At 69.6% G+C, this 84,847-nt stretch carries 83 protein-coding genes and 1 riboswitch (1 of these 84 cut by a window edge); of the genes, 47 read left to right on the top strand and 36 right to left on the bottom strand.

Annotated features, from left to right (window positions below):
* The first annotated feature begins 2 nt into the window (after nt 1-2).
* The 3 genes from LBW94_RS41850 (at nt 3) to LBW94_RS41840 (ending at nt 3,688) form a co-directional block, all read left to right on the top strand.
* Nucleotides 3-962, top strand: coding sequence for an NAD(P)H-dependent flavin oxidoreductase (locus LBW94_RS41850; protein ID WP_225056695.1), 960 nt, complete (start codon nt 3-5; stop codon nt 960-962).
* A 111-nt stretch (nt 963-1,073) separates the two neighbouring features.
* A riboswitch (ZMP/ZTP riboswitch) is annotated at nt 1,074-1,158 on the top strand.
* Nucleotides 1,159-1,175: 17 nt separating this feature from the next.
* A complete protein-coding gene (locus LBW94_RS41845; protein ID WP_416277061.1) occupies nt 1,176-2,582 on the top strand; it encodes a glycine hydroxymethyltransferase in 1,407 nt (468 codons plus the stop codon).
* 200 nt (nt 2,583-2,782) lie between these two features.
* Complete coding sequence (locus LBW94_RS41840; protein ID WP_225056697.1) at nt 2,783-3,688, top strand: hypothetical protein; 906 nt, start codon at nt 2,783-2,785, stop codon at nt 3,686-3,688.
* A 15-nt stretch (nt 3,689-3,703) separates the two neighbouring features.
* Here the strand turns inward: LBW94_RS41840 and LBW94_RS41835 are convergent, their stop codons facing one another.
* Nucleotides 3,704-4,228 (bottom strand): LOG family protein, encoded by a 525-nt coding sequence (locus tag LBW94_RS41835; RefSeq protein ID WP_225056699.1) that lies wholly within the window; start codon nt 4,226-4,228, stop codon nt 3,704-3,706.
* 55 nt (nt 4,229-4,283) lie between these two features.
* On the opposite strand from LBW94_RS41835, the gene LBW94_RS41830 reads away from it, so the two are divergent.
* From LBW94_RS41830 to LBW94_RS41815, 4 genes are all read left to right on the top strand, one after another.
* Nucleotides 4,284-5,075 (top strand): HAD-IIA family hydrolase, encoded by a 792-nt coding sequence (locus tag LBW94_RS41830; protein ID WP_225056701.1) that lies wholly within the window; start codon nt 4,284-4,286, stop codon nt 5,073-5,075.
* A 425-nt stretch (nt 5,076-5,500) separates the two neighbouring features.
* The gene (locus LBW94_RS41825; protein WP_225056703.1) at nt 5,501-6,133 is read left to right on the top strand and encodes a TetR/AcrR family transcriptional regulator; all 633 of its coding nucleotides are present in this window, start codon (nt 5,501-5,503) and stop codon (nt 6,131-6,133) included.
* A gap of 36 nt (nt 6,134-6,169) precedes the next feature.
* A complete protein-coding gene (locus LBW94_RS41820; protein WP_225056705.1) occupies nt 6,170-7,816 on the top strand; it encodes an NAD-binding protein in 1,647 nt (548 codons plus the stop codon).
* Between the two features lie 50 nt (nt 7,817-7,866).
* A complete protein-coding gene (locus LBW94_RS41815; protein WP_225056707.1) occupies nt 7,867-8,727 on the top strand; it encodes an alpha/beta fold hydrolase in 861 nt (286 codons plus the stop codon).
* A 23-nt stretch (nt 8,728-8,750) separates the two neighbouring features.
* On the opposite strand, the gene LBW94_RS41810 is transcribed toward LBW94_RS41815, so the two are convergent.
* Complete coding sequence (locus LBW94_RS41810; protein ID WP_225056709.1) at nt 8,751-10,829, bottom strand: prolyl oligopeptidase family serine peptidase; 2,079 nt, start codon at nt 10,827-10,829, stop codon at nt 8,751-8,753.
* A 122-nt stretch (nt 10,830-10,951) separates the two neighbouring features.
* Between LBW94_RS41810 and lpdA the strand changes: the two genes are divergently transcribed.
* The gene (lpdA, locus tag LBW94_RS41805; RefSeq protein ID WP_225056711.1) at nt 10,952-12,355 is read left to right on the top strand and encodes a dihydrolipoyl dehydrogenase; all 1,404 of its coding nucleotides are present in this window, start codon (nt 10,952-10,954) and stop codon (nt 12,353-12,355) included.
* Nucleotides 12,356-12,473: 118 nt separating this feature from the next.
* On the opposite strand, the gene sigI is transcribed toward lpdA, so the two are convergent.
* Nucleotides 12,474-13,325 carry an RNA polymerase sigma factor SigI gene (sigI, locus tag LBW94_RS41800; RefSeq protein ID WP_225056713.1) on the bottom strand — a complete coding sequence of 284 codons (852 nt, stop codon included), beginning with the start codon at nt 13,323-13,325 and terminating at the stop codon, nt 12,474-12,476.
* Between the two features lie 179 nt (nt 13,326-13,504).
* Between sigI and LBW94_RS41795 the strand changes: the two genes are divergently transcribed.
* Nucleotides 13,505-14,374 (top strand): hypothetical protein, encoded by an 870-nt coding sequence (locus LBW94_RS41795; RefSeq protein WP_225056715.1) that lies wholly within the window; start codon nt 13,505-13,507, stop codon nt 14,372-14,374.
* Between the two features lie 204 nt (nt 14,375-14,578).
* Here LBW94_RS41795 and LBW94_RS41790 read toward each other — a convergent pair whose 3' ends face one another.
* Nucleotides 14,579-14,977, bottom strand: coding sequence for a winged helix-turn-helix transcriptional regulator (locus tag LBW94_RS41790; RefSeq protein ID WP_225056717.1), 399 nt, complete (start codon nt 14,975-14,977; stop codon nt 14,579-14,581).
* Between the two features lie 97 nt (nt 14,978-15,074).
* Here LBW94_RS41790 and LBW94_RS41785 point away from each other — a divergent pair, with 97 nt between their 5' ends.
* Nucleotides 15,075-15,929 carry an SDR family oxidoreductase gene (locus LBW94_RS41785; RefSeq protein WP_225056719.1) on the top strand — a complete coding sequence of 285 codons (855 nt, stop codon included), beginning with the start codon at nt 15,075-15,077 and terminating at the stop codon, nt 15,927-15,929.
* A gap of 288 nt (nt 15,930-16,217) precedes the next feature.
* On the opposite strand, the gene LBW94_RS41780 is transcribed toward LBW94_RS41785, so the two are convergent.
* Nucleotides 16,218-16,799: a TetR/AcrR family transcriptional regulator gene (locus LBW94_RS41780; RefSeq protein WP_225056720.1), complete on the bottom strand. Its 582-nt coding sequence runs from the start codon at nt 16,797-16,799 to the stop codon at nt 16,218-16,220.
* Between the two features lie 100 nt (nt 16,800-16,899).
* On the opposite strand from LBW94_RS41780, the gene LBW94_RS41775 reads away from it, so the two are divergent.
* On the top strand, nt 16,900-17,304 hold the full coding sequence (locus tag LBW94_RS41775) for a nuclear transport factor 2 family protein (RefSeq protein WP_225056722.1): 405 nt from the start codon (nt 16,900-16,902) through the stop codon (nt 17,302-17,304).
* On the opposite strand, the gene LBW94_RS41770 is transcribed toward LBW94_RS41775, so the two are convergent.
* Nucleotides 17,298-17,837 carry a carboxymuconolactone decarboxylase family protein gene (locus tag LBW94_RS41770; protein ID WP_225056723.1) on the bottom strand — a complete coding sequence of 180 codons (540 nt, stop codon included), beginning with the start codon at nt 17,835-17,837 and terminating at the stop codon, nt 17,298-17,300. The genes LBW94_RS41775 and LBW94_RS41770 overlap by 7 nt on opposite strands.
* A gap of 442 nt (nt 17,838-18,279) precedes the next feature.
* Here LBW94_RS41770 and urtA point away from each other — a divergent pair, with 442 nt between their 5' ends.
* The 6 genes from urtA to LBW94_RS41740 all read left to right on the top strand — a co-directional run bounded on the left by urtA (nt 18,280) and on the right by LBW94_RS41740 (nt 24,032).
* Nucleotides 18,280-19,503 (top strand): urea ABC transporter substrate-binding protein, encoded by a 1,224-nt coding sequence (gene urtA / locus LBW94_RS41765; protein ID WP_416277065.1) that lies wholly within the window; start codon nt 18,280-18,282, stop codon nt 19,501-19,503.
* A gap of 89 nt (nt 19,504-19,592) precedes the next feature.
* Nucleotides 19,593-20,477 carry an urea ABC transporter permease subunit UrtB gene (gene urtB, locus LBW94_RS41760; protein ID WP_225056725.1) on the top strand — a complete coding sequence of 295 codons (885 nt, stop codon included), beginning with the start codon at nt 19,593-19,595 and terminating at the stop codon, nt 20,475-20,477.
* Nucleotides 20,474-21,619 (top strand): urea ABC transporter permease subunit UrtC, encoded by a 1,146-nt coding sequence (gene urtC, locus LBW94_RS41755; RefSeq protein WP_225056726.1) that lies wholly within the window; start codon nt 20,474-20,476, stop codon nt 21,617-21,619. Before urtB ends, urtC begins: the two co-directional genes overlap by 4 nt.
* A 191-nt stretch (nt 21,620-21,810) precedes the next feature.
* A complete protein-coding gene (gene urtD / locus LBW94_RS41750; RefSeq protein ID WP_416277064.1) occupies nt 21,811-22,635 on the top strand; it encodes an urea ABC transporter ATP-binding protein UrtD in 825 nt (274 codons plus the stop codon).
* Nucleotides 22,619-23,326, top strand: a complete 708-nt coding sequence (gene urtE, locus LBW94_RS41745) for an urea ABC transporter ATP-binding subunit UrtE (RefSeq protein WP_225056727.1) — start codon at nt 22,619-22,621, stop codon at nt 23,324-23,326. Before urtD ends, urtE begins: the two co-directional genes overlap by 17 nt.
* 13 nt (nt 23,327-23,339) lie before the next feature.
* Nucleotides 23,340-24,032: a GntR family transcriptional regulator gene (locus LBW94_RS41740; protein ID WP_225056728.1), complete on the top strand. Its 693-nt coding sequence runs from the start codon at nt 23,340-23,342 to the stop codon at nt 24,030-24,032.
* Nucleotides 24,033-24,081: 49 nt separating this feature from the next.
* On the opposite strand, the gene ramB is transcribed toward LBW94_RS41740, so the two are convergent.
* Nucleotides 24,082-25,491, bottom strand: a complete 1,410-nt coding sequence (ramB, locus tag LBW94_RS41735; protein ID WP_225056729.1) for an acetate metabolism transcriptional regulator RamB — start codon at nt 25,489-25,491, stop codon at nt 24,082-24,084.
* Between the two features lie 141 nt (nt 25,492-25,632).
* Between ramB and LBW94_RS41730 the strand changes: the two genes are divergently transcribed.
* Complete coding sequence (locus LBW94_RS41730; RefSeq protein WP_225056730.1) at nt 25,633-27,207, top strand: ATP-dependent DNA ligase; 1,575 nt, start codon at nt 25,633-25,635, stop codon at nt 27,205-27,207.
* A 335-nt stretch (nt 27,208-27,542) separates the two neighbouring features.
* Here LBW94_RS41730 and LBW94_RS41725 read toward each other — a convergent pair whose 3' ends face one another.
* From LBW94_RS41725 to LBW94_RS41700, 6 genes are all read right to left on the bottom strand, one after another.
* Nucleotides 27,543-28,028, bottom strand: coding sequence for a DUF4254 domain-containing protein (locus LBW94_RS41725; protein ID WP_225056731.1), 486 nt, complete (start codon nt 28,026-28,028; stop codon nt 27,543-27,545).
* Nucleotides 28,029-28,111: 83 nt separating this feature from the next.
* Nucleotides 28,112-28,957, bottom strand: a complete 846-nt coding sequence (locus tag LBW94_RS41720; protein ID WP_225056733.1) for a class II fructose-bisphosphate aldolase — start codon at nt 28,955-28,957, stop codon at nt 28,112-28,114.
* Entirely contained in the window at nt 28,954-29,907 is a 954-nt protein-coding gene (locus tag LBW94_RS41715) for a hexose kinase (RefSeq protein ID WP_225056734.1), read from the bottom strand. Before LBW94_RS41715 ends, LBW94_RS41720 begins: the two co-directional genes overlap by 4 nt.
* Nucleotides 29,904-31,067 carry an N-acetylglucosamine-6-phosphate deacetylase gene (locus LBW94_RS41710; protein WP_225056736.1) on the bottom strand — a complete coding sequence of 388 codons (1,164 nt, stop codon included), beginning with the start codon at nt 31,065-31,067 and terminating at the stop codon, nt 29,904-29,906. Before LBW94_RS41710 ends, LBW94_RS41715 begins: the two co-directional genes overlap by 4 nt.
* Nucleotides 31,068-31,422: 355 nt before the next feature.
* Nucleotides 31,423-32,517 carry an ROK family protein gene (locus LBW94_RS41705; RefSeq protein ID WP_225056738.1) on the bottom strand — a complete coding sequence of 365 codons (1,095 nt, stop codon included), beginning with the start codon at nt 32,515-32,517 and terminating at the stop codon, nt 31,423-31,425.
* Entirely contained in the window at nt 32,514-33,155 is a 642-nt protein-coding gene (locus tag LBW94_RS41700; RefSeq protein ID WP_225056740.1) for an SIS domain-containing protein, read from the bottom strand. Before LBW94_RS41700 ends, LBW94_RS41705 begins: the two co-directional genes overlap by 4 nt.
* Here LBW94_RS41700 and LBW94_RS41695 point away from each other — a divergent pair.
* On the top strand, nt 33,130-33,615 hold the full coding sequence (locus LBW94_RS41695; protein ID WP_225056742.1) for an MFS transporter: 486 nt from the start codon (nt 33,130-33,132) through the stop codon (nt 33,613-33,615). The two genes, LBW94_RS41700 and LBW94_RS41695, sit on opposite strands and share 26 nt — an antisense overlap.
* A gap of 47 nt (nt 33,616-33,662) precedes the next feature.
* On the opposite strand, the gene LBW94_RS41690 is transcribed toward LBW94_RS41695, so the two are convergent.
* The gene (locus LBW94_RS41690; RefSeq protein WP_225056744.1) at nt 33,663-34,448 is read right to left on the bottom strand and encodes a hypothetical protein; all 786 of its coding nucleotides are present in this window, start codon (nt 34,446-34,448) and stop codon (nt 33,663-33,665) included.
* A 270-nt stretch (nt 34,449-34,718) separates the two neighbouring features.
* Here LBW94_RS41690 and LBW94_RS41685 point away from each other — a divergent pair, with 270 nt between their 5' ends.
* From LBW94_RS41685 to LBW94_RS41665, 5 genes are all read left to right on the top strand, one after another.
* Entirely contained in the window at nt 34,719-35,120 is a 402-nt protein-coding gene (locus LBW94_RS41685; protein ID WP_225056746.1) for a hypothetical protein, read from the top strand.
* 101 nt (nt 35,121-35,221) lie between these two features.
* A complete protein-coding gene (locus tag LBW94_RS41680; protein WP_225056748.1) occupies nt 35,222-36,073 on the top strand; it encodes an ABC transporter ATP-binding protein in 852 nt (283 codons plus the stop codon).
* Nucleotides 36,070-36,834 (top strand): ABC transporter permease, encoded by a 765-nt coding sequence (locus tag LBW94_RS41675; RefSeq protein ID WP_225056750.1) that lies wholly within the window; start codon nt 36,070-36,072, stop codon nt 36,832-36,834. The genes LBW94_RS41680 and LBW94_RS41675 overlap by 4 nt, the downstream gene beginning before the upstream one ends.
* Nucleotides 36,831-37,628 carry an ABC transporter permease gene (locus LBW94_RS41670; RefSeq protein ID WP_225056751.1) on the top strand — a complete coding sequence of 266 codons (798 nt, stop codon included), beginning with the start codon at nt 36,831-36,833 and terminating at the stop codon, nt 37,626-37,628. The genes LBW94_RS41675 and LBW94_RS41670 overlap by 4 nt, the downstream gene beginning before the upstream one ends.
* A 112-nt stretch (nt 37,629-37,740) precedes the next feature.
* Nucleotides 37,741-38,847, top strand: a complete 1,107-nt coding sequence (locus LBW94_RS41665; protein ID WP_225056753.1) for an ABC transporter substrate-binding protein — start codon at nt 37,741-37,743, stop codon at nt 38,845-38,847.
* Between the two features lie 49 nt (nt 38,848-38,896).
* Here LBW94_RS41665 and LBW94_RS41660 read toward each other — a convergent pair whose 3' ends face one another.
* Nucleotides 38,897-39,880: an XdhC family protein gene (locus LBW94_RS41660; RefSeq protein WP_225056755.1), complete on the bottom strand. Its 984-nt coding sequence runs from the start codon at nt 39,878-39,880 to the stop codon at nt 38,897-38,899.
* Nucleotides 39,881-39,893: 13 nt separating this feature from the next.
* Nucleotides 39,894-40,520, bottom strand: a complete 627-nt coding sequence (locus LBW94_RS41655; RefSeq protein ID WP_225056757.1) for a nucleotidyltransferase family protein — start codon at nt 40,518-40,520, stop codon at nt 39,894-39,896.
* A 78-nt stretch (nt 40,521-40,598) separates the two neighbouring features.
* On the opposite strand from LBW94_RS41655, the gene uraD reads away from it, so the two are divergent.
* Both uraD and uraH read left to right on the top strand, forming a co-directional pair.
* Nucleotides 40,599-41,114, top strand: a complete 516-nt coding sequence (gene uraD / locus LBW94_RS41650) for a 2-oxo-4-hydroxy-4-carboxy-5-ureidoimidazoline decarboxylase (RefSeq protein WP_225056759.1) — start codon at nt 40,599-40,601, stop codon at nt 41,112-41,114.
* Entirely contained in the window at nt 41,111-41,431 is a 321-nt protein-coding gene (gene uraH / locus LBW94_RS41645) for a hydroxyisourate hydrolase (RefSeq protein ID WP_225056761.1), read from the top strand. Before uraD ends, uraH begins: the two co-directional genes overlap by 4 nt.
* A 10-nt stretch (nt 41,432-41,441) precedes the next feature.
* Here the strand turns inward: uraH and LBW94_RS41640 are convergent, their stop codons facing one another.
* Nucleotides 41,442-42,167 carry a ferredoxin reductase gene (locus tag LBW94_RS41640; RefSeq protein WP_225056763.1) on the bottom strand — a complete coding sequence of 242 codons (726 nt, stop codon included), beginning with the start codon at nt 42,165-42,167 and terminating at the stop codon, nt 41,442-41,444.
* Entirely contained in the window at nt 42,154-42,786 is a 633-nt protein-coding gene (locus LBW94_RS41635; RefSeq protein WP_225056765.1) for a sulfite oxidase-like oxidoreductase, read from the bottom strand. Before LBW94_RS41635 ends, LBW94_RS41640 begins: the two co-directional genes overlap by 14 nt.
* A gap of 239 nt (nt 42,787-43,025) precedes the next feature.
* Here LBW94_RS41635 and LBW94_RS41630 point away from each other — a divergent pair, with 239 nt between their 5' ends.
* The 4 genes from LBW94_RS41630 to mtnK all read left to right on the top strand — a co-directional run bounded on the left by LBW94_RS41630 (nt 43,026) and on the right by mtnK (nt 48,165).
* On the top strand, nt 43,026-44,117 hold the full coding sequence (locus LBW94_RS41630; protein ID WP_225056767.1) for a substrate-binding domain-containing protein: 1,092 nt from the start codon (nt 43,026-43,028) through the stop codon (nt 44,115-44,117).
* A 13-nt stretch (nt 44,118-44,130) separates the two neighbouring features.
* Nucleotides 44,131-45,885 carry a sugar ABC transporter ATP-binding protein gene (locus LBW94_RS41625; protein WP_225056769.1) on the top strand — a complete coding sequence of 585 codons (1,755 nt, stop codon included), beginning with the start codon at nt 44,131-44,133 and terminating at the stop codon, nt 45,883-45,885.
* Between the two features lie 64 nt (nt 45,886-45,949).
* Nucleotides 45,950-46,981 (top strand): ABC transporter permease, encoded by a 1,032-nt coding sequence (locus LBW94_RS41620; protein WP_225056770.1) that lies wholly within the window; start codon nt 45,950-45,952, stop codon nt 46,979-46,981.
* Nucleotides 46,978-48,165, top strand: a complete 1,188-nt coding sequence (mtnK, locus tag LBW94_RS41615) for an S-methyl-5-thioribose kinase (protein ID WP_225056771.1) — start codon at nt 46,978-46,980, stop codon at nt 48,163-48,165. The genes LBW94_RS41620 and mtnK overlap by 4 nt, the downstream gene beginning before the upstream one ends.
* Before the next feature lie 77 nt (nt 48,166-48,242).
* Here mtnK and LBW94_RS41610 read toward each other — a convergent pair whose 3' ends face one another.
* Nucleotides 48,243-48,719, bottom strand: coding sequence for a DUF1772 domain-containing protein (locus LBW94_RS41610; RefSeq protein WP_225056772.1), 477 nt, complete (start codon nt 48,717-48,719; stop codon nt 48,243-48,245).
* A 243-nt stretch (nt 48,720-48,962) separates the two neighbouring features.
* On the opposite strand from LBW94_RS41610, the gene LBW94_RS41600 reads away from it, so the two are divergent.
* Together LBW94_RS41600 and LBW94_RS41595 are read left to right on the top strand one after the other, a co-directional pair.
* Complete coding sequence (locus LBW94_RS41600; RefSeq protein WP_416277060.1) at nt 48,963-50,120, top strand: FAD binding domain-containing protein; 1,158 nt, start codon at nt 48,963-48,965, stop codon at nt 50,118-50,120.
* Nucleotides 50,117-53,029 (top strand): molybdopterin-dependent oxidoreductase, encoded by a 2,913-nt coding sequence (locus LBW94_RS41595; protein WP_225056773.1) that lies wholly within the window; start codon nt 50,117-50,119, stop codon nt 53,027-53,029. Before LBW94_RS41600 ends, LBW94_RS41595 begins: the two co-directional genes overlap by 4 nt.
* Nucleotides 53,030-53,088: 59 nt before the next feature.
* Here LBW94_RS41595 and LBW94_RS41590 read toward each other — a convergent pair whose 3' ends face one another.
* Nucleotides 53,089-54,231 (bottom strand): lipase family protein, encoded by a 1,143-nt coding sequence (locus tag LBW94_RS41590; protein WP_225056774.1) that lies wholly within the window; start codon nt 54,229-54,231, stop codon nt 53,089-53,091.
* A 557-nt stretch (nt 54,232-54,788) separates the two neighbouring features.
* On the opposite strand from LBW94_RS41590, the gene aceA reads away from it, so the two are divergent.
* The 4 genes from aceA to LBW94_RS41570 all read left to right on the top strand — a co-directional run bounded on the left by aceA (nt 54,789) and on the right by LBW94_RS41570 (nt 61,457).
* Complete coding sequence (gene aceA / locus LBW94_RS41585) at nt 54,789-56,075, top strand: isocitrate lyase (protein ID WP_225056775.1); 1,287 nt, start codon at nt 54,789-54,791, stop codon at nt 56,073-56,075.
* Between the two features lie 151 nt (nt 56,076-56,226).
* Nucleotides 56,227-57,087, top strand: a complete 861-nt coding sequence (locus LBW94_RS41580; RefSeq protein WP_225056776.1) for a 3-hydroxybutyryl-CoA dehydrogenase — start codon at nt 56,227-56,229, stop codon at nt 57,085-57,087.
* Nucleotides 57,088-57,236: 149 nt separating this feature from the next.
* Nucleotides 57,237-59,552 (top strand): 5-methyltetrahydropteroyltriglutamate--homocysteine S-methyltransferase, encoded by a 2,316-nt coding sequence (gene metE / locus LBW94_RS41575; RefSeq protein ID WP_225056778.1) that lies wholly within the window; start codon nt 57,237-57,239, stop codon nt 59,550-59,552.
* 717 nt (nt 59,553-60,269) lie between these two features.
* Nucleotides 60,270-61,457, top strand: a complete 1,188-nt coding sequence (locus LBW94_RS41570) for a glutamine synthetase family protein (protein WP_266273388.1) — start codon at nt 60,270-60,272, stop codon at nt 61,455-61,457.
* A 41-nt stretch (nt 61,458-61,498) separates the two neighbouring features.
* Here LBW94_RS41570 and LBW94_RS41565 read toward each other — a convergent pair whose 3' ends face one another.
* Entirely contained in the window at nt 61,499-62,551 is a 1,053-nt protein-coding gene (locus LBW94_RS41565) for an NAD(P)-dependent alcohol dehydrogenase (protein ID WP_225056782.1), read from the bottom strand.
* A gap of 157 nt (nt 62,552-62,708) precedes the next feature.
* On the opposite strand from LBW94_RS41565, the gene LBW94_RS41560 reads away from it, so the two are divergent.
* The 3 genes from LBW94_RS41560 (at nt 62,709) to LBW94_RS41550 (ending at nt 66,184) form a co-directional block, all read left to right on the top strand.
* Nucleotides 62,709-63,440 (top strand): ZIP family metal transporter, encoded by a 732-nt coding sequence (locus LBW94_RS41560; RefSeq protein ID WP_225056783.1) that lies wholly within the window; start codon nt 62,709-62,711, stop codon nt 63,438-63,440.
* 76 nt (nt 63,441-63,516) lie between these two features.
* Entirely contained in the window at nt 63,517-64,923 is a 1,407-nt protein-coding gene (locus tag LBW94_RS41555) for a DUF1254 domain-containing protein (RefSeq protein WP_225056785.1), read from the top strand.
* A gap of 133 nt (nt 64,924-65,056) precedes the next feature.
* Entirely contained in the window at nt 65,057-66,184 is a 1,128-nt protein-coding gene (locus LBW94_RS41550) for a S1C family serine protease (protein ID WP_225056787.1), read from the top strand.
* Nucleotides 66,185-66,191: 7 nt separating this feature from the next.
* On the opposite strand, the gene LBW94_RS41545 is transcribed toward LBW94_RS41550, so the two are convergent.
* From LBW94_RS41545 to LBW94_RS41505, 9 genes are all read right to left on the bottom strand, one after another.
* Entirely contained in the window at nt 66,192-66,767 is a 576-nt protein-coding gene (locus tag LBW94_RS41545) for a vitamin K epoxide reductase family protein (protein WP_225056788.1), read from the bottom strand.
* A 3-nt stretch (nt 66,768-66,770) separates the two neighbouring features.
* The gene (locus LBW94_RS41540; protein ID WP_225056790.1) at nt 66,771-67,553 is read right to left on the bottom strand and encodes a DsbA family protein; all 783 of its coding nucleotides are present in this window, start codon (nt 67,551-67,553) and stop codon (nt 66,771-66,773) included.
* Between the two features lie 196 nt (nt 67,554-67,749).
* Nucleotides 67,750-68,613, bottom strand: coding sequence for a PPK2 family polyphosphate kinase (locus tag LBW94_RS41535; RefSeq protein ID WP_225056792.1), 864 nt, complete (start codon nt 68,611-68,613; stop codon nt 67,750-67,752).
* A gap of 155 nt (nt 68,614-68,768) precedes the next feature.
* Nucleotides 68,769-69,494 carry an ESX secretion-associated protein EspG gene (locus LBW94_RS41530; protein WP_225056794.1) on the bottom strand — a complete coding sequence of 242 codons (726 nt, stop codon included), beginning with the start codon at nt 69,492-69,494 and terminating at the stop codon, nt 68,769-68,771.
* Nucleotides 69,491-70,081 carry a hypothetical protein gene (locus LBW94_RS41525; RefSeq protein WP_225056796.1) on the bottom strand — a complete coding sequence of 197 codons (591 nt, stop codon included), beginning with the start codon at nt 70,079-70,081 and terminating at the stop codon, nt 69,491-69,493. The genes LBW94_RS41530 and LBW94_RS41525 overlap by 4 nt, the downstream gene beginning before the upstream one ends.
* 60 nt (nt 70,082-70,141) lie before the next feature.
* Nucleotides 70,142-70,537, bottom strand: coding sequence for a hypothetical protein (locus LBW94_RS41520; RefSeq protein WP_225056797.1), 396 nt, complete (start codon nt 70,535-70,537; stop codon nt 70,142-70,144).
* A gap of 112 nt (nt 70,538-70,649) precedes the next feature.
* Nucleotides 70,650-71,891 carry a saccharopine dehydrogenase family protein gene (locus LBW94_RS41515; RefSeq protein WP_225056799.1) on the bottom strand — a complete coding sequence of 414 codons (1,242 nt, stop codon included), beginning with the start codon at nt 71,889-71,891 and terminating at the stop codon, nt 70,650-70,652.
* A 76-nt stretch (nt 71,892-71,967) separates the two neighbouring features.
* Nucleotides 71,968-73,380: an ABC1 kinase family protein gene (locus LBW94_RS41510; protein WP_225056801.1), complete on the bottom strand. Its 1,413-nt coding sequence runs from the start codon at nt 73,378-73,380 to the stop codon at nt 71,968-71,970.
* A gap of 121 nt (nt 73,381-73,501) precedes the next feature.
* Entirely contained in the window at nt 73,502-74,203 is a 702-nt protein-coding gene (locus tag LBW94_RS41505; protein WP_225056802.1) for a TetR/AcrR family transcriptional regulator, read from the bottom strand.
* Nucleotides 74,204-74,646: 443 nt separating this feature from the next.
* On the opposite strand from LBW94_RS41505, the gene LBW94_RS41500 reads away from it, so the two are divergent.
* From LBW94_RS41500 to LBW94_RS41480, 5 genes are all read left to right on the top strand, one after another.
* Entirely contained in the window at nt 74,647-75,861 is a 1,215-nt protein-coding gene (locus LBW94_RS41500) for a DUF445 domain-containing protein (RefSeq protein ID WP_225057035.1), read from the top strand.
* 89 nt (nt 75,862-75,950) lie between these two features.
* Complete coding sequence (locus LBW94_RS41495) at nt 75,951-76,427, top strand: helix-turn-helix domain-containing protein (protein WP_225056804.1); 477 nt, start codon at nt 75,951-75,953, stop codon at nt 76,425-76,427.
* The gene (locus tag LBW94_RS41490) at nt 76,424-77,188 is read left to right on the top strand and encodes a heparin-binding hemagglutinin (protein WP_225056806.1); all 765 of its coding nucleotides are present in this window, start codon (nt 76,424-76,426) and stop codon (nt 77,186-77,188) included. The genes LBW94_RS41495 and LBW94_RS41490 overlap by 4 nt, the downstream gene beginning before the upstream one ends.
* 89 nt (nt 77,189-77,277) lie before the next feature.
* Nucleotides 77,278-77,571, top strand: coding sequence for a DUF2516 family protein (locus LBW94_RS41485; protein ID WP_225056808.1), 294 nt, complete (start codon nt 77,278-77,280; stop codon nt 77,569-77,571).
* A 349-nt stretch (nt 77,572-77,920) separates the two neighbouring features.
* On the top strand, nt 77,921-78,739 hold the full coding sequence (locus LBW94_RS41480; protein WP_225056809.1) for an alpha/beta fold hydrolase: 819 nt from the start codon (nt 77,921-77,923) through the stop codon (nt 78,737-78,739).
* Nucleotides 78,740-78,897: 158 nt separating this feature from the next.
* On the opposite strand, the gene purU is transcribed toward LBW94_RS41480, so the two are convergent.
* Both purU and LBW94_RS41470 read right to left on the bottom strand, forming a co-directional pair.
* Nucleotides 78,898-79,788: a formyltetrahydrofolate deformylase gene (gene purU, locus LBW94_RS41475; RefSeq protein WP_225056811.1), complete on the bottom strand. Its 891-nt coding sequence runs from the start codon at nt 79,786-79,788 to the stop codon at nt 78,898-78,900.
* 25 nt (nt 79,789-79,813) lie between these two features.
* Nucleotides 79,814-80,350, bottom strand: a complete 537-nt coding sequence (locus tag LBW94_RS41470) for a GNAT family N-acetyltransferase (protein ID WP_225057036.1) — start codon at nt 80,348-80,350, stop codon at nt 79,814-79,816.
* Between the two features lie 184 nt (nt 80,351-80,534).
* On the opposite strand from LBW94_RS41470, the gene deoC reads away from it, so the two are divergent.
* Nucleotides 80,535-81,161 carry a deoxyribose-phosphate aldolase gene (gene deoC, locus LBW94_RS41465; protein WP_225057037.1) on the top strand — a complete coding sequence of 209 codons (627 nt, stop codon included), beginning with the start codon at nt 80,535-80,537 and terminating at the stop codon, nt 81,159-81,161.
* Between the two features lie 7 nt (nt 81,162-81,168).
* On the opposite strand, the gene LBW94_RS41460 is transcribed toward deoC, so the two are convergent.
* Entirely contained in the window at nt 81,169-81,915 is a 747-nt protein-coding gene (locus LBW94_RS41460) for a DUF2993 domain-containing protein (protein ID WP_225056813.1), read from the bottom strand.
* A 121-nt stretch (nt 81,916-82,036) separates the two neighbouring features.
* Here LBW94_RS41460 and LBW94_RS41455 point away from each other — a divergent pair, with 121 nt between their 5' ends.
* On the top strand, nt 82,037-82,645 hold the full coding sequence (locus LBW94_RS41455; protein WP_225056815.1) for a hypothetical protein: 609 nt from the start codon (nt 82,037-82,039) through the stop codon (nt 82,643-82,645).
* On the opposite strand, the gene LBW94_RS41450 is transcribed toward LBW94_RS41455, so the two are convergent.
* From LBW94_RS41450 to LBW94_RS41440, 3 genes are all read right to left on the bottom strand, one after another.
* Nucleotides 82,619-83,452, bottom strand: a complete 834-nt coding sequence (locus tag LBW94_RS41450; protein WP_416277059.1) for a class I SAM-dependent methyltransferase — start codon at nt 83,450-83,452, stop codon at nt 82,619-82,621. The genes LBW94_RS41455 and LBW94_RS41450 overlap by 27 nt on opposite strands.
* Nucleotides 83,422-83,940: a DUF2505 domain-containing protein gene (locus LBW94_RS41445; protein ID WP_225056817.1), complete on the bottom strand. Its 519-nt coding sequence runs from the start codon at nt 83,938-83,940 to the stop codon at nt 83,422-83,424. Before LBW94_RS41445 ends, LBW94_RS41450 begins: the two co-directional genes overlap by 31 nt.
* Before the next feature lie 97 nt (nt 83,941-84,037).
* Nucleotides 84,038-84,529, bottom strand: a complete 492-nt coding sequence (locus tag LBW94_RS41440) for a DUF2505 domain-containing protein (RefSeq protein WP_225056819.1) — start codon at nt 84,527-84,529, stop codon at nt 84,038-84,040.
* A 59-nt stretch (nt 84,530-84,588) separates the two neighbouring features.
* Between LBW94_RS41440 and LBW94_RS41435 the strand changes: the two genes are divergently transcribed.
* Nucleotides 84,589-84,847, top strand: the 5' end (the start) of a protein-coding gene (locus LBW94_RS41435; RefSeq protein ID WP_416277063.1) for a UDP-N-acetylmuramate dehydrogenase. Its footprint extends 815 nt past the window's final position; only the first 259 of its 1,074 coding nucleotides appear in the window; the start codon lies at nt 84,589-84,591; the stop codon falls past the right edge of the window.

The raw sequence follows: 84,847 nt of genomic DNA, 5'->3' as shown, positions 1-84,847 counted from the left end.
GGATGACGTTGCGGACTGCATTCACCGAGAAGCTCGGCGTTCGATATCCCATCGTGTCGGCCCCGATGGGCGGCGAGGCCGGCGGGGCGCTGGCCGCGGCAGTGTCCGAAGGCGGCGGCCTGGGCATGATCGGCGCCGGTCGCGGTGACCGCGAATGGCTTCGCCGCGAGGCCGGGATCGCGCGGGCCGCCACCGAGAAATCCTGGGGCATCGGCTATCTCACCTGGGCCGTCACCGAGGACGCCATTGCCGACGCGCTGTCCTACGAGCCTGCCGCGCTGATGCTGTCGTTCGGCGATCCGACCCCGTACGCCCGCCTGGTCCAGGATGCGGGCACACTGCTGATATTGCAGGTGACAGACGGAGAGGAGGCCCGGCGAGCCGTCGACCTCGGTGCCGACGTGATCGTGGCCCAGGGCGGTGACGCCGGCGGGCACAGCGGCGAGAACGCCATCGGCACCATGTCTTTCGTGCCCACGGTCGTCGACATCGCCGGATCGGTTCCGGTGCTCGCGGCAGGAGGGATCGGAGACGGCCGCGGCCTGGCGGCCGCGCTGGCGCTCGGCGCGGCCGGCGCGCTGATCGGTACCCGCTTCCAGGCCAGCCCCGAGACGCTGATCTCGGACGAGATCGGTAAGGCGCTGGTAGCCGCCGACGGCGAACAGACCGAGGTGAACCGCACGCTCGACATCGCCCGCAACGCCCCGTGGCCCGCGAACTATCCGGCCCGCACCCTCCGCAATGCCTTCCTCGACCGCTGGCGGCACCGTGACGACGAATTGCGCAGCACCCCGGCCGCATTGCGTGAGTACGAGGAGGCCGCGGCCCGCGGTGACCTCTCGGCTGTCCCGGTCTGGGCCGGGCAGGCGGTCGGCCTGGTCACCAGCATCGAACCGGCAGCGGAGATCGTGGCCACCCTCGTCGCCGAGGCCGAGCGGGCACTGGCTCGGATCGGCCACTGAGACCGCCACCGTCGGCAACGGCGGGCGGTCCCTGCTTGGGCTCGACAGCTGTGACGCGCACCGCTGCCGGCGTCGCCCGCGCCGCTGTCGGCGCAAGCGAGAGGTAGGCTGCCAGTGGACCGTGACTGGCGCCTGTGGATGGAATCGACCATCGGGAAGCGGTCCCGAATGCTTGCCGCGCGCCTGGGCCTTCACCGATTGGGAGGCTCGAATATGTCCGAATCCACGGCATTCCGCTCCGGTCTGGATATCGTGCGCGCGGTCGAACCGCGTATCGCCGAGGCGATCGCGCAAGAACTCACCGATCAGCGCGAATCGCTGAAACTGATCGCCAGCGAGAACTACGCATCCCCGGCGGTGCTGCTGGCCATGGGGAACTGGTTGTCCGACAAGTACGCCGAGGGCACCGTCGGGCGGCGGTTCTATGCGGGCTGCCGCAATGTCGACACCGTCGAGTCCATCGCGGCCGAGCACGCGCGGGAGCTGTTCGGCGCGGAACATGCCTATGCGCAGCCGCATTCGGGTATCGACGCGAATCTGGTGGCCTTCTGGGCGGTGCTGGCGCAGCGGGTGGAGGTGCCGGCGCTGGAGCGTGCCGGGGTGCGGCAGGTCAACGATCTCACCGAGGCCGACTGGGCGGCGCTGCGGCGCGAGCTGGGTAATCAGCGCATGCTCGGCATGTCCCTGGACGCCGGTGGGCACCTCACCCACGGTTTCCGGCCCAACATCTCCGGGAAGATGTTCGATCAGCGCAGTTACGGAACCGATCCGGACACCGGGCTGCTCGACTACGCGGCGGTGCGGGCGACCGCGAAGGAATTCCGGCCGATGATCCTGGTGGCAGGCTATTCCGCGTATCCGCGACGCGTCGATTTCGCGGCGATGCGCGAGATCGCCGACGAGGTGGGCGCCACGCTGATGGTCGACATGGCCCATTTCGCGGGTCTGGTCGCCGGAAAGGTGTTCACCGGCAACGAGGATCCGGTGCCGCACGCGCACATCGTCACCAGTACGACGCACAAATCGCTGCGCGGGCCGCGCGGTGGTCTGGTGCTGTGCGATTCCACGCTGGCCGATCAGGTGGACCGTGGCTGCCCGATGGTGCTCGGCGGTCCACTGCCGCATGTGATGGCGGCCAAGGCGGTCGCGCTGGCGGAGGCTCGGGCCCCGCAGTTCCAGGACTACGCACAGCGGGTGGTCGACAACGCCCGTGCGCTGGCCGAGGGATTGCTGCGGCGCGGCGCCCGTCTGGTCACCGGCGGCACCGACAACCATCTGGTGCTGATCGACGTCTCCGGGTACGGGCTCACCGGCCGCCAGGCCGAATCCGCCTTGCTGGAGGCGGGAATCGTGACGAACCGCAACGCGATTCCGCGCGATCCGAACGGCGCCTGGTACACCTCGGGCATTCGGATCGGCACCCCGGCGCTGACCACTCGCGGTGTCGACGCGGCCGGTATGGACGAGATCGCCGGCCTCCTCGATATCGTGCTGCGGGCCACCACCCCCACCGGTAAGGCTCGCTACACGCTGGCCGACGGCGTCGCCGAGAGCGTCCGGGCCCGTTCGGCCGATCTGCTCGCCCGTCACCCGCTGTACCCGGGTCTGGAGCTGCAATAGTCCTCCGCGCCGGGTGATTTCGAACCGGCGTCGCCGTACGTCTCGGGCCCCGGCCGGCGGGTGGCGGAAGTCGGCGGGGCCTGGATCATGTTGTGCGACTGCTGAAACGCCGCCGCCTCGGCTGTTCCCAGTGCCGGGAACGGCCGGGGCGGCCGTGTTGACTCGATGTCGTTGCCGTGCCTGGATGCAGCGGAGGAACGATGGCCAGTGGTCGGGTGTGCGTCGTCTATCACTACTATGAGGCCGATTCGACGTATCGGGAGAACCTGCTTCATTTTCTGGTGTTCGGAATCGTGCCGGAGGTCGAATATTTCATCGTCATCGCCGGGTCCGTGACGCCGGAACTTCCGCAGGCGCCGAACATTCACTATGTCTTCGCGCCGAATGTCAATCGCGACTACGGCGGGTATTCGTTCGCACTGAAGCGGGTCGTCCCGGTCGGCCGGTACGACCACTTCGTCTTCGTGAACTCCTCGGTGCGCGGTCCGTATCTGCGCGCAGCCGACGGCAGGCCCTGGTACGAGGCACTGCTGGGGCTGATCCGCGACGACGTGGCGCTGGCGGGCGCGACGATCAACATCCTGCCGCCGACCTCGTGGTTCGCCCGGACGTTCGTCGAACGGCACGGCGGACCGCCGCGTTGTTCCCATGTGCAGTCGATGGTTTTCGCGTTGCCCCGGGCGCGTTTGATCGAACTGCTGGCGGCCGGATTCTTCGACGCCGGCGGGGTTCCCGTCGACAGGGCGACTCTGATCGTGGACTACGAGATCCTGTTGTCCCAGCGCCTGATCCGGGACGGCTGGAATATCCGTTGCCTGCTCCCGGAATACAACACGGTCGACTACCGGCGGCACCATGCCGACGTCAATCCGACGTCGGCCGAGGGCGATCCGTGTATGCCGGATGCCTATTTCGGCCGTACCATTCATCCCTTCGAGTCGATGTTCGTGAAGACCAACCGGAACATCTATCCGCCCGGGTACCTCGCCGGGGTCACCCGCGCCATGGTCGCGGTTCGTTCACTGCTGGGTCCCCGGCCGTGGAGCGACTCGCTCACCGGCTATGTCGAGGACACGATGAGGCAGGTCGGCTCCAGCCTGGTGTGACGGCTGCGCTCGCGATCAGGTGGCGCGGCCACCGGGTCGGCCGAGGGCGAGGTCGACGGCCGCGCGCGGGGTCGGCGCGACGAGCGCGGCCTCGACCGGTGTGCCGGTGGCGTCGAGGATCGACCAGCCGCCCAGCGACACCACCGGCAGCTCGCGGTGCCGGGCCAGCGCGAGTTCCGAGAGGGTGCCCCAGGAGCCGCCGATCACGATCACCGCGTCGGCCGAGGCCACCAGGACGGCGTTGCGGGCCTCACCCAGATTCGTGTACACGACGGCGGACAGGCCCGGGCACACCGCGCCGCGGTCCGCGTCCGGCCGGATGCCGACCACGAATCCGCCTGCGCCGGAAGCCCCTTCGGCGACCGCCGCCATCACGCCGGCGCCACCGCCGCAGAACACCACCGCCCCCGCCTCGGCCAGCAGCCGGCCGACCTCCCGGGCCCGGTCGGACTCCGCCGCCGTGCAGTCGCGGGGGCCGCAGACCGCGATCTGGGGCCGGGACGGTGCGAGGTCGGGCGTTGCGGTGGGCACGGCGGTCATGCTAGCGGTGGCGGCGTTGCGACCCCGGTGCCGGATCTGCGGGTAATCTCGGAGAATGCCGGGTGTCGAGGGCGTGCTGTACGACATCGATGGAGTGCTGGTGACCTCCTGGCGGGAGATCCCCGGTGCCGCGGCGGCCGTGCGCCGCATTCGTGCCGCCGGGCTGCGGCGGGCATTTCTCACCAACACCACCTCGGTCACCTGCGCGCAGATCGCGGCACGGCTCAATGCCGCCGGTATCGAGGTCGATACCGACGAGATCGTCACCGCGGCGCGGCTGACCGCCGCCTATCTGCGGCGGCAGCACCCCGGGGCGCGGGTCTGGGTGCTCAACCACGGGGATGTCGACGCCGATCTGATCGGTGTCCCGCGCGACGACGAGCATCCGGAGGTGGTGGTACTCGGCGGCGCCGGCGCCGAATTCACGCATCGCGCACTGAGCCGGGTGGTGGAGTTGATGCTGGCCGGGATTCCGGTGGTGGCCATGCAGGGCGGCACGACCTGGGCGACCGACGACGGGCTGCGCATCGACACCGGCGTCTATCTGCCCGGCCTGGAGACCGCGGGCCGGGCGCGAATCACGGTGGTGGGCAAGCCCTCCGGCACCGGCTTCCGTACCTGTGCGGAGTTGATCGGCAGCCTGCCCGCGAACATCGTGATGGTCGGTGACGATCTGTACTCGGATATCCTTGCGGCACAACGGATCGGGATGATCGGTGTGCTGGTGCGCACCGGTAAGTTCCGGTCGGCGGTGCTGGCGGGCACGCCGCGGCCGCCGGATCATGTCGTGGACTCGGTGTCCGATCTACCGGAGGTGCTGGCGGGCATGGCGGGCGGGTTCGCGTAAAGACGAATCGCGGAAATTAGTCTATGAAATTCCTCTCAATCAAAGTTCCGGTCCGGTGATGAAGTCTCGGATGCCGGCCGATCCGTCGCAGTGTCGCCGATCGCGCGCGCAATGTCGTGCGATTAAAAACTATGAGAATTATTAAAAAACGTCTTCCCCTGTTGCGGCGGTACAAGTAGGGTGTGCGTGGCTAATAGTTGGTGATCGCCGATGTTCGGGCGATAGCGAGAGAGAAGTACGTAATGGATGCAATCATCAGCCTGCTCACCCTTGCTGCCAACTTGGTGACCGCACTGGGTACGGGCTCGTCCGCGTTAGGTTAAGGCATGCAGCCAACTTTCGGCTAATGTGAAGTGCCACGAAGCTGGAAAGGAAGACCCCGATCCCTGACAACCGGATCGGGGCTTTCGGTATTGTCTGGCGCAATGTCACAGGAAACGAACGCGGGCAGGATGTACGCCGGGCAGCCCGTAGAAGACCGGCAGCGGCAGCGACGTGCGCGTTTTCTGGAGTCCGGTCTCACGGTGTTCGCGCGCGACGGCTATGCCAACAGCTCGGTCGGAGCCATCTGCAAAGACGCCGGACTCTCCTCGCGGCAGTTCTACGAGGAGTTCACCGGCCGGGAATCGTTACTGCTCGAGCTCTACGAGCAGATCGACAGGGAGTCAAGGGAATCGGTGGCGGCGGCGCTGGCCGCCCACGCGGACGACTCCGCGGTCGAGACCATCGATGCGGCCGTGCGCGCCTATATCGAGTCGATCGGCCGGGATCCGCGCAAGGCCCGGGTGGCGCTGGTGGAGGTGGTGGGCGCGGGGCCCAAGGTGGAGAAGTTCCGGATCGAATTGCGCCGCGCCTGGGGGTCTTTGCTGGCCAGTGCCGCCGAGGATGCGGCGCTGCACGGTGAGATCCCTTCCGGCGACTACGAGATGCGCTCGCTGGCCATCATCGGGGCGGTGAACTACGTTGTCGACGCCTGGAGCGGGTCGGATCCGCGGCCGGCGCTGACGGACATGATCACGGTGCTGCGCCGGGTGATAATCGGCGCGGTGAGTGCCTGAGCGCGACCCGGCCTCGTGATTCGATAGCATCACGGCGTGGAATCGGCGGGAACGACGGCACCGAGTTTCGTTCTGTGCGGGGACAATCCGCTGGTCCATCAGCTGGCAGTGCTGTTGCTGGACCGGTTCCGCGATGCCACGGTCACCGCCGTGCTGCCCGGCCCGGACCACGACTGGGTGGCGCCGTTGCGGGTACTGGACCGGGTTCGTGTCCTCTTCGCGGTTCGGCCGGACGAGGCCACGTTGCGGGCCGCGGGGATTGCCGATGCGTATGCTCTGGCGTTGCTGGACAACGGCGACGTCGAGAATTTCCACGCCGCGCTGCGGGCGCACGAGATGAATCCGCGGATTCGGCTGGTGATTCGAATGTTCAACACGGGTCTGGGATTTCGAATCCGAACGTTGTTCGCCGATTGTGTGGTGCTGTCCATCTCGGAAATGGCCGCACCGTCGTTCATCGCCGCGGCGCTCGGGGAACGGGCGCTGACATATCTGCGGCTCGGTGAGCGCACGCTCTATGTCACCGAATCCGGTACGGAGTCGGCGCATCCGGTGATTTGCGGGGTGCGGGAGGGCCCCGCGGGTGTCGAACTGGTCGCGCCGGGTGAATCGGCGGACCGGACACTGGTACTCGCGACCCGGGAGCCGTATTCGCCGGGCCGGCGCCACCGCTGGCTCGGAACCTTCCGTTATCTGATGCGCAACAGCCTGATTCGGGTGCTGCTGGTGCTGCTGGCCCTGATCGTGCTGGGATGCTGTCTGCTGGCGGCCACCGGAACCGATTGGGGCGCGGCCGCATACGAGACGCTGCTGGACGCGGCGGGCGCCGCGGGTTCGGAGCCGGAGAAGAAGCCGCTGTTCAAGGTGCTGCAACTGTCGATCATCTTCACCGGGCTGGCGATGACCCCGGTGGTGACGGCGCTGGTCGTGGGTGGGGTGCTGCGTGCCCAGCTGACCGCCTCCGCCCGGCCCGATCCGGCCCGCTACGAGAACCACGTGGTGGTGGCCGGTTTGGGCAATGTCGGGATGCGCGTGGTCGAGCAGCTCAGCGATCTGGGGGTGCGGGTGGTCGGCCTGGACCACGACGAGAACGCGCGCGGCATCACGCTGGCCCGTTCGCTGGGTGTGCCCGTGCTGATCGGCCAGGCGACCTGGGAGGACACCCTGCACGCGGCCGGGGTGGCGCGGGCCCGCGCTCTGGTGCTGGCCACCAGCAGCGATGCGGTGAATCTGGAGGCCGCCATGCTGGGCCAGTCCTATCGCGAGGACCTGCGGGTGGTGCTGCGGTTGTCCGACGACGACCTCGCCGAGCGGGTGCAGCGCAGCCTGCGGAAGGCGGTGGTCCGCAGCGTGTTCCAGCTGGCCGCTCCCGGATTCGTGGCGGCGCTGGTGGAGAGCCGCGTGATCGCCACGCTGTCGGTCAACCAGACCACGCTGCTGGTCGCCGAACTGCCGGTGCAGCCCGGATCGACGCTGGCGGGTGAATCGGTCACCGCCGCCGACCTTCCCGGCCGCACCCGGCTGCTGGCCGTGCAACGCGCGATCGGTGCGGAACCGGCCTGGCAGCCCGGCCCGGACACCGTCCTCGCCCCCGGTAACCGCCTCGTCGCGATCGCCACCCGCGCGGGCCTGGACGAACTGTCGGCCCGCTGCGCGGCACCCTCGGCGGCGCACACCGAGTGATCGTGTCGCGTGCGATGGTTCCCCGGCCGGGGCCGGTAGCGTGACCGCGCATGGAAACTGTCCCGATCCAGTTGCCGGACGGGAGCACCGTTCCGGTGCGGATGCTGCCCGCGCGGGGGCCGCATCGGCATCCGATCACCGTGGACACGCCGCGGGCGGTGATCGTGATCGTTCCCGGGCTCGGGGTACCGGGGGTGTACTACAGCGATTTCGCGCGGGAGCTGGCCGGTCGCGGATTCGACGTCGCCATCGGGGAATTGCGCGGTAACGGGGACAGCACGCCCGCGGCGGGGCCGTCCAGCGCCTACGGGTATCAGGAACTGGTCGCGGTGGACTTTCCCGCCGTGTTCCAGGCGATCCGGGACCGGTTCCCGGCGAGTACGCCGATTCTGCTGGGGCACAGTCTCGGTGGTCAGCTCGGGGTGATGTACGCGGCCCGGATCCGCGGGCGGCTCGGCGGGCTGATCCTGGTCGCCTCGGGCACCCCGCATCATCGTGGCTACCGCGGGCTCGCGGGTCCGGGAATGGCGGTCGGCCCGGCGGTGGTGTCGCTGGCGGCCACCCTCTTCGGTTACTGGCCGGGCGATCGGATCACCGCCGGTGGGTTCGGGCGGCAGTCGAAGGTGCTGATCTCGGACTGGGCCCGGTTGGCGCGCACCGGGCGATTCGTCCCCGTCGACGCGGATATCGACTACGAGGAGCGGATCGGGCGGCTGACCCTGCCGGTGCTGTCGATCACGCTGCGCGGTGACGAGCTCACCCCGCGTGGCTCCGCCGACCAGCTGCTGGCGAAGCTGCCCCGGGCGCGGGTGGTGCGGTGGCACAACCCGGAACGCCTGGGGCACAACGGCTGGATCACCGCTCCCGGGTCGACCGCCGACCGGATCGAGACCTGGGTGCGCGACCTGTAGGCGGTCCCACAGGTCGCGCCGCCTCAGCGGGCCGGATCGTCCAGCAGCATCTGGGTGAAGAATTCGTAGATCAGGGCCGCCTGGAACGCCATCTGCTTGTTGTCGGCCGCGCCGCCGTGGCCGCCTTCGATGTTCTCGTGGTACCAGATGGTGTGGCCCTGTTCCTCCAGCAGCGCGGCCATCTTCCGGGCGTGGCCGGGGTGGACGCGGTCGTCGCGGGTGGAGGTGGTGAACAGGATCGGCGGGTAGGCCCGGTCCGGATCGGTGTTCTGGTAGGGGGAGTACTTGCTGATGTATTCCCACTCCTCCGGCTTGTCCGGGTCGCCGTATTCGGCGATCCACGAGGCGCCGGCCAGCAGCAGGTGGTAGCGCTTCATGTCCAGCAGCGGCACCTGGCACACGATGGCGCCGAACAATTCCGGATAGCGGGTGAGCATGACGCCCATCAGCAGGCCGCCGTTGCTGCCGCCCACCGCGCCCAGCTGCGAAGCCGTGGTGATGTCGCGGCCGACCAGATCCTTCGCGATCGCGGAGAAATCCTCGTAGACGCGATGGCGCTCGGCCTTCTGCGCCTGGGTGTGCCACTGCGGGCCGTATTCGCCGCCGCCGCGGATGTTCGTCATGACCCAGGTGCCGCCGCGTTCCAGCCAGCCCATGCCCGACGCGCCGCTGTAGGCGGGGGTGCGGGAGACCTCGAAGCCGCCGTAGCCGGACATCACGGTCGGGCCGGGGGTGCCGATCCGGTCGCGGTGCCGGATCACGAAGTACGGCACCTGGGTGCCGTCGTCGGAGGTGGCGAAGAACTGCTCGGTGACGATGCCCCCGGCGTCGAAGAAGCCCGGCTCCTGCTTCAGCGGGGTGGTGGCGCCGCCGACCGAGCTGGCCAGGAGCGTGCCCGGGGTGGTGAATCCGCTGGAGACCAGCATGAATTCGTCGCCGCCCTCGAGCGGGTCGAGGTTCATGACGCTGGTGGTGGCCATCGGCGGGGCGTCGGCGAGCGGCTTGCGCTCCCAGTCGCCCGGGGTGACGACGTACAGCTTGGTCTGCACGTCCTCGAGGGTGATGAGCACCAGGTAGTGCTCGGTCCAGCCGTAGCCGTGCAGCGAGGTGTGCGCGTCGGGGGTGAACACCACGTCGAAATCGCGTGCGCCGGTGAGGAATCGCTCGAGGTCGATGGCCAGCAGCGCGCCCGCGGGGTAGGTGGCGCCGTCCGGCTCCGGTGTCCACTCGGTCTTGAGCCGCACCAGCATCCAGTCCTTGTACCAGGATTCCGAAGCGTCGCTGGGCACGTCGATGAACCGGAGGGTGCCGTCGTCCTCGAGCAGGTGGACCTCTTCGTTGAAGAAGTCGGTGGCGCGGGCGACGTAGTGCCGTTCGTAGCCGGGGGTGCGGTCGTAGCCGGCGGAGACCATCACATCGCCGGACTCGCCCTCGAACACCGTCTCGGCCTGCTCCAGCGGGGTGCCGCGGCGCCAGCGTTTGACGATCCGGGGATAGCCGGAGTCGGTGAGTGAGCCGGGGCCGAAATCGGTTCCGACATAGACGTTGTCGGCGTCGATCCAGTGCAGCTGGGATTTCGCCTCCGGCAGCAGGAAGCCGTCGGCGTCCGGGTGCTCCGGGCTCGCCGGCTCCCGGAACTGCTTGGTGGCCATGTCGAATTCGCGCACCACCTTGGCGTCGGCGCCGCCGCGGGACAGGCTGATCAGGGCCAGCGACTGTTCCGGGCGCAGCACCGCCGCGCCGCCCCACACCCAGTTCTCGTCCTCGGCGGCGGCCAGGGTGTCGAGATCGATGAGCACCTCCCACGCCGGGTCGGTGGTGGCGTACTCCTCGAAGGTGGTGCGCCGCCACAGCCCCTTGGGGTGTTCGGCGTCACGCCAGAAGTTGTACAGCCAACTGCCGCGGCGGGTCGGATAGGCGATGCGGGTATCGGTGTCGAGCATGTCGAGGATGCGGTGCTCCAGGCCGGAGAACCGGTCCGAGGTGGCGAAACGCTCGTCCACCACCTCGTTGTGGGCGCGGGCCCAGTCCAGGGCACGGTCCCCGGTCACCTCCTCGAGCCAGAGATACGGATCGGTCTGTTGCGCGTCGACGCCGGTCATGCCTGCCATTGTGGCCGACGGGGGCGACAGTGGTGACGTGTCCACCGACCCGGTTTCCGGGACGGGGTGTGTAAGGGAGGTTGGCTGTATGTCCGATCCGTGCCGGGGCTAGGCTCTTTGCCGTGACTTCCCACTACGATGTCGTCGTTCTCGGCGCTGGTCCCGGCGGTTACGTCGCCGCGATCCGCGCAGCTCAGCTCGGCCTGCGAACAGCGATCGTCGAGCAGAAATACTGGGGCGGCGTGTGCCTGAACGTCGGGTGCATTCCGTCCAAGGCCCTGCTCCGCAACGCGGAACTGGCACACATCTTCACCAAGGAAGCGAAGACGTTCGGCATCTCCGGGGAGGCGAGCTTCGATTTCGGCGCCGCGTTCGACCGCAGCCGCAAGGTCGCCGACGGCCGCGTCAAGGGCGTCCACTTCCTGATGAAGAAGAACAAGATCGACGAGCTCGACGGGAAGGGCACCTTCGTCGATCCGCACACCCTCTCGGTCGCCCTGAGCAACGGCGGCACCGAAACGGTCACCTTCGACAATGTGATCATCTCCACCGGCACGATCACCAAGCTGCTGCCGGGCACCTCGCTGTCGCAGAACGTGGTCACCTACGAGGAGCAGATCCTCACCCGGGAACTGCCGGGCTCGATCCTCATCGTGGGCGCGGGCGCGATCGGCATGGAGTTCGCCTACGTCCTCAAGAACTATGGCGTGGACGTGCGGATCGTGGAATTCCTCGACCGCGCGCTGCCGAACGAGGACGCCGACGTCTCCAAGGAGATCACCAAGGCGTACAAGAAGCTGGGAATCACGATCTCCACCGGCGCCGCGGTGCAGTCCATCGAGGACAACGGCACCAAGGTCACCGTCAGCATCAAGGACAACAAGTCCGGCAACGTCGAGACGGTCACCGTCGACAAGGTGTTGCAGGCCGTCGGCTTCGCGCCGCGGGTGGAGGGCTACGGCCTGGAGAACACCGGCGTGCAGCTCACCGAGCGTGGCGCCATCGCGATCGACGACTACATGCGCACCAATGTGCCGCACATCTTCGCCATCGGCGATGTCACCGCGAAGTTGCAGCTGGCGCACGTCGCCGAGGCGCAGGGCGTGGTGGCCGCCGAGAGTATCGCGGGCGCCGAGACCCTGGCGCTGGGTGACTACCGGATGATGCCGCGCGCCACCTTCTGCCAGCCGCAGGTCGCGAGCTTCGGTCTCACCGAGGAGCAGGCCCGCAACGAGGGCTACGACGTCAAGGTCGCCACCTTCCCGTTCACCGCCAACGGCAAGGCCCACGGCCTCGGCGACCCCACCGGTTTCGTGAAGCTGATCGCGGACAAGAAGTACGGCGAGCTGCTCGGCGGCCACCTGATCGGTCCCGATGTCTCGGAACTGCTGCCCGAGCTGACCCTGGCCCAGAAGTGGGACCTGACGGTCAACGAGCTGGCCCGCAATGTGCACACCCACCCGACGCTGAGCGAGGCGTTGCAGGAGGCCATCCACGGTCTGGCCGGGCACATGATCAACTTCTGAGTGTTCGTACGACGATGCCCCCGGGACGATCCCGGGGGCATCGTCGTCTCCGTCGGTACCCGTTGTGCGGCAACGGAATTCCCGGGCATGATGGTGCCACCATGGCCGGATCGGGCGGTCAGGCCGGGTCCACGGTCGCCTCGATACGCAGGATCCGGTCGTCGGCGATGGTGAGGACCAGCACCGCGAACAGCCGGCGGTCGCGGTAGGCCAGTACCGCCGGGCGGTCGTCGTGCGGGTGGGTCACCATGGTGACGTCCGGGCCGTAGAACGGCAGCAGGTTGGTGGCGACCTCGTGCGGGCCGTGGCTGAGCACGGGTTCCAGGCCCAGGGCGGCCGCGAAGGAGGCACGACCCCAGGCGTCGGGGTGCAGGACGGCGACCAGCGCGTCCAGGTCGCCGCCCGTGCAGGCGGCGATGAATCGTTCGGTGACGGCCCGGTGTTGTTCCGCGGCAACGGCTTTCGGCAATCGATCGGCATCCGAGATCTTGCCGCGGGCCCGCCTGGCCAGCTGCCGGCAGGTACCGGCGGGACGACCGAGGGTGTCGGCGATGAGCTCGAACGGCTGCCCGAACACGTCGTGCAGGATGAAGGCCACCCGCTCGGGTGGGCTCAGCCGCTGCAACAGCACCAGCAGAGCGAGTTGTACCTCGTCGTCGAGGGTGACCCGGTCCGCCGGATCCGGCACAGGCATGGGCAGCAGCGGATCGGCGTCGACGAGATCGGCCGGGGCCGAAGGTTTCTCGTGCCGATGCCAGGCGCTGCGCAGCTGATCCAGGCACAGCCGGCCGGTCACCACGGTCAGCCAGGCGCGCTCGTCCTCGACATCGCGCGCCGGCGACAGCCGGGTGAACGCCTCCTGCACCGCATCCTCGGCCGCCCCGATATCGCCGAGGATGCGGAAGGCCAGATCCACCAGGTGCATCCGGTGGGCTCGCCAGGTGTCGGTGAATTCCCGAGACATCTCCATATGGTTCCGGACGAGACGGCGGGCCGGAAAGTTACCGCGCGTGCCGGGCGGGGACATCGTCGTCGGCAAGCACGGAAAACCGGATGCCTGGGCTGGCCGGGGGATTCGAGCGCCACCGCAGGCGGGCATCCTGTACCGGCGACGGTAACTTTCGTGGTGGTCGTTCTCGTCCTGAGTACATGACCAACTCCACGCGCATCCGATGGATGTCCCTGCCCGCACTCCTCGTCGCGGCGCTGACGGCCCTCACGACCGGCCCCGCGGCCGCCGATACCGATCCCGCCGCACCGTTCCTCGGCGTCTGGAACTACGACCAGCCCGACCGGACCACCATGACGAACATCGCCACCATGGACATCGCCGGATTCCCGCCCACATTCCCGCAGATCGGGACCGTGGTCTTCAGTCATGGCGACAACGGCGAGATCCTCGGCCACACCGACCAGGGCTGCACCTGGCGTTTCCGGATCGACGGCGCGGCAATGGAATTGGCCGCCACCGACCAGATCTGTTTCAACCACATCATCGGCTCCGAATACAACATCGACCGCTGGCGCGTCGAGACCGACGGCGACCACGAACGAGAAACTCTGCACGCCAACAGTTATCAAGGTGGCGCGACCTTCTCCTTCGATCTGGCCGACGGCCGCCGCACGCGTGCGGACGCGGGCCGCCGCGCCGACACCGTGCGCGCCTTCACCGGCACCTGGCAGTTCGACCCGGCCGACCCGGCCACACTGATCAACCTGGCGCTGGTGACCGGCGCCGTACCGGTCCCGGTGCCGACTCCGGTCACCGGATCGGTCGAATACCGGCCGGGCCCGGGTGACACGATCGTCGCCCGCACCGCCGACGGCTGCGACTGGACCCTCGACACCCATGGCAACACCGCCGAACTCGCTCCGGGAACCCCATCGTGTGGCGGCGTCACCCGTACTTTCTGGTCGGTGGCCGCCGATGGCGACCGGCAGACGACGATCATGGCGGGGGTGCGGGCCGACGGTTCGCACTTCTCGCTCACCACCGGGGAGCTGACCCGGCAGCCGTGACGACTCAACTGACGCGCGCCTGTGGTTTTCGGCCTTTATCGGACGCCGGTCGTCCCGAACCGACGCGGTGACACCACTCAGGCCACCCGCGGCAGCCTTCGCCTCGACCTCTGTCGGATCGCTGCCGTTCCTCCGCAGCAATGCGACCAGCGCCGCCGTTTCCACAGCCCTCCCATCAGGTACTCCGTTGCCCGCGTGGCTCGGTCAGTCGCGGTGGTAGGCGGCCTGGGCTGCGCGCACGGTGTCCATGTTGGCTTCCAGGACGTGGATCAGTTCGCCGAGGCGCTGGGCCACTTCGGTGCCGAGGGGGGTCAAGGTGTATTCGACGTGCGGGGGGATGGCCTGCTGGACCTCGCGGTGGACCAGGCCGTCGCGTTCCAGGGTTTGCAGGGTTTGGGAGAGCATGCGCTCGCTGACGCCGTCGACGCGGCGGCGCAGGGCGCTGAAGCGGTACGGGCCCTCCAGCAGGGCGACCAGGGCGAGGGTGCCCCAGCGGCTCGCGACGTTCTGGAGGACGGGGCGGGAGGTGCAGTTGCGGGCGAAGACGTCGGCCTCCAGCCCCGGGTCGGCGTCCTCCGCCGCGGTGGTCTGCTGGATGTCCATGTGATTCAGGCTACCTATTTGCTGGGTTCTGTAGGAATATGCGGTACTAACAAATAGTTAGTGCATTGTGTTTCGTACGTAGATCCTGGAGGTAGACATGACCATCGCCGTCACCGGGGCCAGTGGGCAGCTGGGCCGTCTCGCTGTCGAGGCGCTGCTGCGCCGGGAGGCCGGGCCGATCGTCGCGATCGTGCGTGATCCGGCCAAGGTAACCGATCTGGCCGCGCGTGGGGTCGAGGTCCGGCGGGCCGACTACGACGACGTCGCCTCCCTGGATGCGGCGCTGGTGGGGGTGCGGCGGCTGCTGCTGGTCTCCGGTAGTGAGCCGGGCAAGCGGATTCCGCAGCACACCAACGTGATTCGGGCCGCCGAGCGAGCGGGGGTGGAGCTGCTGGCCTATACGAGTATTCCGCGGGCCACGCAGACCCCGATGCTGCTGGCCGCCGAGCATCGCGGCACCGAGGAGGTGCTCGCCGGGTCGAGTGTGCCGTATGTGCTGCTGCGCAACGGCTGGTACTGGGAGAACTATCTGCGCGGGCTGGCGCCGGCGTTGCAGGCCGGGGTGCTGTACGGCGCCTCGGGGGACGGGCGGGTGGCCGGGGCCGCTCGCGCCGACTACGCCGAGGCCGCCGCGGTGGTGCTGAGCACCGACGGTCATGCCGGGGCGGTCTACGAACTCGGTGGGGACGAGCGTCTCACGCTCACCGAGTTGGCCGGTGTCATCTCGGCGGTGTCGGGTACCGCCGTGCGGTATCAGGACGTGTCCGCCGCGGACTATGCCGAGGCGCTCGAAAAGGCCGGCATCCCGGGTGGTTTCGCACAGATCCTGGCCGATTCCGAGACCGGTGCGAGCAACGGCTGGCTCGACGTCACCAGCGGTGATCTGCACACGTTGAACGGCCGGCCGTCGACGCCGGTCGCGGACGTTTTCCGCGCGGCCCTCGCCGGATAGCGGGCCCGACCGATCCGGCCGGACGCTCTCGGCATCGAGGTCCGGCCGGATCGGTGGTGGCAGTGCATGTCTCGCCGAGGGCTCGGCTCGGTGGGCCGGGATCGGTTGCGGTCGAGCCACTCCGGCCGGACGCGGTCCGGCGGCTGGGCTCGCAGGTCGCGCGGCACCGGTCATCGTGTCGCGGATGCGAATCGCGCGCGGCCCGGTGCACTTCGGCTGGTGGTGGCGCGAGTGCGAATCCGGTGCGGCCCGGCGCATGTCGACCGGTGGTTGCGGTGCCGGTGGGAATCAGGCCGGGTCCGAGAATGATTCGGCCGGCGTCTGGATGCCGATGCGGAGGATGCCGAGCAGGCGGTCGATCTGGTCGGCGTCGGCGGCGGCGTGGCCGATGCCGCTGGCGGCGGCGATGACGTCGGCGATATCGATCTCGGGGCGGACCGCGCCCGCCTGCCGGGTGCGGGTGAGCAGGGTGGTGGCGGTGGTGCGCATGGTGTCGTGCCACCGGTGGTAGAGGGCGTTGCGCTCGCCGCCGGTGTCGTCGGGGATGGCGAGGGGGAGTTCGCGTTTCGTGGCGACGTGGGTGACGAAGGCGCGCAGCCAGCGGAACAGTGCGTCGGCGGGCGGGGTGTCGCTGTGCAGCAGGGTTTCTCCCAGCTCGGCCAGGGCGGTGACCTCGTCGGCGTAGACGGCGATGACCAGTTCGCGGCGGGTGGGGAAGTGCCGGTACATGGTGGCGTTGCCGACGCCCGCGCGGCGGGCGATCTCGTCCAGGGGTGCGGTCACGCCGAGTTCGGCGAAGACCTCCTTGGCCGCGGCCAGTACCAGGTCGTAGTTGCGGCGGGCGTCGGCGCGCCTGGGCCGGTCGGTCACACCTCTCCTCGGGTCACGGAATCCATTGCGTAGTGGGGAGTTCCCCGGTTAGTCTAGCGGGGTGTAAACGGGGAACTCCCCATTTGAGTGAAGGGGTCTCATGACGGATATCAGTGCCGAGGATCGGATCGCGATCCACGAGGTGATCGCGCTGCACGGGCATCTGGCAGACGATCACGACGGTGAGCATCTCGGTGACCTGTTCACCGAGGACGTGGTGATGGATGTCGGCGATTTCGGCCTGGGCACCGTGCGTGGCCTGGCCGCGATGCGCGAGTTGTGGAGCGCCACCGTGGACGACGCGGGGCAGCCGCTGGGGCATCACGTCACCAATATCGTGGTGGTCGGCCGGGAGGGCGCGAGTGTGCGGACGCGGTCGAAGGGGCTCGCGGTGGGGGCCGGTGGGACGGCCGGTTCCTGTGTCTACGAGGACGTGCTGCGGCGGGAACCGCAGGGGTGGCGCATCGAGTATCGGAAGGTGGTGGCGCGCAGGCGGGCTCAGTGATCGGTCTGGATGCGTAATGCGGTGATGGTGCTGGCCAGGCCCTCGTACTGATTGGTCAGCAGCACGATTTCGATCAGCAGGCGCTCGTCGTAGTGAGTGGCCAGGGCCTGCCAGGTGGCGTCGTCCAGGTCGCGGGTCCCGACCAGGCGGTCGACGGCGGTGAGCAGGGCCCGTTCCCGGTCCGACCAGCCGTCGGCCGCGGGGCCCTCGCGCAGCCGGTCCAGGATCTCGGGGGTGACGCCGGCGCGTGTGCCGAGCCGGATGTGATGGTCGGTCTCGTAGTCGCAGTGCCGCAGGTGGGCGACCCGCAGGATCACCAATTCGGTGTCGTAGCGGCGCAATCGGCCGCCGGGCATCAGCTTGCCGGAGAAGTGCAGCCAGCCGCGGAACAGTCCGCCGGTCCGGCCGAGGGTGCTGAACAGGTGCGCGTCCGGCGTTCCGGCCGCTCGTGAGAGTGCCTGCCAGGCCAGCCAATTGACCGGACCGAGTTCGCGTAACCGGCCCGGCGCGATCCGTGGCCCCGTCGACACCATGTCCCCACGGTAACAGGGCGCACAGCGCCCGGGCCGGTATCGCGGCCGCGCCTGCCGGAACGGGTTTTCCGGCACGGGTCCTCGGCCGGTGGGTGACCGATTCAGGCTGGTCCGGCGCCGCGAGAGCGACGTCGGCCCTGGTCGTCTACGGAATACCACTACCCGGTTCACGCCAGCGAAATATCCGCAACACATTCGTCATCCGCGGACACGGGACCGTTATCCAGGGTCATTCTCGCGCAACACAATCCACCTAATCTTCGTCGCACGGATACAAACGCTGTATACAACGGGCCGGTATACCGATAACGCCCGGGGGGATCGGCGAGCGTGTCCGGGCGGCGCACGCGCGCCGCCGAGCACCTGATGAAGTGAGAAGGGTCCGCCCATGTCAGTTTCTCGTGACGCTCGTCGTGGTCACGTTCGCCGCGCCGCCAAGTTGATGGCGGTGCCGACAGCACTCGCGCTGTCGGCTCTGCTGGTGGCCGGTTGTGGTAGCAAGGACGATTCCGGTTCCGGCACGGCCGCAAAGTCCTGCGTGGACACCTCGAAGGACACCATCAAGATCGGTTCGCTGCACTCGCTCACCGGCACCATGGCCATCTCCGAGGTGACCGTGGCCAACTCGACCAAGCTGGCGGTCGACCAGATCAACGCCGCGGGCGGTGTGCTGGGCAAGAAGATCCAGATCGTCGCGGAGGACGGCGCGTCGGACCCGAAGACCTTCGCGGAGAAGGCCGAGAAGCTGGTCAGCTCCGACTGTGTCGCCGCCGTTTTCGGCGGCTGGACCTCGGCCAGCCGCAAGGCGATGAAGCCGAAGTTCGAGTCGCTGGACTCGCTGCTGTTCTACCCGGTGCAGTACGAGGGCCTGGAGGACAGCAAGAACATCTTCTACACCGGCGCCACCACCAACCAGCAGATCATCCCCGCGCTGGATTACCTGAAGCAGAAGGGCATCAAGTCCCTCTACCTGGTCGGTAGCGATTACGTGTTCCCGCAGACCGCCAACCGTGAGATCAAGGCTTACGCGGCGGCCAACGGCATCGAGATCAAGGGCGAGGACTACGCGCCGCTCGGTTCCACGGACTTCTCCACCATCGTCAACAAGGTGCGGAATGCCAAGGCGGGAGCGGTGTTCAACACTCTCAACGGTGACTCCAATGTCGCGTTCTTCCGCGAGTACGGCAACGCCGGGCTGAAGGCCGCCGACATGCCGGTGGTGTCGGTGTCCATCGCCGAGGAGGAGGCCGCGGGCATCGGCCCGCAGTACCTGGCCGGGCAGCTGACCGCGTGGAACTACTACGAGACCCTCGACACTCCGCAGAACAAGGCGTTCGTCGCGGCGTACCAGGCCGCCGTCGGTGCGGGCAAGCCCACCTCCGACCCGATGGAAGCCGCCTACACCTCGGTGTACCTGTGGAAGAACATGGTCGAGAAGGCGAAGTCGTTCGCCGTGGCCGACATCCAGAAGGCCGCCGACGGAGTCACTTTCGACGCCCCCGAGGGCCTGGTGACCGTCAACGGCAGCAACCACCACATCACCAAGACCGCCCGGATCGGTGAGATCCACCCGGACGGCCTGATCTACACGGTGTGGGATTCCGGCAAGCCGATCGTTCCGGACCCGTACCTGACTTCCTACGACTGGGCCAAGGGCCTGAAGTAACCGACAGCCGTCGATGAGGGGCGGTGTGGGGCCGTCGGCGCGTCCGGCGGCCCCATACCGGAGTACGAAGTGAAATCGAGGTAACCCCAATGGAAGTCGCGATCGGACAGCTGTTCACCGGGCTGAGTCTGGGTTCCATTCTGTTGCTGGCCGCGCTGGGCCTGTCGCTGACCTTCGGTCAGATGGGCGTCATCAACATGGCGCACGGCGAATTCATCATGGCCGGCTGTTACACCACCTATGTCGTCGAACAAGTCGTCCACGCGACCGGAGTCGCGCTGATCGTGGCCCTGCCGGTGGGCTTCCTGGTCGGCGGAGTGCTCGGTGCCGTGCTGGAAATGGCGTTGATCCGCTGGATGTACAACCGCCCGATGGACACCCTGCTGGTGACCTTCGGCGTCGGGCTGATCCTGCAACAGGTGGTGCGCAACATCTTCGGCGCCCCGGCGAAGAACGTCGTGGCGCCGCACTGGCTCACCGGTGGGCTGACCATCGCCGGGACCGTGGTGCCCAAGACCCGCATCTTCATTCTGGTACTGGCGGTCGTGGTGGTGGTGATTCTCGCCGCCGTGCTGAAGATGACGCCGCTGGGCCGGCGCATCCGGGCGGTGGTGCAGAACCGCAGCCTCGCCGAGACCAGCGGTGTGTCCAGCCGATTGACCGACGTGAGCACCTTCTTCATCGGCTCCGGGCTGGCGGCGCTGGCCGGGGTGGCGCTGACGCTGATCGGGTCGACCAGCCCGACCATCGGGCAGAGCTACATCGTGGACGCCTTCCTCGTGGTCGTCATCGGCGGGCTCGGGCAGATCAAGGGCACCGTGCTCGCGGCCTTCGGTCTGGGACTGCTGAATTCGTTCATCGAGTACTCGACCACCGCCTCGGTGGCGAAGGTGATCGTCTTCGTGCTGATCGTGGTGTTCCTGCAGGTTCGGCCGCAGGGATTGTTCACCGTCCGGACGAGGAGTCTCGCGTGAGCGCGTTGTTGCAGCGGCCGTGGCTGCGGACCGTCGGCGGGTTCGTGCTCGCCGCCATCGTGTTGTTCGTCGTGGCGCCGGGGGTGCTCAGCGACTTCCGGCTCAATCTGCTGGCCAAGTTCCTGTGCTTCGCGATCGTCGCGGTCGGCATCGGATTGGCCTGGGGCCGAGGCGGAATGCTCACCCTGGGCCAGGGTGTGTTCTTCGGTATCGGCGCCTATCTGATGGGGATGCATCTGCAATTGGCCGACGCGGCCCGGATGCACCAGGACGTACCGGATTTCATGCAGATCTCCGGTATCGACACGCTGCCGGCGTACTGGCGGCCGATGGCCTCGGGGCCGGTCGCGATCCTGGCGATCCTGATCCTGCCGGGCCTGGCCGCGGCGTTGCTCGGCTTCGGCGTGTTCAAGCGCCGGGTCAAGGGCGCCTACTTCTCGATCCTGTCGCAGGCGCTGGTCGCGGCGCTGGCGATCCTGCTCACCGGGCAGCAGTCCATCGGCGGGTTCACCGGGCTCAGCGACTTCCGGGCCTTTTTCGGCTTCCGGCTCAGCGATCCGGTGAACCGGAAGATGCTGTTCTTCATCGCCGCGGCCGCACTGCTGGTCGTGGTGGCCATCGCGCGGCAGCTGATGCACAGCCGCTACGGGGAACTGCTGGTCGCGGTGCGGGACCAGGAGGAGCGGGTGCGCTTCCTCGGCTACGACCCGGCCAACATCAAGATCGTCGCGTACGTGGCGGCGGCGTTCTTCGCGGGGATCGCGGGCGCGCTGTTCACCCCGATCGTCGGCATCATCTCCCCGGCCGACATCGGGGTGGTGCCGTCGATCGTCTTCCTGATCGGCGTCGCCATCGGCGGGCGCACCACCCTGCTCGGCCCGGTCCTGGGCGCGATCGGGGTGGCGTGGGCGCAGACCAGCTTCTCCGAGCACTTCCCGTCCGCCTGGACCTATTTCCAGGGCGCGCTGTTCGTACTGGTCGTCGGGTTCATCCCGGCCGGGCTGGCCGGTTTCGGGCCGCTGCTGAAGGGATTGCTGGAACGGGTGCGGCCCGGCGTCGCGGAATCCGTCCCGGTCCCGCTGCCGGTCGCGACCACGCCGGACCCGATCGAAGACACGGATCCCGCGAAGGTGGAGGCATGATGAGCGACGAGCCCGATCCGGTCGTGACGGAACCCGCTGCGGCCGAGATAGATCCGACGGACACCGTTGCCGCCGAAAACAGTTCGGCTGCGGCGGAAGCAGATCCGGCCGAAGTCGCCGCCGCCGACAGTGATTCGGCCGAGGTGGCGGTGTCCGAAGCCGCCGCCGACGGATCACCCGCGCCGGTGGTCGTGGCCGCCGGGGGCGAGGCGGCGGAGCCGACCCGGATGGGTGACAGCGAGTACCTCGAGATCCGGGGCCTGTCGGTGAGTTTCGACGGGTTCAAGGCGGTCACCGAGGTGGATCTGACCGTGCTGCAAGGGGATCTGCGGTTCCTGATCGGGCCCAACGGGGCGGGCAAGACCACGTTGATCGATGCGATCACCGGTCTGGTTCCGGCGACCGGGTCGGCGCAGAAGTCCGGTGCGGAGTTGCTGGGCCGCAAGGTGCACGAGATCGCGCGGCTGGGGGTGGGCCGTACCTTCCAGACCGCCAGCGTCTTCGAACAGCTGACGGTATTGCAGAATCTCGACATCGCGGCGGGGGCCGGGCGTTCCGCGCTGAGCCTGCTGCGGCGGCGGAAGTCGGTGCTGCCGAGCATCGAGGAGGCGCTGGAGACCACCGGGCTGACCGCGCTGCGGGACCGGCCGGCCGGGGTGCTCGCGCACGGGCAGAAGCAGTGGCTGGAGATCGGCATGCTGCTGGTGCAGAACGCCTCGGTGCTGCTGCTGGACGAGCCGGTCGCGGGCATGAGCTCCGAGGAGCGCGAGGAGACCGGAAATCTGTTGCGCCGCATCGGCACCGATCGCGTCGTGATCGTCGTCGAGCACGACATGGATTTCATGCGGGCCTTCGCAAGTTCGGTGACCGTGCTGGCCGGCGGCCGGGTGCTCAGCGAGGGCACCGTGGAACAGGTCCAGGCCGATCGGAAGGTGCAGGAGGTCTACCTCGGCACCGCCGCCGCCGGCGACACCTATGCCGAGACCGAGGAGGTCGCCGATGCTGGAGCTCGTTGACGTACATGCCGGATACGGCCGCACCGAGGTGATCCACGGTGTGTCCCTGACGGTTCCGGACGACGGGGTGGGCGCGATCATGGGCCACAACGGCGCCGGCAAGACCACGTTGCTGCGCGCGGTGGTCGGCCTGCTGCCGGTACGGTCCGGGCAGATCCGCTTCGGCGACGAGGTGATCTCGAAGCTGTCGCCGTCGCGGCGGGTGCGGCGCGGCATCGCCTACGTGCCGCAGGGGCAGCAGTCCTTCCCGCAGCTGACCACCGCGGAGAATCTCCAGGTCGTCGCCGACGGCCGCCGCAACGGCAAGGCGCTGATCGACGACGCGCTGGATCTGTTCCCGGCGCTGCGGGAGTTGCTGACCCGCAAGGCGGGCCTGCTGTCCGGCGGGCAACGGCAGCAACTGGCCATCGCGCGGGCGCTGATCACCGAGCCGCGGCTGCTGATCCTGGACGAGCCGACCGAGGGCATCCAGCCCTCGGTGGTGGCCGAGATCGAGCGCACCATCATCGATCTCACGCAGCGGACCACGGCCGGAAAGGGCGGGCTGAGCGTGCTGCTGGTGGAACAGCACATCGGCTTCGCCCTGCAGGCCGCCCAGCGTTACTACGTGCTGCGGTCGGGCCGCATCACCTCGTCGGGGGAGGGCGGTGCCGGAGCCGAATCCGCGGTCCGTGCGGCCATGGCCATCTGAGCCGGGTTCGCGGATGGCGCGCAAGGGGCGAAACTCGTTGAGCGAGAGGGTGTACCGCTCGCTTCTCCGAGACCTGTCCGCCGGGGTGATCGTGCCCTCCGAGCGGCTGGCCGAGGAGCGCCTCGCCGACATCTACGGTGTCTCGCGCACGCCGGTGCGCGAGGCGCTGGCCCGGTTGCTCGCCGACGGCCTGCTGGAGCGGCACGCTGACGGCCTCTATCCCTACCGGCCCCGGCTGGACGAACTGGCGGATCTGTTCGAACTGCGAATGATCCTGGAGGCCAGGGGAATTCAGCGGGTGATCGCCGGCAGCTCGACGCACGACCAGCTGTCGATCCGCCGGGAACTGGACCTGTGGCGGACCCGGGTGGACCGGCCCCCGGAACCCGGTCTGGATCTGGTCGTCGCCGACGAGCAGTTCCACGCCACGCTGCTGGCGGCCGCGGGCAACGCCTCGCTGGTCGAGGCGCTGGCCACCGTGCACGCCCGGGTCCGCCCGCTGCGCGCGCTGGACGTGCCCGCCGCCGACCGGATCACGACGATGACCACCGAGCACATCCGGATCGCCGAACACGTCCTGGCCGAGGATCTGGACACGGCACTGGGCGCGCTGCTGGCCCACATCACCAGCTCTCGTGACCACGTGCTGGCCCGCGCCCGCCAGGCGCTCGCGCTGACGCGGCTCGGGCAGGCCGTGCGGGACTGAGCCGCCCACCTCGTCCGTGCGGCCCCGCCCCGGCCGGCCGGTTCGCCCCTCAGCGCAGCACGTACGGCGAGATGGAGCTGCGGTGCTCGCTGATGTCGAGGGATTTGCCCAGCGGCGGGAAGGCGCGTTGCGGGCAGTTGGCCCGTTCGCAGACCCGGCAGCCGGCGCCGATCGGGGTGGCCTTCGGCTCGACCAGATCGAGCCCGTCGGCGTAGACCACCCGATTGGCATGCCGCAGTTCACAACCCAGGCCGATGGCGAAGGTCTTGCTGGGTTCGCCGTAGCGGACGGCGCGGCGCTCCACGGTCCGGGCGATCCAGAGATAGTTGCGGCCGTCGGGCATCTGGGCGATCTGGGTCATGATCCGGCCCGGATAGGCGAAGGTCTCGTACACGTTCCACAGCGGGCAGGTGCCGCCCGCGGAGGAGAAGTGGAATCCGGTGGCGGACTGTCGTTTCGACATGTTGCCCGCCCGATCCACCCGGACGAACGAGAACGGGACGCCCCGTAGTTTCGGGCGTTGCAGGGTCGAAAGTCGGTGGCAGATGGTCTCGTAACTCTGCATGAAGAACGACGACAGCCGTTCGATGTCGTAGCGGAAATCCTCGGCCACTTCGTGGAATTGGCTGTACGGCAGCACGATCGCGGCGGCGAAGTAATTGGCCAGGCCCAGCCGGGCCAGCCGGCGGGTGTCCTCGGAGGCGAAATTGCCCTCGTCGACCAATTTCTCGATCAGATCACCCTGTTCCAGATAGGACAGTTCGGCGGCGAGTTTGAACACCCGCTGCCCGCCGGACAGATGCGGGGCGATCTCCAGCCGCCGCTGCTCCGGATCGAAGCGGTGCAGCACCCCCTCACCGAGATCGATGCGCTCGACGATCTGCACTCCGTGCGCCGAGTCGAGCCGCCGGGCGATCTCGCGGACGACGTCGCCGCCGTGGAAACGCATCCGGACGGCCAGCTCCTCCGCGGCGGTGTCCAGCTCGTGGATGTAGTTCTGCCGCTGGTAGAAGAAGTCCCGGACCTCCTCGTGCGGTCGCGAGATGGAGCCGGTGCCGCTGCCGTCGGCGAACCGGTCCTCGGTGGCCGCGGCCAGCTGGGCGGTGGTGTTGCGGTAGCGCCGATGCATGTTGACCATGGCGCGGGCCAGGCCCGGATGCGCGGAGACCATGTCGGCGACCTCCTGGGCGTCGGCCTCGATGCCGAGTTCCTGGTCCATCACCACCTCCTGGAGTTCGGCCACCAGCCGGGTGTCGTCCTGGGAGGAGAAGAAGGTGGGATCGACGCCGAAGACCTCGCTGATGCGCAGCAGCACCGGCACGGTGAGCGGTCGCACATCGTGCTCGATCTGATTCAGATAGCTCGCCGAGATCTCCAACTGCTTGGCGAGCGAAACCTGACTCAGCCCTCGTTCGGTGCGCAGCTGACGTAATCGCGCGCCGACATAAGTTTTGGCCATTCGCCCAGTTTATGGATGATTTCGCACGCTTGCCAACGGATCAATTAACAGAACGATGCGCAGCATGTCACATCATCGACCACGGGGGCGTGCCCGCGCGCGTTCCCTGAACCTGTCGGTCCGTGCGGTTACGGTCGACACATGCTGCTCTCGGAGGTGGTGGCCGCTTCGGAGGCCGTCCGCGCGACCCGATCGCGCAAGGCCAAGATCACGACCCTGGCCGCCCTCGTGGGCCGGGCCGGGCCGGTGGCGGCCGCCCAGGTCGTGGCCTGGGTCTCGGGGGAGCTGCCACAGGGGCGCGTCGGCGCCGGGTGGCGCACCCTGGCCGCGGTCGAGGCCGAGCCCGCCGCCACCGCGACGCTCACCGTGGCCGCGGTCGACGCGACGCTCACCGAACTGGCCGGCACCGTCGGCGCCGGGTCGGCGGCCCGGCGCCGGGAGTTGCTGGGCTCGCTGCTGGCCGCGGCCACGGCGGCCGAGCGCGATTTCCTGGTCCGGTTGCTGACCGGGGAGCTGCGGCAGGGCGCGCTCGCGGCGATCGTGGCGGAGGCGGTCGCGGCCGCCGCCGAGGTGCCCGTGGCGGCGGTGCGCCGGGCCGCGATGCTGTCCGGGCGGCTGCCGGTCACCGCGGTGGCCGCGCTGACCGGTGGCGCCGCCGCGCTGGCGGAGTTCCGGCTCGAGGTGGGGCGGCCCATCCAGCCCATGCTGGCCGCGCCCGGCGCCACCCTCGACGGTGCGTTCGAGGAGTTCGGCGGCGACGTGAGCGTCGAACACAAGCTCGACGGCGCCCGGATCCAGGTGCACCGCGAGGGTTCCCAGGTCTGGGTGTTCACCAGGACGCTGCGCGACATCACCGCCGGGGTGCCGGAGCTGGTGCGGCTGGTGGCGGCGCTGCCCTGTGAGAGCGTCGTCCTCGACGGGGAGACGCTGGCGCTCACCGATTCCGGCCGCCCCCGCCCCTTCCAGGAGACGATGAGCCGCTTCGCCACCGTGGAACCGGGTGCGGCGCCGGAGATCACCTCGGCCCGGGATCTGCTGCTGCATCCGTACTTCTTCGACTGCCTGCACCTCGACGGCATCGACTTCCTCGATGCCCCGCTGCGGGAGCGGCGGGCGGCGTTGCTGCGGGTGGCCGGGCAGCACGCCATTCCGGCGCTGGTCGACCCCGATGCCGAATCGGCGGCCGAATACTTCGACGGCGCCCTGGCCGCGGGCCACGAGGGCATCATGATCAAATCACTGGCCGCGCCGTACGCCGCGGGGCGGCGCGGCCGGGGCTGGCAGAAGATCAAACCCACCCACACCCTGGATCTGGTGGTGCTCGGGGCCGAGTGGGGGTACGGCCGCCGCACCGGCTATCTGTCGAATCTGCATCTGGGCGCGCGTGATCCGGCGGGCGGCGAGCCGATCATGGTCGGCAAGACCTTCAAGGGGCTGACCGATGCGCTGTTGCAGTGGCAGACAGCGGAATTCCCCCAGCACGAGCGCTCCCGCAACGAGCACACGGTGTACCTGTGGCCGGAACTGGTGGTCGAGGTGGCCCTCGACGGTGTGCAGGCCAGCCCCCGGTATCCCGGCGGGGTGGCGCTGCGGTTCGCCCGGGTGGTGCGATACCGCCCGGACAAGACGCCGGCCCATGCCGACACCATCGACGCCGTCCGGGAATTGCTGCCGGAAGGGCTGGTGGTTTCGGCGCGATCGGCCGTCGAAGAGTAAAAGTACGGTAAAAACAGTAAAGCGCAATAAAAGTGACTGCCAGGGAGTTCACAGGTCTGTCGACGGAGCTGTTCAGGTTCTGCGCGCAGGATGAAATGCGTCGGGCAACCGACACGGATCAACTGCCCTGATCCGCCATCCCCACAGTCGGCGGCACTTGCACCCTCGCCAGGGTCGCCGACGACTCGAGGGCCGTCGACGCCACCGTTTTTCCTCATCCGGTGTCGCCGGCGGCCCTCTGTGTCACCCGGCCGGAGCTCATCGGCCGAGTGCCGTCGGACGAGGTGGCACCGGTTCCTCATCCCGGTGCCACCGACTCCGCGGCCGGGATCTTCTCAGTGCTCGAATTCGTGTGGGCCGCGGTCGTATTCGTGATGGCCGCTGAAATCGGGCAGCCGGCAGACGCCGCCGGTGACGTCCACCGCCAGATCCTCGTAGGCCACCGCCAACTCGGACAGGCGACGCCAGGCGTCGTGCACCATCCATTCGGGCGCCCCGGTCAGCGTCGAGTACGCCTGGGCCGAGAACTGGGCGAGCCGGTCGACCACCGTGCCGACGGTTTCGGTGTGCATGCGGGCGCCTCCGTGCGCCGTGGGTAACTCCCGCACCACCCAGCCGTCGATGTCGTGGACCAGGCGGGCCCGATCGTGATCGATCTCGGTGACGGTGACGGTGCCGGGCTCGGCGGCCATCCGTTGCTCGTGCAGTTCGGCCAGCCGGCAGGCACAGCGCAGTACGAGGTGTTCGTCGGGCGGGCCGGTCTCGACCGGCAGGCCACGGCAGGCCTCCAGGAGGCGGTGTTTCGGTGGGAGCGATGCCACGGGAGAAGATGATGCACGCCCAATATTTCTGATCGGCAACAACATTCGCTGACCTGGACCATCGCGACAAAACAGGTGCTGACTCAGGCAGCGGTCGCGGCGGCCGGATCCAGCAGTCGCAGGAAATGCTCGACCTCGCTCTGCACGGCCCGCCGGGCGGGCGCCAGATACCGGCGCGGATCGGTGAGCGCCGGACCGTCGGCCAGCGCCGTCCGGACGGCGCCGGTGAGCGTGATGTTCAGCCGGGTCGCGAGATTGATCTTCGCCATGCCGTGCCGGACCGCCGACCGCAGGCCAGCGTCGGGCACCCCCGAGGAGCCGTGCAGCACCAGCGGTACCGGCACCCGCGCCGCCAGTGCGGCGATCAGGTCGTCGTCGAGGCGGGCCGTCCGGGCCTGCATCGCGTGCTCGGAGCCGACCGCGACCGCCAGCGCGTCGACGCCGGTCGCGGTGACGAACGCCGCGGCGGCGGCCGGATCGGTCCGGACCCCGGGCGTGTGGGCCCCTCCTTTGCCGCCCACCGCGCCGAGCTCGGCCTCCACCACCACCCCGCGCCGATGGCACCATCGGGTGATCGCGGCCGTGGTGGCGCGGTTGTCGGCATCGGGCAGGGTGGAGCCGTCGTACATCACCGAGGTGATGCCCAGCGCCACCGCCGATTCGATCAGCGCGGCGCCGGTGGCGTGGTCCAGATGGACCGCCAGCGCGGCCGTACTGTCCGCGGCGATCTGCAGGCAGGCCCGGGCCAGCGGCGCGAGACCACCGTGATAGCGCACGGTGTTCTCCGAGATCTGGAGCACGGCGGGCCGTGCCGTCGCCTCCGCGGCGGCGGCCACGGCCTCCGCGTGTTCCAGCGTGATCACGTTGAAGGCGGCCAGTGCGCCCGGCCGCGAGGCGGCGAGCAGATCGGGCACGGGCGTCAGGGTCATGGTGAGGTGGCCTCCTGGGCGGCGGGACGAAGGTCGGTGACGGTGACCGTGGGCGCCAGCCGCTCCCGTAGCGACCGATCGATCTCACCGGCGACCGGGATCACCACGGCCGCCGCGGATGTCGCGACCGCGTCGATCAGGATCGCCGGCCAGTCCGGTGCGGCGCCGCTCGCCAGGGCCGCGATGACGGCCGCCGCCGCCGCGTCGCCGGCGCCGGTCGGATTGCCCGCCAGCGGTTCCGGCAGGGCGGCGGACCACGCCCCCGCGGCGGTGACGGCGACCATGCCGGCCGCGCCGAGGGTGGTGATCACCGCGCGGACACCCATCGCGATCAGCGGCCCGGTCGCGGCCGGAATGTCCGCCGGATCGTCGATCTCGTCGTCCACCAGCTGCCGCAGTTCGTCCAGATTCGGCATCAGCACCACGCCCGGCACCTGCGCGGCGTAGCGCAGGGCCCGGCCGTCGACGTCGCAGACCACCGGCACCCCGGCCGCCACGGCGATCCTGGCCAGGTCCGCCGGCATCGCCTCGGTCACCCCGATCGGCAACGAGCCGGACACCACCAACCCCCTGGAATCCGGCAGCAGGCCCGAAACCCGCACGCGCAGTTGGTCGATCGAATGCGGTTCGCTGACCCGGGGGCCCGGCTCCCACAGCCCGGTGGCGGTGCCGTCCTCGGATTCGCTGATCACCACCGTGCGGCGGACCCAGGGCAGCGCGTGCACGAAGTCCACCGGCAGCTCCAGCTCCGCCGCGGCGGCGAACATGTGGTCGGCGAATCCGGTGGCCCGGGAGTACTTTCCGATCTGGTTGAGCACTCGGCTGACGTTGATGCCCTTGCCGCCGATGCGCTGCTGCACCGACAGCACGCGCTGCGCGGCGCCCCGCTCCAGCCGCTCGACACGATAGGTGGTGTCATAGGCCGGATTCATTGTCACGGTCAGGATCACGACAACCACTGTCCTCGCCGGAGCACCCGTGGCAAATCGAACCCGTCATCCACAATGAGCGCGTCGGCGAACATTCCCGGCCGCAGGTCGCCTACCTCGGACAATCCGGCCGCCGCCGCCGGAGTGACGGTGGCGGCCCGGATCGCTTCCGGCAGCGGCACGCCGCAGTCGCGCACCGCCCAGCGCAGGCAGCGCAGCAGGGTGGCGGTGCCCCCGGCGAGGGTGCCGCCGGGCAGTCGCGCCACCCCCTCGGTGACCTGCACCGCCTGCGGGCCGAGCCGATAACCGCCGTCGGGCATCCCGGCGGCCTGCATCGCATCGGTGATCAGCGCGACCCGCTGCGGCGCGGTGGCGAAAACCAGTGCGCCGAAGCCGGAATCGATGTGCACACCGTCGCCGATGAGTTCGACGGTCACCGCCCGCGCGGCCGCGGCCAGCAGGGCGGCGGCGACCGGGCCGGGCGCGCGATGGTGCAGCGGGGGCATCCCGTTGGCCAGATGGGTCACCAGCGTCCCGGAACCGCCGGGCGCCAGCGCCGCCCGGAACTCCGGATGCGCGGCATCGGAGTGCCCGAGCGCCACCACCACCCCGTGCCGTGCCAACATCGTTGCGACGGCGTCGAATCCGGGCCGCTCCGGGGCCAGTGTCATCACTCGCAACCAGCCGTCGGCCGCCGCGAGCAGCCGCTCGGTCAGCACCGGATCGGGATCGAGCAGATAGCGCGGATCCTGTGCGCCACAACGCACCTCGGACAGGAACGGCCCTTCGGCGTGAATACCCGCCACCACCCCGGCGGTCGCGAGCTCCCGCAGCGCCGCGACCTGCGCCACCATCTCGTCGGCCGGTGCGGTGACGATGCTCGCCACCACGGTCGTCGTCCCCTGCGCATGGTGGAATTCCGCGGCCGCCCGCGCCTCGGCGATATCGGTCGTGTCGAAGCGATGCCCGAACCCGCCGTGATTGTGGATGTCGACCAATCCGGGGACGATGGTGCCGGAGAACAGCGGCAATGCCCGATCCGGGTGCCGTGCCGCCCATTCCGCGCTGTCCGTGACGGCCCCGACTCGGTCGCCCGAGATCGAGATCACGCCGTCGTCGAGCACGCGATCGGCGGTGACGATCCGGCCGCGCAACTCGCCGCCGTCATCGCCGGAGGTCATCGCAGCCCCCGATCGGACACCGAGGATCGTTGCGCGGGAACCATCCATACCGGCCCAGTGGCGGCCGGGTCCGAATGCGGAGCTTCGGCGCCGGGGCGGGTGGACGCTGTGTGGTGCGGGTGCACGGCGATCGGTTTTGCGGACGCGTCGGCACAGATGAAGACGGGGTTGGGTGCCGCCGGGCCGGTGCGGTGCGGCACCGCGCTCGAGTAGCGAGAAACGGGCTGTAGCGCCGACTCCGCGGTACGGCCGGGTGGCGATGACCGAGCTGTCGTGGATCGCGGTAACCAGGATGCTGCCTGGTCGCTCTGCCGGTACCGGGCGGCCCCGGAGGCGATTGCGGATGTGTTGCCGGTCATTCCAGCGCCCCCGTGCGGGCGTAGTGGGCGGCGCCGATGAGGCCCGCGCGAGGGCCGAAGGCGCCCAACGTGACCCGGGGGACGGGGATCACGCGCAGCCGTTCCGTGAGGCGGGTGTGCAGGGCGGTGGACAGGATCGGGCCCGCGCCGGAGAGGCCGCCGCCGAGCACGATCAGTGGGACGCGGGTGGCGTGCAGGATGCCGAGCAGTCCGTCGGCGAGGGCGTCGACGGCGTCGGCGATCACCGCACGAGCATCGGGGTCGGACGGCAGTCGTTCGAATATCGCCGCGGCGTCGAGGATTTCGCTGCCGCTGCCCGAGCCGGTGCCCGTGCCCGAGCCGGTGCTTGAGCGGGTGCTCGAGCCGGTGCTCGTGCCCGTGCCTGTGCTCGAGCGGGTGCCCGTGCCGGTGCCCGTGCTCGAGCCTGTGCCTGTGCTCGTGCTCGTGCTCGTGCGTGGGCCCGTGCCGGTGCGCGGACCGCGGCCTGTGCGGGCGGCGTAGGCGCGGGCGATGGCGGCGCCGGAGGCGACCGTCTCGACGCAGCCGATATTGCCGCAGGGGCAGGGCAGTCCGTCGCGGTGCCGGATGGGAATGTGGCCGAATTCGCCCGCCTGGCCGGGTGCGGCGCGGACCAGTCGGCCGGCGACGGAGAGGGTGCCCGCGATGCCGGTGCCGAGGATCAGGACGCACACATCGTCGTGGCCACGGCCCGCGCCCAGTCGCCATTCCGCCCAACCGGCCACGGCCACATCGTGTTCGAGCAGGACCGGGATGCCCCAGCGGGTACCGAAGCGGTCGCCGACCGCGACATCGCGCCAGCCGAGGTTGCTGCTGAAGACGGCCACCGCGCGGGCGGGGTCCACGATGCCGGGGATGACCACGGCAGCGCGGGTGACTCGATTGCGCTGGGCGGCTACGAGTTCGGTGAGCAGCCGGTCGCCGAGGTCGGCGACGGCATCGAGGGCCGCGAGGCCGGGCGGGGTGCCGATGGCGGCGGCGGTCAGGACGGCGCCCGCGGCGTCGGTGATCTCGGCCTTGGTGGTGGTGCCGCCCACGTCGACGGCGAGCACCAGGTCCGCCGGGGTGCTCACCCCAGGATCACCGAACGAGTCAGGCCGCGTGGGTGATCCGGATCCAGGCCCTGGTCCGCGGCGCGCAGCAGGCACAGGCGGTGCACCCGCACCAGGTCGGCCATCGGGTCGATGTCGCGATGCTCGAAATGGGCTCCGGTGGCGGCGATGTCGTCGGCCAGGCCGGGGATCACCGGGCCGAGCGCCCAGACCGCGCGGCGGGGGCCGGCGATGCTGATCGGGCCGTGCCGGTATTCGGTGGCCAGGTAGCCCTCGGTCCAGGCACGGCAGGACTCGCGCAGCTTCAGCCCGGCCTCGTCGGCCAGGGCGGCCGCGAAACCCATGCCCACGAAGCTGATCTGCTCGGCGGTGCGGACGCCGGCCAGCGCCTGCGCCGGATCCTCGGCGAGCACCGCGGCGGCCTGTGCGATCACCGGGGTGAGGTCCTCGCCGAAAAGCCAGCGCAGGATCGCCAGCGTGGTGGTGGCGAAGCGGGTCTGCACCACCGAGCGTTCGTCGACCGCGTCGATCAGAATGGGGTCGGCCAACTCCAGCACCGGTGTGCCGGGGCTGGAACAGATCACGGTGCGCGGCACCCCGGCGGGCAGGGCCCGCAGCGCGCGGATCACCTCGGTGGTGGTGCCGGAGCGGCAGATCACCAACGTCGCGATGACGCAGGCGTCGATCGCGCTGATCGACCGGGCCGGTCGCCGGCCGCTGCTGTTGATCTCCACCGCCGGGATGACCGTCGCCCTGCTCGTGCTGGGCGCGAGCTTCCGCTGGGAGTTGCCCGGCGGCAGCGTCACCGCGCTGATCTGCCTGCTCGCCTTCGTCGCGGCCTTCGCCATCGGCGCGGGCCCGGTGGTGTGGCTGCTGGTGTCGGAACTGCTGCCGCCGCCGGTGCGGGCGCGCGGCACCGGGCTGTGCACGATCGTCAACTGGATCGCCAATTTCGCGGTGAGCCAGTCGTTCCTGCCGCTGATCCAGGGCATCGGGCAGGGCCCGACCTTCTGGCTGTTCGCCGTCGTCTGCCTGCTCGGCACCGGCTTCGTCGCCCGCTGGGTGCCGGAGACGAAGGGGCGCACCGATGCCCAGATCGCCACCGGACTGGCGGTGTGACAGGGGTGGAACCCGGACCGCCCGGGGCGACGGGGCGGTCCGGAGCATCAGGCGGCGGCGACCGCCGCCGCGCGGCGGCGGGCATCCTGCCGGTCGAGCACGGCCACCAGGGCCACGATCGCGACGGCCGCGGCCAGGCTCACCCATCCGGTGCCGAGGTGCATGCCGTCGAAGCGATCCCCGCCCAGCCAGTCGGCGATCGACGCGCCCAGCGGCCGGGTGAGCACGTACGCGAACCAGAACGCGGCTATCGCGTTCACCCCCGCCCACCGGCGCGCCACCGCGGGCAGCGCGATCAGCACCGCGAACAGCACGAGGGACCAGCGGTAGCCCAGATGCATCCGGCTCGCGGTCAGATCGCCCGCGGCGGTGCCCAGCATGAAGGTGACGATCACCGCGAGCCAGTACCACACCTGCCTGCGCGCGGTCGTGATGTCGTGCACGGCGAGCGTCCCCTCGACCCGGTACCAGGCCGCGAACAGCCCCGCCAGGGCGAGCAGGAATCCGAGGGTCGACACCGGCAGCGGAACCTTCCAGCGGAAGTCGATGGTGTCGGCGGCCATCGTGCCCCAGATGCCGACCATCACCACCGCGAACCAGTAGACCCAGGCCCGACAGCGCGGGGTCGCCAGCTGCGCGATCAGCGCGATCACCAGCACGATCGTGGCGACCAGCAGCGCGGTGTCGCGGTCGGTCCGGTCGTCGAGGAAATCGGCGAAGGATTCGCCCATTCCGGTGGTGAGCACCTTGACCACCCAGAACAGCGCGGTCACGCGGGGCACCAGGGCCTCGGCCGACCGGGCGGTGCGCTGGGGGGTCGAGCTGTCGATCACCTCGACACTCTGGCCGCCGAAACTGTGAAAACGCTTCATGTCCGTCTGCGAATCGGCTGTGACAACCGTGGTTCTGCGCGCGTTGTCACCGTACCGATCGGTCCGCGCGCTACAGTCCGCTCGGGTCGTACTCCCGCGTGCCGTGTCAATGCTCCGCCGTGCAGTGATGTTCGCTCTCGTGCCCAACGCTCGCTCTCGTGCCAACAGTCGATGTCGTGTCCGTTACCCGCCGTCCGCGTGGGGTACTGCACCGACGAGATGGGAGGGTGGATGTCCGACAACGGGTTTCGGCCCGATCCGGTCGCGACCGGCCTCGAGGTCTGCCGGATGCCCGCGGCGGTGCGCTCGGCGCAGCTGCTGGCGCTGGGCCTGGCGCTGATGGGGATCGTGTGCACGGCCTCGGCGGGCTGGCTGTTCGGGACGCGCTCGGCGCTGGTCACCTCGCTGGCCTTCGTGCCCAGCTGGCTGCTGGGCTTGCTGGCGCTGGCCTTCGGCGCGGTCGGCAGCGGCATCCGGATCGGCGCGATCGGGCTGGCGGCGTTGAACATGCTGTGGACGATTCCGTCGATCACCGGGGGCCATCCGCCCGGCTGGCTCGGCCCGGCCGGCTCGATCGGGCTCATCGTGCTGATGTTCCGGCCCGCGGCCCGGAACTGGTTCGAGGACTGGTAGTCCGGCGATCGGAACACGGCCGGAACTCGGCCGTTACGGGTGTGCAACCTGGTGCGCCGATTCGCAATGCCGGTGCAACCACATGCTCCTACTGTGTCGGAATGAGCTCGGAACCAGGCCCCGCCACCGGCATTCACATCAGCGGATTGAGCAAGACCTTCCGGGTGGGCCGGCGCACGGTGCCGGCCCTGGACTCGGTGGATCTGGACACCGATCAGGGCGCCTTCCTGTCGCTGCTCGGCCCCTCGGGGTGCGGGAAGTCGACGGTACTGCGCATCCTGGCCGGGTTGGAGACGCCGACGGCCGGGACCGCGCGCATCGACGGCGCCACTCCCGCGGAACTGCGGCGCCGGCACGAATTCGGCATAGCCTTCCAGGATTCGGCGCTGCTGCCGTGGCGCAGTGTGGAATCCAACATCAAGTTGCCGTTGCAGGTGGCCGGTCTGCCGGTCGACGCGGCGGCGATCGCGGACCTGATCGAGCTGGTCGGGTTGCAGGGCTTCGAGAAGGCGAAACCGGCGCAGCTGTCCGGCGGTATGCGGCAACGGGTGTCGATCGCCCGCGCGCTGGTGGTGAAGCCCACGGTACTGCTGCTGGACGAGCCGTTCGGCGCGCTGGACGACATGACCCGGCAGCGGTTGAATCTGGAACTGCTGCGCATCTGGACCGAGAAGCCCGCCACCACGCTCATGGTGACGCACGGCATCGCCGAGGCGGTGTTCCTGTCGGATGTGGTCGCGGTGATGAGCCCGCGCCCGGGCCGGGTGGTGCAGACGGTCGAGATCGACCTGCCGCGGCCGCGCACCCCGGAGATGATGCGCACCCCGGAATTCCACAAGCTGCACGACTACCTGTCGGAACTGCTGTTCGGCCGGAGCGGTCACGGCGGTATCGAGGCGGCCGCCGAGGCGCTCGACCTCGCCGCGGGCGAGTCGCTGGGTGGTGCGCAGTGAGGGGCCGGGCGGTCCGCAACGCCAGCGGCGGGATCGGCGTGCTGGCGCTGATCGTGCTGTGGACGGTGCTGGCCGAACTACGGGTCGCCGGCGGCACCATCCCCAGCCCGTGGACGGTGTTGCACACCATGTACTCCGACGGCTGGGGCCTGTACGGCCCGAACTTCCGGATCACCGCGCTCGGGGCGCTGAAGGGTTTCCTGTGGGGCAACCTGCTGGCGATCGGCCTGGCCGTGCTGGTGCTGCTGATACCGCCGATCGAATCGCTGGCCACCCAGCTGGCGATCCTGAGCTACTGCACGCCGCTGCTGGCGCTGGGGCCGATCATCCTGGTGATCTTCGGCGGCCGCACCCCGACGGTGTTCCTGGCCGCCATGTACTGCTTCTTCACCACCATGGTCGGCACCGTGGCCGGGCTGCGCTCGGCCGACCGCACCAGCCTGGACCTGATCCGCGCCTACGGCGGCGGCCGCTGGCAGCAGCTGTGGCGGGTGCAGTTGATCGCGGCGCTGCCGAACACGTTGGCGGCGTTGAAGATCGCGGCGCCGTCGGCGGTGCTGGGCGCGATCCTCGGGGAGTATCTCGGCGGCGTCGACACCGGGATCGGGGTGGCGCTGACCGCCGCCCAGAACTCCTACAACATCCCCCGCACCTGGGGCATGGCGCTGGCCGCGGCCGCCCTGGCCGGGGTGGGATATCTGCTGGTGAGTGTGCTGGCGCGGGTGCTGACCCCCTGGACCGGAGCGGAGGCACGGGCGTGAACGCCTTGCGCAGGATCGGGAAATTCCTTCTGCCCCTGGTGATCTCGGTGATCCTGATGGGGGTGATCTGGTACGTCTTCCTGAAGGCGTTCCCGCAGGTCGGCCCACGGGTGGGCAAGACGCCCGTCGATGTGTGGCGCTACCTGGTCACCGGGCCGAGCGCCGGGACCGCGCGGCAGGCCGTCCTGGCCGATCTGCGGATCACGTTGCACGACGCCGCCCTCGGCTTCACGGTGGGCATGCTGGTCGCGCTGGTGCTGGCGGCGCTGTTCGTCACGATGCCGGCCGTGGAGCGGTCGTTCATGCCGGTGGCGCTGCTGCTGCGCTCGGTGCCGCTGGTGGCGCTGACGCCGATCATCGTGCTGATCTGTGGCCGTGGGCAGGTCGGGGTGACCACCATGGCGGCCATCGTGGTGCTGTTCCCGGCGCTGGTGATGATCATGACCGGGTTGCGCGGGGCGCCCAAGCAGGCCATGGAGCTGGTCACCGTGTACGGCGGCTCACGCTGGGCCGCGCTGCGGATGGTGGCGGTGCCGGCCGCGCTGCCCACGGTGTTCGCCGCGGCGCGGGTCTCGGTGCCGGGCGCGTTGATCGGAGCGCTGCTCGGGGAATGGCTCGGGAGCGGGAAGGGCTTGGGCTCCAGCCTGATCCGGGCCATCGCCAGCTTCCAGTACAACAAGTTGTGGGCCTCGATCGTGCTGGTCACCTTGGTGTCGGTGGTGCTGTACGCGATCGTCGGCGTGTTCGAGAATCTGGTGCTGGCGCGGTTCGGACCGGACGCCGGCCGGTCGTGAGTTTACTTGCGGCACACATTTTTACACGTGGCACACAATGCATTTACGTGGCGTACACACGTGCTGCGCCGAAAGCAAAGTATCCGAAATCGAAACACCTTACATTTCCGACATGACTCGCGTGACAGGCCCCTTGCCGGCCCAGAAGTTCTCCCCCCTGGACCGTCGGTCCTTCCTTCGTTTCTCGGCATTCGCCGGCGTCGCCGCAGGTGGCGCCGCGGTGCTGGCGGCATGCGGGAGTTCGTCCAGCTCGAGCGGCGGCGGGGGCACCTCCTCCGACGGCTCGAAGTTCGGCACGGTGGCGATCCAGTTGTCCTGGCTGAAGAACATCGAATTCGCCGGTGAGTTCTTCGCCGACAGCAAGGGCTACTACAAGGACGCCGGATTCGGGAAGGTCGACCTGATCGCCGGCGGCGCGGCGGGCACCACCGTCGAGGCCGGTCTGGACACCAAGAAGGTCTGGCTGGGTATGTCGGCGCCGATGCTGACCGCGCCCGCGGTGTTGGAGGGCCTGCCGGCCAAGATCGTGGCCACCACCTACCAGAAGAACCCGTTCTGCATCGTCAGCTCGGCCGCCAAACCGATCAAGACGCCGCAGGACATGAAGGGCCGCAAGATCGGTGTGCAGGACGGCAACCAGCTGGTGTTCGGCGCGCTGCTGGCGGCCAACGGCCTGACCCCCAGCGATGTCACCATCGTTCCGGCGCAGTACGATCCGACACCGCTGGCCAGCGGCGAGGTCGACGGCTGGGTCAGCTATGTGACCAACGAGCCGATCACGCTGGCCGCCAAGGGTTTCCAGAACGCCAACTTCCTGTTCGCCGACTACGGGCTGCCGTTGGTCGCGGAGACGCTGACGGTCCGGCAGGAGACCATCGACAAGGAGCGCGACAAGCTGAAGGCGTTCCTCGTCGCGGAGATCAAGGGCTGGAAGGACGCGGTCGCCACCCCGGCGGAATCGGCCCGGCTGGCCGTCGAGGTGTACGGCAAGGATCAGCATCTGGAGGCCGGGGAGCAGACCCTGGAGGCCAAGGCGCAGAACGATCTGGTCGTCTCCGCCGACACCAAGGCCAACGGGTTGTTCACCATCAGTGATCAGCTGGTCGCGCAGAACATCGAGGCCCTCGGCAAGGCGAAGATCAGCATCAAGGCCGATCAGCTGTTCGACCTGTCGGTGCTGAAGGAGGTGTACGCCGAGCATCCGGAGCTGAAGAGCTGAGCCCCTGGGACGGCCGCACCTCGGGTTGCACGCACGGGGTGCGGCTGATTCAGGCGGCGGCCATGGTGGTCGTGGTGCGGGAACGCACCACGAGCATCTGGGCGGCGACGGCGATCGCGGTCTCCATCGGGGTGTGGGCCCCGAGTTCCAGACCGGCCGGGGCACAGAGCCGGCCGAGGGTGGCGTCGTCGAAGCCGCCGGCCTGCAACGCCTCGATGCGGTGCAGATGCGCGGTGCGGGAGCCGAGGGCGCCCAGGTAGCCGAAGTCGTGCAGCCGCAGGGCGACGGTCAGCACCGGAATCTCGAATTTGGGGTCCTGCGAGACCAGGACGAGTGCGGTGGACTTGTCGATGCGGCCCGCGGCCGCCTCGGTGTTCAGATAGCGGTGCGGCCATTCGACGACCACCTCCGCCCCCGGGAACGACTGTGGTGACACGAACGCCTCGCGCGCGTCGCACACGGTGACCCGGTAGCCGAGTAGTCGGGCCTGGACGGTGATCGCGGCCGCGAACGGGTTGGCGCCGAAGATGATCATGCGCGGCGGCGCGGTGTAGGAGCGCACGAAGATATCGGATTCGGGCAGCGACACCAGTTCGGTGTTGTGCTTGCGCTCGGTGACCAGATGCTGGCCGATCACCTCCGGATCGGTGTGCCACACCACGGTGAACACGGTGACCGGCTTGTGCGCGAAGATCTCCTGGGCGACGGTCGGGAACTCGGGGAAGTGCCCGCGGGAGAACGGTTCCACGAAGACGTCGATGGTGCCGCAGTCGGTGCCGACCTCCAGCCCGGAACTCGGATCGAACCGGCGTAACTCCCGCCGTCCCGTGGCCGCGGCCAGCCGCGCCGCCTCCAGGACCGCGCCCTCGTAGCAGCCGTCGGACACCGAGCCGTGCACCCCGCCGTCGGGATCCAGCAGCATCGACGAGCCCACCGGCAGCGGTGACGAACCGAATGTCCGGACCAGTGTCGCCAGCCCGCCGATTCGGCCGCTCTGCCACACTCGCATCAGATCTTCGAGAATGTCGCGCATCACAGGCTCCCGATCAGCGTGCACGATTGTGCGGGTAGTCGTGGTCACGTCCCGTCGCCAAATCGTCGCACGTGACGGCCACCATATCCGGTCTTTTGTCCAGAAAGGTGCGTGCGCCCGAATCTCCTCGTGCGGAATCGATCACGCCGGTCCAATGTTTATGCGCTATGACCACGGGATGGCCGGGCGCGTCGTCGAAGACCGCACGTGCCAGGCCGCTGTCGGCGGCGCGGGCGGCGGCCAGCACCCGGGCGACCACGGCGGGGCCCACATCCGGGGTGTCGACGGGCATGATCGCCGCGTATTCGGCGGCCGGAGCGCCGGACTCGGCGGTGAGTGCGCCGAGCCCGGCCCGCAGCGAGGCCGACAATCCGGTCGCCCAGTCCGCTGCCCAGACCGAGCGCGCTGCCGCGGGCAGGTCAATTGCGGGTTGTTCGCTTATCCGCCACCCGCCGTTCACCACCGGCCGTGCCGGACCCGTGGCGCCCAGTACCACGACCACCTCGGCGCAGCCGCCGCCGCGCAGTGCGGCCACCGCCGATCGCAGCCAGTCGCCGTCGGCCGCCAGCGCTTTGGGCCGCCCGTACCGCGTGCCCGCGCCGGCGGCGAGTACGATGCCGTCGCAGCGTCCGAGGGTCATGGCGGCGAGGGTAGTCCAGATCGGTGATCTTTGCTGTCCGAGTGGCACCACCGCCGGGGATGGTCGAAGCTGGGTCGAATGACCCCCGATGTGATCGCTCTCGAGGAGTTCGGCGCGATGCCGGAACCGGTGGCGATCGAATTGCTGCTGACATGTTGCTCGTCGCCGGCCTGGGCCCGCGCGGTGGCCGCGCGCCGCCCCTACGCCAGCGTCGAGGCGGTATTCGCCGCGGCCGACGCGGCACTGGCCGAGCTGCCGGAGAACGAGCTGGACAAGGCGCTGGCCGGGCATCCGCGCATCGGAACCCGTTCGGGTGACGCCTCCGCGCGCCGGGAGCAGGCCGGCGTCACCGCCGCCGACCATGATGTCCTGGCCGCCCTCGCCGCCTGGAATCGCGAATACGAGGCCACTTTCGGCCACGTCTACCTGGTGCGCGCGACCGGCCGATCGGGGAGCGAACTGCTCGAGATCCTGCTGACCCGGCTGCGCAACGACCCGGCCACCGAACGCCGTATCGTGCGCGGAGAACTGGCCCAGATCAACCGCATCCGCCTGCGCCGCCTGTTCGGCGCCGACCCCGGGGAGTCGCGATGAGCACGGTGAGCACCCACGTCCTCGATGCCGTGCGGGGGGTGCCCGCGGCCGGTGTCGCGGTGACCCTGTTCGATTCGCGGACAACGGAATTGGTCACCGCAACCACCGACGCCGACGGCCGCGTCGCAGCCCTCGGCGCCGGACTCGTCCCGGGCGTCTACCGCCTGCGCTTCGACACCGGCGCCTACTTCGCCGCACAGCGCACCCCGGCCTTCTACCCGGAGGTCACCATCGCCTTCACCGTGGCCGACGACCGGCACCACCATGTGCCACTGCTGCTGTCCCCCTTCGCCTATTCCACCTATCGGGGGAGCTGAGGCAGGCCGGCTAGCCGAAACGTTCGATGCGGATACGGTCGCGCGGCTGGCCGCCGGTCACCAGCAGGCGGGAGGCGTGTTCGGCGAAACCGTTGCTGCCGCACACGTACGCCTCCCAGCCGCCGTCGGGCGGGTGGGACAGCGGTGCGGCGAGCTGGCCGGCGTGCAGGCGTCCCTCGGTGCGGCTGAGGACCACGGTCGTCTCGGGGCCGAATTCGCTCGCGTAGGGCAGGCTTTCGCGATCTCTTACCGAAACAACAAGGTGCAGCGGAACTTTCAGGTCGAGAGTGCGGTGGTGGCGCAGCATCGACATCAGCGGTACGACGCCGGAGCCGCCGCCCAGCAGCAGGGCGGGGCGGTCGCCGGGCCAGGCGAAGAAGCCGCCCAGCGGGCCTTTGATCTCCACCGTGTCACCGGGTTTCGCGGTGGTGTGCAGATGGCCGGAGACCTCGCCGCCGGATACGTGATCGACGGTGAGTTCCAGGTGTCCGGTGTCGCCGGGCGGGGAGGCCAGGGAGTAGTGGCGCTGTGCGGTGTAGCCGTCGGGGGCGGTGAGCCGCATCATGACGTGCTGGCCGGGGCGGTGCCCGGGCCAGTCCGGTACAGCGAAGCGGAAGGTCGACATCGCCGGGGTCTCGCGGCGGATGTCGATCAGGGTGGCCGGGCGGAATGCGGCGGCCGCGCGATTGCTGGGTACCAGTCGCGCGGGGACCTTGAAGGTGTCAGTCGCCGGCATAGCGCTCCTCGCGCCACGGATCGCCCGCGTTGTGGTAGCCGTTGCGTTCCCAGAATCCGGGTTCGTCGTGGTCGAGCAACCGCAGTCCGGCAATCCATTTGGCGCTCTTCCAGAAGTACCGGCCGGGCACCAGCAGCCGGGCCGGGCCGCCGTGTTCGGGGGTCAGCGGCAGGCCGTCGGATTCCCAGACGATCCAGGCGCGGCCGGAACACACCTCCGCCAGTGGCAGATTGGTGGTGTAGCCGGTGTGCGAGGTGGCCAGCACGTGCGTCGCCTGCGGCAACGGGTCTGCGGCGGTGAGGAATTCGTCGAGCTCGACACCGGCGAACCAGGTGCCGAACCGGGACCAGCCGGTGACACAGTGGATGTCGCCGCGATATTCCGAGCGCGGCAGGGCGTGGGCCTCGTCCCAGCTCCAGGTGCGTTCGGTGGTGACCAGGCCCTCGATGTGCAGGGTCCAGTCGGCCGTGGCCAGGTCGGGGGTGACCTCCGCGGACAGCACCGGCCACGACTGCCGGGCGTCGTACTGCCCCGGTGGCAGGCGCGGGTCGCGGTCGGTGCCGCGACTGCGGAAACCTCGGGTGACGATCACGCCGAGCCAGCGTACACCTGGGATCATCCCATATCTTGGGACGAGAGCCGGGTAACTTTGACGTCTGTCCAGTTTGCCAGGCAAGATCACAATTGTGTCTGCGCTTTTGTTGACGCGTCGGCTGTACGTGGACTTGCTACAGATGACCACGGCCGGCTGTCGCCGGCCCTGATCGACCTCGCAATCCCATCCCGGGTCGGCCGTCGCCCGCCCCGCCTGCGGTCTCGTCGTGCCGCAGCTTCTCCTCTCTCCGCTGGAGCCCCACCATGCCCCGTTTCACCGCGGTCGCCGCCGCTGCCGTGCTGTCCTGCGCCCTGCTGGCCACCGGTTGCTCGCAGTCCGACACCACTTCGAGCAGCTCCACGGGCAGCAGCCCGTCCGTCGGCCAGGCCACCGGCCCGAAGCCCGCCCCCTTCGACAAGGGTGCGGTGACGGTCGCGCTGGTCCGCCAGAGCGGCGCCGGCGACTACTTCGAGCAGTGGGGCAACGGCGCCAAGGCGCAGGCCAAGGCGCTCGGCATCGACCTGGCCGTCTACGACGCCCAGTCCGACAATGCCAAGCAGGCCACCGACTTCTCGCAGGCGATCAACTCCGGCGCGAGCGCGATCATCGTCGACCACGGCTTCCCGGCCACCATCGAGCCGCTGATCGATCAGGCCGTGGCCAAGGGCATCACCGTGGTGAGCTACGACGTCGACACCACCAACCCGAAGGTGATCACCACCACGCAGAGCGATGCCGACATCGCGAAGGCGGCGCTCGGCGCGCTGGAGTCGGCGGTCGGCAAGAACGTGCCGATCGGCTATGTGAACGTGGCCGGCTTCGCGCCGCTGGACCGCCGCGACACCGTGTGGCAGCAGACCAAGGCTGGCGAGGGCTGGACCGAGGCGTTCAAGGTCGGCAAGGTCACCGACTCCACCGTCACCGACAACGTGCCGCTGGTCAATGCCGCGCTCACCCAGCATCCCGAGGTCAAGGGCATCTTCGCCCCCTACGACGAACTGGCCAAGGGCGCCACGCTCGCGGTGCAGAACAAGCACCTGGACGCCTCGGTGAAGGTGGTCGGCGCCGACGTGTCCAATGCCGACATCCAGATCATCACCGCCGACAACAGCCCCTGGGTGGCCACCGCCGGCACCGACCCGTCCGCGGTCGGCGCGGCCGTGGTGCGCACCGCCGCACTGCAACTGGCGGGCCAGCTGAACAAGAAGTCGGTCGAGTTCCCCGCGGTGGCCATCACCCGGGATCTGCTGGTGTCCAAGAAGATCGCGAACATGGACCAGTTGCGCAAGGCGCTGCCCGAGCTGAACCTGGCCCAGGTGAGCGCGGCGAACTGGATCCCGGTCGTCTCCTACTGATGCGCCTGCTCCGATGACCGGCACGGACCGGGCCGCCGTCGCACTGCGCGAGGTCGGCATGGCCTTCGGCGGGAAGCCGGTGCTGGCGGACGTGTCGCTGGACGTGTCCGCCGGCGCGGTGACCGCACTGCTCGGCGCCAACGGCGCCGGGAAATCCACCCTGATCAAGGTGCTGTCCGGGGTGTATCCGGAACACACCGGGCAGGTGTCGATCGACGGCGAACCGGTCGACCTGCGCAGTCCGGCGGCGGCCCGGAAGCTGGGCGTGCAGACCGTACACCAGCACATCGCCGACGGCGTGGTGCCCGGACTGTCGGTCGCCGAGAACCTGGTGTTCGAGCAGATCGCCGCCGGCCGCGGCAACCCCTGGCTGGACACCCGGCGGGTGCTGCGCCGCGCCCGCGAGATCGCGGCCGTCCTCGACCTGGGCTGGGACGAGCGCACCCTGCGCCGCGACGTCGCCGAACTCGGCATCTCCGACCAGCAGTTGCTGCTGCTGGCCCGCGCGTTGTCGACCCGCCCCCGGCTGCTGATCCTGGACGAGCCCACGGCCGCACTGTCGGCGGCCGAGGCCCGCCGCCTGTTCGCCATCGTCGACCGGATGCGCGCCGAAGGCATTGCGGTGCTGTACGTGTCGCACCGCCTCGCCGAGTTGGACGCGCTGGCCGACCGTCTGGTGGTGCTGCGCGACGGCCGGCTGATCGCCGAGCAACCCCGGCCCTTCGACTGGGACCGCGCGCTACGGGCGATGCTGGCGACCCGCGCGACCGCCGATCCGGAACGCGGAATTACGGTCGCGACGTCGGCCGGAGGACCCGCCGCGGAGTCGTTCGCCGCGGAAATCGTGACGGAGCCCGAGGGATTGCCGGATTCGGTGCCGGACGCTGTCGTGGCGACGGCGGACGCCCGGCCGAACGCCGGCGCTCGGACTTTGCGGACGTTCGCGGAGCCGACCGACGCGGAGGCGGAAGACGAAGCGGCGCAAGTGGTTTCGAGACTGGCGGAAGTGGTGCGGCCGAAGTCGGCGGGGCCCGGTGGCGGGCCGGTGGTGGTGTCGCTGCGCGGGGTGCCGCTGTTGCGGGGGCGAGCGCCGCAGGATCTCGACATCCGCGGTGGTGAGGTGACCGGTGTCGTCGGACTGCTGGGCGCGGGGAAGACGGAGCTGGCGCGCGGGCTGTTCGGGGCCGATCCGTTCGGCGCGGGCACGCTCGAGCTGGCCGGGAAGCGTTATCGGCCGCGGCATCCCGCCGACGCGATCGCGCGCGGGGTCCATCTGGTGCCGGAGGATCGGCATGTCGATGCGTTGATCCCGGATTGGTCGATCGCGGAGAACCTTTCGCTGCCGTTCCTGCGGTCGCTGTCGGAGGTGCTCGGCGTGATCCGGCGGGGGCGGGAGCGCGAACTCGGCTCCCGGACCATCGAGCGGCTCGGTATCGTCGCGCGCGGCGAGGCGAGTCTCGTCGAGGAGTTGTCCGGCGGTAATCAGCAGAAGGTGGTGGTCGGCCGGTGGCTGGCGCATCCGCCGCGGGTGCTGATCCTGGACGAACCGTTCCGCGGGGTCGACATCGGCGCGCGCCGCGACATCGGCCGCCAGGCCCGGCAACTGGCCGCGGACGGCGCGGCGGTGCTGCTGCTGTCCGCCGACGTGGACGAGGTGCTGGAGGTGGCCGATCGGGTGATCGTGCTGGCCGACGGCGAGATCCGTTCCGACGGTTACGACATCGCCGGTGAACAGGTGATCGCCGCGCTCGCGGGGTCCGCCGTGTGAGTGAGAAGTGCTGCTGTACAGCAGGATCCGTGCAACCAACCGTAATCCACCCGAAAGCGCCACGATGACCGCCACCGAGACCACCGCACCCCCGACCACCGCCGCACCGGCGCCGGGCCGGATGCGCGACCTGGTCATCAAGTACGGCTTCATCGTGGTGACGCTGGCGCTGTTCGCCTATTTCAGCGCCAGCGAACCGGCCTTCCGCAATTCGGCCACGCTGCTGGACATCCTGCGCTACGTGTCGGTCGCCGCCCTGCTCGGTCTCGGCGTCACGGTGACGCTGGCCGTCGGCGGCATCGACATGTCGGTCGGCGCGGTCGCCGGGCTCGCGGTGTCGGTGGCGGCGAAGATGATGGTGGTCTACAACCAGGTCGGCGCGGTCGCGATCCTGGTGGTGCTGGCCGCGGGGGTGCTGGCCGGGCTGGGTAACGCGCTGCTGATCGTGGTGCTGAAGGTGCCGGACATGCTGGCCACCCTCGGCACCATGTTCGTCATCCAGGGCCTGAAACTCATCGTGGTGGACGGGCAGTCGATCTCCCCGGGGATGACGCTGTCCGGCGGGCGGACGGCGCCCGGCAAGTTCACCGCCGGATTCCTGAAGATCGATCGGGGCAGTGTCGCCGGAATCCCGATTTCGGTGCTGATCTTCCTGGTGCTGACCGTGGCGGCCTGGATCTTCCTGGCCCGGACCCGGTGGGGGCGCGTGCTGTACGCGATCGGCGCCAATCCGAAGGCGGCCCGGCTGGCCGGTATCCGGGTGGGTGTGTACCGGTCACTGGCCTATGTGCTGTCCGGGGTGCTGGCCTCGGTCGGCGGGCTGATCCTGGCCGCGCGGATCGGGCAGGGCGATGTGTCCGCGGGTACCTCGCAGCTGCTGGAGGCGGTGGCGGTCGCGCTGGTCGGCACCTCGGTACTGGGCCGCGGCAAGCCGAACGCCTGGGGTACCGCGCTGGGTGCGGTGCTGATCGGCATCATCTCCTCGGGGCTGACCATCGCCGGATTGCCCTACTACACCCAGGATGTCGTCGAGGGCGCGGTGCTGATCATCGCGCTGGTGTTCAGTTTCACCCTGTCGCGAGGAAGACGCTCATGAGCCACCGTATTCTCGAAACCGCCGACATCCCCGGCTATCTGGCCGAGCGCGGGCACTGGGACGGAGCCGGCGCGGTCGTGGTGCACGAGGTGTCCGACGGCAATCTGAACCGGGTGTTCATCGCCAGCGGCGCCGGCTGGAGCCTCGCGGTGAAGCAGGCGCTGCCCTGGGTGCGGGTCGCCGGGCCGTCCTGGCCGCTGAGCCCGTCGCGCGCCGATGCCGAGGCCCGCGCCTATCGCGCGGTGGCGGCCGTGGCGCCGGAGATCATCCCGGTGGTCCACGGTTACGACCCCGTCGACTACGTCCTGGTCATGGAGGACATGTCGGATCTGCGGGTGCTGCGGACGGTGCTCGACTCCGGCGGCGGCTACGGTGGCGTCTCCACCGCCATCGGCGTGTTCGTGGCCCGATTGTCCTTCGCCACCAGCGATTTCGGCATGGCGTCGGCGGAACGTAAAGCGCTGCTGGCGGAGTCGGTGAATCCGGAACTGTGCAAGATCACCGAGGACGTGGTCCTCTCCGAACCCTATCTGGAGCACGAACACAACCACTGGCATCCGGACCTGTCCGATCTGGCCGCCGCCTACCGCGCCGACGCGGCGCTGCGCACCGAGATCGCCGACCTGCGCCACCTGTTCATGTCCGGGGCGCAGGCGCTGCTGCACGGCGACCTGCACACCGGCAGCATCATGGTCGGCAGCCGGGCCGGCGCCGAGGTGGTCCGGGTGTTCGATCCGGAGTTCTCCTACGTCGGCCCGATCGGCTTCGACCTCGGGTCGTACTGGGGAAATCTGGTGGCCGCCGAATCCCGGGCCCGGGTGCTCGGCACGGCCGGCGACCACGGCGAGCAGCTGGCCCGCAGCTGGGACGCCTTCGACGTGGAATTCCGCCGGTTGTGGCCGCAGCGGGCCGACACCTTCTTCGACGACGCCTATCGGGATCGGTTCCTGCGCCGGGTCTGGGCGGACTCGCTCGGCTTCGCCGGTGCGGAGCTGATCCGCCGGATCATCGGCTACGCGCATCTCACCGACCTCGACACGCTGCCCGACGCGACGGCCGCCCGGCACGCCCTGCTGGCCGGCCGCGAACTGGTGCTGCACCGCCACGACCTGTCCACCCCCGCGGATGTTCGCGGCCTGATCGACGAGCTGGCCCGCACCACGATCGCCGCGAGCCGGGTGTAACGGCGGCCGGTCGGGCCGATGTGCTCGATACCGGCGGTGTCACGTGGGCTCGACTGCGGCGCATGCTGTTTCGGAGTTCAGAGCAGGGCGAGGGCGGTGAGGAGGCCGGCCAGCGCGACGGCTTGCAGGCCGACCCGGAAGCCGAGGATGCTGTCCCACTTGTCTTGCAGCGCACGGGCGTTCGCGGGGGTGACGCCGGTGCGGGCCGCTGCCTTCTGAGCGGTGTTCACCGGCGCGGCCACCCGGGCGTAGAAGCCGAGCCAGGCCAGCAGGGCGGCCAGCGCGATGCCCGCGCCGACGGCCGCGCCGATCTGCCCGGCGCTCACCGCCAGGACGAGGGTGAGCACGGTGGTGACGACACCGCTGATCCCGAAGACCGGCATGCGGCGATCGCCGTAGTAATGGCCCCAACCGGCCACCGTGGTCAGGGTCGCATCGTCGAGTTTGCGGTAGGACGACCGCATGATCAGGGCCGCGCAGGCGTCGGTGCCGTAGACGACGGCATTGGCGAGAACTGCTACGGCGGCGGCGATCTGGCCGAGGGTGGTGAGCATGTCGGGCTCCTTCGGTGCTCGAATATCTAGCAGTGCTAGTTGATGTAGCGACTGTAGGCTACGGTCGGCCGGCTTGTCTAGCGCTGCTAGATTTTCGCTGCTCCCGGGTAACGCCGTCGCAACGTGCCGGGATGTTCCGCAACCTCGGCGCAACCATTGGCTTCTAAGGTGGAGGCGGAACCGGCTCGGTCGGACGGGCCGGTGACCGAATCTGTCGTGGCTCGGGCGGAAGCGGGTGATCGCATGGATCTGGACACGATCCGCGAGGTGGTGGTGGCCCGCGAGCGGGCCGATCTCGATGTGCTGAGCCCGAATTCGGCGATTCTGGCCGGCGGCACCTGGCTGTTCTCGGAGCCGCAGGACCGGCTCGAACGCCTGGTGGACATCACCACCCTGGGCTGGCCCGCCCTCACCGTCACCGCCGCCGGCCTGGAGATCGCGGCCACCTGCACCCTCGCCGAACTGGACGCGGCCGCGGGGCCGGAGCCCGCCACCGCCGTGGCCGGTCCGCCGGCCGTCGAATTCCCGGAACCCGCCGCGGCGAGGTCTGCGACGTCGTCCAACGGCACCGCGACACCTGCGGAATCCCGCAACGGCACGCCGAAGCCGGTGCCGTCGCCGCCTGCCCCGGCAGCCTCGATGGCGGCAAGATTCGGTAATTCGATTGAGGCAGAGCCGAATTCCGCCGGATTCTCGGAGCACGGCGATCCTGCCGCTACATTCGCCGGGGCCGGAGCGCATTCCGGTGTTCCGGCCGGGGCGGTACGTTCCGCGGGGTCGTCCGAGACGGATGGAACGCGGACCGGTACGCCGATGCCCGCGGCATGGACTGCTGCCGCGCTGTTTCCGCAGGCCTGCCGGGCGCTGCTGGCCTCGTACAAGATCCGCCGCGCCGCGACGGTGGGTGGGAACGTCTGCCTCGGGCTGCCCGCCGGCGCCGTGCTGGCCGCGCTGGTGGCGCTGGACGGGACGGCTGTGGTGTGGCAGCCGGATGGTGGCGATCGCTCGATTCCGTTGGCACACTTCGTCACCGGGCCGGGGACGACCGTGCTGCTGCCCGGTGAGGTGTTGCGCTCGATCCGGATCGAGGCGGCGAAACTATGCTCCCGCACGGCTTTTCGTAAGATCGCGCTGGCGCCGCTGGGTCGTTCCGGTGCGGTGGTGATGGGCCGTCGTGACGCCGACGGACGCTGTGTGATCACGCTCAGTGCGGCGACGGTCCGGCCGGTGGTGCTCGAATTCGGCGCTGTCCCTGCCGATGGCGAACTGGTGGCAACCATTCTGGACCTGGATCGCGGCCTCTGGTTCGACGATCCGCACGGTACCCCGGCCTGGCGCCGGCACGTCAGTACGGTGCTCGCCGGTGAGGTGCTGGCGGAACTGCGGGGGGAGCTGCCGTGAAATTCGAGGTGGACGGCACGGCGATCGAAGTCCGCCCGCGGCCGGGGCAGTGCCTGCGCACACTGCTGCGGGAGCAGGGGCGGTTCGCGGTCAAGAAGGGGTGCGACGCCGGGGACTGCGGCGCCTGCACGGTACTGGTCGACGGTGCGGCCGTGCATTCCTGCCTGTATCCGGCCTATCGTGCCGAGGGGCGCAGCGTCACCACCGCCGCCGGGCTCGGCACCGCCGAGGATCCGCATCCGGTGCAGCAGCGGTTCGCCGCGGCGGGGGCGTTCCAGTGCGGATTCTGCACCGCGGGCATGGTGGTCACCGCGAGCGAGCTGGTTCGGGAGGGTGTCACCGCGGCCGAGCTGCCGGACCGATTGAAGGGAAATCTGTGCCGCTGCACCGGATATCGTCCCATCGCGGCCGCGGTGCTCGACGTCGCCGCCGAGGAGCCGGCGCCACCGCCCACCCCGCAGGCGCTGCGGATCGTCGCCGGGGCCGAGCCGTTCACCTTCGATACCGCAGCGGCACCCCTGTTCGCGCCACCGAGTCCTCGTGATGCCTCGTCGTCGGTGAACCACGGTGGGGGCCCGTCGGCGTACAACGGTGACCGTCCGCCGGTGACCCACTGTGACGGCCTGCCGGGGAGTTACGGTGAGGGCTCGCCGGGCAGTCACGGTGGGGGCTCGCCGGAGAACCACGGTGAGGACCCGTCGGTGAACCACGTCGAGGGGCCGTCGGTGTACAACCAAGACGCCCCGCCATCGGCGGTTCTGCACCTGGCGGTGCTGACGAGCCCGCACCCGCACGCCCTGATCCTCTCGATCGATGCCACGGCCGCCACGGCGATCCCGGGTGTGCACCTGGTGCTCACCGCCGACGACAGTCCCGCCTTCGCCTTCTCGACCGCGCGGCACGAACTGCGCGCCGACGATCCGGACGACACCGTGATACTCGATCGCGTGGTCCGGTTCGCCGGTCAGCGGGTGGCAGCGGTGGTCGCCGATTCACCGGCCACCGCACGCGCGGCCTGCCGGGCGATCCGGGTGGAGTACGAGCGGCTGCCCGCGGTCTTCGACCCGGAGGCGGCGCTGCGCCCGGAGGCGCCGAAACTGCACGGCGACAAGACGTCCGCGGCCCGCATCGCCGACACCCGGCGCAATCTGGTGGCCGAGGTGCACGGTCACGCCGGTGATCTCGATGCCGGGCTGGCCGAGGCCGCCGCGGTGGTGACCGGGGTGTGGCAGACCCCGCGGGTGCAGCACGTGCACCTGGAGACGCACGGCAGTATCGGCTGGATCGACGACGCCGGTCGGCTGGTGATCCGCACCAGCACCCAGGTGCCGTTCCTGGTGCGCGACGAGCTGTGCCGGATATTCGACCTGCCCCGCAACCGGATCCGGGTGTTCGCGGCCCGCGTCGGCGGCGGATTCGGGGCCAAACAGGAGATGCTCACCGAGGATCTGGTGGCGCTGGCGGTGCTGCGCACCGGACATCCGGTGCAGTACGAGTTCACCCGTTCCGAGCAGTTCACCGCCGCGCCCTGCCGGCATCCGATGCGGGTGGCGGTGACCGTGGGCGCCGATGCCGGGGGCCGGCTGACCGCGCTGGCCGTCGACGTCCTCTCCGATGCCGGCGCCTACGGAAACCACAGTGCCGGAGTGCTTTTCCATTCGGTCAGCGAATCGGTCGCGCTGTATCGGTGCCCGCACAAGCGGATCGACGGCCGCGCCGTCTACACCAACAACCTGCCCTCGGGCGCGTTCCGCGGTTACGGCCTGGGGCAGGTCGGTTTCGCGCTGGAATCGGCGCTGGACGAGCTGGCCCGGCGGCTGGACATCGACCCGTTCGACTTCCGCCGCCGCAATGTGGTCGTCCCGGGCGATGCGCTGGTCGGCGGCGACTGCGGGCACGCCGACGACATCGGTTTCGGCAGTTACGGATTGGACCAGTGCCTGGATCTGGCCGAAGCGGCGCTGCGCCGGGGCAACGGGGTGCGGCCACCGGCCGGCGGCCGCTGGCGGGTCGGTGAGGGGATGGCCGCCGCCATGATCGCCACCATCCCGCCGCGCGGCCACCGCGCCACCGCCGAGGCCGTGCTGCTGTGCGACGGTGATTACGAGATCCGGGTCGGCACAGCCGAATTCGGAAACGGGACCACCACCGTGCACGCCCGGCTGGCGGCCGCCGCGCTGGGCACCGACGTGAGCCGGATCCGGCTGCGGCACGCCGACACCGATGTCACCGAGTACGACACCGGCGCCTTCGGCTCCACCGGAATCGTGGTGGCGGGCAAGGCCGTTCACACCGCCTGCCAGCGGCTGGAGCGGCAGATCCTGGCGCGCGCCGCCGCGCTCAGCCGCCGCGACGGCACCCTGGAGGCCGAGGGGGTGCGCTGCGGGGAGCGCCTGCTCACCGCGCGCGAACTGCTGGCCGCCGGGCCGCTGCGCGCCACCGCCGAACACGACGGCACCCCGCGCTCGGTGTCGTTCAACGTGCACGCCGTCCGGGTGGCGGTGCACGTCGACACCGGCGCGGTCCGGATCCTGCAATCGGTCCAGGCCGCCGACGCCGGTACGGTGCTCGACCGGCGGCAGTGCCGTGGCCAGGTCGAAGGCGGCGCGGCCCAGGCCGTCGGCAGCGCGCTGTACGAGGACATGCGGGTGGAACAGGGCATCGTCACCACGAGAACCCTGCGCCACTACCACATTCCGCAGCTGGCCGATCTGCCGATCACCGAGGTGTACTTCGCCGGCACCGTGGACGCGCTCGGCCCGCTCGGCGCGAAGTCGATGAGCGAATCCCCGTACAACCCGGTCGCCCCCGCGCTGGCCAATGCCGTCCGCGACGCCGTCGGGGTGCGGCCGTACGAACTGCCGATGACCGCCGACCGGATCTGGGCGCTACTGCGCGACCGCGACTGACCGGCGGCGGCTCGCCGGAACGGGTCGCTGCCGCGCGACCGCGGCCGATCGGAAGTGGCTCACCGGAACAGGTCGCGCACGAACGGCTCCGAGTCGACCAGCGAGGCGTTGACGGTCCCGCTGTGATCGGTGGGGTAGGTCCGGGCCGTCACCGGCTGGCCGTTGGCGGTCAGCACCGCGATGAAGCGCAGCGTCTCGGGGGTGAGCACATCGGTGTCCTGGAGGCCCTGGCCGAGGAACAGCGGCCGGTCGTAGCCGGTCTCCGGCAGGCCCAGGTAGTCGTGCAGCAGGGTGTGGGCGTCGGGGAGTTCGGACAGCGGGCGGCTGAACAGGTCGCCGCCGATCACCTTGCGGTCGTGCAGTTCCGCCTCCAGCGGCAGCAGGCACGAGCCGTGCGCGTGATCGACCCAGTAGCGGCCGGTATCCGTGAGGTAGGAGTCGATGTTCAGGTTCGGGTAGGTGGTGCGCAGGCCGTTGAGGATGTACAGCAGGTAGGCGGTGGTGCCCGGCCCGACCGCGACCGGCGGCATGCCGGGGCCGAGCAGGGTCACGACGTCCTCGATGTAGGCCGGGGTCCCGGTGGCGACCGCGCCCCGGTAGTCGAGACCCGGTCCGCCGTATGCGGTGGCGTAGCGCGCGGTGGTCACGGCCGCGCCGGCGCCCTGGGACTGGCCGACCACCACCCAGCGGTGCGACAGCGTGTCCCATTCGCCGGTGGCCGCCTTCACCGCGTCGACCACGTTGTGGGCCTCCACCCGGCCGTTGAGGTAGGGATGGTCGCCGCCGGTGCCGAGCCCGGCGTAGTCCGCGGCGACGATCGCGTAGCCCTGCTTCAGCCAGGCGCCCAGGTAGGCCCAGTCGCGATCGGTCGCGGCCGGTCCGGCGATGCTGTACGCGCACTCGTCGCCGAGGCCGATGGTCCCGTGCGCCCAGGCGATCACCGGCCAGCCGCCGGCCGGGGGCGCGCCCGGCGGGAAGTAGACCGCCGCGCTCGCCACGGTCGGCGCGTCAGCCGCGGTCGTGGTCCGGTAGAGGATGCGGTGGGCGTCGGCCGAGCCGGGCAGCGTCGCCGCGGCCGGCAGCGGCAGCACCTCGGTCACGGTCCCCGGATCGGCGGCCGCCGTCGGCGACAGCGTGGACAGTCCGGTGGCCAGCAGCGCCGCGGCCGCGAGGGCCGTCGCGGCGGTCGACAGGTTCCGCATCGTTCTCCTTCTTGCACGGTTGTCCAGCTCAGTATCACGCGTCGTGCGGGAAAAGCGGACCAATCGGTCGCCGTGCCGCCGGGGTGGCTCGCGGCCAGGGTTAGAATTGTGCTCTGCGCACAGTTTGAAGGAGTGCAACCGTGGCTTGGCGCACAGTCCGAATGGACATAATCGGCTGTGAACGTCCTCACAATGCCGATCTTCGCGAGCGGAAATCGGACAGTGCCGACGGTCACGAAAACAGTACGACCGTTACGCAAAACCGCACGTCAGCGCTACCAGCGAGTAGATTTGAGGCGAGCAAGCAATCCGCAAATTTAACAGGATTGGCAAAGGGGTCGTCAAAGCTAGCTCGCATTCGCACTTGCAACAGGTGGACGGCCATTTTTTCCTGTGCCATCGTGTTGAAGTACAACAGAAGGGCCTAGCAAGCCTGCAAATTGCCGCTCCAGCAGAGTTCGGACACCGGGCAGCGCCGCCGCGCCGACCGCCCAGCAACCGCGCAGTCGACGGTCGCGAGGTTCGGACATGGGGCACGACGAGAAGTAGGAGTCAAGATGTCGAACGTCGGCACCCCCAAGACCGCTGCGGAAATCCAGCAGGATTGGGACACCAACCCGCGGTGGAAGGGCATCACCCGCAACTACACGCCCGAGCAGGTCGTGAAGCTCCAGGGTTCGGTCGTCGAGGAGCACACGCTGGCTCGCCGTGGCGCCGAGATCCTGTGGGAGCAGGTCAACTCCGAGGACTACATCAACGCGCTCGGCGCCCTCACCGGCAACATGGCCGTGCAGCAGGTGCGCGCCGGCCTGAAGGCCATCTACCTCTCCGGCTGGCAGGTCGCCGGTGACGCCAACCTCTCCGGCCACACCTACCCGGATCAGTCGCTGTACCCGGCCAACTCGGTGCCGGCCGTGGTCCGCCGGATCAACAACGCGCTGCTGCGCGCCGACGAGATCGCCCGCGTCGAGGGTGACACCTCGGTCGACAACTGGCTGGTCCCGATCGTGGCCGACGGTGAGGCCGGTTTCGGTGGCGCCCTGAACGTCTACGAACTCCAGAAGGCCATGATCGCCGCGGGCGCCGCCGGCACCCACTGGGAGGATCAGCTGGCCTCGGAGAAGAAGTGCGGCCACCTCGGTGGCAAGGTGCTGATCCCGACCTCGCAGCACATCCGCACCCTGACCTCCGCCCGCCTGGCCGCCGACGTGGCCGGCACCCCCACCGTGGTGATCGCGCGCACCGACGCCGAGGCCGCCACCCTGATCACCTCCGACGTCGACGAGCGCGACCAGGAATTCATCACCGGTGAGCGCACCGCGGAGGGCTTCTACCACCTGCGCAACGGCATCGAGCCCTGCATCGCCCGCGCCAAGGCCTACGCGCCGTACTCCGACCTGATCTGGATGGAGACCGGCACCCCGGACCTGGAGCTGGCCCGCAAGTTCGCCGAGTCGGTCAAGAGCGAGTTCCCCGACCAGCTGCTGTCCTACAACTGCTCGCCGTCGTTCAACTGGAAGCAGCACCTGGACGACGCCACCATCGCGAAGTTCCAGCGTGAGCTGGGCGCCATGGGCTTCAAGTTCCAGTTCATCACCCTGGCCGGCTTCCACGCGCTGAACTACAGCATGTTCGACCTGGCCTACGGCTACGCCCGCGAGGGCATGTCCGCCTACGTCGAGTTGCAGGAGCGCGAGTTCGCCGCCGAGGAGCGGGGCTACACCGCCACCAAGCACCAGCGTGAGGTCGGCGCCGGGTACTTCGACACCATCGCCACCACGGTCGACCCGAACACCTCGACCGCGGCGCTGAAGGGCTCGACCGAAGAAGGCCAGTTCCACTGAGAATGCGGCTGTCCCGTTTCGCATCCGGGATGACCGCCGTCGCCCCTCGCGGGCGGCCGGCTCGGGCCGGGATCCAGCTGCACACCTGGATCCCGGCCCTTGCCACCAGTACCTGAAACCACCACCGCCGAATCACCAGCAGGAGCGGGACATGAGCGAGAAGATTCAGCGCGTCGGCGTCGTCGGCGCCGGGCAGATGGGCGCCGGCATCGCGGAGGTCTGCGCGCGGGCGCACGTGGATGTGCTCGTGTTCGAACCCACCCGGGAACTGGCCGCCGCCGGCCGGTCCCGCATCCTGCGGTCGCTGGATCGCGGGGTGTCCAGCGGCAAGCTCACCGAACGGGAGCGGGAGCAGACCGCCTGGCGGCTGCGCTTCACCTCCGACCTCGGTGACTTCGCCGACCGGCAGCTCGTGGTCGAGGCGGTCGTGGAGAACGAGGAGGTGAAGACCTCGATCTTCGCCGAACTCGACAAGGTGGTCACCGATCCGGACGCGGTGCTCGCCTCCAACACCTCCTCGATCCCGATCATGAAGATCGCGGTGGCGACGGCCAATCCGGAGCGGGTCGTCGGGATGCACTTCTTCAATCCGGTGCCGGTGCTGCCGTTGGTGGAGCTGGTCACCACGTTGAAGACCAGTGAGGCGGTGTTGCGGCGGGCGGAGGCGTTCGCGGGCACCGTGCTCGGTAAGCAGGTGGTGCGGTCGGCGGATCGGTCCGGATTCGTGGTGAACGCGCTGCTGGTGCCGTATCTGCTGTCGGCCATCCGGATGGTGGAATCGGGATTCGCCACCAAGGAGGATGTCGACAAGGCGATGGTGCTCGGGTGCGCGCATCCGATGGGGCCGTTGGCGCTGACCGATCTGGTGGGGCTGGATACGGTGAAGTCCATTGCCGATTCGATGTATGCCGAGTTCAAGGAGCCGCTGTACTCGGCGCCGCCGTTGCTGATGCGGATGGTCGAGGCCGGTCTGCTCGGCAAGAAAGCCGGCGCGGGCTTCTATCAGTATTGATGTGCCTCGCTTCGCTCGGCCGCGAACGGAGGTGGTTGCGACTGTGATCCACCTCGGCACAACAGGTTTACCAATTCGCCGGATCAGCTCACCGGCGACCAGCTGCGCAACAGGTGACCCGGGACCGCAGCTCTGAGAGGAGTCCGCTCATGGTCAATGTGGCAAACGGCTTCGGGTCGAGCATTCTCGGGTATCCGAGGATCGGGCCGCATCGGGAGCTCAAACGTGCGCTCGAGGCTTACTGGCACGGTGAGCTGTCGCGGGCGAAGTTGCTGGCGGTCGGGCGGGAGATTCAGGAGGCGCAGTTCGCCGAGCTCCACGCTGCCGGGCTGACTCAGGTGCCGGGGAATACGTTCTCGTTCTATGACCATGTGCTGGACAATGCGTTGTTGTTCGGGGCGGTGCCGCAGCGGTTCGAACCGTACCGTGACGAATTGGATCCGCTGGACTTCTACTTCCTGATGGCGCGGGGGCGGCCGGATCTGCCGCCGCTGGAGCTGGTTCGGTTGTTCGACACCAGTTATCACTACCGGCAGCCGGAACTGGATGCCGATACCGCGTTCTCGTTGCATCCGGAGGCGGTGCTCGACGAGTTCGATCGGGCGATGGCGGCCGGGATCGAGTTGCGGCCGGTGGCGCTGGGGCCGATGTCGTTGTTGTTGCTGTCCAAGGCGGGGCAGGTGCCCGGCGAGACCGAATTCGATCGGCTGACACTGCTGGATCGGTTGTTGCCGGTGTACGAGGAGTTGTTCGAGCTCCTCGCCAAGCGCGGGGCGACCTGTGTGCAACTGGACGAGCCGTGTTTCACCAGTGATCGGACGGCTGCCGAGTTGGCGGCGTTCGAGGTTGCGTACCAACGGCTTTCGACGGCGCCGCTGCGGCCGCGGATGCTCGTCACCGGGCAGTACGGTGATTTCGGGGAGGCGGTGCGGATTCTGGCGGGGACGGCGGTGGAGGCCATCGGGCTCGACCTGGCCGCGCACCGGATCCGGCCCGAGGAGCTGGCGGCGATTCCGGGAATTCGGCGAAAGCGCTTGTACGCGGGCGTGATCAGCGGCACCAATGTGTGGCGCGCTGATCGCTACGTGACCTTGCAGTACCTGCACCAGTTGTCGCAGGTGTGCCCGGATCTGGTGGTGTCGACCGGGTCCACGTTGTTGCACGTGCCTTATGACCTGCTCGTCGAGTACGACATCGAAGGGCATGTGGCGGATCGGCTCGCCTTCGCGAAACAGAAAGTGCTGGAAGTCGTTTCGCTGGCCAAGGCGCTGACCGAAGGGCCGTCGCCGAGTTGGCGGCAGCGCCCGCGCGAGGTGCACTTCAAGCAGAAACACGCTGTGCGGCAACGGGTCTACGCCGTGACGCCACAGATGCGCGAGCGGGAACCGTACCTGCGGCGCGCCGCCGCGCAACGGGCACGACTGGATCTGCCGCTGGTGCCCGCCACCACGCTGGGCTCGTTCCCGCAGACCGATACGATCCGGCAGGCCCGCTACGAACTCGGCGAGGGCCGGTTGTCGATGGCGGAGTACCGCAAGCGGATCGAGGCCGAGATCGAGTCGACCATCCGGTTGCAGGAGGACATCGGCCTGGATGTGCTGGTGCACGGCGAGCACGAGCGCAACGACATGGTGCAGTACTTCGCGGAACTGCTGGACGGCTTCGCCACCACCCACTTCGGCTGGGTGCAGGTGTACGGCTCGCGCTGCGTGCGCCCGCCGATCCTGTACGGGGACGTGGCCCGGCCGCGGCCGATGACCGTGGAGTGGATCACCTACGCGCAGTCGCTCACCGGCAAACCGGTGAAGGGCATCGTCACCGGCCCGGTCACGATGGTGGCCCGCTCGTTCGTGCGACAGGACCAGCCGCTGCACGAGACGGCCGACCAGGTGGCCCTGGCCCTCCGCGACGAACTGGCCGATCTGGAACGGGCCGGGGTGGCGATCATCCAGGTCGACGAACCGTCGATCCGGGAACTGCTGCCCCTGCGCCGCAGCGGCCGCCACGAATACCTGCGCTGGGCGGTGAACGCCTTCCGCCTCGCCACCTCCGGCGTCCGCGCCGACACCCAGATCCACACGCACATCGCCTATTCCGGCCGCGCCGAAATCGTCCAGGCGATCGAGGAACTCGACGCCGACGTCACCGCCATCGTCGCCACCCGCTCCATCGAATGGGTGCTGAACGCCCTCAACGAGGACGCCGCCGGCGGCCACGGCCTGTCCCACGGCGTGGGCCCCGGCATCTACGAGAGCCGCTCGGCCCGCATCCCCGACATCGACGAACTCGACGAACTCCTGACCGCCGCCGCCGCGGCCGTCACCCCCCACCGCCTGTGGGCCAACCCCGACGGCGGCCTGAAAACCCGCCACTACTGGCAACTGGAACCCTCCCTGCGCAACCTGGTCGCGGCGGCCCGCCGAGTTCGGAGGCGCGCCGAACAAGCGGACCACGCGCCGGCCTGAATCGTCGGGCCGGGGAGACGAACGAGGCGGGTGCGGAAGTATCCGCACCCGCCTCAATCGCTCCGGCGGTCAGCGGATACTGCCCAGGATCGCGATGCGGTCGGAATACCGGGACGGACACGACGAGGCGACTGTGGAAATATCCGCGGCCGCCCTTGCGTTTCCGCGTGTGCCTGTGTCGCGGTGGGCTGAATTCGCTTGGTGCCGTTCATGTCTCGATGGAGTCCAGCGATCGCGGTGATGTTTCCGTCGTCGACGTAGATGGCTCGGTGGAGAAGGCCTCCGAGCGCCGTCGCGTACCGGGCGAGGATCTCGTAGCCGGAGACCTCGCCCTTCTCGATTCGGGAGACTCGGCCCTGGGTTACCGGGTCGTAGCTCCACGGCAGGGTGCGATCTGGCCGCCGGGGTATCCGACAACCGGCGCTCCGATCGCGACCGCGCCTTTCGGGGTGTGGTGACGAATGTTGGGTGTCCGGTGGTCGATGGTGATGCGGAGGCGGTGGGTTGGGTGGCGTGGTGCGGGTGTTGACGGGGGAGGAGCGGGAGCGGAGGAGGCGGCGGGCAGAGGGGATCGTGGGGGAGTTGCTGGAGCGGGGGGTGGTGGGGGTGGCGGTGACATGGGTGGATACCGCTGGGATTGTCCGGGTGAAGACTGTTCCGGTACAGCGGTTTTCGCACGTGGCGGCGTGGGGGGTCGGGGCTTCGCCGGTGTTCGACGTGTTTCTGTCGGACGACAGTATTGTGGCGGGGCGGTATGCCGGGGGGCCGGTGGGGGATCTGCGGTTGCATCCGGATCCGGATCGGGTGGTGGTGTCGGCGGCGATGCCGGGGTGGGCGTGGGCGCCCGGGGATCGGTACGACCAGGAGGGTGGGGTGCATCCGCGGGATTCGCGCTTGTTGTTGCGGCGGGTGGTGGATGAACTGGCGGGTGGGGGGTGGTCGGTGCGGGCCGGGTTCGAGGTGGAGTGGATGGTGGGGTGGCAGACCGGTGACGATCGGTTCGTGCCGGTGACCACGGCGCCGGCGTACGGGATGGCTCGGGTGTCGGGGCTGGCGGATTATCTGCGGGATGTGATGGTCGCGTTGGGGGACAGTGGGGTGGCCGTCGATCAGGTGCATCCGGAGTATTCCGCGGGGCAGTTCGAAGTGTCTTTCGCCGCGGCCGATCCGGTGGGGGCGGCGGATACGCTGGTGTTGGTCCGGGAGACCGTGCGGGCGGTCGGTGTGGCGCACGATATGCGAGTCTCGTTCGCGCCCAAGGTGGTTCCCGAGGCGGTCGGCAACGGTGGGCATGTGCATCTGAGTCTGTGGCGGGACGGGGTCAATGTGATGTCCGGGGGTGACGGGCCCTGCGGGCCGACCGGCGACGGTGAGCATTTCGCTGGGGGGATACTGGCTCGTCTGCCTGCCCTGATGGCGGTCGGATGTGCTTCCGTCGCAAGCTATCTGCGGTTGCTGCCGTCGCAGTGGGCCGGGGTGTTCGCGTGCTGGGGGCGGGAGAATCGGGAGGCGGCGTTGCGGTACGTGAGCGGGTGTGCGGGAGAGCGGGAGCGGGCGGCGAATATCGAGGTGAAGTGCTTCGATGCCACCGCGAATCCGTATCTGCTGCTGGCCGGGCTGCTGGCCGCCGGTGCGGCGGGGTTGGCGGACTCGGTGCGGTTGCCCGCCCCGGTCGACGTCGACCCCGGGGCGCTCACCCCGGAGCAGCGCGCTGCTGCCGGGATCCATGCTCTGCCTGCCACTCTGGCCGACGCCATCACCATTTTCGAGGCGGATCCCGTACTGGGCAAGGCCTTCGGCGACAGCCTCGTCGACACGGTGGCGACGGTCCGGCGTGGCGAGATCGCCGCCCTCGCCGGGTGTACTCCCGACGAGGTCATCGCCCGCACCCGCTGGCGGTATTGAGGGGCGACCTCGAACGTGCCGAGCGGAGGCCGAGATACAGCCTAGAAGCTGCCAGCGTCTATGACGAAGCGGTAACGGACGTCGCTGGCTACGACGCGCTCGTATGCTTCGTCGATGCGGTCGGCGGAGATGGTCTCGATCTCGGCGCCGATGTTGTGTTCGGCGCAGAAGTTCAGCATCTCCTGGGTTTCGGCGATGCTGCCGATGGTGGAGCCGGACAGGGAGCGGCGATAGTTGGTGAGGGTGAACGGGGCCACCGACAGGTCGCCGTCGGGCAGACCGAGGATCACCAGGGTGCCGTCGGTCTTCAGCAGGCGCATGTAGTTGTTGATCGGCAGGTCGGCGGAGACGGTGTTGACGATGAGGTCGAAGCGGTTGCGCAACTCCCGGAAGGTCTTCCGGTCGCTGGTGGCGTAGTAGTGCTGTGCGCCGAAGCGCAGGCCGTCCTCCTGTTTGCTCAGCGACTGGCTGAGCACCGTGACCTCGGCGCCCATCGCCGCCGCGATCTTGACGCCGACGTGGCCGAGGCCGCCCATGCCGACCACCGCGACCTGTTTGCCGGGCCCGGCATTCCAGTGCCGCAGCGGCGAATACAGCGTGATGCCGGCACACAGCAGCGGGGCGGCCACGTCCAGGCCGAGGCTGTCGGGGATCGAGACGACGAAGTGTTCGGTGACCACCACCTGCGACGAGTAGCCGCCGAGGGTGTAGCCGCCGGCCTGCAACTCCTCGGGGACGGTGCCGTTGTAGGTCATGGTGTTGCCGTTGGCGCAGAACTGCTCCTCACCGGCCAGGCAGAATTCGCAGCGGCCGCACGAGTCGACCATCACCCCGACGCCGACCCGATCGCCCACCTGGAATCGGGTGACCGCGGACCCGACCGCGGCGACGATGCCCGCGATCTCGTGACCGGGCACGCAGGGGTAGCGGGTGCCGTGCCATTCGTTGCGCGCGGTGTGGATGTCGGAGTGACAGATACCGGCGTACCGGACGTCGATGAGCACGTCGTGCGGGAGCAGATCCCGCCGCTGGATCGTCGTCTTCTCGAAGCGGCCGTCGGGGGAGGTGACGGCGTAGGCGGCAGCTGTACTCATGGCACCATGCCTACCGCCGCATGAATTCGGGCGCAAGTGGCACCGGGGCCGCACACAGGTGTTCCGCCGGTCCGGGTGCAACTTCCCGGCATATCGGTTCGGCATCCTGCGCTCGGGGCCCGGACCGCGGGCCGGGCCGATCGCACATGCTGGGTCGGTGGCGATTCTGCTGGCCGTGCTGTCGATGTGCACGACGCTCGTCGGTGGCGTCGTGGCGATCCACATCGGCGAGAGCAAACGGCTGGTCCTGGGCACGGCGGCGGGTGTGATGCTCGGAGTGGTGTTCTTCGACCTGCTGCCCGAGGCGCTGGACGCCACCGGCCGGACGCTGCTGCACGTGCCGGTCGCGCTGCTCACCGCGGTGCTGGGCTTCCTGACCGTGCACGTCATCGAGCAGACTGTCGCCCTGCACACCGGTTACGAACCCGAATACGGTGCGCACAAGCACGGTTTCGAGTCGGTGGGGATGCTCGCCGGTGGCGGGCTGGTCGTGCACAGTCTGCTCGACGGCCTGAGCATCGGATTCGGCTTCCAGGCCGGGGCGGCCGTCGGCGCGGCGGTGTCGATCGCGGTGATCTGCCACGATTTCGCCGACGGGTTCAACACTTTCACCGTCACCACGCTCTACGGCAACGCGCGCCGCCGCGGCCTGCTCATGCTCGGCCTGGACGCGCTCGCGCCGGTGGCCGGCGCGGTGGCGGGCACGCTGCTGCGGGTGCCCGCCGAGGTGGTCGGTCTCTATCTGGGCTACTTCGCCGGATTCCTGCTGTATCTGGCCACTGCCGATATTTTGCCGGAGGCGCACGCGGGCAAACCCTCCCACGGTCCGCTGGTGTGCACGATCGCGGGCGTACTGGCGATGTTGCTGGTCGCCGAGCTGAGTCGATGACGGTCGGTGCCGCCGCCGTCCGGTTAGCTGTACGGTGGCGGCCCCGGGGTGGGGCGGAATCCGGAAGGGAGCAGGCATGCAGCACGGTGGGTTGTCGCGGCGCTCGTTGTTCGGCGCGGCGCTGGCGGCGAGCGCGGGACTCGCGGGCTGTGGCACCGGTGATCGGAAGGCCGCGCCGACCATGACCGGCAACAGCGTGACCGGCGCCGCCGGTGACCCGGTCGCGGTCGCCACCGACGCCTACATCTTCGGTTATCCGCTGGTGCTGATGGATGTCACGCGTGAGCACAGCGGCACCGCGAACGCCTTGTACCACGCCCGCGCCCTGCCGACGGCCGCCGATCACGCGGTGGTGCGGATGAATCTGGACACGTTGTACACCAGCGCGTGGCTGGATCTGCGCGCGGAGCCGATGGTGCTGGAGGTGCCCGACATGGGCCCGGACCGGTACTGGCTGATGCAACTGCTGGACGCCTGGACCAATACCGCGCATCATCCGAGTAGCCTGAAACCGCAACTGCGGCAAGGACAATCGTCGTTCGCCTATGCGATCATCGGACCGGGCTGGTCGGGTGCGCTGCCGGACACCGTGACCCGCCTGGACATGCCGACCGCGACGGCGTGGCTGATCGGCCGCACCCAGGTGAACGGCCCGGACGATCTCGACGCCGTGCACGTCCTCCAGGACCGGATCACGCTGGCGCCGTTGAGCGCCTGGACCGCCGGCCGGGCGGTCGCGGTCACCGGCGCCACCATGGCGACCGGCACGCCGCCGCCGAAACTGGTGGCGGAGTTGGACGGTCCCGCCTTCTTCACTCGGATGTGCGCCGTACTCGCCGCGAATCCTACTGCGACAGCGGATGATACGGAGATGAAGCGGTTCGCCGCCATCGGCGTCCGGCCGGGCGGCAGCGTGGCGGGGCAGCCGGTCGACGCGCTGAACCAGGGCGTCGCCGCGGCGCAGAAACGGTTGCAGGAGTACCACGATCCCGCCGCGCGGAACGAGAACGGCTGGAACTTCACCACCAACATCGGCAGCTACGGCACCGACTACGCTCTGCGGGCCGCCACGGCCAAGGTCGCGCTCGGCGCGAATCTGGCCGAGGATGCCATCTACCCCAGCACATTCGGTGTCGCCGACGCCAACGGCGCGCCCCGCCGCTACCGCATCCGCTTCGACGCCGGTCAACTGCCGCCGGTCGACGCGTTCTGGTCGATCACCGCGTACGGGTCCGACAGCTATCTGGTGGACAACCCGGCCGGGATCTACTCGATCGGTCATCTGATCCCGGTCGTGCCCGGTTCGGACGGCCGGGTGACGGTCTCGGTCCAGCACGAGGATCCGGGCCCCGGCGTGCCGTCCGGGCACTGGCTGCCGATCCCGGCGACGGGCGCCTTCTCGCTGAGCATGCGGCTGTACGCGCCGAAATCCACAGCGCTGGACGGGACCTGGCAACCGCCCGCGCTGACGCCGGTGAACTGACCGCCGTCGGTAACACCGCAGACACGGTGTAACACAGCAGTAAACAGGTATTGCGCGAACGGCCGGACTCGGGGCACGTTGGAAGGTACATCCATTCGCCGAGCCCGACCGGCGCAGACCCGCGGGAGTGGCCATGTACCAGCCACGGTACGACGAGCGACGGTTCACCGGTGAGTCGGCTCGAGTGGGCAGGAGCAGGTTCGCTCGTACCTCCGTCGTGCTGCTGGTCGTGGTCCTGGCGCTGGCGGCCTTCCTCGGCTATCGCGACGAGCTGCCGAGCTGGGTGGGACAGTCCCGCGGCGCGTCCGCGGCGCTGTACGGGCCGCCGATGCCGCCGATGGACGCCGATGCCGTCGCCCACTCCGTCGAGCCGGAGCTGGTGAACATCGATGTGCTGCTGCGGCCCAGCGGGGTCGCCGCGGCCGGTACCGGCATCGTGCTGACCGCCGACGGACAGGTGCTGACCAGCCATCATGTGGTCAAGGGCGCCGACACCATCACCGTCGGCGATCTCGGTACCGGCGCCGCCTTCCCGGCGACCGTGGTCGGCTACGACTCCGACGCCGATATCGCGCTGCTGTCGCTGACCGGCGCGCACGGGCTGCCGGTGGCCCGGATCGGCAGTTCGGGGGTGCTGCGCCTGGGTGACGACCTGGTCGCGATCGGCAATGCCGGCGGCACCGGGACCCCGACCGCATTCTTCGGCCCGGTCACCGCACTGGATGCCGCGATCGTGGCCCGCAATGCCGCCGACATGTCCCGCAAAGCGCTGACCGGGCTGATCGAGGTGTCGGCGCCGGTGATGGCCGGGCAGTCCGGCGGCGCGCTGGTCGACCGCTACGGCGCCGTCGTCGGCGTGGTGACCGCGGCGTCCGGCGAGCTGTCCCGCGCGTCCGGGCAGGCCAGCGGGTACGCGGTGCCGATCGATACGGCGATGGGGGTGATCCGGCAGATCCGCACGGGCGTCCCCACCGACGCGATCCATGTCGGCCCCACCGCGACACTGGGCGTGGTGACCTCGGACGGGCCGTCCGGCGCCCGCGTCGACGTCAGCCTGTACGGGCAGCCCGCGTTCGCGGCCGGGGTGGCCGAGGGCGAGGTGATCACGGGCATCGACGGCCGCGCGGTGGGTTCGGCGCAGTCGCTGCGGGCCGCGTTGAACACCCACCGCCCGGCCGACGCCGTGCACGTGGACCTCACCGAACCGGACGGCTCGCGGCGTACGGTCGTCGTCGTGCTGGCCTCGGGACCACCGAACTGAGCACGGCTCAGAACAGCGAGGTCCAGTAGTCCTGGAAGCGCAGGAACACCAGCAGCAGCACCACCGCGTAGAACACGGCCACCACGGTCCACCGCCATTCGGCGATTATCCGCAGCGGCCCGCGCGCGTCACCCCAGAGTTGATCGGTGACCACCGCGAACATCGCCGGGGTCACCACCCAGACCACCATGCAGTACGGGCACAACGCGCCGATGCGGTAGAGGCTCTGGAAGATCAGCCAGCAGATGAACCCCACGCCGAGCGCCAGGCCCAGCCAGAAGCCGCCCCAGAACCAGGACGGGAAGCCCATCCCGGACACCGCGAGCACGGCCAGGGTGACCGCCACCGAGAAGCCCACCACGCCGATCAACGGGTTCGGGAAGCCGAACACCGCGGCCTGGTGGGTGGCCATCACCGAACCGCAGGACAGGATCGGATTGATGCTGCACGACGGCTTGTAGTCGGGGTTCATGAACAGTTTGAACCGCTCGATCGTCAGCGTGACCGCCGCGATCCAGCCCAGCAGCGAACCGATCAGCAGAATCCAGGCGGACCGGGTGGGTGCGGCGATCGTGCCTGCCATCGGTTACTGGGCCGCCGATTCGATGGTGGCGCGCAGGCCACCGGTCTGCATCAGTTCGGCCGAGGTGCCGATCTGCTTGTCGTTGACGAAGACCGTCGGCGTGGCCTGGATGCCGCTGTTCAGGACGTCCTTGGTGATTTTCTGCACGTAGCTGTCGTACTTGTGGTCGGTGATGCACTGCGCGGTGGCCGGATCGGTGTAGCCCGCGTCCTTCGCGATCTGGACCAGGGTGTCGTCGGTGAGGCCGGTGCCGTTCTCCGGCGGCTGCTTCTGATACATCGTGATCAGCCACGGCAGGAATTTGGCCGGGTCGGCGTCGGCCACGCAGTAGGCGGTGCTCGCCGCCCGCGACGAGTAGCGGGTGCCCGAGGACATCTTGTCCAGGAAAGCGATGATGTTGTACTCGACCGCCGCGGTGCCGTTGTTCACCTCGTCCTCGATCACCTGGCCGTTGGCCGCCTCGAACGCCTTGCAGGCCGGGCACTGGAGGTCGGCGACCACGCGCACGGTGACCTTGGCGCCCGGTTTGCCGATGTGGATGGAACCGTTGTCGGTGATCGAGCCGGTGAGGCCGCCGGCGGATTGCGGGGCGGTGACCGCGGGAGTCGGGCCGGCGTCGTTGCTCTTCGACTTGTGCATGGCGATGCTGATGCCGATGCCGGCGATGAGCGCGATCAGCACGACCGCGACCGCCACCTGGATGGCGATGGTGCGCGAGCGGTTGGTACCCCGCACTGCCGCCAGCGAGTTCTTCCCGCGCGGATTATTGCTCACCGTTGCGTTCACCACGCCTTCCTGTGCTCAACGGACCACTGGGTAGCGCCCGGCCCGATCCTACGGGCTCGGGATCGGTTGGCCGTGGACGCGCCCGGGGCACATCATGGTGGTTCAACCTGAGAGAACACGCAGAACAGACACGACGGCGGGGATGCGCGGTGGTGGCGCCGGGCTCGGGATCGGCGGGAACGGGCCGCGGCGGAACTCAGCAGGTTCGCAGCCGGGCGCGCTGCTCGGCGACGTCGAAGTGGGCTGGAGGCCAGTCCAGTTCCAGCGACCGAAGGGCGTCGACGAGCAGTTCGGTCACCGCCAGGCGGGCATACCACTTGTTGTCGGCGGGCACCGCATACCAGGGCGCGTACTCGGTATGGGTGAGATCGAAAATATCCTGGTAGGCCTGCTGATAGGCAGGCAGCAGGGCGCGGTCGTCCAGATCGCTCGAGCTGAACTTCCAGTACTTGTCGGGGCGGCTCAGCCGCCGGGCCAGGCGTTTGCGCTGCTCCTCGAGGGAGATCAGCAGCGCGACCTTCACAATGGTGGTGCCGCTCTCGGCGACCTTGCGCTCGAAGGCGTTGATCTCGGCGAAGCGCTTGCCCCAGACCTCCGGCGGCACCATCTCGCGCACCCGGACGACCAGCACGTCCTCGTAGTGCGAGCGGTCGAACACGCCGAGTTGCCCGGCGGCCGGCAGTTTCCGGCGGACCCGCCAGAGGTAGTGGTGGCGGCGTTCCTCGGCGGTGGGCACGCCGAAGGCGGCATGGTCGACACCCTGCGGGTCCACCGAACCGATCACGTGCCGCACGATGCCGCCCTTGCCGGAGGTGTCCATCCCCTGCAACACCAGCAGCACGCTGCGCGAATCGCCGCTGCGGCCGTTGGCGTACAACTTCTCCTGGAGATCGGCGAGCACCGCGCGGCGCTGTTCGATCAGCAGTTCCCCGGTCTGTTTCGCGCCCAGCTTCTTGTCGGCGCGGAAACCCGGCGTGGCGCTGGTGTCGAACTCGGCGACCCGGACGCCCTCGGCCCGCAGCGCCTCGGTCACCGGAACGGACCAATTGGTTTTTGCCATGGGGGCAGTATGAACGGCGGGTGGCCGAACGCAAACCGCCCCCGGCCCGAAGGGGATTCGAGGCCGGGGGCGAGTCTCCCACTGAGCTGGGAGGCGAAGCAACTGTGACTATATCCGCCCGGCGACACCGGTGTCGGCGTTTCGACGTGCGCGGTTCAGGGGTGGGGCTGGGTCGGCGACTCGATTCCGGCCAGTCGCAGCAACTGTTCGGCGAAGTCGTTGTCCGAGACCGGGGTCAGCGTCAGATCCGCGGCGGTGGTGAGCAGATACCGCCCGTCGTCGGTGAAGTCGAGCCAGGTGCGGTGCCGGGTCGGCGGTGACATCGGATCGTCGGGGGCGATGGTGACGGTGAGGAAGCCGCGAGCGTCGACGGGGGAACGCAGCTTACGGCGGAAGCGGGCGGCATTGCGCTGGTCGGGGCTGCCGTCGTGGGCGACCCCGTCGGCGCCGAGCACCGCCTCCTGCGGTTCGCGCAGGGGGCCGTGCAGGCCGGCCGGCGCCGACCCGATCACCGCGACCAGACGCTCGCCCACCGCGCGAGCGTGGCAGACCGAGACCGTGACGGCGTTGTCGCCGGCCACCAGGATGCCGGCGTGATTGTGCACCACCGCGGCGAAGGCCAGGATGCGTTCCGGATCACCGGAGCGTTCCCCCGCGACGGTGATGGTGGTGGCGTCGGCGCGCGCGCACAGCATCAGCGCCGCGGTCAGGTCCGGATCGGTGTTGCGGGCATAGCGGGAGCGCAAACCCAGTGCCGCATACTCGGATTCGGTGCGCACGGTGGCCGCGGGGACCACGTTGACGGGATACGGGCGACGATCCATGCCGGTCTCGGAGGACCAGACGTGGGTGAACTCGTCCGGGGTCAGCGTCCATCTCACCGGCCGTGCCCTCCACCGGTACCGGAATCGGGGGGCAGCGGGGCGAAGCGGGGCACGCTGTCGCCGGAGGCGGGCAGGGTCGGGTTGTAGCGGTAGGTCATGACGTCGCGGACGTCGGCCAGCGTCGTCGCGGCGCGCAGGTCGTATTCGGCGCGGCGGCGGGCGCCGTGCACGGCCTCCGCGGCCGGATCGTCCAGCGGCAGATAGGGTGGTGGCGGCGGGGCGATCGCGTCCCGGATCGTTTGTGCCGATTCGGAATCCGCCGCGAGCAGGCGGTGCAGCGCGGCGCAGGCGTCGGCCGCGGCGAGGCCGTGGCTCAGCAACTGCCGGGTGGCCTCCAGCGCGGCCGCGCGGGTGCGGCCCGACCAGCGGGTCAGCCCGGCGTCGGTGGCGGCCGCGAAGGTGTGGAACGCCTCGTCGATCAGTTCACCGCGCCGCCGCCACACCTCGGCGACCTGGCCGATCGCACCGGGGTCGAGCCGCTCGTGCACCAGATCCCAGATCTCCTGGTGGCTGTAGCCGCCGAATATCTCTCGGTCGGGGACGTACGGGGCGTCCGTGTTCTCCGCTGGTCCGTCCGGACGCATCGCCGATGTCCTTGTCTGCCGGTGAATGTCGGTGTGCTTCGCGCTGCCGGACGGCGGTGGTCAGCGGCGCGATTCGTCGTCGCCGGCCACCAGCCGCAGCGCGGCGTGGTTGGCGGCATCCGCTTCCGCGAACTGCTTGCCCGCGGCCAGGAATGCGGCCTCCAGCAGCAGCGCGGCCTCCTGGAAGGCGGTCAGGGTGGCGGCGAATTCGCTTGCCTTGCCGGAGAAACCGCGGGCCAGCGCCCGGCCCGAGGGCAGGGCGCCGAAACCCGGTCCGAAGGTGTCGGTCTGGCCTTCGAGGCGGGCCGCCCGCAGCTCGTCGACGAGGCGGGAGCAGGCCGTGGCCAGGTCCCGGGCCACGTCCGGGGCGATCTCGAGGACCGCCTCGCCATTGGATTCCTGTGTCGCGGAATACAGTTCGCGCGCCGCTTGCTGGCCGATCTCCGGAATTGCCACCGCGTGGTCCCCTTCCCGACCGCCGATGGTCCGGCACCCTACCGCAGCCCGGCGGTTCGGGGAACCCCCGTGGTACCCGGACGGCCGCGAAACCGCTGGGAGACCGCCCGATTCAGGTCCGGTCCACCTCGATCGTCATCCCGGCCGCGCGCAGCCGCTCGGTGAGCGCGTCGCCCATCGCCGCCGCCGGGGTCAGGATGCCGGTCTGCGGCGGCAGGTCGTCGTAGGCCAGGCACAGCCCGGCCTCGCCGAGCAGCACCGACGTCGCCTGATAACCCGGATCGCCGGTGCCTGCGAAGGTGGCCACGTACTTGGCGCCGGAGGTGGTGTGCGCGAAGGTCTGCATGGTGAACCAGCCGGTGCGCCGGGCCTTCTCGCCGGGGCCGGTGCCCGGCGCGGGCAGCACCCGATCCAGCAGTTTGCGCCCGGCGGACACCCGGGACAGCACCGCGCCCGCGGCGGTAGCGGCGACGATGCCGCCCGCCATGCCCGCGGCCACCAGCGGCGCGGTGCGGGAGCGGCCGGCGCTCATCACCTCGCGGTAGCGGAAGTTCTTGCCGTACACCCAGCCCAGCAGGCCGTTGCTGCGCCGCACGATCTTGGTGTTGTGCGCGGCCATCACGAAGGTCGACACCCAGCCGTCCAGACTCGGGTCGATGGTGGACGCCCGTTGCAGCGCCTGATCGGTCTGCCGGCCGACATCCGGGTCCAGCGCCGGATCCGGCGACAGCGAGTACGGATGTGACAGCACCCGGGCCTTGCTCGGGTCGGCGGCCACCGCCTCCATCATCGCGCGCGCGGAATCGATGGTGCCGCCGCTCATTCCGCCCTTCAGCTTGGCCACCAGGGTGGTGTCGGTGAGCTCGCCGGTGTTGTCGGCGACGGTGCGCCGGTACAGCTGGTACACGCTCAGATCCGACGGAATCGAGTCGTAGCCACAGGAATTCACGATCCGCGCGCCGGTGGTCACGGCCTGTTCCTGACACTGGTCGATGCAGTCGCGGACGAACAGCGGCTCGCCGGTGAGGTCGGCGTAGTGGGTGCCCGCGCGGGCGCACGCCCGCACCAGCGGCAGTCCGTAGCGCAGATAGGGCCCGACCGTGCTGACCACCACCCGGGTGCGGGCGGCGAGGGCGTCCAGGCTGTCCTGATCGGTCGAATCCGCCTGTATCAGCGGCCAATCCGCGGCGGCCGCGCCCAGGCCGGCGCGCACCCGGGTCAGCTTGTCCACCGACCGGCCCGCCAGCGCGATGCGCGCCCCGGCCGGCGCTGCCCCGGCCAGATAGGCGGCGGTCAGCGCGCCGACGAATCCCGTCGCGCCGAACAGCACGAGGTCGAATTCCCGGTCCGTCATGAAATTCCCATCCGGTCGCCGTCGCGACCCGCGAGCGGATTCCCGGGTCGTCGTTGTCCGGTACCTACCGTATCGGCTATCGGCGCGATTCGGGTCGTGCGGCTCGCTGCGCCAGCCAGGCGTGGTGGGCCTTGCCCAACTCGGTGACCGGGGGCTCGTTGTAGAGCCACTCGCGCGCGATGCGATGCCAGTTGGCGGTGGCGCCCAGCTGGCCGAGCACCCCGAAGGTGAGGAAGTCCGCGCGGCGCGAGAACAGGTGCTCCGGGGGTAGGTTCGTCAGTTTCATGCCGGAGTACTCACCGGCCCGGGGATCCACCGCCAGCAGGAAGGCGCCGCTGGCCAGCTCCGGGGTGATGGTGAACTCCTCGTCCACGGCCGCCCACTTGGAGGCCGACAGCACGTATTCCAGCGCCTGCTCTCCGGTGACCTCCTCCGGCGTCTCGATGACACCGCGGTCGATCAGCAGCCGGCGCAGATCCTCGGCGCGGTCCTCAGCGGCGGCGCGGATGCCCTCGGCCTCGTAGCCGACATCGCGCGGATTCATCCGATTGAACAGCCCGAAGTCGAGGAAGGCCACCCGGCCGTCCTCACCGAGCAGCAGGTTGCCCGGGTGCGGGTCGCCGCAGAATTCGAAGAAGGTGAACAGCGAGCCGACGTAGAACCGGTAGATGATCTCGCCGACCCGGTTGCGCTCGGCGGCGGGCAACTGCTGGATCTCCGCGAAACCGTGGCCGGGGAAGTATTCGCTGACCAGCACCCGGGCCGTGGACAGCTCCGGCATCGCGCGGGGCACCACGACGAACGGATGGTCGGCGTAGAGGGCGGCGATCTCGGCCTGGGTGTGCGCCTCGGTGACGTAGTCGAGTTCGCTCTCCAGATTCAGCCGCAGCTCGTCGAGTACCGCCGGGGTGATCCAGGGCATCGCCGAGTGCAGGACGCGCCGGAACATGGTCAGGTTCCGCAGATCCGCGCGCACCGCCAGATCGATGCCCGGGTACTGCACCTTCACCGCGACCGCGCGGCCGTCGTGCAGCCGGGCCCGATAGACCTGGCCGATGGAGGCGGCGGCGATCGGCTCCGGCTCGAACTCGGCGAACAGCTCCGCGAGCGGGCGGCCGGCATCCTCCTCGATCACCGCGCACATGGTGTCGAAGGAGACCTTCGGCGCGCTGTCGCGCAGCACCGCCAGCCGGCGCTGGAATCGCTCGCGGTGTTCCGGCGGCACCAGATCCAGATCCAGCACGGACAGCATCTGCCCGAGCTTCATGGCGACGCCCTTCATGGTGCCCAGCACCAGCACCATCTGCTCGGTCGAGCGCAGCATCGACTCCTCGGCCATGCGCGCCCGCACCTCCTCGGACCGGCCGCGCATCGAGCGCTTGGCGCGCTGCGAGCGAATCACGTTGCCCGCGACCACGACTCCGAGCTTCGTGCCACGCGCCAGCCGGGAGGTCGGTACCGCGTCGGCCCGCTTCCCCGCGTCCTTCACCGTCGGCCTCCCCGCGTCATGGGCCGCGATCCGGCAGCTCCACCGACCATCAGGGTAACGAGATCGGTGGCGCCGTGGACAGCCCCGGAATACGGCAAGGGGTGCGGGAAGCGGGGAGGGATCAGGGCAGCTGTTCGTCGGGGCCGGGCAGCCGGTGCGGGACCGCGTTGAAGCGCTCCGGGGAGCCGCCCGCGCGGACCATGCCCTCGATGGCGCTCCACGCCATCATGGTGAGGTGGTCCAGCATCGCGTCCTTCGTCATGGTGCGGTTGGTGATCCACCAGTCCACCGCCAACTGGACGCCGCCGACCAGCACGTGCGCCCAGAGCATCACGCCCTCGGTCGAGACGCCCCGGTCGAACGCCTTGTCCTGGAGCACCGCCGCGACCACATCGGCGAACAGCCGCTCGAAGTCGGCCAGCGTGGTCTTGTCGGTGCTGGAGGTGTTGCCCATGATGAAGCGGTACACGTCCGGATCGGCGTCGACGGTGTGCACGTAGGCTGCCAGGGTGTTGCGGACCAGCGCGTAGTCGTCCTGGTCGTCGCTGATGGCCTCGTAGATCCGCGGCATCAGGGTGGTCTCGATGAACCGCTCCATGGTGGCGCGGGTGAGATCGTTCTTGTCGGAGAAGTACCGGTACAGCACCGTTTTGGAGACGCCGATCTCCGCGGCGATCTCGTCCATGCCGAGTTCGCCGCCACGCTTGCGGATGGCCGCCAGCGTGCCGTCGACCAGTTCCTCGCGGCGGTCGATCTTGTGCTGGTGCCAGCGTCGCTTGCGGCCGTCCACCCGGCCGCCGCGCGCCGGCGGGGTGCGCGTCACGTCGACGAGTTCTTCGGTGGACAGGACAGGCTCCTATGGTCGGTGGGAGGGTCGGTGCTCCCGGGGCATACCCAGCTTAAGTCCTCGCCTGCGCCCCCGTCCGTCTTCCCGCTCGTGTGGCCCGGCGCGCGCACCCGCCACGGTTACGGTTCGGACGGCCCGGCGCGCGCAGACCATCCGCCGCCGTGTAGTTCGGGCGGCTCGCCGCCGTGTCGTTCGGGCGGCCCGCCGCCGTGCACTTCAGGCGGCCCGCCGCCGTCACCGATCAGAATGGAACCATGGAGCACTCAGCCGGTAGCAGCCCCGCCCTGGTGGAGCCCGGCGCCGACGCCGGGCCGCCACGATCCGCGGGGACCGGCGGGCCGCCGCGCCGATCGTCCCCGCCGCCGGACTCCTTCGCCGGCCTGCTCGACGAGGCCGGTAAGCGGCACGACCTGCGGCGGATGAAGATGGTCGCGACCGGATTCCTGGTCGCCGCGACCGTGATCTATCTGGTGTGCAGCTGGTCGAGCGCGCACGGCGGCGGGGCTTGGGTCGGGTATGTGCGGGCGGCGTCGGAGGCGGGCATGGTCGGCGCGCTGGCCGACTGGTTCGCGGTGACGGCGCTGTTCCGGCATCCGCTCGGACTGCCCATTCCGCACACCGCGATCATCCGCAAGAAGAAGGATCAGCTCGGCGCGGGGCTCGGGGATTTCGTGCGGTCGAATTTCCTGTCGCCGGACACCGTCGCCGAGAAGGTGAATTCCGCGCAGATCTCGCTGCGGCTGGGCCGCTGGATGGCCGATCCGCAGCATGCCGCGCGGGTGTCCGAGGAGTCGTCCACGATTCTGCGCGCGGTCGTCGGCGCGCTGCGCGACGAGGACGTCGAGCAGGTCATCGACCAGACCATCGTCAAGCGCATCGCGGAACCGGAGTGGGGGCCGCCGATCGGCCGGGTGCTCGCGGAACTACTCGCCGACAACCGGCAGGCGGCGCTGCTGGACCTGCTGGCCGAGCGCGCCCACCAGTGGGCGCTGAGCAGCCAGGAGACCGTCGACCGGATCGTGATGCGGGACGCCCCGAGCTGGGCGCCGAAATTCGTCAACGTGCTGCTCTCGGAGCGGATCTACCGGGAATTGGTGGAATTCACCTGGAAGGTCCGTTCGCAACCGGATCACGAATTGCGTTCCGCGGTGAATCGTTTCCTCGAGGAGTTCGCGCACGATCTGCAATTCGATCCGGCGATGATCAAGAAGGCCGAGCGGGTCAAGGCCGAGATCATGGGCCGCGAGGAGATCACCGGTATGGCCCGCGCCACCTGGCGGGCGGCCAAGCGGATGATCCTGGAATCCGCCGAGGATCCGTCGAGCACGCTGCGCCGCAAGGTCACCGAGAACGTGCAGCAACTCGGCGACCGGCTGGCCGACGATCCGGAACTGCGTGATCGGGTGGACGCCTGGGTGGAACGCGGGGTGCGCTATCTGGTGGTCACCTACGGCGCCGAGATCGCCACGCTGATCAGCGATACGGTCGCCCGCTGGGACGCCGACGAGGCCAGCAGCAAGATCGAATTGCAGGCCGGCCGCGATCTCCAGTTCATCCGGATCAACGGCACGGTGGTGGGTTCGCTGGCCGGTCTGGTCATCTACACCCTCTCCCACCTGGTCTTCGCGGTCTGATCGCACACCTTCACGGGTGCTAGCTGGGGTGCTTGCAAGAGTTAGCACCCTGTTCTAGACTCGGCGGCACAACCGCCGGAAGGTGAGTCATGGCACAGGAGCCCGAGGTTTCCGGGCAGGCCACCGGGGAATTCGCGGAGCAGTCCGCACTCGCCGGTGATCGGGTGGGCCGCGTAGCCAACGCGGCACACGACATCGGGAGCTTCATCCGGTCGCAGCGGGAGGCCGCGCAAGTCTCGCTGCGGCAGCTCGCGCAGCTGGCGGGGGTGAGCAATCCGTATCTCAGTCAGATCGAGCGCGGCTTGCGCAACCCGTCCGCCGAGGTGCTCGCGCAGATCGCGAAGGGTCTGCGGGTGTCCTCGGAGGTCTTGTACATGCGGGCGGGCTTCCTCGAGCAGAGGTCGCACGGCCCGGTCCGGGACGCCCTGCTGGCCGATACCGGGATCACCGAGCGGCAGAAACAGGTCCTGCTGGACATCTACGAATCGTTCCGCCGGGAGAACTCCGGCGGCGACGCCGCCGTCGAGAGCCCTGGCCCCACCCGCCAGGAGAACGAAACATCATGACCGAGACCACTACCCCCACCGTCACCAAATCGATCTACGCGACCGTCGGCGCCGGTGACGCGCTGTACACGGCCGTCACCGAGGTCGTCGACAAGGTCCGCGAGCGGGCCACCGGCACCGATGTCGGCGGCCGGGTCGAAGAAGCCCGCGAACGGCTGTCCACACTGCCGGCCGATGTCCAGGAGCAGTTCGAGTCGCTGCGGCAGCGGCTGACCGAGCTGTCCTCGGACCTGCCGGAGGAGATCGCCGACCTGCGCGACAAGCTGAGCTCGGCCGAGTCCCGCAGCAAGCTGACTGCCGAACTCGGCGACCGGTTCGGCCCGGACGAGCTGCGCAAGCTGGTCGACCAGTACTACCACCAGTTCCTGGGCTTCTACTCGGAGCTGGCCGAGCGCGGCGAGGTCACCGTGGGCCGGCTGCGGTCCACCCCGGGCGTCGAGGAGCGCATCGGCCGGGTCGAGGGCGTCTACAACGATGTCGTCAGCCGGGCCGAGGGCGTGCTCGGCAAGGTGTCCGGGCAGGTCGGCGGGCTGCTGGGCGGTAAGGCCGCCCCGGCCGGGTCCGAGGCGGAGGCGCCCACGATCGTCGACGCCGAGGTGGTCGACGTGAGCATCGAGACCGAGATGCTCGCCGAGCAGGCCGCCGCCGAGCAGGTCCTGGCCGAGGAGGTCGCCGCCGAACAGGCCGCCGCCGAACAGGCGACCGCCAAGAAGGCGCCGGCGAAGAAGGCCGCGCCCAAGAAGCCCGCTGCCGAGCAGTAATTCCGCACCTCGGTCCGCCCAGCCGCCTCCGCAGCTCTCGATTCGCGGAGGCGGCTGTGTTCTCCGGAGTTCTCCGGATAGCTCCTATCATGGATTCCGTGTCCCTGACTCATGGCGTTCTCACCCTGATCTGGCTCGCCGCTGTGGGGGCGACGATCTTCGCGCTGATCCACGCCGTCCGGCAGCGTTCCGACGCGTTCCCCGCGGTCGACAAGCTGACCAAGCCCATCTGGGTGACGATCCTCGTGGTGGCGCTGGCCCTGCTGGTGCTGGCGGAGACCGCGGTCGGGCTGCTCGGCCTGGCCGCCGTGGTGGCCACCGGTGTCTATCTCGCCGATGTGCGGCCCAAGGTCGACGAGGTGCAGCGCGGCCCGCGCTGGTAAAGGGGACTGTCGTATTTCCTCGAGCCCGCCGCTGATCGTTTGTGCGGGTTCACTGATGTCACGTTCGGGCTGGTTACCCGACTCCCGGCAAGTTACTGTGTCGATAGGTTACTGTTGTAGTAGGTAACACACAGTTTCGGTGCACAAGGGAGTGTTCGGATGCCGGCGGTGCTTTCTCCGGTCCAGGATCGGATCCGTCATCTGCTGCGGGCTCATCGCACGAGTCTGCGCACTCGTCGCTATGCCACCGCCGCTTTCGATCCGCCGGCCGTGCCCTCCGTGGCGATTCCGGTGACCACCGCCGACGGCGCCCGGTTGCGGGTGCACGCCTACGGGCCCGCCGACGGCGATGTCGTGGTGCTTGGTGCACGGCTGGACCTGTTGCCTCGAATACTGGAATCCGCAGATCAACGCCTTCGCCGCGGATTACCGCGTGGTCGCCTACGATCTGCGCGGTCACGGCGCGAGCGAACTCGGACCGAGCGCGCCGAGCTGTGAACTGCTGGCCGACGACCTGGCGGCCGTGCTGGCCGCGGTGCTGCGGCCCGGGCAGCGCGCGGTGCTGGTGGGACACAGCCTGGGCGGCATGACCATTCAGGCATGGGCCGCCCGTCATCCCGAACAGGTGACCGAGCGGGCCGCCGCGGTGGTGCTGACCAACACCGCCCCGGGCAATCTGATCGCCGAGACCACCGTGCTGCCGTTCTTCAACCGCGGGCGGCTGCGGCTGCCGCACGGGCTGGGCCGCTGGGGTCTGGCCGGGCAACTGGTCTTCCCGCCGATCGCGCCGGTGCGCTGGGTGTTCCGGCGGCAGGTGATGAGCCTGGCCGCCACCGGCGACATCGCCGAATTCGCGCTGTCGATCGTGCGCTCCTGCCCGGCGGCGGTGCGCGCGGCCTTCGGCCTGCTGCTCGCCGATCTGGCCCTCGGCGATGCCGCCGAGCGCCTCACCGTGCCCACCACCGTGATCGCCGGTGACCACGACGACCTGACGCCGCCCGTGCATTCCCGCCGGATCGCCGAAATGCTCACGCGCGCAGGATCTCTCGATACCCTGCGGGTGCTGCCGACCGGTCATCTCGGCAATGTCGAGGCGTATCCGGAGTTCAACGCCGAACTGGAACGGGTGCTGATCGCGGCCCATCGCAGCGCCGAGGCCAGCGCCTGACGGAGGCGCGTCGACGCGTGCCGACCGCCGGATTCGCACCCGGCGCAGGTCCCCGCACCCATCTGGCGCGGAATGAGGTGCGGGCACCTGCCCTGGGTGCGAATCATGGTGCGTGGCAAGTGGAGTCGTCGAATCGGCAAGGGCGTGTGGAGAGCGGGTCAGCTGAAGACGACCGTGCGGCGGCCGTGCACCAGCACCCGGCCCTCCAGGTGCCAGCGCAGGCCGCGGGCCAGTACCACCCGTTCGATGTCGCGGCCCTGGCGGACCATGTCGCGGGCGGTGTCGGCGTGGTCGATGCGGATGACGTCCTGTTCGATGATCGGACCGGCGTCCAGCTCCGGCGTCACGTAGTGGCAGGTCGCGCCGATCAGCTTCACACCGCGGGCGAACGCCTGGTGATAGGGGCGGGCGCCGACGAACGACGGCAGGAAGCTGTGGTGGATGTTGAGCGCGCGGCCCGCCCAGTGCTCGCACAGTTCCGCCGGTAGCACCTGCATGAATCGCGCCAGCACCACCGCATCCGGCTCGTACCCGTCGACCAGGGTCCGGACCCGGTCGAACGCCGGGCCGCGCTCGGCCGGATCGCGCGGGAACGGTACGTGGTGGAACTTCACGCCGTGGGCGCGGGTCATCTCCGCCAGATCCGGATGATTGCCCACGACCGCCTCGATGGTGGCGGGCAGCTCACCGCTGGCCGCCCGGCCCAGCAGGTCGTGCAGGCAGTGGCCGTCTTTGCTGACCAGTAGGACCGCCCGGCGCCGCTGCGCGGAATCCAGCACCTGCCAATCCGTCTCCGGACCCAGCTGCGCGGCCACCGCCGCGAACCGCTGCCGCAGCTCGGTCAGTCCGAACGGCACCGTCGCCGCCAGGATCGCCTGCCGGGTGAAGAACCAGCCGGACTCGCGATCGGAGTGATATCCGGCCTCCACGATCGACCCGCCGAACTCGGCGATGAACGAGGTGATCCGGGCGATGATGCCCGGCCGGTCCGGACAGCCGAGGGTCAGCACGTAACGCTGGTCGTCGGAGGGCGCGGGGGTGGAGCTCATGGCTCCATCCTCGCAGGATGGCGCACTACAGCCGAGAGAAGGGTTCGGCGTAGCGGAACTCGCCGGTCATCGCCGCCTCGTACGCGGTCAGCGGGCGCACCTGGAAATGGTCGGCCCAGGTCGGCTCGTCGGGCACGATGCCCAGCCGTGCGCCCGGGACGAAACCGAAACGCGGGTAGTACTCCAGGCTGCCCAGCAGGCCCACCAGCGGTTCGTCCAGGGCGTCGGCGGCGCCGAGGGCGGCGTGCAGCAGTGCGGAACCGATCCCTTCACCCTGCCGTGGCGGCAGCACGCCGACCGGGCCCAGCGCGAGCACCGGGAACCGGCCCACCGTGGCCCGGGTGAGGCAGACGTGCCCGACCACACGCTCCTGCACCTCGGCGACCAGCGATAACGTCGGGATCCAGCCGTGATCGCTGCGCAGCCGGTGGACCAGATCCACCTCCGCGGGGTCGGCGGCCGCCGCCGCCGCGCCGTGACCGGGGTGCGCCTGTGCGAAGGCCCCGCGATGCACCGCATCGATGGAGAGGATGTCGCCGGCCTGCTCGCGCCGGATCAGCACGGTCACCTCTCCTTCCGCCCGGGACGTCCCGTCGGGCCCGAGTGAGCTTGTTGCTTCGAGTGTGCGCGCCGGTACCGGCGACCCGCAACGCCGCCACGGTGTGCCAGACTGCACACTCGTGGCAGACAGCGCGCCGGTGGCGGCGGATTCTCCCCTCGGCCCCACCCGGCGCGAGGTGGCGGCCATGATCGACCACACCCTGCTCGCCCCGGAGGCCACCGCGGACGCGGTGGCGGCCACCGTGGCGGAGGCCGGTGAGCTCGGCGTCCTCGCGGTCTGCCTGTCACCGTCGATGCTGCCCGTGCGGGCTCCGGGCCTGGTGGTCGCGACCGTCGCCGGTTTCCCGTCCGGTAAACACCATGCGCTGGTGAAGGGTTCCGAGGCGCGGCTGGCGGTGGAACAGGGCGCCGACGAGGTCGACATGGTCATCGACGTCGGTGCCGCCGTGGCCGGCGACTACGACGCGGTGCTGGCCGAGATCCTCACCGTCCGCGAGGCGATCGGGGACCGGGCGCTGCTCAAGGTGATCATCGAGGCGGCGGCGCTGCCGGATGCGGCGATCGTCGCGGTGTGCCGCGCCGCCGAGCGCGCGGGCGCCGATTTCGTGAAGACCTCCACCGGTTTCCATCCCGCGGGCGGCGCCTCGGTGGCCGCGGTGCGGTTGATGGCCGAGACCGTCGGCGGGCGGCTGGGGGTCAAGGCCAGCGGCGGCATCCGGACCGCCGCGGCGGCCGCCGCGCTGATCGCCGCGGGCGCCACCCGGCTCGGCCTGTCCCGTTCCCGCGAGGTGCTGGCCGGATTCCCCGAGTAGGCACCGCTCAGCACCGCATGGTGGTGTTCTGGTTCGCCGCCAGCTTCGTCGCGCCGCCCGCGAGGCGGACCGCCAGGCCGTTGTCGGTGACCTGCACCGAGGTCGGGTGCATGTCCAGCGGGTAGGTCTGGAGGCTCTGGGTCATCAGATCGACGATGCCGGAGACCAGATCGGTGGGCAGGCCGATGCCCAGCAGCGACGCCGATGCGGTGGTGACCTGGATCTGGTTGCCGACGATCTGCGGTTTCAGTTGCAGATCGGCCAGGCCGCCGAGCACCTTCACGGTCAGCATGCCGTCCGAGGCGCTGGACTTCACGTCGGACACCATGCCGTTGAGGGTCTGCTGGATGCCGTCGTCGGTCCAGGTGACGTCGGCGCTGCTGTGGCCGACGTTCGCGCCGCCGTCGACCACCGCGACGTCGTTGATCGTCGCGTGCACCTTCATGCCGACGGCGGGGCCGAACTTGGCGTCGTCGCTGTCCATCGTCACCGAGCCGACCTTGTGATCGATCGCGGTGAGCAGCAACGGTTTCGCCCCGAAGTGCACCGACACCTTGGAACCCAGGTCGTGCTCGGTCTGCGCCGCGATGCAGTCGGCGTAGTGCTTGCGGTAGTAGGTCTCCGCGCCGATCAGGGTGGCGACCACGGCGAGCGCGACGACCAGCCCCGCGATCAGGAGGTTGCGCCGCAGGTTGCCGGTGCCGCCGGTGCCCGCGCCGGTGGCGACCGTGGTGTCCGGGGGGTACGAACTCATGTCCGCGATTCTTCCCGAGCTTTCATGAGCCACCCCTGTGGCGCGGCTGAGAGCACGGCCAATTTCTCGGTCCGTGCCGATTGCGGCATACGACCCAGCCCGCCAGCGTAACCTGGATCACATGTCCGGCGATGACGCTATCAAGGAAAGTCGCGATTCGGACTCCGATTGGTGGGCGCTGCGCCAACTGGCCCAGCGGCATGCCGGATACTTCACCACCCGCCTGGTCTGGCGCACTCGGTGCGAGGACCGGATCCGCACGGGACTCGACGACGGGTCCGTGATCCGGGTCGGGGTCGGGCTGCTGCGGATGGCCGACTGCCCGGCGGGCCCGCTCGACGAATACGCGATGTGGTCGGCGTGGTTCGACGGCGCCGCCGCGGTCTCCCATCACAGCGCGGCCGAACTGCACGGATTGGGGCGGCTGCGCCCGCGATTCGTGCACATGTCCGCCGGTGACGGCCGGTTGCCCAGCGCTCCCGGGCTGGTGGTGCTGCGCCGGGTGCTGCACGGGCGGGATGTGGAATCCGCGGGCACCTTCCTGGTCACCACGCCGGTGCGGACCGTGCTCGATCTGGCCGAGGCCGGGATCGGGCAGGAGGCGCTGACCGAGGTGGTCACCGACGCCATCGCCATCCGCCGCTGCGCGGGCGCCGAGATCCGGCACGCCGCCACGATCCTGCCGCCGCAGACGGCCGCGCGGTTACGCCGGGCGCTGTCCCGGGCCTGAGGGCGGATTCGGCGCCACCGCCTGCCACGGCACCGTGAGCACACAGTCGCGCAGTCGGCGGCGGGTGAGCCGGATCGGAAAACCGTTCTCGTGCAACAGTTTCGCGGCGGCGCGCCAGCGCACCCGTGGTCCGTAGGGCGCCAGCGGCGCGGCCCGCGCCCAGGCCCGGTCGGCGGCGGACAGCAGCGCGTGCACCGGCTCCCCCGCGACATTGCGGTGGATCAGCGCCTTGGGCAGCCGCTCGGCGATGTCGGAGGGGCGTTCGACGGTGAACGGATCCCAGGCCAGCGTCAGCGACAGCGGGCCGGAGCGGTCCAGCAGTATCCAGGCGCAGCGCCGGCCCAGTTCGTCGCAGGTGCCGTCGACCAGCAGGCCGCCGGGGGCGAGGTTGCCGAGCACCGTCGACCAGGCCGCGGCGACCGCCTCCTCCGGATACTGCCGCAGCACGTTGAACGCGCGGACCAGCACCGGCCGCAAGCCGGCCAGTTCGAAACCGCCGCGGGCGAATCGGACCCCGTCCCGGTCCGGCACCACCCGTTCGGGGTCGATCTCCAGGCCGACCACCCGGACCTCGGGCCGCACCCGGCGCAGCCGCGCCGCCAGTTCCAGCGTGGTGACCGGGCTGGCGCCGTAGCCGAGGTCGACGACCAGCGGGGCCGGGGCCCGGTGCAGCCGGTCGATCACCAGGTCGTCGTGGATCAGCCACCGATCGCTGCGGCGCAACCGATTCACCCCGGTGGTACCGCGGGTGACGGTGCCGATCGGGGTGCGCCCGGTCAGGCCAGGGGGTTGTGCTCGTCCAGCCACTGCTTGGTGAACTCCGCTTCGGCTCGCAGCAGGTCCACCAGACTGACCAGCATCAGCTGTTCCAGTCTGGCGCCCAGGAACGGGATCTGCACGGTCGCGATGTTGGTGATCCGCAGCGTGCAGCCGGTGTCGGTGGGGAACAGGTGCATGCTGCCGCCCAGCCCGCCCGGCGGACCGGACGGGATCTCCGCGACGTACTCGCCGGACACCTCGGGCCCGAACGGCCCGTACACCTCGCGGCGGGTGATCACCATGTCCCGCCGCAGGATCGACTGGGCCAGATCGGGGAGCATGACCCGCGGCAGCACCTGCTCCAGCACGATCTCGACACCGCTGTCCCCGGCGTCGAGGGAGACCACCTCGTTGGGGGAGTACTTGCGCATCTCCTCCATCCGCGCATCCCAGTAGGCGCGGTCCGACAGCAGCGCGTACACCTCTTTCACGGTCCGCAACGGAAAGCGGGCTGAGTAGTTCAGTCGGCGGGTCATGGGCGTTGAGGGTACTTGGTGTGACTCACGACTCTTCCGCCACGGCCGCATTATGACCGCGTCGGCAACCGTGTCCGGTGCCGCCGGCGCGGGGTGATCAGTGCTGGGAGACCCAGGTATCGGTGAAGGCGGCCTCGGAAGCCAGCAGTTCCAGCAGCTTCTCGGCAACCACGGCCTCGATCTTCTTGCCGAACAATGGGACCGCGACGTGCACCGAACCCTCGACGGTGGCGGTGGTGCCCGTGCCGGCCTCGGTCAGGGTGACCGTGCCCTTCACTTCGGCGGGCGCGCCGTCGACGTGGGCGGTGAAGGTGCCGGTGTTGGAGCCGGCGGCGTAGACCTCGGTGCGCGGGATCATCATGTCGCCGGGCCGCACCGAGGTGATCGAGCCGGGCAGCTCCGACGACGGGATGGTCTGCACCATCCGCACGGTGAGCTCCTCGCCGTCCAGTTCGAACGATTCGAGCCGGGCGCCGGGCCCGCCGACCTCGGCCAGCCGGTCCTTCCAGTACTGCTCCGAGGCGATTGCCGCACGGACCGCGTCCGCCGAATGCGAGTAGGTAGCGGTGAACGCCAGGGGTGTCGCCATGGGTCCACACGCTACCGTCTGTGGTCGTGCGTACACATCAGGTGGTGCCGTTCGACGAGGTGAGCGAAGTGTTGTCGGCAACCGGTGCGCGGCTGCGCGATTCGGTGCCGCTGGCTGCGCTGACCACGCTGCGGGTGGGTGGTCCGGCGACGGTCGCCGACTGCGTCACGACCGACTCGCTCGTGGCGACCGTGCGGGCCCTCGACGCCGCCGGAATTCCGGTGCTGCTGCTCGCCGGTGGTTCCAATCTGCTCATCGGGGACGACGGGTTCGGCGGGGTGGTGGTGCGGGTCGCCACCACGGCCGTGGAATTCGGTG

The organism is Nocardia sp. alder85J (genome assembly GCF_020176955.2).
GTDB lineage: Bacteria > Actinomycetota > Actinomycetes > Mycobacteriales > Mycobacteriaceae > Nocardia.
Note: the sequence above shows the minus strand (reverse complement) of the source record. Positions and strands in the feature narration are given on the sequence as shown.

Excerpts from the sequence above, each read along its gene's own strand:
- LBW94_RS41835 (WP_225056699.1), bottom strand. The coding sequence starts at position 4,228 with ATGACCGCCGTGCCCACCGCAACGCCCGACCTCGCACCGTCCCGGCCC.
- LBW94_RS41515 (WP_225056799.1), bottom strand. The coding sequence starts at position 71,891 with ATGACGGACCGGGAATTCGACCTCGTGCTGTTCGGCGCGACGGGATTC.
- urtB (WP_225056725.1), top strand. The coding sequence starts at position 19,593 with ATGGAAGTCGCGATCGGACAGCTGTTCACCGGGCTGAGTCTGGGTTCC.
- LBW94_RS41545 (WP_225056788.1), bottom strand. The coding sequence starts at position 66,767 with ATGGCAGGCACGATCGCCGCACCCACCCGGTCCGCCTGGATTCTGCTG.
- LBW94_RS41620 (WP_225056770.1), top strand. The coding sequence starts at position 45,950 with ATGACCGCCACCGAGACCACCGCACCCCCGACCACCGCCGCACCGGCG.
- LBW94_RS41845 (WP_416277061.1), top strand. The coding sequence starts at position 1,176 with ATGTCCGAATCCACGGCATTCCGCTCCGGTCTGGATATCGTGCGCGCG.
- LBW94_RS41740 (WP_225056728.1), top strand. The coding sequence starts at position 23,340 with ATGGCGCGCAAGGGGCGAAACTCGTTGAGCGAGAGGGTGTACCGCTCG.
- LBW94_RS41535 (WP_225056792.1), bottom strand. The coding sequence starts at position 68,613 with ATGGCAAAAACCAATTGGTCCGTTCCGGTGACCGAGGCGCTGCGGGCC.
- LBW94_RS41500 (WP_225057035.1), top strand. The coding sequence starts at position 74,647 with ATGAAGATGGTCGCGACCGGATTCCTGGTCGCCGCGACCGTGATCTAT.
- deoC (WP_225057037.1), top strand. The coding sequence starts at position 80,535 with ATGATCGACCACACCCTGCTCGCCCCGGAGGCCACCGCGGACGCGGTG.
- LBW94_RS41445 (WP_225056817.1), bottom strand. The coding sequence starts at position 83,940 with ATGACCCGCCGACTGAACTACTCAGCCCGCTTTCCGTTGCGGACCGTG.
- LBW94_RS41580 (WP_225056776.1), top strand. The coding sequence starts at position 56,227 with ATGAGCGAGAAGATTCAGCGCGTCGGCGTCGTCGGCGCCGGGCAGATG.
- LBW94_RS41775 (WP_225056722.1), top strand. The coding sequence starts at position 16,900 with ATGACGGATATCAGTGCCGAGGATCGGATCGCGATCCACGAGGTGATC.
- urtA (WP_416277065.1), top strand. The coding sequence starts at position 18,280 with ATGGCGGTGCCGACAGCACTCGCGCTGTCGGCTCTGCTGGTGGCCGGT.
- ramB (WP_225056729.1), bottom strand. The coding sequence starts at position 25,491 with ATGGCCAAAACTTATGTCGGCGCGCGATTACGTCAGCTGCGCACCGAA.
- LBW94_RS41635 (WP_225056765.1), bottom strand. The coding sequence starts at position 42,786 with ATGATCCCAGGTGTACGCTGGCTCGGCGTGATCGTCACCCGAGGTTTC.
- sigI (WP_225056713.1), bottom strand. The coding sequence starts at position 13,325 with ATGGAGATGTCTCGGGAATTCACCGACACCTGGCGAGCCCACCGGATG.
- LBW94_RS41495 (WP_225056804.1), top strand. The coding sequence starts at position 75,951 with ATGGCACAGGAGCCCGAGGTTTCCGGGCAGGCCACCGGGGAATTCGCG.
- LBW94_RS41590 (WP_225056774.1), bottom strand. The coding sequence starts at position 54,231 with ATGCGGAACCTGTCGACCGCCGCGACGGCCCTCGCGGCCGCGGCGCTG.
- LBW94_RS41785 (WP_225056719.1), top strand. The coding sequence starts at position 15,075 with ATGACCATCGCCGTCACCGGGGCCAGTGGGCAGCTGGGCCGTCTCGCT.
- LBW94_RS41625 (WP_225056769.1), top strand. The coding sequence starts at position 44,131 with ATGACCGGCACGGACCGGGCCGCCGTCGCACTGCGCGAGGTCGGCATG.
- LBW94_RS41640 (WP_225056763.1), bottom strand. The coding sequence starts at position 42,167 with ATGCCGGCGACTGACACCTTCAAGGTCCCCGCGCGACTGGTACCCAGC.
- LBW94_RS41790 (WP_225056717.1), bottom strand. The coding sequence starts at position 14,977 with ATGGACATCCAGCAGACCACCGCGGCGGAGGACGCCGACCCGGGGCTG.
- LBW94_RS41485 (WP_225056808.1), top strand. The coding sequence starts at position 77,278 with ATGGATTCCGTGTCCCTGACTCATGGCGTTCTCACCCTGATCTGGCTC.
- LBW94_RS41525 (WP_225056796.1), bottom strand. The coding sequence starts at position 70,081 with ATGCGTCCGGACGGACCAGCGGAGAACACGGACGCCCCGTACGTCCCC.
- LBW94_RS41720 (WP_225056733.1), bottom strand. The coding sequence starts at position 28,957 with ATGACCCTGACGCCCGTGCCCGATCTGCTCGCCGCCTCGCGGCCGGGC.
- LBW94_RS41550 (WP_225056787.1), top strand. The coding sequence starts at position 65,057 with ATGTACCAGCCACGGTACGACGAGCGACGGTTCACCGGTGAGTCGGCT.
- LBW94_RS41665 (WP_225056753.1), top strand. The coding sequence starts at position 37,741 with ATGACTCGCGTGACAGGCCCCTTGCCGGCCCAGAAGTTCTCCCCCCTG.
- LBW94_RS41610 (WP_225056772.1), bottom strand. The coding sequence starts at position 48,719 with ATGCTCACCACCCTCGGCCAGATCGCCGCCGCCGTAGCAGTTCTCGCC.
- LBW94_RS41555 (WP_225056785.1), top strand. The coding sequence starts at position 63,517 with ATGCAGCACGGTGGGTTGTCGCGGCGCTCGTTGTTCGGCGCGGCGCTG.
- LBW94_RS41830 (WP_225056701.1), top strand. The coding sequence starts at position 4,284 with ATGCCGGGTGTCGAGGGCGTGCTGTACGACATCGATGGAGTGCTGGTG.
- LBW94_RS41810 (WP_225056709.1), bottom strand. The coding sequence starts at position 10,829 with ATGACCGGCGTCGACGCGCAACAGACCGATCCGTATCTCTGGCTCGAG.
- mtnK (WP_225056771.1), top strand. The coding sequence starts at position 46,978 with ATGAGCCACCGTATTCTCGAAACCGCCGACATCCCCGGCTATCTGGCC.
- uraD (WP_225056759.1), top strand. The coding sequence starts at position 40,599 with ATGACCCCCGATGTGATCGCTCTCGAGGAGTTCGGCGCGATGCCGGAA.
- LBW94_RS41710 (WP_225056736.1), bottom strand. The coding sequence starts at position 31,067 with ATGACCTCCGGCGATGACGGCGGCGAGTTGCGCGGCCGGATCGTCACC.
- purU (WP_225056811.1), bottom strand. The coding sequence starts at position 79,788 with ATGAGCTCCACCCCCGCGCCCTCCGACGACCAGCGTTACGTGCTGACC.
- LBW94_RS41730 (WP_225056730.1), top strand. The coding sequence starts at position 25,633 with ATGCTGCTCTCGGAGGTGGTGGCCGCTTCGGAGGCCGTCCGCGCGACC.
- LBW94_RS41850 (WP_225056695.1), top strand. The coding sequence starts at position 3 with ATGACGTTGCGGACTGCATTCACCGAGAAGCTCGGCGTTCGATATCCC.
- LBW94_RS41440 (WP_225056819.1), bottom strand. The coding sequence starts at position 84,529 with ATGGCGACACCCCTGGCGTTCACCGCTACCTACTCGCATTCGGCGGAC.
- metE (WP_225056778.1), top strand. The coding sequence starts at position 57,237 with ATGGTCAATGTGGCAAACGGCTTCGGGTCGAGCATTCTCGGGTATCCG.
- LBW94_RS41630 (WP_225056767.1), top strand. The coding sequence starts at position 43,026 with ATGCCCCGTTTCACCGCGGTCGCCGCCGCTGCCGTGCTGTCCTGCGCC.
- LBW94_RS41795 (WP_225056715.1), top strand. The coding sequence starts at position 13,505 with ATGACCAACTCCACGCGCATCCGATGGATGTCCCTGCCCGCACTCCTC.
- LBW94_RS41660 (WP_225056755.1), bottom strand. The coding sequence starts at position 39,880 with ATGCGCGACATTCTCGAAGATCTGATGCGAGTGTGGCAGAGCGGCCGA.
- LBW94_RS41600 (WP_416277060.1), top strand. The coding sequence starts at position 48,963 with ATGGATCTGGACACGATCCGCGAGGTGGTGGTGGCCCGCGAGCGGGCC.
- LBW94_RS41490 (WP_225056806.1), top strand. The coding sequence starts at position 76,424 with ATGACCGAGACCACTACCCCCACCGTCACCAAATCGATCTACGCGACC.
- LBW94_RS41455 (WP_225056815.1), top strand. The coding sequence starts at position 82,037 with ATGTCCGGCGATGACGCTATCAAGGAAAGTCGCGATTCGGACTCCGAT.
- LBW94_RS41565 (WP_225056782.1), bottom strand. The coding sequence starts at position 62,551 with ATGAGTACAGCTGCCGCCTACGCCGTCACCTCCCCCGACGGCCGCTTC.
- uraH (WP_225056761.1), top strand. The coding sequence starts at position 41,111 with ATGAGCACGGTGAGCACCCACGTCCTCGATGCCGTGCGGGGGGTGCCC.
- LBW94_RS41825 (WP_225056703.1), top strand. The coding sequence starts at position 5,501 with ATGTCACAGGAAACGAACGCGGGCAGGATGTACGCCGGGCAGCCCGTA.
- LBW94_RS41685 (WP_225056746.1), top strand. The coding sequence starts at position 34,719 with ATGTCCGACAACGGGTTTCGGCCCGATCCGGTCGCGACCGGCCTCGAG.
- LBW94_RS41480 (WP_225056809.1), top strand. The coding sequence starts at position 77,921 with ATGTCGTGGTGCTTGGTGCACGGCTGGACCTGTTGCCTCGAATACTGG.
- LBW94_RS41770 (WP_225056723.1), bottom strand. The coding sequence starts at position 17,837 with ATGGTGTCGACGGGGCCACGGATCGCGCCGGGCCGGTTACGCGAACTC.
- LBW94_RS41680 (WP_225056748.1), top strand. The coding sequence starts at position 35,222 with ATGAGCTCGGAACCAGGCCCCGCCACCGGCATTCACATCAGCGGATTG.
- LBW94_RS41655 (WP_225056757.1), bottom strand. The coding sequence starts at position 40,520 with ATGACCCTCGGACGCTGCGACGGCATCGTACTCGCCGCCGGCGCGGGC.
- aceA (WP_225056775.1), top strand. The coding sequence starts at position 54,789 with ATGTCGAACGTCGGCACCCCCAAGACCGCTGCGGAAATCCAGCAGGAT.
- LBW94_RS41460 (WP_225056813.1), bottom strand. The coding sequence starts at position 81,915 with ATGAGTTCGTACCCCCCGGACACCACGGTCGCCACCGGCGCGGGCACC.
- LBW94_RS41840 (WP_225056697.1), top strand. The coding sequence starts at position 2,783 with ATGGCCAGTGGTCGGGTGTGCGTCGTCTATCACTACTATGAGGCCGAT.
- urtE (WP_225056727.1), top strand. The coding sequence starts at position 22,619 with ATGCTGGAGCTCGTTGACGTACATGCCGGATACGGCCGCACCGAGGTG.
- LBW94_RS41815 (WP_225056707.1), top strand. The coding sequence starts at position 7,867 with ATGGAAACTGTCCCGATCCAGTTGCCGGACGGGAGCACCGTTCCGGTG.